The sequence below is a fragment of the Clostridium senegalense genome, from assembly GCF_018916625.1.
Classification (GTDB): Bacteria; Bacillota; Clostridia; order Clostridiales; family Clostridiaceae; genus Clostridium_J; species Clostridium_J senegalense.
On sequence record NZ_JAHLNC010000001.1, the window covers coordinates 346,029 to 461,371 of the forward strand.

A 115,343-nucleotide genomic window follows, 5' to 3' on the forward strand; every position below is an offset into this window, starting at 1 on the left:
TTCCATCATCGGCTAAAACATTTAGTTTAAGTTTATCTTTTAGAAACTCTCCACCACTAATAACTTTTAAATTTGAATTGACCCCTGTTTTTGATGTACTTAGTTCAAAACTCTCAGTAATTTCACTATATTCAAGCTTTATTTCACCATTACTTTTCTCTGATATAGCTTTAGCTAAATCACCAATTTTCATATCAGCAGTTGCTTCAACTTTGATAGTTTCTGTACTTCCGTTAATCTGAAATTCAAATGTTTTATTTTCACCTATTTCTGTTGACGTATCTACATCAGCTTTTCCACCTTTAAAACTAGCATTAGTTGCAAGTTGTTCTACATTAACTTTATATGTTCCTTCTTTAGCCTCTGAATTTGCTGATATGTTTAATATTTCATTACTGCATTTAACTTTAGAACTATTTAAAGACTCTGAAGATAGTAAGTACGTATCTTTATTTAAAACATCAAAATATTTACCCATTAACCCATGAACATCTTTTATAATATCTCTATATATTTCCTGTTGCCAAAGTACTATTTGTTGTTGTTGCTTCATTGAATCTATTTTAAGCTGTTGTGGTTTAAGCATGTCTTTTATCATAGTGTCTGTATCCATGCCTGTTGCCATACCTGTTATTCTCATATATTTCACCTCTCTAAAATTATAGGTTGTAAATTTAATGAATAAACTTAAATATAAACTTGTTTTCCTATAACAATATAGGGAATAAATTAGTTTTTATTCCCCACATACCTCTTAGCTAATACAATTAACATATTTACAAAAGTTCAATGTATATGTTAATTTATATTTTCTTACTTATCTTTGTTTAGCTGCTATTTTATATGCATCATTCCACATACTTCTAATATCTTCTATAAGTGGTATAATCTCATCCATTATCTTTATATCAGATTTTATATTAGCTTCCATTAATCTATTATTTATAAATTCATATACAGATGATAAACCATCTATCCATTGTAGATTTGTGCTTCTATCTAATGATATCATTAACTCATAAAATATATCCTGAGTTTTTACTAAGTTTTCATGCTTCTTTTTTATATCCTTGTCTAATATTGCTTGTCTTCCTATTTTGGCATATTTTACTGCTCCATCTAAAAGCATTAGTAATAATTGCTCTTTTGATGCGTAATTTATACTATTATTTTTATAAGCATTATATCCATTAGCATAAGAATTCATCCTTTAACCCACCTTTTACCTATGCCTTTTCATCTAGTAGAACTCCTGCCATTTCACACATAGCTGCCACCATATCTAATATTTTTTTAGGTGGTATTTCTTTTATTACTTTATCATTTTCTTTATCCATTATTTTTACTATAAAAGTATTTCTAAAAAATTCATGCTGTTCATATTTTACATAGGAATCATGTTCCTTTAAAAATACATTTAATTTTTCTACAGCATTTTTTAATTTCTTCTCTTCAATATTTTCCTTTGAATTATATTTATCATTTAAACCAATACCTTTATTTTTTTCACTTTGAATATCTGAAGCTTTGTCTTGTTGTTCTACTAAATTAGCATCTTTTTTTTTGTTAGAATTTAATTTATTATAGTTTACTTCCTTGTTATCTACAATTTTCATTGTTCCAACTTCCATGTTTACACCTCTTAATTATTTTTTTAACTTTCCAAGGATTGAGGTATCTACTGAGACTGCATTTTTATTTTCTATAGTTACAGCATCCTTCAATTCCTTTCTTAGGATTGTAACATCTTTTGGTGCATTTATAGATAATTTTACTGACCCATTATCTAGTTTAACTACAACGATTTCAACATCTTCACCTATTAATATAGATTCCCCTTTTTTTCTACTTACAACTAACATTTTAAATTCTCCTTAAATAGTAGTTCCTTTATATTATAACTTTCATTATCTATTATAATTTGTTTTCCAAGATTGCTACTTATATTTAAAACTATAGGGGCTTTTAAATTAGTTGTAATTTTATTTATATCTGAATTTAGTGTTACTGTAGTATAAACCGCTACTTCTTTTTCATTTTTAATCTTTAATTTAGACACTATTTTTTCACTCAAATTAAACTCATAATTTTTTCTTACTAAAAACGGTGACATAATAACTATGCCTACTGATTCATCTTCAAGTGAATGAATAACTTTAAAATCTTCATTATCTTTTAGTGAAAATATTATATATTTTTTTAAATGTTCAAATCCTAAAAGACCATCACTTAAAGTTATAATTTCATCTTCATCATATTTTATAATGCCATGATACTTAGTCTTTAGTTCCATAATTTTTACTCCTTGTTCATTATCTTATAAAGTCTAATAAAGATGGTGGTAATATTTTAGATGCTGTTTGAAGAGATGCTAAGTAAACAGTTTGTATCATTCCCATCTCCATACTCTTTTCCACCCAGTCTATATCTTCATTGTAAGACAATATCGCTTTAAGGTTTATATTTTGATCTTCATTTACATTTTTTGCACCTTTCATTCTATTTTGAAAAGTTCCAACCTTGGAACGAACACTTAAAAGATTGCTAATTGCACTATCTAATCTTTCTAAGTCCCCATTATTAACTTTGGATATGTCTCCATCTTCTCCTAAATCCTTTATTATGTCTTTTAATAAACCACTTAAAGTATCATCAGAAAAAGTTTTAGTTGTAGTTATCTTATTATCTATAATTATTCCAGCTTCAGTTCCATCTTCTTTTAATAACTTTCCAGTATCTTTATCTACTTTTAACGACTTACCATCCTTATCAGTAAGTTTTCCGTCATTACTAACTGAAATAAATCCTCCATTATACTCAATTTCTTTACCACTTCCATCTATTAAATATGAGTAATCATTTACTCGTAGAGTGTTGCCATTTGCATCAAGCTTCACAGCATTGTTATCTTTATCCTTTAAAGTTTGATTTTTAAAGTTTAAAAATTCATTAGCATTAACACTATATTCAATAACAACTCCGGAAGAGATTTCAACCTTTAAATTATCTCCAATGGTTCCAGCAATAAGTTCTCCATTTTCATCTACAGTGGTAGGTTTTTTATCACCATGGGTTCCACCAAAAATATATTTTCCATCAAAGGAAGTATTTAATATTTGAGAAATTTCATTTACTTTCTCTGATATCTCATCTTTAACTGCTTTTAACTCATCTTTATCATAAGTACCATTTCCAGCTGAAACCATAAGCTCTCTTATTCTACTTAAAGACTTACCTAAATTATCTAATGCACTATCTGTTGTATCTAACCAGTTTATAGTATGATTTATATTAGTGTTATACTGCTCATTTGCATAAATTTCACTGTATATTTGCATAGAACGCGCTGCTTTAAATGGACTATCAGATGGTCTTTTAAATTCTTTGCCTGTATCAAGTTGCTCTTGTTTACGTTTCATATGATTTAAATTTACATTCATATCTGCCAAAAACGAATTTGACATCATTTTGTTAGTTATTCTCATAAAACCACCGCCCTAACGTTTTAATCCATTTATTACTACATCTAATAATTCATCTACAGTGGATATCATCTTTGCATTTGCTTGATAAGCATGGTTAAACTGAACTAAATTTATAGTTTCTTCATCAATAGAAACTCCTGATGTAGACTCTCTTTTCTCAATAAAACTACCTAATAACATTTGTTTATTAGCAACATCTCTTTTAGCAGCTTGAGCTTCAATACCTAATGTATTTATTATACCTTTATAATATCCTTCTACACTTGCACCATCTTTATTATTTTCAAAAGTTACAATACCTTCCGAAGTAATTCCTTTGTTATAACCATTATTTTCTTTAAATTTTTCTAATGTAGTATCTTTGTTTACACCTTTTGTTTCATCATCAATTATAAATTTCATATCTCTAAGCTGTGCTATAACTAAGGCTCTATCACCATCTTCTCCACCACTAGTTGAACTAGTATTTACGTTTAAAAGCATAGGATCTTTTAATAAATCATCATTTATAGTTATATTTCCTGCATTTAATTCTTTTCCTGACTCAGCAATTAAATCTCCCGTATTAGGATCTTTAACATATTTATCTATAATATTTCCGTCTTTATCTTTTATTGCAAAGAAGTTTCTATTTCCACCACCATCTGAATGTATTGCATTAGTAGATAATGCTATAGTTTTTGCTAAGTTATTCAATTTATCTATATTAGATTGTATTTTCTCATCTAATTTTAGTAATCCACCTATTGTTCCAGCTGATGGCTTAAAATCAATTGGATCTATTTTATTTTTATCTTTATCTTCTGTTATTTCTTTACCTTTATCATCTATCTGAACAAATTGATAACTACCAGATTTTTCATCAAATTTTAGATGATATTTAGGATCTTTTTCTGTATTTTGTATTAAATTTATATCTGTTCCATCAGCATTTAATTTTATTCCATTAAGATTCTCTGAAGTAACATCAATACCAAATTTTGTACTTAATTCATCTAATAATAAATCTCTAGAATCTAATAAATCATTTGGGTTATTTCCGGCAAAAGTAACCTTTTTTATCTCTTTGTTAAGTTCATTTATTTGATCCAATAAATTATTTATATCTTCTACTGATTGTTTTTTTTCTGTTTCTAAATTTCCTTTAGTGTCTTCTAATTGTTTATGTGTATGATTTAATAAATCTGTTAATTGTTTAGCTGTTTGAACTACTACTTGTCTTGCTTCTGATTTTCCTGGATTTAATGATAATGTTTGCCACGCATCATAATACTCTGACAATAATTTTGATATAGCTGTATCGCTAGGCTCATTAAATATCCCTTCAATTTCAGATAAATATTTTTCTTTAGCTATTGAATCAGCAAGATTACTAGACTCTCTTCTAATTTGATAATCTAAAAAAGTATCTCTTGTTCTTGTTATAGCTACTACATTTACCCCTGTTCCTATTTGACCTGGACCTGCAAGTGTTATAGGACGACTAGCGGATAAAATAACATGTTGCCTTGAATATCCAGGAGTATTTACATTAGACATATTATGTGATGTAGTGTTAAGAGCAGATTGTTGTGCAAGCATACCTAATTTAGATACTTGCATTGTTCCAAACAAACCTGACATTTTATCACCTCGCTACCTTCTAATTTTCCCATAAGAATTATAAGTGTTTATGGCACCTTTATCTTGTGGTTTTAACATATTAATCATTGCATTAGTATAATTTAGGGCTTGCTTTAACAAAATGCTATTACTATCTTTTTGCATCTTTGTTGCCTCTAAAAGCATAATACAATCATCATAATTTTTTTCTAATTCTTTATCTTTATATTCATCTATTACTTCTTTCATAGATCTTCCTTTTGTAATTTTTCTTCTTTCCATTTCAATTATTGCAATTTCTTTATTTGATTTTTCAATGTTAGCGATGATTGACTCCAACCCCAAAGCATCATCTTTAACTATTAAATTGTATTGTTGTTCTAATAAATTTAAAATTTCTCCAATAGCTTGTTTTTCCTTAATTAAAATATCATTCAATTTATTATTCATTAGTAGTATTCTCTCCCATTTAAATGTTCTATGATTTTTTCTGCTACTAACTTACTATCAACCTTATAAGTTCCTTCTTTGATTTGAGCTTTTATTTTCTCAATTCTTTCAGTAGAGGCTTCTTTTAAATCAGTTGCAGCCATAGTATTTAAAGTTTTTCCTAAGTTTGAAATTTCACAGCTATCTTTAATTGAAACTTCATTAGTTTTAGCCACCGTTTTATTCACATTTTTATATGAATTAATGGCCATAAAATTTGATGTACTATTAATTTTCATTTTTCATACCTACCTTGTGTTTATTCTAATAGTTATATCGTTATCTTATATTAAAAGTTTATAGAAAAAAGTTTAAAAAATTATACTAAATTTAAATAAATATTAACATTTTTAAAATAAAAGGCTGCGAAAAAATATATTTAATATACTTATTCACAGCCTTTTATTTATATCAATAGATTATAACTCTTTAAAATATATACCATTGATTTTATTTACCAAGACTTCTAACTCTTTCTTCACCACTTACTATGCCTGTAATTTTAACACCAAAATTCTCATCAACTACAACTACTTCACCGTAAGCTATTTTTTTACCATTAACTAAAATATCCACTGGTTCTTCTGCTAATGTATCTAACTCTATTAGTGATCCTGTAGTTAATTCTAATACTTCTCTTATATTTTTTCTAGTTTTACCAAGCACAACAGATACTTCTAGTGGCACATCTAGTATTAAATCTATATTATTTGGCATACTTGTAGTTGGCCTATTATTTAATTGACTAAAGGCAGCTTGTTTAACTTGAACAGGCTCCTCATTAGTTTCTATTGATTTTGGTTCATAATCATAGTTAGCATTTTCACTTTTCATTGCAATCTCTTCATTTAAGTTATTTTCTTCCACTATATTTTCTTCTTTAGAAGTAGTTTCTTCTTCTGTTCCCATCATTATAGTTATAATTTTTTGAGCAGTAACTAGTGGAAGCACTTGCATAATACTACTATCTACTAAATCCTCGATATTCATTCTAAATGATATAAATGCAATTTCTTCTTCTTCATTAATTTCTTCTGATAATGGTGATGTTGTTTCATCACAAATACTTGATAATGGTGGTGAAATATTTACTTCTCTTCGGAACATAGTAGCCATAGAAGTAGCAGCCGAACCTATCATTTGATTCATAGCCTCAGATACTGCACTAATTTCTATTTCTGAAAGTTCACTAATTCCATCTACTTTTCCATCTCCACCCATCATAAGGCTTGCAATAACCGCCGCATCGCTTATTTTCATTATTAATAAATTTCCACCCATTATTCCACTAGTAAATTTAACATCTAAAACTACATTTGGCGTCTCAAAGCCTTCTCTTACTTTTCTTAAAGTACTTACTTGTATATTTGGTGTAGTTATATTTACTTTTTTTCCTATAATGGTGGAAAGCGCTGTTGCAGCGGATCCCATAGAAATATTTCCAACTTCACCAAGAAGATCTTTTTCTATATCACTTAAAACTTCCTTTTCTTTTTCCTTTTCACTCTCTTTAGGTGAAGCGTCATTTCCATTTAATAAAGAATCTATTTCTTCTTGTGATAGAAATCCGTTACTCATCGTTCTCCACATCCTCGCTTATATATTCTATTATTTGAACTGCTCTTTGCTTTCCACTTAAACCAGGTTTACCAATGTAAGTCAATTGTTCTTCTACATAAATCTCTGCTGGTGAATCTATATTATTATCTAAAGTTATAACGTCTCCTATATTTAAAGATAAGAAATCATTAACTGTTATTTCTGTTTTTCCAAGTATAGATAAAATATCTACATTTACTTTATCTAGTCTATGCCTTACCTTCTTCTTATGCTCATTTGCTAGTTCGTCATCATTGCTAAACCAATATCTAATCACAAGCTTGTCTAAAACTTTCTCTATACTAAGATATGGTATACATATATTCATGAACATAGTAGTGCTAAACATTTCAACAGTAAATGTTATAAGAGCAACTGGCTCATTAGGCGCTAGAGTTTGATTTAATGCTGGATTTGTTTCTATTTCTTGAATTTCTGGTTGTACATCTAAAACATCTTCCCATGCTAATTTCAAATTTGATACTAATCCACTATTTAAAACTTTAATAAGTTTCTTTTCTATTTCTGTAAGCTCCTTTAATTTAGGTTTTTTATAACCTGAACCTCCTGCTAAAACATCATACATTCTAAGAACAAATTCTGCATTAGTTTCAAGTAATATATCTCCACTTAATGGTGGCATTTTAAAAAGTGTAAGCACTGTAGGATTTGGTATAGAGTGAATAAACTCTTCATAAGTTATTTGCTGAACACTTTCTACATTGACTTTTATATTACTTCTAAGTTGTGCAGTTAAATAATTAGAAATTATTCTACTGTAATTGTCATGAACAAGCTCTAAAGTTCTTATATGATCTTTAGTAAATTTTTGAGGCCTTCTAAAATCATAAGGTTTTACTTTAACTTTCTCTTCCTTCACTTCTAATGAATCTGCCTCTAAATCTCCAGAAGATAAAGCAAGCAAAAGAGCATCTATTTCTCTTTGAGATAATACTTCTGACATTACTCTACCTCATTCCTATATTCGTAGATTTTATATATTTATTTTATCAAAATCTAATAAAGTTATAATTCTATCTTTTAAATTAATTACACCTTTTATAAATACTTTTTCTTTATCACTAACTACTCTTTCTACAGAACCATCTTCTACTTCTAATACCTCATCTACTGAATCTACTGTAATACCGACAGCTTCATCCTCTAAATTTAATATTATAATATTTTGTTCCTCTGTATTAGCTGATTTCATATTTAATACTAAGTTTATATCTAAAATTGTAATTATAATCCCTCTTAAATTTATAAGTCCTTTTATATGACTTGGCGCTTTGGGTACTAATGTGATGTTCATCATATCACATATACTTTGAACTTTGCTAGTTTCAACAGCAAATTGTTCATCCCCAATCCTAAAAACAACAACTTGCATTGCTAGTCCCCCTATCCAATTACTTTATTTATAGCTTCTAATACTCTATCTGCTTGGAAAGGCTTAACTATAAAATCTTTTGCACCTGCTCTTATAGCATCCATAACCATGCTTTGTTGACCCATAGCACTACACATTACTATTTTTGCATTTGGATCAAATTCTTTTATAGCTTTTACAGCTTCTATTCCATCCATATCTGGCATAGTTATATCCATTGTAACCACGTCTGGTTTCTCAGATTTATAAAGTTCTACAGCCTTTATTCCATTTTGTGCTTCTCCTACTACTTCAAATCCATTCTTTTCAAGAATGTCCTTTATCATCATTCTCATAAATGTTGCGTCATCAACTATTAATACTTTAGCCATTTAAATTTCCCTCCATTATTCCTAAAGATTTCAATATTTTTTCTAATGAGCCAGGCATAGGAATATAATAAAAATGCCCGTTTAATGTTTCATTTTCTTGAATAAATTCTGTTTCAATATCTAAAACAGATTCTCCATATTGACCAGCTTCCATAAATGTTGTTGAAAGTATAGCCCCTATCATATCACTAGCCACTGCTGGTACAGAAAGCGTCAAGTTCAAATTTGTAAGTGATGCAATGGCATTTATATAAGTGGATGAAATTATATTTCCAACCTCGGCTAAAACCGATAGCCCCATTTCATTTACTTCATTTCCACATTGTCCACAAAGACTACTTATTATATCTAAAAGAGAATTTTCATCTATTATAAATAGCATATTTCCAGGTGCATCACCAAGCACTCTAATTACAACTGCATAGGCTAAATCTTCAGCATCATTTTCAAATATTTCTTCGTAAGGTATTAAATTTACTTTAGGAAAAGTTATATCAACCTTTTTATTTAAAAGATTAGATAATGCTGTTGCAGAATTTCCTATTCCTATATTTCCTACTTCCCTTAGTGCATCTAACTGGAGATCAGTTAGCTTCGTATATTCCAAATTTTAAGCACCTCCTTATATCAATGATGCAACATCTAGTATTAATGTTACTAATCCATCTCCTAAAATTGTAGCACCTATATATTCATTCAAGTTCTTTAATGTCTTACCAAACGGCTTTATTACTATTTCTTGTTGACCTAATAATGAATCTACAAGTAAACCAACTTCCCTTTCTCCTACCTTTGTCATAACTACATATTTCTTTCCATGATCATCCTCTGGAATGTTTAATTTTTCATTAACTCTTATAAGATTAACTATATTATCGTTATAAATTATTACCTCTTTATTATTTGTCTTTTTAGTTAATTCCTTTTTATATTCAATAACTCTATCTATATATCCTAAAGATATTGCCATTGTTTCAGAACCAACCTTTACAAGTAATGCTTGTATAATTTGAAGTGTAAGTGGAAGTCTTATAATAAAACTTGTTCCCTTACCTAATTCACTTATAGCATCTACAGTTCCTCCTAATGCAGCAATTTTAGTTTTTACTACATCCATACCAACACCTCTACCTGATATGTCTGTAACTACTTCATTAGTACTGAATCCTTGGCTAAATATTAAATTTTTAATGTCATTTTCGCTCATACCTTCTGTAGTTATTCCTACACTTTCAGCCTTAGCTCTAATCTTGTCAACATTTAGCCCTTTTCCATCATCTTCAACTTTTATTACAGCCTTAGTTCCTTCTGGATATGCTATAAGCTTTATTTTTCCATTTGGATTTTTACCAGCTTTGATTCTTTCTTCTGGACTCTCTATCCCATGGTCTGCTGCATTTCTTAAAAGATGAATTAATGGTTCCCCAATTTCTTCTATAACTGTTCTATCAAGTTCAGTGTCTTGTCCTAATATTTCAAGATCAATTTCTTTACCTAATTCTATAGATAAATCCCTTATCATCCTTGGAAATCTATTAAATACAGCGTCTAATGGCAACATTCTTATTTTCATAACCAAATCTTGTAAATCAGATGTACTTCGAGCTACTTGTTCTAAAGTTTCATTTAGCTCTGGTATTTTATGATTTAAACTTATTTGTTCTAGTCTTGTCCTATGAATCACAAGTTCTGAAACCATATTCATAAACTTATCTAATCTTTCCAAATCTACTCTTACTGATTGTCCAACTGTTCTCCCCTTAGGATGTTTATCGGAATTATGCTTATCGTTAGTTGTTTTCTTTCCCTTAATATCTTTACCTTTTTCTATTTCTTTATTTATTTCTTTTATTTTCTCTGATTTATTAGTAATTTCTTTTGGTTTCAAATTTTTTATACTTTTTTTATTATTTTCTGAGATATTACTGATTTCTACACTTTTCACTTCTGATATTTTAAATAATATATCTTTAGTTTCTTTTTCAGTTTTTTTAGTAATATAAGTTAGTTCTATATTATAATCAAAATTTTCTGCCTCTAAATCTTCTGATGCAGGTATTGATTTTATAACCTCACCATGCGCCTCTAGCTCTTGCATTATTATAAATACTCTTGCTGATTTTAATAATGTTCCTTCATCTAACTGAATACTTACATTAAGTGCATTAAATCCAACTTGCTTAGCTTGTTTTATAACATCCATATCATATTCTGATAAGTTATAATTTGAACAATCACTATTAATCTCTTCTTTATTTTTATCTGTTTTTACATCTGAAACTTCAACTATTCTTACTTCTGAAATGTCTTCTATTAAATTTTTTATAGTTTCCTTAGTTTCTTTTGTTATATACGCAAAATTTATATCCAAATCAAAATCTTCAATTTCTAAATCTTCTAAGATAGGTTGTGTTTTTATAATTTCTCCATGCTCTTCTAGGGCTTGCATTATTACAAATGCTCTTGCTGATTTTAAAATTGTTCCATCATCTAATTTAACATAAATACTATACGCATTAAATCCAGAATCCTTAGCTTGTTTAATTACATTTAAATCATACTCATTAAATTGAAGTTGATTTGCTACATCACAAACTGCCTCAATTGATTTTCCTTCTGCATTTTCAGCATTTTCTTTAGCTTCATCGCTTTGTTTTTTATTACCTATATCTTCTAATTGATGAACTATATCTGATATATCATAATCTAATTCTTCACCATCAGCAATAGTGTTTATCATATTCTCCAAATTATCTAGACATCTAAATAATACTGTTACAACCTTTGGAGTTACATTTAATTCTCCTTCTCTAAACTTAGATAAAACATCCTCCATTTTATGAGTAAGTTCTGCTATAGTATTATATCCCATAGTTGCAGCCATACCTTTAATAGTATGTGCTACCCTAAATATTTCATTTAACCTTTCTTTATCATTAGGTTCTTGCTCTAAAATAAGGAGACTTTCATTTAAAGTTTGAAGATTATCCATTGATTCTTCTAAAAACATTGAAAGGTATTGTGACGTATCCATATTATTCCTCCTCAAAGCTTCCTATAAATAAAAGTGGATACTTTTTCAAAATTGAAAGCCTTATAATTATATATACTTTCCGTAGCCCCTACAAAAAGTATCCCACCTTTTTTTAAGGATCTACTAAATTTATCATAAATTCTATCTTTTATATCTTGATTAAAGTATATTACTACATTTCTACAAATTATTATGTCAAAATTACTTTCATAATTTTCTAAAATAAGGTCATGTTTTTTAAATGTTATCATTTTTTTTAATTTATCATCTATAACATAACTTTTATCATGACTTTTAAAATATTTTTTTAATAGCTGTGATGGTACATTTTTAATCTCTAAGCTACTATATTCACCTTTTTTTGCTTTGTTTAATATATTGTTATCAATATCTGTCGCTATAATTTTATGATTAACTCCTGGTGATATTTCATCTAATATCATCGCTAAAGAATATGGCTCTGCACCAAGAGAACATGCTGCACTCCAAATTTTTAGTGGAGATTTATAATTCAAGTTACTTTTTATAACATCCTTAAACTCGTCAAAAATTTCAGGATTCCTAAAAAATTCCGTTACATTTATAGTTAAATAATCCAAAAATTTTTCTCGTTGAATCTTATCAGTTTTTAGCATTGTTATATATTCTTCTATTGAACTTGCACCTACTCTAGTCATTAAACTTTGGATTCTTCTATGCAATTGATTAGACTTATATGCCGTTAAATCTATTTGCAGCTCTCTTTTCACCCAAACTTCAAGCGGTTTAAAATCCATTACTTTAGTCAACTCCTCTAACTACTTTTGTTATTCTGCTTGATACATAATGTAATGGCAATACCTCATCAACTTTATTAGTTTCAAAAGCAGCTTTGGGCATACCATATATTATGCAAGTTGACTCATCTTCTGCCATAGTATAACCACCTCTATTTTTAACCTCTATAGTTCCATTAGCTCCATCTTTACCCATTCCAGTTAAAACAACACTTAATAACTTACTTCCATAAACTTTTGATGCTGATATAAACAGTTTATCTACAGCTGGTTTAACACCACAAACTGGAGAAGTGTCTGTAAGTCTTATATAAGTTCCTTCTATCTCCATATGATATCCTGCCCTTGCAACGTAAACAACATTTTCTTCTATACGCATTCTATCTTCAGCTTCAACAACTTTTAAATTACTTCCCCTGTCTAGTCTTTCTGCAAAAGCTTTAGTAAAACCAACAGGCATATGCTGAACTACAAAAATTGGAACTCCTAAGTTTTTAGGTAGTCCTGTAATAACGCTGTACAATGCTTTAGGTCCTCCTGTAGATGCTCCTATTACCACTGCATTTATCTCTTTATGGTTAGTTTCTTTTTTTCTAAGCCTTTCCATAAAATTTGAATTTGTCTTATTTCTCATTGATATAGATTTAATCGTTCTTTTTTCATTTCTTATTTTTTTTATTAAATCATCCTTAACAATATTTATATCTAATGAAATTGCTCCTGATGGCTTGCACACAAAATCAAAAGCTCCAAGAGCAAGGCAGTCCATAGTAATTTCAGCCCCATCTTTAGTTAATGAACTTAACATTATTATTTTCGAAGCTATTTTCTTTTCTTTTAGTACTTTTAATGTAGAAATTCCATCTAAAATTGGCATTTCTATATCTAAAGTAATTACATCTGGTGTAATTACCTCTAGTTTTTTTAAAAGTTCTTCACCATTTCTAGCTATAGCAACTACCTCCATGTCTTCTTGCTCATTTATCATATCAGATATTATTTTTCTCATAAGAGCGGAATCATCAACTACTATAACTTTTATTTTTCTGTCCATTAACTATCACCTCTAATAATAAACTTTAAATATCTTTAATACCTAGACCTATTGTTTTCACTTGAAGTACTCCATTCTCTGTATTTAAGGTAATAGTTCTTCCTTTATTTCCACCTACATCTTCTGCCTCAATTGGAATTTTATATTTTTTAAGCATTTCTTTAACAGCTTTTGCATTTCTATCGCCAATATCCATGTTCATATTTTTATCAGCAAAACTAAACATAGATGCTCCACCTGCAATTTTTGCTTTTAAAAACTTTTCATTTGCTCCTGCATTTTTCATCTTATCTACCAATATAGGTATAGCTAAATCTGCAAATTTAAGATTATTAGTAATTTTAGTGAACTTAGTACTATCTGGAAGCATTATATGGGCAAGTCCACCAATTTTAGAGTATTTATCGAAAAGAGCTATACCTATACATGATCCAAGACCTATTGTTATTAATCGATCTGGATTTTTTCCTATATTTAAGTCTCCTATACCAATCTTTATATCTTTTTTTTCCATAGTTTCACCTAATATACAAGTTCTTTTTCTTCATCTGATAATATATTCGAAAGAGACAAGAATATTATTATCCTATCTTTTTCTTTTATTAATCCTTGAATATATCTTTTTGATATATCAGATGCTATATCTGGAGCAACTTCAATATTATTAACATTAATAGGCTTTACTTCGGATACTGAATCAACTATTATTCCTATTTTTCGTTCTTCATCCCTTACTACTATTATTTTTAATTCATCTTTAATTTTTTCACCATGTTTATTAAATTTATCTGAAAGTGATATTACTGGAAGTATACTTCCCTCATAATTTATAATGCCTTTTAAAAAACTTGGTGCATCAGGTAATTCTGTAGGTTCTTCATAAATTAAAATTCTCTCTACATCCATAATATTTTCGGCATAAAATTGATCCCCTATTGAGAAAATTAGCATCTTTATTTCTTCATTCATTTTTTCACCCTCTATAACTTTAATTTTTCAACACATATTTCATCATCTTTATCTAAATAAACGTGAATGTCTTTACTTGGTTCTTCTAATACATATTTTTTATTTCCAATTATAAATTTAGTGTTATAATAGGCCATAGCTACATATATATGACCTTTATCTTTCACTTTCAGCACATTCATAACACCATTAGGTGTTCCTACTATTTTAGCTTTTATTTCATTTTCAGCACTTATAACTCCGCCTCTAATTGTACTTTTATCATTTATAAAATATATACTATCTAAAGAACTAACATTAGATTTATAAATTCCTTTTCCATCAATATAAATATTTCCTGTAACATCAATATTACAATCCTGTGCATAAGTTATATACATATCACACCTTTTATATATTTTGCTATTTAATTCTTCTATTTTAGCTTTTAATAATTTTTCCATATAAGTTACTTCATTTATAGTTTTGAAATTATCAAAATAACAATTACACATTTTTACGGAAATAAATTTATATAAATCACATTGTATATCCTTTTGACTTTTCATTGAATTAATTAAATTATAAATGTCCATATTAAAGTTCTTAAATCTAGCATCAATAATTGCATTTATTAAGTCTTTTTCTTTAATTTGATTAGCCAAATTATTGCTACTATTTATTTTATAAAGATTCTCGCAAAGGTTGAATATTTTTTCATGAATTTTTTCTACCTGTTCTATATATTTAGAGTAGTCTGCACCAATATTTCCGCCTAATATATTTGATGATATAATGTTACCTTTTACTTCTATATCCCCTTCTGCATTTAATTCCCCTCTTAAGACATTACCACGAATAATTATACTATTCCCACTTTCAACCTTCATATCATCTTTAACGTTCCCATGAACTATAACATCACCTATAAACCTTATATTACCCTTTGAGATATCCACATCACCATCAACATTAAAAACCTCTTCAACAGAAAATGTGTTGCTCCTGAGGTAAGGCTTACCACTTATTGTGGCATATGCTCTATTTCCTACAACATTTACCCCTTTTCCACTTTTTATGGTTTTAACTTTTCTTTTTGGTGGTTTAATTACTTGTCCATAAACATTAAAGCCTATTTTTCCATTTTTACCTATCTGCAACTCACCAATTAAATCACCTGATTTTACAGTTTCTACTTCGCCTATAGATTTAAAGTCAACTCTTCCATTGTCATCTTCAACTAACTTTTTCTCATCCATTACATTAAAATATGCTTTAATTTCATCATCTATAGGTTTAATTGGCTCTTTCCCCATTGCTATGCTAATATTTTCTATAATATCGTTTTCACAACAATATTTTATAGCATCATCATCTAACCCATAAATTATTCCTAATTTATTAAGTTCCATAGTTAGTTCTGACTCAGTATATCTAGGTGCTGTTAATTCTCCTATTACCTCTATTGTTGGTCTTAGTATTGGCGAAATCTGAGAATCCTTAATTTTATATAGATTGCATTTTTCTTCTCTTATTGTAACTTTTGCTTCTATTTTATCTTCAGATATCTCTATATTTAGATGCCTTTTTGGTTTTTCTTGATTTTTAATTGTAAATTCCACTACATTCTCTTGAAAAACTTCTACAGGCTCTGTAATAACTTTGTTATCAATTTTTATTTCTACATCTGGTGATGGTAAAATTCTAGCCGGTAATTTTCCTTCTTCAGGATTTAAAACAAAAACTTTATTATTTTCTACCTTTATAACACCTAACCCATTTGTTTTTACTTCCACCATAAATCCCCCCAAATTAAAGTTAACCTAGAGGTTTTTGACTATTTTTTAGACTATAATAATTTATTATTTTTTCACATGCCTAAATTATCGTCAAAATCCCCTATTACTTTATATATTCCCCTAAAAAATTACTAACTTATATCTTTTTTTATTAATTCATCAAATTTATTTTTTATATCATTTATTATTTTATTCTTTTGTGAATTTATTTTTAATTCATCTATACTTTTTATTGGCAATACCTTTGGAGATGTACCTGATATAAATGCTCCTTCTATTTTATCTAATTGTTTATAACTTAATTCCTTCTCTTCTATTTCAAGACCCAATTCATTACAACATTGAATTATCTTCATCCTTGTTATGCCTGGTAACACCTTATTACCTGGTGATGTTACAATTTTGCCATCTATAACCATAAATATGTTAGACCTACTACCTTCCGTAATATATCCATTCCTATCTACTAATATAGCTTCATAAGAGTTACTTTCCTCTAGTTTTCTATTAACCCTTTCTCTAAAAGTATCATTTATTACCTTTGCGTTAGGGTTTTCTCTTTCACCAAAATATAATATTGTTTTTACACCATTACTGTATAAATCTTGTGAAGGGTAGCTATGAGGTATAAAAAACATATACCTGTTACTATTATCTAATATAATTTTAATATTCCCTTCTATTACATCATTTACCTTTACTAATTTTTCTATTTCATTTTTTATAATTTCCGTAGTTATAACAAACTTACTATTTGTAATTTTTACAGAATTAATTAACCTTTCTATATGTTCTTTTAAAAATAAAGGCTTCTTATTTATAATTCTTATAACTTCATAAATTTGTTTTGATGATACTGGTTTTATTTTTTCAAATTCATCTGCAGTTTTCACATCACCATTATATATAATATATTTATTAGAAATTTTAATCATTACTGTAACACTCCCTATTTCCATTTTAGTATCTGTAATTTATCATGTTTCCTTTTGTAATTTATTAAATAGCCATTTCCAACTAAATTTAATAAAGGCAAATCCGATAAGGAATCAGAGAACATATATGAGTTTTTAAAATCCACCTCTATGCCTTCTTTTTTTATTTCCTCCATTAATCTTTTAACCTTTTCTTCACCTTTGCAATTTGTACCATCTATTATTGGTCTATGAATATTATTTTCCACTTTAAACCTAGTACCTATAACTTTATCTACTTCCTTTATCTTATAAAATTCATTTATATAAAATTCAGCTGAAGCGGATATTAAATAAATTTTACAACCTTCTTTTTTTAATTTTTTCATCATATCGATAGCATCTTGATAAAGTATATTACAAAGTCTTTTTTCATAAAACTCTTTAACAAGCTCTTGCATTTCATCTTCTTTAATTCCATCTATAAATCTTATAAATGTTTCTTTTGATTTTCCAGCATCCTTTAATCTTAATGCAAATAATAAAGTGGATATTATATTTCTTGGCGCATATTTTATAAACTTAGGACTTTTCTTTATCATAAACATGTAAAGTTCCAAAAGTGTTTCTCTTTTTGTTATAGTATAATCAATATCAAAAATAGCTAATTTTTCCATATTTTTCTCCTGACAAACAATATTTTATTAATATAACTTTCACTAAATATTTTTAAAATGAATTTTCAAAATAGTCTATCTATAAATATTATAAAAGTTAATAAGTACTATCTAATTATTATTTTCCTTTATATTATTATAAAATAAAAAAGTCGTTTTGATAACGACTTTTTACTTTTTTAATTAATTTTGTGCTGCAATTGATTTTTCATAATATTTTCTAGCTGCCTCGTACTCTTCATCATCTGGAACTACTAATTCTCCAACTTCGTCGTCTCCAACAACTTTAAATAAATATACTGAACCATCATTTGGATTTTGAACTAATGCAAATTCATTTTCATTAAAAACGAATCCATCTACTATCTCACATATTATAGTGTTTCCTTCTTCATCCTCTAATGCAACTGTTAAAACTTCGTGATCTTCACATCCGCATCCACAACCTTCACTTTCATGGTTATGTCCACATCCGCAACCTTCGTTTTCATGACTATGTCCGCTACATCCACAGCTTTCGTGTTTTACTTCATTCTCTTTGTTATCGCATCCACAGCCGCATCCGCAATCTTTATTATCATTCATATTTAACACCTCCTATATGGTTATATTCTAATTGTACCCTTAATTTAACTTTTTTAAAAGCTTTTTTAATAAAAATATATATATTATAAAATATACATAATTTTCATAACAAGCATTACTTTATTTATAATAAAAATATATAAGTTTTATATAAAAAAAGGATTACTCAAACTTTGAGTAACCCTTTTTTATTCAAATTATATTAGATTTGTTGTTCTGCAAGTCTTTTATAATTTTCTCTTCTCTCTTTAGCATCTTGCTCTGTTTTAGCAAATAATGCTTCAGCATCTTCTGGGAATGCTTTTGCTAATGAAGCATATCTAACTTCTCCCATTAGATAATCTTTAAATGATAATGTTGGTTCTTTAGAATCTAAGCTAAATGGATTTTTACCTTCTTCTTTTAGTACTGGGTTATATCTATATAATGTCCAGTATCCAGATTGAACAGCTAATTTAGATTCTAATTGAGTAGATCCCATACCTTTTTTAATTCCATGGTTTATACATGGTGCATAACCAATTATTAATGATGGGCCATCATATGCTTCTGCTTCTCTTATAGCTTTAAGAGTTTGATTTTGATCAGCTCCCATAGCTACTTGAGCTACATAAACATATCCATAACTCATAGCCATCATTCCTAAATCTTTTTTCTTAGTTCTCTTACCTGCAGCTGCGAATTTAGCTATAGCAGCAGTTGGAGTAGATTTAGAAGATTGACCACCTGTATTTGAGTAAACTTCTGTGTCAAATACAAATACATTTACATTTTCTCCACTTGCTAATACGTGGTCTACTCCACCATATCCGATGTCGTATGCCCAACCGTCTCCACCGAAGATCCATTGTGATCTCTTAACGAAGAAATCTTTTTTATTATAAACTTCAGCTAAAGCTTCATTTGATTTTTCATTTTCTAACATTGGTAATATTTTAGCTGCTAAAGCTTTTGTAGCTTCTGCATCATTTACATTTTCTAACCATTCTTTTAATAAACCTTTTAATTCTTCACAAATATTAGCTTCAACAGCTTCTTTAACTGCTAAAACAAGTTTATCTCTTAATTGGTTAGCTCCTAAGAACATACCTAATCCAAACTCAGCATTATCTTCGAATAATGAGTTTGCCCAAGCTGGACCTTGACCTTTATGGTTAGTTGTGTATGGAGTTGAAGGTGCACTACCGCCCCAGATTGATGAACATCCAGTAGCATTAGCTATCATCATTCTATCTCCAAATAATTGTGTTATAAGTTTTGCATATGGAGTTTCTCCACATCCTGCACAAGCACCACTGAACTCTAAAAGTGGAGTTTCAAATTGGCTACCTTTAACACTGTTTACTCCCATTGGATTTTCAGCTTTTGCTGGTAAGTTTTTAACTGCAAAATCCCAAACTTCTTTTTCTTTTTCTTGAGTTTCGAAAGGTTTCATAACTAAAGCTTTTTCTTTTGCTGGACAAACTTGCGCACAGTTTCCACAACCAGTACAATCTTCAAGTGCTACTGTCATTGCAAATTTTAATCCTTCAAATGCTTTTCCACCTTTAGCATCTACAATTTTCATGTTTGCTGGAGCACCTTCAAATGCTTCTTCTTTTGCAACGTATGGTCTTATAGTCGCATGTGGACATACATAAGCACATTGGTTACATTGAATACAATTTTCTGGTATCCATTCTGGAATATTTATTCCTATTGCTCTTTTCTCATATGCAGCTGTTCCTGGTTCAAATGTACCATCTTCGATACCTGCAAAGGCACTAACTGGTAAATTATCTCCTTCTTGTCTGTTCATAACATCTACGATATTTTTAACGAAATCAGGTTTTTCTTGAATTGGAAGTGCTTCATCTTGAGCATCTTTCCAAGAAGCCGGAACTTCTACTTTAACAATAGATTCTATTCCTTTATCTATAGCATCATGGTTCATTTTTACAACTTTTTCACCTTTTTTGCCATATGATTTAATAACAGCATCTTTTAAGTGTTTAACTGCTTCTTCAGTTGGAATAATTTTTGATAATTCAAAGAATGCAGCTTGCATTATCATGTTTATTCTTCCACCTAAACCTAAATCTTGAGCTATTTTAACAGCATTGATTGTATAGAAGTTTATGTTATGTGCTGCAATATATCTCTTCATTGATGCTGGTAAATGTTTTTCTAAATCTTCTTGATTCCAAATGCAGTTTAATAAGAATGTTCCATTATCTTTTATTCCTGCTAGAACATCATATTTATTAACATATGATTGGTTATGACATCCAACATAGTCTGCAGCATTTATTAAGTATGGTGATTTAATTGGTTTCTTACCAAATCTTAAGTGAGAAACTGTTATACCACCAGATTTTTTAGAGTCATATGCAAAGTATGCTTGAGCATACATATCTGTATTGTCTCCAATTATTTTTATAGCACTTTTGTTAGCTCCAACTGTACCATCTGATCCAAGACCCCAGAATTTACAAGCTGTAGTTCCTTTATCTGCAACTTGTATACTTCTAGATACTTCTAATGAAGTAAATGTTACATCATCATTTATTCCTATTGTGAATCCATTTTTTAATTCATCATTTTTTAAATGATCAAATACAGTTACTATATGATCTGGAGTAGTGTCCTTTGAACCTAGTCCATATCTTCCACCTATTATAGCTGGTTTATTTTCACAATCATAATATGCATTTCTTATATCTTGATATAATGGTTCTCCAGCTGATCCTGGTTCTTTAGTTCTGTCAAGAACTGCTACTTTTTTAACAGTTTTTGGCATATGTTTAAAGAAATGATCTAATGAGAATGGTCTAAATAAACGTACTTTTAATAATCCAACTTTTTCACCTTGAGTTGCTAAGTAATCTATTGTTTCTTCTACAACATCACAAACTGAACCCATTGCAACTATTACTCTATCAGCATCTTGTGCACCATAGTAGTTAAATACATGGTAATCTGTTCCGATTTCTTTGTTTACTTTTTCCATATATTTTTCAACTAATTCTGGAACAGCTTGATAGAATTTATTTGAAGCTTCTCTAGTTTGGAAGTACACATCAGGGTTTTGAGCTGTACCTCTTGTTACTGGATTATTTGGATTTAATCCTCTATTTCTAAATGCTTCTACAGCATCTTTATCTACAAATTTTTCTAATGTTTCGTAATCCCAAGCTTCTATTTTTTGAATTTCATGTGAAGTTCTAAATCCATCAAAGAAGTTTAAGAATGGAACTCTTCCTTCGATTGCTACTAAGTGAGCAACTGGAGCTAAGTCCATAACTTCTTGAACGCTATTGTTTGCAAGTAAAGCAAATCCTGTTTGTCTTGCAGCCATTACGTCTTGGTGATCTCCAAATATTGATAATGCTTGTGCTGCTAATGCTCTAGCAGTTACATGGAATACTCCTGGTAATAATTCCCCTGCTATTTTATACATATTAGGAACCATAAGTAGTAATCCTTGAGAAGCTGTAAATGTAGTTGTTAATGCTCCTCCTTGTAATGATCCGTGAACCGCACCTGCTGCACCTGCCTCAGATTGCATTTCCATCATTCTTACAGTTTGCCCAAAAATATTTTTTCTACCTTGTGCAGCCCACTCATCGCAGTGCTCTGCCATTGGTGATGATGGTGTTATTGGATATATAGCAGCTACATCAGTGTAAGCATAAGCTACGTGAGCAGCAGCAGTATTTCCATCCATAGTTTTCATTTGTCTCATTGTCCAAACCTTCTTTCTTAATATCTATTATTATAATAATTTTTTTGCTATTTGGTTAATACCTATCTTTTTTTTTAATTATCTAAAATAATAACATAGTAATTATTTGATAATTATTATCCATGTTATCAAAAAAATTTTTAGGATAATACCTCGAAATAACTCAATTTTTATAATATTTTTACTAAAAATAGCATTTTATACAGCTTTCATAATCTATGATAATGCTATACCACTTAAATTTCAAGTGCTTAAAGGTCATTTTCATTGTTATATTTTTAACTATTTGTATTTTCTATACACCCAATTGCAGGTATCGATATACTGAACTTCTTTTTTTCTAAATTGTCTTTCAATTCACAAAGTGCTTTTTCACTTCCATGGACTAAGAATATTTTCTTAGGTTTACTTTTAAAATTGCATACCCACTTTTCCAAACTATTTTTATCAGCATGACCAGATAGCCCCTGTAAATTGTATATATTGCAATTAATTTCTAACTCTTCTTTTAATATACAAATATTTCTTTTTCCACCTAAAATATGCCCACCGATTGTATCATACCCCTGAGCACAAACAAAAACTAAAGAGCTATTTTTATCCTCTATGTTATTTTTTATATGATGCACAATTCTTCCCCCTTCACAATCACCACTAGAAGATATTATAACTATACCCTTCCTATTTTTTAGTTTTTTTGATTCCTCTAATTCTTCTATGAAGTGAAGGTTTTTGAACTGAAAAGGATTATCTCCTTCATTTAAAAATTTTTTTGCCTCCTTATCAAAATATTTTTTATTATTTTCAAAAATTTTAGTAATCTTAGTAGACATAGGACTATCTACATATATATCTACATTATAATCCTCTTCTGATTCCATAAATTTGTTTAAAGTATATATTATTTCTTGAGTTCTCCCTAATGAAAATGCAGGTATAACTACATTCCCATTTTTAGAAACAGTTTTTTTTATAATTTCCACTAAAAAATCAAATTCATCTCTTTTAACATTGTGAATTTTATCACCATATGTACCCTCTAATATTAAATAATCACTACTATATATTTTTTTTGGGTCATCCACTATTAATAAATTATCATTTCCTACATCGCCACTATATACTATTTTTGTATTGTTTTCATCATTTATTACAATTTCACATATAGCAGAACCTAGAATATGTCCTGCATCTCTAAAAACCAATGATATATCTTCATTAATAATAATATTTTCATCATAGTCATATCCTATGAATTTTTCAAAATATATTTCACTTCTATTCTTCTCATTTTTATCCAATGAGTTTTCTATATCTGATAGTAATACCTTGCAAAGTTCCACTGTTGGTTTTGTACATATAACATTCCCCTTAAATCCTTGCTCATATAGCTTTAAAATTCTTCCACTATGATCTAAATGAGCATGAGATAATATTACTGCTGATATTTCTTTAGGATTGAACATAAACTCATCATTATTAAATTTTTTTAAATCTTTACCTTGAAATAAACCACAATCTAGTAATATTTTAGTGTTACCAACCTCCAATAGATGGCATGAACCTGTTATGCATTTAGCAGCTCCACAAAATTTGATCTTCATACTAACCCCTCTTTATATAATTATTTTTATAGTAAATTCATATGCATTTTTTATTTAAATGCAACTTTAAAATTATTCAAAAATATATTTTCCAATTACCATTTTCTTTATACAAAATAAGATAGTACTTTAAAATATAAAGTACTATCTTATTTTGTATTTTAACTTTTATATACTACATTGTTGTATCAACTCTATTATATTATCAACACTGTTTTTAACTTCACTCTTATTCATATTTTCAATATATTTATCTTTATTTCTATTTAATTCTTTTATTTTTTCTAATAATATTTTTGAATTTGATTCCTCTTCTTCTAAAACCATACTATAACCATCTTTTTCAAAAGACCTAGCATTTAAAATTTGGTCACCTCTACTAGCTCTAGCTGAAAGTGGTATAAGTAAATTTGGCTTTTTTAGTGCCAGGATTTCAAATATAACATTGGCACCAGCACGTGAAATTACTAATGAAGAAATCTTCATCAAATGTGGTAATTCTTCTTTTACATATTCAAATTGAACATACCCTTCTTTTTTTATTGTATTATCTACATTTCCTTTTCCACAGACATGCACTAAATTAAAGTCTTTTAATAACTCATCTAAATTTTCTCTTATAGAATCATTTATAAACTTTGAGCCTAAACTTCCACCGATAATTAAAATTATAGGTTTTTCATCTTTAAACCCACATATTCTTTTTCCTTCTATTTTACTTCCATTTAAAATTTCTTCTCTTATAGGAAGTCCTGTTAATACACCTTTAGATTTATCTATATGATTTAAGGCTTCTTTAAATGTTACACAAATTTTAGAACAATATGGCATAGATATTTTATTGGCAAGTCCTGGTGTCATATCAGCTTCATGAATTATAACTGGTATTTTCCTCATTTTTGCAGCTAAAACAACTGGAACTGATACAAATCCACCCTTTGAAAAAATTATATTTGGTTTTTCTTGCTTTAGTATTTTCTTTGCGTCAAAAATTCCTTTTATAACTTTAAAAGGATCTGAAAAATTTTTTAAATCAAAATACCTTCTTAGCTTTCCACTAGATATTATGTGATATTTTATGTTCTCAGCCTCAATAAGCCTTCTTTCAATTCCTTCTTTAGTTCCTATGTATCCTATATCATAACCTAATTCTTTTAACTTTGGGATAAGAGCTATATTAGGTGTAACATGACCTGCAGTTCCACCACCAGTTAAAATTATTTTTTTATTACTCAAAATATTTCCTCCTACCTTTTCTATTAATTATTTTTCAATTCATGTTTTAGTCTTTACTATACTTAAAATCTATTTTTTCTTAATGTATTATTTTTTAAAATTACCCTACATTATATATAATATATTTTTCAAAAGATTTATTCATTATATTCTCTATAATTTTAAAATAATTTCAAACTGATTTATACATTGTTTATTTAAGCATTATAATTCAATAAATTAAAATTATTTTTCAAAACTACATTATATAATATTTTTTTTAATTTTCATAGTTAATTTATTACCTAATATATTACAAAACAAGAATTTTATTCAGAAGTTTCCTTTAAACTAATAAAATAAAACTTTTATATTCGGTTAAAATAAGACTACAAACAACAAAAGGAGGTGAAAACAATGGGATACAATAGAGTATTAGTTCCAGAAGCTAAAGAAGGATTAAACAACTTTAAAATGGAAGCTGCTAAAGAAGTTGGAGTTAATCTTAAAAATGGTTACAACGGAGACTTAACTTCTAAAGAAGCTGGTTCTGTTGGTGGTCAAATGGTTAAAAAAATGGTAGAATCTTATGAAAAAAATTTATAATTAATTTTATAAGATAATAGAATTACTCATACTAATTCTATACCATATACCTAAAAATTATTTAATTATTCAATTTGATTAGGAGGTGCTCTACTATGAGTAGAAACAGAGTATTAGTTCCAGAAGCTAAAGAAGGATTAAATAACTTTAAAATGGAAGCTGCTAAAGAAGTTGGAGTTAATCTTAAAAATGGTTACAATGGAGACCTAACTTCTAGAGAAGCTGGTTCAATTGGTGGCCAAATGGTTAAAAAAATGGTAGAGACTTACGAAAGAAATCTGTAGTAGGCTAATTTACCTAGGGTTTATTAAATCTAATCTTTAATTTAATAAATATATAAATTAGAGATACATTAATAAGGAGGTGCTCATAATGAGCAGAAATAGAGTATTAGTTCCAGAAGCTAAAGAAGGATTAAATAATTTCAAAATGGAAGCTGCTAAAGAAGTTGGAGTTAATCTTAAAAATGGTTACAACGGAGATTTAACTTCTAGAGAAGCTGGTTCTGTTGGTGGTCAAATGGTTAAAAAGATGGTAGAATCTTACGAAAAATCATTATAATAAACTTTTGACACTTTATCAAATATCAAACAAGCTACAAAATTTTATATTAAAACCATTTAAAGTATTTAAATATACTTATATTAAAGGAGGCAATTTAAATGAGCAGAAATAGAGTATTAGTTCCAGAAGCTAAAGAAGGATTAAACAATTTCAAAATGGAGGCTGCTAAAGAAGTTGGAGTTAACCTAAAAAATGGTTATAATGGAGACTTAACTTCTAGAGAAGCCGGCTCAATTGGTGGCCAAATGGTTAAAAAAATGGTAGAAGCTTACGAAAGAAATTTATAATAAATACTTTTCAAAATTTATTATAAACTTTTAACCTGATGTTTGATATATAGTTTAGATTTATAGTATATTACTATATATTAATATCCCATAAAAGAGTTATTTAAAATATTTAAAATATTTTAAATAACTCTTTTCTTTATTTTTATAAAAATCACTTTTTCAAAGGCAATTCTTATTAAATTTTCACATAAAAAAGATTGTATCAGATTTATAGATACAATCTCTTTTTATAATTAATTATTGAAAAGAGTTTGATTTGTTTTTTTTAGCATCATCTGCTTCGATTTTATTTTCTATAGATTTTGCATTACTTAAACTATTTTGAACTGAATTCAATTCATTTTTCAATTGTGCTTTAGTACTATTACTTTCAACAGTATTTGTTGCACTATCAATTGAATTTTTAACATTCTCTAATTGGTTTATTGAATCTTTAACATTTTGTTTAGCATTTTTTTTAGTCATTTGCTGTTCCTCCTAAAATATTCTTTTTACAAGAATATTATGTGCAACTATATTTTAAATATACTTACGATTTTTAAGTTTACACATATATATTTTTAATATAAAACTTAAATTTATCATTATAATTATTTCCATTATTCCCTTATAATTTTAACATTTATAAAATCAATACTTAACTTTTTTAATTAGAAAGTAGTTTTAATTTCCAACTTATTTACTTATCTCTCTCTTGATTTTGGTCTGTTATAAATATATAATGATAGATGGTATTGACTAAGACAGTTCGTAACCATCCTGTCTAAAAACAAAACTATGGAGGTATATATAAATGAATAAACAAAACAATACTAAAAAAATTGCATTTGCAGCTCTTTTAGCAGCAATATATGCAACACTTACTGTAACTCTTAACTTTATGAGTTATGGACCTATTCAAATTAGAATTGCAGAAGGATTAACAGTTTTACCTTATTTCTCACCTTATGCAATTTGGGGACTTTTTTTAGGTTGCTTAATGTCTAACATCATTAGTCCTATGGGTATTCCTGATTTAATAGTAGGTTCTTTAGCTACTTTATTAGCTTCTTATTTAACCTACAAAATTGGAAAAAGTAATTTGAAACATAAAAGATTATTAGCTCCACTTCCAGCGGTATTAGTTAATGCTATTGTAGTTGGAAGTATGTTAAAAGTTCTTTATGCTCCAAATGTACCTTTAATTTTCAATATGTTTTATGTTGGAATAGGTCAATTTATTTGTTGTTATGGATTGGGACTTCCATTAATATCAGCTTTAGAGAAAAATTCAAAGATAAGTAATATACTTAAACTAAATTAAGATTTAAAATAAGGAAAAAGCAGTAATTATATATTACTGCTTTTATATTTTTATTGTATCTTAAAATTATTTATTTTTAGTTGCACTGATACATTTCCATTATACTCATTAATTGATGGTGAAAAAATTAAATCCATTTTCATACCATAAGGATTTTCTAGCATATATTCATAACTCTCACCATATGCTTCTTTTAAATTTTCTATAAATTCCTCTACTTTATTAAAACATATTCCATCTATATATCTATTTGTATCATTAATTCTACATCTTAATTTTAATGTATTTCTATGTTCTCCCAATATACTTATTTTTTCTATAGATACATTTTTTTCAGCAAGTATTGGAGATGAATTTCCTTTTCCAAAGGGCTCTAAGGCTTTCAACTCATCTATAACTTTAAAATTTACATTTTTCAATGATAATCTTTCATCTATCCTTATTTTGTATATTAAATCATTCTCTGTTAATGTACATAATTCATTTATTTTTAATCTAAAATCATTAATATTTTCTTTTTTTATTGAAAGTCCTGCCGCCATAGGATGTCCACCAAACTTTTCTAAAAGACTTTTACATTTTATTAATTCTTCAAACATGTTATATTCCGAAATAGATCTTGCTGAACCTTTAGGCATTTCTTTTCCTTTAGTCAAAACTATAGTTGGACGATTATAACTATCTTTAATCCTTCCAGCAACTATACCTGCTATACTCTCATGTATTTTTTCATTATAAATTACTAAAATTTTATCATTTTTCAAATTAGAATTTTCTATAATTTCCTTTACTTCTTCCACTGCCTCATTTGTTAATTCTTGTCTTGTCTTATTTAATTCTACTAAAGTTTTTGCTAATTCTTTAGCTTTTTCTTCAGTGTCTGCCAATAATAAATCTACAGATAAAAATGCTGTCTCCAATCTTCCAGTAGCATTTATGCATGGTCCTATCAAAAAACCTATATGATATGAAGATACTTCTCCTTTTATGTTTAATTCCTCTTTTAAAGCAGCAATGCCTAAGTTTTTAGTATTAGCTAAAATTTTCAATCCCTCTTTTGCTATTATTCTATTTTCATCAATTAAATCTACAACATCACAAATAGTTCCAATAGCTGCTATATCTATAAGTTCATAGGCTTTTTCTTTAGGTATTTCCATTTCATTATAAATACCTTGCGCAAACTTAAAAGCTATTCCTGCACCACATAAATTTTTAAATGGATAATCGCAATCTAATCTTTTAGGATTTATGACTGCATCTGCATTAGGAAGTGTATATACTCTTTCTCCTTTTTCTTTCTCTTCAAAAGGAAGTTCATGATGATCTGTAACTACAATAGTCATTCCTAACTCTTTTGCTTTTTCAACTTGTTCTAATGCTGATATTCCATTATCACAAGTAATTACTACGTTATAACCATCTTTTTTAATTTTTTCAAGCCTTTCACTTGACATACCATATCCTTCTGTTTCTCTATTTGGTATATAATAATTTACCTTTGCACCACATAAAGTTAATGCCTTATATAATATTACTGTACTTGTAACGCCATCAGCATCATAATCTCCATAAATCATAATTTTTTCTTTATTTAAAATAGCACATTTAATTATATTTATACCATTTTCCATATCTTTCATTAAAGATGGATTATGCAAGTTTTCTAAACGCGGATTTAAAAAATTTTTCATATCTTCTATAGTATTAAGTCCTCTATTTATCATAATTTTTACTATGAGAGGACTTACACCTAAAATTCTTCCAACTTTATCTAAGTTAGTTTTTGTAGTTCTCAACATCCATTTAGTCTTCATTTCTTCACCCCTAAAATATAATAATCAAATAAAATCTTGAATTTTATTTGATATAAAACATAATACATAAACAATATTTTATATATTTACTTACTTAAATACAATAATTTAATTTTATCACATTCTCTATTCAAATAAAGTTTATATAGATTTTAATTAATAATTATTCTTTTAAAGTTATTATTACTATTGATTTTAAGTAATTATTTGATAGAATTAATTATTATATATTATATATTTTCAAAATAATTTAGGAGGATTTATTATGGATAATTTACTTTTTGGAATATCAGGGTTACCTTTAGGTGAACTTAACTCTAAATTTACCTATAAAACAGGCATACCTTATTTAAAAAACTTAGGATTAGATGCTATGGAATTACCCTTTGTTAGATCTGTTAATATTACTGATAAAAATAAAGATGATGTTTTAAAGGCTAAAAATGATAATAACTTTTACCTTTCAGCTCATGGATCATATTATATAAATCTAAATGCAGATGAAATTGAAAAACAGGAAAAATCTATAGAAAGAATTATTAAAGGTGCTGAAGGATTAAAAAAAGTTAATGGCCGTAGTTTAATTTTCCATCCTGGTTTTTATCTTAAAGATTCAAAGGAAGAAACTTTTGAAACAATAAAAGAAAATTTACTTAAGCTTCCCAATATAGGTGTAGATTATAGACTTGAAACTACAGGTAAAGGCACTCAATTTGGTGATTTAGAAGAATTAGTATCCCTTTGTAGGCATGTACCTACATGTAAACTTTGCGTTGATTTTTCTCATATTCATGCAAGATATAATGGTGCATTAAAAAGTTATGATGATTTTGCCAAAATATTAACTTATATAGGGGACAATTTAGGAGAAGATGCCTTAAATGATATGCATATACATATCTCTGGAATAAACTATGGCGAAAAAGGTGAAAAGAATCACTTACCTTTTGAAAAAAGTGATTTCAATTATAAAGCTTGCATGAAAGCATTTAAAGATTTTAATATAAAAGGTTGTATAATTTGTGAAAGTCCTATACTTGAAAATGATTCTTTACTACTTAAAAACATTTATCAATCTCTTTAATAAAAAACTATGAAATTATTTATTAAAATTAATTTCATAGTTTTACATGTTTTAACTAACCTGTTATCACTTGTATTGTAGGGTTTTTCAATACTTTATTTATAACTTCTAGAATTTCATTTTCCGTTATATTTTCAATTTCAAATTCATCAAATAATAAATTACAATTTCCATACATAAGTTCATATATAGCAGTATTAAAGCTTAATGTTATTGACTTTTCAAGACCTAACATTCTTTTTAATTTACAATTTTTAAGTATAGATTGTATTTTTTCCTCTGTAAATATATTTTTTAAATTTACAGTTTTTTTAATGTTATCATCTATTAATTTCATTGCTAATTCTATATTTTCCTTAGATGTTCCTAAACTTATTGAATATAATTTTATTCCTGATTCATTTTTTAAAAAACCTTTTATATCATATACTAACCCTCTTTTAGTTCTTATTTCATCATATAAAACTGAGCTAGTTCCCTCTCCAAAATAACTATTAAAAATTCTCAAAATGGTTATTTCTCTATCACTTAATTCATCAATAGAAAAGATATACTGTATTTTACTAGAATTTATTCCTTCTTTATATTCATAAAAAATATTATTTATGTTTTTTTCAAAAATGATGCTTTCTTTTTCTTTTTCTTTAATATATCCATTTTTAAAATAGTTTTCAACTATCTTTATCACTTCTTGAAAGGATATAGATGAAACTACTGATATAACCATATTATTAATATGATAATGCTTATTATAATATTTTTTCACATCTTCTATAGTATATTTTTTTATTAAACTTTCATTTCCTATAATTAAATCTTTAATTCTTCTTTTAGAAAATCCATTATATAAAACTTTATCTTCACAATGTTGTGATACATCATCACTCCATTCTTTAAGTTCTTCACATATAACTGAAATTTCTTCTTTAAAATATTTTTCTTCAAATGTTGGATTTAAAATTATATCACTATAAAGTTCTAATCCACGTTCAAAATCTTCCGATAAAGATGTTCCATAATATACTACATAAGGATAGTTTGTCATAGCGTTATGAAAGCCAAAAATTTTATCACATTCTTTATTTATATCTATTTCACTTCTTTTTTTTGTTCCTTTAAATACCATATGCTCTACTATATGACTAAGTCCTATTTCATCTTCACTTTCCTTTATAGCTCCACCATCTATTGCTATAGTGAAGGATGTAATATCTGTTTTGGTATTAGTATAAATCAATTTTAATCCATTATCTAAAACTATTTTTTTCATATTTTATTTTACCCCTATTTTATAAATTTAAAAAATAACTAGCCAAATAGACTTTTAAGCTCTATATTAGCTAGTTATTGTTTTTTTATTCTATATTTATTTCTGCAATTTCATCATCTAATAACTGCATTATACTTCTACCTCTTCCAGCTCTATTTTGAGGTACTATCTCATTTATAGATATCTTTTTACTGTTTCCACTTACAGTAGTAAGAATTAAACTACTATTTAATTTATCTACACAAACTTCATCATTAATAATCTCTTCATTTGCATCTACTATTTTAGCATAACTAACTATATCATCATCTTTTAAACTAATAGCAGTTACACCGCTAGCATTTCTTCCCATAGGATTTATACTTTCTAATGCAAATCTTATAGCCATTGCATTCTTAGTAATAATTATAATATCATTTTCACCTTTATCTTCTACAACTTTTATAACCTTATCTACACCTCTTAATTTACATGCTATTGTATCTATATAGCTTCCACTAAACTCTGTAATATTCGTTCTTTTTATTAATCCATTTTGCGTTATAAAGTAGAAACTTAAGTCATCATTATATTTATTAAAAGAGTAGATTGATATTATAGTATCTTTAGGATTATACTCCTCTACAAATTCTTTCAATGAAGTTCCTTTTTTATTACCTACATTATGAAGCATGTATCCTTTTAATTTATATACAATTCCACCTTCAGTGAAAACTAATATTTCTTCCATACTGTTTGTTAAAATACATACATCTTCTTGTGTAGCTCTTTGAGATACTCTTAGTAAATTTTTAGAATTAATACTTAGATAAAATTCTTTAAAATAAAACTCGCCAGTATATTCAGCATTTATTCCCTCATCATTGTTAGGCAAAGTAAATATCTCACTTCCTAATACATTTTTATCTGTACATTCTAAACTAGGCTCCTCTACAGTAAATAATAATCCATTTTTACTTTCTATTTTTATAAACTGCTCTTCTCTATCTTTTTTTACTATTGACACGTTTATTAACTTTTCATTCTGCCTAAGTCTTATAGCTAAAAGCTTAGAGTAATTAGTATTAAATTTACTAAGCTCTGTCTTTTTCAAGATTCCTTTAGATGTTATAAACATTACATCTAAAGTTTTTTCAAAATCATCTATTACAAAAGCATTAATTATTTGTTCATTATCTAAATTTAATGTTTTTATAATGCTTTCAACTTTTTCGCCTTTTTCTTTCCATTTAAATTCTGGTATATTATTTATCTTTATTTGATACATATTTCCTAAATTAGTAAACATCACAAGAGTATCTTTTGTATTACCATGTATCAGAAATTTATTAAAATCTCCTTCTCTATGCTCTATATCATTTATATCCTGTGAAGTTCTAATAAATGATTTTTGAGCAATTCTTTTTACAAATCCTTCATTAGAAAGTGTTATTACAACATCTTCTTCAATTATTAACTCTTCTACTTCGATTTTAGCTTCTTCATCATTTTCAACAATAATAGTTCTTCTATCATCATTATACTTATCTTTTATTTCTAAAAGTTCTTTTTTTATAACCTTTATAAGTTCTTTTTCATCATTTAATATCTTTCTTAACTTTCTCATAAAACTTTCAAGCTCTTTATATTCTTTTTCAAAAGTTTTAATCTCAAGCCCTGTAAGTCTATATAGCATAAGCTCTAAAATAGCTTCTGATTGTATTTGCGTAAAGGCAAAGTTATTTATTAAATTTATAGATGCATCTTTTTTAGATTTAGATCCTCTTATTACCTTAATAACATCATCCATAATACCTATAGCTTTTATAAAACCTTCTACTATATGAAATCTCTTTTCTGCTCTTTCAAGATCCTTTTTTGTCCTTCTTATTACAACATCTTTTTGATGATTTATATAATGAGATATTATAGATTTCAATCCTAATGTTTCAGGCTTTCCATTTGCAATAGCTACCATATTAAATGATATATTACATTGAAGCTCTGTTTTTTTAAACAAATACTTTTGAACTTTATTTACAAGCTCTTTTGTTGCACTTTTTTTAAATTCTATAACAGCTCTAATTCCATTTCTATCTGATTCATCTCTTATATCTGAAATTATATCTAATGCTTTTGAATGTTTTTTATCTCCGGTCATATCTGATATGTTTTGAAGTATTTTAGCTTTATTTTTTCTATATGGAAATTCAGTTATAACTATGGCTAATCTATTATTTTCTAGTTCTTCTATATGTGTTTTCGCCCTTAATGTAACCTTTCCTTCTCCAGTTTCATATGCAGCCAATATAGCATTTTTTCCTATAAGCGTTCCACCTGTTGGAAGGTCTGGTCCTTTTATATAATTCATTAGTTCTTTTGTAGTTATTTCACTATTTTCAGCATAAGCAAGTGCCCCATCTATTACCTCACCTAAATTATGTGGTGGTATATTGGTAGCAAGTCCTACAGCTATACCAAAAACTCCATTTACTAATAAATTAGGGTATCTAGCAGGCAATACTGTGGGTTCCTTTTCTGTATCAGAATAGTTTAAATCCATGTCTACTACATCTTTTTCTATATCTCTTAACATTTCCATTGCAATATTAGAAAGTCTTGCTTCAGTATAACGCATAGCTGCTGCACTATCTCCATCTATACTTCCCCAGTTTCCATGACCATCTATAAGTGGCATTCTTGTTGAAAAGTCCTGAGCTAATATTACCATTGCATCATATACAGAAGTATCTCCATGTGGATGATATTTACCTAATATATCTCCAACAATTCTAGCTGACTTATAATAAGGCTTATCAGGATAAGCCTTTAACATATATGCACCATAAAGAATCCTTCTATGAACTGGCTTTAATCCATCTCTAACATCTGGAAGTGCTCTATCTTTTGCAACCTCAACTGCATAAGGAAGATAATTCTCTGGCATAGCTTCATCTATTGGTGTATTTAAAATATTATTATCTTTTGGTATTTCTTTATTTATTTTTTTCGCCATAAATTCTCCCTCCTAAAACTCTGCATACTTATACATATAATTTTTTCTTGGTTCAACAACATCACCCATTAAAAGTGAAATCATTTTTTCAGCTTTTGCTGCATCTTCTATTGTAACCCTTTGAAGTGTTCTTGTTTCTGGATTTAGTGTTGTATTCCATAATTGATCTGGATTCATCTCTCCAAGACCTTTATATCTTTGAATTAATGCACCTTTGCCAATTTTTTTCTTAGCTTCTTCTAATTTTTCATCATTATAAACATAAATGCTTTGTTCTTTATTTTTAACACTTTTATAAACCTTATATAAAGGTGGAAGTGCTATATAAAGATGTCCATTTTGAATTAATTGTCTCATATACCTATAAATATATGTCATCCATAGTGTTCTAATATGATAACCATCCACATCAGCATCACTTAATATTATTATTTTATCATACTTAAGATTTTCTTCTTTATAGCTATCTAAAATTCCAGTTCCAATAGCTGTATTGAATATTTTTAGTTCTTCACTAGCAATAACATTTTCTAATTTTTGTTTTTCTGTGTTCATTATTTTACCTTTTGAAGGCATTATACTTTGAAATCTTCTATCTCTTGCTTGTTTTGCACTTCCTCCTGCTGAATCACCTTCAACAACTATAAACTCAGTAAAACTATTATCTTTTAATGTGCATACTGCTACTTTTCCTGCTAAAGGAGAAGTTCCATTTCCTATTTTTTTCTTTTCTGCATCATTTATTTTTTTTATTTTTTCTCTACGTTGTGATGCAAGTATAGCATTATTCATTATGCTTGTAGCAACTTCTTTATTATCTTCAATCCACTCTCCAATTTTATTATAACAAAGTTCGTTCATCATAGAATAAGCTTCAGCATTACCAAGCTTAGTTTTAGTCTGACCTTCAAATATAGGGTTGCTAACTTTTATTTTAACAATTGCAGTCATACCCTCCCTTAAATCATCACCTTCAAACTCTTTATCTTTTTCCTTGAGAAGATTAAGTTTTTTACACCATTCTTTAAATATTCTCGTCATACCAGTTTTAAATCCTGTTTCATGGGTTCCAGCTTCAGTAGTTGGAATATTATTTACATAACTTGCTATGTACTCTGTTGTTGAATCTGTAAACTGTATACAAACTTCACCTTCTAAATTCAATCCATTTATTTGTTTTTCTCCGCTAAAAATTATAGGATCTTTATGCAATGGTGTTTTACTTTCATTTAAATACTCTATAAAATCTAAAAGTCCTCTTTCCGAATGATAAACTTTTTCTACTGCCTCTTCTTTTCGTTCATCCCTTAAAACTAAAGTTATTCCTTTGTTTTGAAAAGCTAACTCTTGTAACCTTTCATCTATAATATCAAACTTATAGTCTACATTCCCAAATATTTCTTTGTCTACTAAAAAGGTTATTTTCGTTCCTGTTTGTTTTGTATTACCTATTGCCTCTAAAGAAGTAACAGGTGTACCTGGCATTTTTCTTTTTAATTGCTTATCATATGCATACTCAAATCTTTGTCTAAAAATCTTACCTTTTTGCATTACCTCTACTTGAAGCCATGAAGATAATGCATTAACAACAGCTGCACCAACTCCATGTAACCCACCAGATGTTTTATAATTAGAATTATTAAACTTTCCTCCAGTATGAAGCTCAGTATAAACCATTTCTACTCCTGATTTTTTCTTTAAAGGATGTATACCAGTAGGAATACCTCTACCATTATCTATAATTGTTACACTTTTATCCTTATTTAATATAACTTCTGCTCTATCACCGTATCCATTAGCAACTTCATCTATAGCATTATCTAAGATTTCCCAAATACAATGGTGTAATCCTTTAGTTCCTGTAGAACCAATATACATACCTGGTCTTACTCTTACAGGCTCTAATTTTTCCAAAGAGGTCAAATCCGTAACTTCATAACTATTAACTTCCTTCATTTTAAGCCTCCTATGTTAATTATTTTATTTATTTTCAAAATTAAAGAGTTCTAAATTTATATTTAAACTCTTATATATCTTTAATTCTTATTATCTTATAAATGTAAATAAACCTTTGTATAAATAAATTTCACTTGAATAAGCATCTAAATATTTACCTTCTCATTATCATAAATATTAAATAAAAAACTTTAATATTTATAGAAAAAAATTTGTATTTTTTATAAAATCTATTTTAAATACATCAAGGAATATATTATAACCTATTTTTATTAAAATACAAAATTTTATATATTGTGTAATTTAAATTAATTTAAAATAGACAACTAGTAATCTCTTAATATTTATCTTAACTTTACAAAAACAATATAAAAATCAATAGTTACATTCTGTTTTTACATTGCTTTTAAATTAAGTATAATATTAATTTTAATAATTACCAATTGCCATTTTTCATAATTGTTATTTGAATCAAATTGTAAATTTTGTGAATCTCTTAATACTCTAAATATGTATCTAAAGACAAGCTGCTTACTTTTTTAAATGATTATCTACAAAACACTCCAATTCTTCAGCCGCTTTTTCTATGTTAGAAACGAAAATTTTTAAATCATAATCATATTGATTAGCACTATGCATATACATTGGATCATAGTACTTAACCATAAGTTCTTTTACTACTTCCTCATAATCATTTTCCATAACTTTCTCACAAAATTCTTCTAAGCATTCTTTACTTAAAATCTTTTTTATTTTAATTATTGAATCACAGATTTCTTCATTTGATGTTTTACATTTAGTATATTCTTTAACTATTAAATTACACCTAAAATCTAAATCTGCATCTACAAATATATGTATTCCTTTTTTCATTGATTCATGTATGTACTCTGGAATAATTACTCTACCTATTCTTTTGCTTTCAGCTTCTATAAAAACAAAGTCACTATTCCTATGTTTAAGTTCATCTAAAATTAAACTTTCAAATTTTTTCTGTGAATTAACATCACCAAGCCCTACAGATCCTAAAATAGAACCACGATGGTTAGCAAATCCTTCTAAATCTAATATATCATATCCATCAGATTTTAGTTTTTTTAATATTTCCGTTTTCCCTACCCCTGTATTACCATGAAGAACTATATACTTAACTTGTTCATTTAACTTTGGTAATTCTTCTAAAACGTAACCTCTATAACTTTTATATCCACCTTTAATCTTTTCAACTCTCATCCCAAGTGATGATAATAATGCAACTAAAGATCCACTTCTCATTCCACCTCTAGCACAAAAAAGTACTATTTTTTTATGTTTTTTTTCTAATTTTAAAAATTCATCATATATTGATGGTAATTTTTTTGATACTATTTCCATACCAATTTTTTTGGCTTTTTCTGTAGATTCCTGTTTGTATATAGTTCCTACTAAAGCTCTTTCCTCATCATTAAAAAGTGGTATGTTTACAGCACCTGGAATAGTGTTTTCTTTATATTCTAGTGGACTCCTAACATCTACTAAAACATAATCTCCTTTTAGTTCTTTATACTCTGTGGTCTGAAACATAATAAACCTCCAAATCTTCAATTCACAATTCACAGTCCACAAATAATAAATATTTATTTTAAAATATATATTTTTTTATGCCTTGTGAATTATAAATTGTTAACATTTCTACTCAAAGTTATATTTTAATAGTTTCAATGTACCAATGTCAACATAAGCTTAATTTAAATTTTAAATAATTATTATTGTTTTTTTAAATTTATTAAACAAAATAAAAAAAGGTGTCTTTTTAAAATTATCATATTAACTTCTAAAACACCTTACTTTATTAATTTATTTTGTTCTTTAAAATATAATTTTATTATAATATAGGTTGTTGATTGTTCATTGACCAGCCATCACTTCTTACATCCATCATATCTATAGTATCTTCCTTACTTTTCACATCTTTTAGTTTTTTTATTACTCCAAATTTATTTCTAAGTGATACTTCATTGGCTTTTCCTGATATAATCCAAAGTGTTTTGTATTTTCCTGGCTTAACTTCTAATTCCACTTCTCCTTTTCCATCAGTAAAATATATTAATACATTTGTATCTGTATTATTTACATATTTAAATACTGGTGAAAAACTAGTGCCACCTCTAGTGTTTAATCTAGCCTTTATATCTTTTGAATTTTTAACTTTATATATCCTTCTAATTTTAGTGTCACATTCTATTATTTTAATTTCATATTTATAGTTTTTAACAATATTTATCACTTCATTTATTGCTACATTAAATTCCTCATCACTTATACTTCCGCTTATATCTATAGCTACTACAATTTTAGCAATATGATTAGAAATTTCTCCTCTTAAATCTAATCTATTAGGTTGTCTTCTATTTCTTCTCGTTATTGTCTTTTTTCGCCCCTTTTCTAAGGTTCCCATAAGTTTTTTTAAATATAAATTCCATGAAATTTTATTACTATTAGAGTCCAAATTTGATAGTATATTTTCCACATAAAAATCAACATTATTCTTTTTAGAGTCATTAACAATCTTTTTTGTGATGCTTTTTATAATATCTTCATCATAAAAATCACTTTTTTCCCAACTTTCATGTGTTTTAGCAACATCATACTTTTTTTCTATTTCATTATTTATTTTTGTATCATCTTCATCACCATCTTTATTATCATCTAATAAATCTAATTTTCTTTGAATTTCTAAAATATATTCTTCCATACTACTATAAGGTTTTAAATCTAAATTATACTTTAAATTTACCCAATCAATAGTTGTTGCATACGGTGGTAAATAGTCTAGATACTGATTCACAACTATATCCATAGCCATATTTATAGCCAATGTACTAAAATTCTTTTTTAATTCTTTACCTCTTATTAAATGTAGCGATATTATATGTATAATTTCATGTTTAATGGAAGTTTTCATCTGATTTAAATCTAATACTAAAAATAATATTGGATTAAAGTATATAGTATATCCAGAAACATTTAAGGTTATAGCCGTAGGTGATGTAATATCATATTTTATTTTTCTATTCATTTTCAATAAAAAATATCCATAAAAATTTTCACTATCATCTATTAACAAAAAATTAATTTTATCTATTAATTTAAAGAATCTACCTTCAAAATCATCATTTATGTCCTTTATATATTGAATGTTAGATATTTCATTGTATAATTCTTCCTTTATTTTGCAAAAACTTTTCATAACCCTCACCTATCCATTTATACTACTATACGTCTTAAAATATCCTTCTACAAAATTATCATTTTTTAAACATTCTTTATAAATACGTTTATATTGTCCCTTTATCTCCTTCATAATTCCAATTTTTAAATCAACGGGATAATATCCTATAAATTCTACTAAACGCTCTATTTCTTTTAAAGATATTTCATTGCTTTCCATAAAAATTAATATGTTTTTTATAGTTAAATACAATCTTGTATGACTTTCATTTTTTATTCTTAAAATTACATCTTCTGATAAACTTTCCTCATCAAATACTTCTTTATGAGTAATTAATGGTAATGTGCTACTTTCTATAAAAGACATAAACTCTTGAGCAATTTCACTTCCGACATTGCCTTTCAATATATTAAAAAATACTTTTCTAGATATTTTATCACTTTTTTCTTTATATAACTTATAACTTTTAGATACCCTTTCAAAACTTCTTGGTGTTGCTTTTATTCTTTCATCATTTTTACTACTATGCAAATATTCAGGAAATGTAGATATAAATTCTATAACTTTTTCATCTAACTTATTACTTATTGCCCATTTAATCCAACTTTCAACATTGCTTTCCATTTCAAGCCATACAAATCTATTTTCTTGAGCCGGATCCATATCTATAACCTGATAATCAAAATCATCTTCATACTTACTTGAAGGATTCATGGCTGCTAATAATTTCACCGATTCATGTAAATTATATCCGTTTATTTCTTTATTCAAAATTAGGTTCATAAGTTCTTGTTGAACAGTATGTTCACAACGATTAATTTCATCTATAAAAAGCAATACTTCCTTTCCATTATTTATAGCTTCTTGAATTTGCTGCAACTTAGTATGAACTGCATAAACTGTTCTTTTTTCAGTATGTTCTAATTTATTCTCATCTAAGTATTTGTATTCATCAACTGTAGGTAGTCCCCCAATTTCTCCTTCTTTTAACAAATTACCATCAATAACAAATATATTCCAATCATTTTTTTTAGCTAACTCTTTTGCTAAAGCAGTTTTTCCTATACCACTTTCTCCAACTATTAATGGAACTTCACTAGTTTCAATAATTAATTCCGCTGCTAATAATGTATCTTCAAAATTCATCTTTCAACTCTTCCTTATCTTTAATATTTTAATTTTTCATCTACTGCAATTCTTTTACACTTTGCACTACCGAATCTGTATATAAACATAATTTTATCCATCGATATGTTATTTTGATTTATACCAATTGACTTACAATTCAAAAAATCTCTAACATATTTATCATCTACATCTTCATTGGAAAAAACCTCTTTTAATATCTCCTCCATTTTTTCAATCTCAATATGATCTTTAAAATATTTTATAGCTAATATATTTTCCTTTAAAAAAGATACTTTTTTTTCATAATTCAATTCTTTAACTAATGGCACTGATGCTTCATTAATTTTAACTGCCAATCTTTCAATACTTTCCTTTGCATTTTCAATATATCTTAATGCATGATAATCTTTTTCAATTGCTAACTTTTGAATTTTTTCACTTGGATTTTTTATATATTTTATAGAATCATAATCTTTTTCTATAGCTAAAATTTGTAGTTCTTCACTTGGATTTTCACAATATTGTATAGCCCATCCTTTTTGCAAGATTCCCAATTTTACTATTTTTTCACTTGGATTCTTTATAAATTTTAATGTATTCCACGAATTTTCAACTACAACTTTTTGTATCTCTTCATTAGGATTATCAATAAATTCAATTGCCCATACATTATTTGTTACTGCATTTCTTTTCATTTCTTCACTTGGATTTTTTATATATTTTATCATTAATCCATTTTTATTTATTGCTGTATTTTTCATATTATCTGTAGGATTACTTATATTTTTTATTATTATAGGATTTTCTTCTATTAATCTTAAAATTTTTTCTTCATTCATACAAATACCTCTATATTTTTTCTTAACCATTACTTATTAATAATAATTATCCGTTATGTTATAATTATATATTTTTTTTCCTATTTGTTCAAATTATATTTTCACACAAAAATAAAAGTCAAAACTTTAAAAGTGTATATCACAAGTACACTTTTTAAATTTTGACTAATGTTATTATATTCTTATATATAATAAATAAAGTACATTAATAGAATATATTTATGCTAACCTTTACATTTCTAAATTATTTATTTTCTTTTTAGATATATTAAAGTTATCCTAAATTATAAAATAATTTTAATATATTATCTTTATCTGGAACATTCTCATTAAAAAATCCCATTATAGTTTTGTCTATATTATATTTTATACTTTTAAAAGAAATGTCTACAGTTCCATCATCACTAAATTCCATAACTGCAAAGCTTACATGACCACCATCTCTAGAGCATCCTATAGATCCTGGATTTATTATAGGTTTTCCTGTCCAATATTTAATAAGTGTTTGGCAATGACTATGCCCAATTAAAACATAATCACAAACATCTCCATAATCTTCCGTAAATTTATCCAAAGTTACTTCCTGATAAAGAAGCGGTAATTCATTCATACTATCTATCCTTGAATGAACCATAAGAATTTTTTTTCCCTTTATTTCTATTATTCTTTCTGTAGGAACAGTTTTTAATTTGTTAATCCTTTCTTCACCTAAAAGCTTAACATTCCACTTTTGATGTTCCTTTTCACCGTCAGTAAACTCTTCACAACAATTAGTAACTATTGAATAATCAGTATTTCCTAAAATATTTATAAATCTCTTATCATTCATAACAATATCAAAAACTTCTAAAGGATTAGGTCCTTCCTGTATAAAGTCACCTAAATTCAAAATTTTATCTACATTTTCTTTTTCTGCATACTGTAAAAAAACATTGAAAGCTTCCATATTACTATGAATATCAGCAATAACTAATACTTTTTCCTTCCCCATAGACTACTCTCCTTTGCTGTTTCATTGAAATAATACTTAATTTTCTAAATTTTCCAAATAGTTATTTGTATATATTATATCACTTAAAATTTTTTAAACAATTATTTTTACTATTTTTAACAATTTTTATATGCAATTAACATTTTATTCATTATACTATTTTATCCATATATATTTAAAAATATACCATATAATTTCTCTAATATTAAACTTTAATCTTCAAACTAATCTAAGGTTCCAAGTTAAATTTTAAACTTATTTATCAAACTAGAAAATTTCAAATTAATATTTTACTGATAGTTATTATTTTTCTTAACTGATAAAAAAATTTGATGTATAAATTTTAGATTGTATCCCTATATTAATTAAATTTCTTTTAACATTTAACATGATAGTTTCAATATTTTGAATTTAATGCTAAAATGTTCCTATGGAATTAAATAGATATGATTTTATCTATTTGTATTTAAAATTTAATATATTTTTGAGACTTATGACTTATACGCTGTGGACTAAATTATTAATTTACTCATATTAATTGCTATACATTGGAGGGCTAAATTTATGTATATGTTTTGTGAAAATGATAAATTGTATTTAAGACCATTAATACTTAAGGACTCAGATTTTATTTATGCACTTAGAGAAAAAAATAAGAATTTTATTTTAAATTATGCTGAAGTATCAAGAAATGCTCAAAAAGAAAAGATAAAAAATAGTATTTCTAAAGATGATGAGATATATTTACTTATAACATTAAAAGCAACAAGTAGCCATATAGGTTATATACACAGTAAATTTTTTAATAATGGGAAAATTGCTGATATAGATTTTGTAATAACTGATAATAATTCTAAACTTATAAAAGAAGCTTTAATTTTGTTTAGAACAGAACTTTTTAAACAAGGTTGTATTAGATTAGAATGTAATATTTGTAGTTCTAATCTATTAGCAAAAGAAATATTAGAAGATTTAAATTTCAACTTAGAAGGGATAAAGAAAATGTCCTATTTTAACAATGATAATTTCTTCGATATTTTAGTATTTGCTTCATTAAATTGTTAATTTTGCAAGTGTGTATTATTTTATATAAAAAACAGTGTATGATTAAAATTATTTTAACATACACTGTTTTATTTATTTTACATTTTCTAATTCTAAAAATTCATTTAAATACAAAACATCTATTTTTCCAGACCAGTTTAACACCGATCCAACTAAATCTTTTATATCTAAATCTTCCATATCATAGGTTTCAGAACTATTAACAGTTCCTGTAGCATCTTCTATAAAAGTAACTGTATACCCTCTATCAAAAGCTGCTATTGCCGTAAACATACAACAGAATTCTGTATTAAAACCTACAATTATAACTTCATTTATATTATTTTTCTTTAATATTTCTTCTAAATTTGTTTTAAAAAATGCACTTGGTGTAGTTTTAATTACTAATTCATCATAGTAGTCTACAAATTCTTCATGTATATTTCCTCTGTCGCAATTTTTATTAAATGGACTTTCATCATCTTGGTCTTCATGTTTTGTAAATATTATTTTATCACCTTTAGCCTTACATATATTGATAATTTCCTTTATTTTTTCTTTTTCTTCCTTAAAATTTTTTTGACTTAAAATATGTTTTTGCATATCTACTACTATTAATGCTCTCATATTATATTCACCTCATAATTTCCTTTAAACATTTAACTAAATAAATTGATGAAAACAATCAACCTACTTTTCATATGATTATTTATTATTTTCTATCTCTTTAATATTATAAGTTAAAATAAAATCATTACAAGAACTTATTTTGTGTTTTTATATAATATTGCCTTTATTTTTTAATTTAATTATACTTTTTTTAATTTTTTTCTAGTTTTTATTATTATAAATAAAATTATTATAGCAACTATTACTAAATATTCTTCTAAGAATATTATATTCTCTATAGCATTAACTTGATATAATGCAACTGGAAAATTTATAACTGCATGACATATTATAGCTAAGAATAAATACTTTATCTTTTCTTCTTTTACTGCATACAAAACTAAAAGCGATAATCCTAATTGAATTATAAGTGAGCTAGACCTTTCTATTCCTGCTATAATCCACGTATAGGATGGCATTTGAATCATTTGTTCTTTTATATACATTAATGTTTGTGCTGTATTAGTATCCACCTTATCTAATAAATTTTCAAAATTACCTGTATTTATCTGAACTGCTGTTATGAGATTATTTATATACATACCTCCAGTTATTAAAAATGCCTCTATTCCTCCATGTCCCAATCCATAGGCTAGCCCATTTTCAAAACTTCTATCTTTTTTTAAAATCCACTTAAAGCATATAAACCTCGCACTTTCTTCAAATATTCCAGCCATAAGACCACCGTAAAGCATATATGCCATTGGTTGTCTTAAAAATGTAGCAGTTTTTTCATTATTATATAAAACATATTGATGTATAGATCCTTCTAATAATTTAACTGCCAATAAAAAAGCAATTGCCCCTACTATTACATATTTTAATGATATATTATATTTCTTTTTTAAAAATACTATAAGTGCTATTGGCACAATAGTACTTAATACAATTGTAATTATCATAAAAAATATAGAACTTCCACTTACCACTGAATCATCTCCTTAAGTTATTATAATTAAAGCATTTAATATTGTGATACAATTATATTTTAAAAATTTAATGAAGTTATTTTCTTTTCTAAAATTTTATTTAGTTTTTTGTTTATTATACATAGTATCATAGATTTGTTACAATTTAATTATAAAGTAACTTATTGATAAAAAAACAACATTTTTTTGTATATAATTAGTGTAGTTCTATATTTTTAATAATTAATTATATCTATTTATTAATTTTTTTTCTATAAGAATTTCACGTTCTTTTTCATCTATCATATCTAAAGATTTAAATTCATACCCTTGCTCTTTTAAAGATTTAATAATTGTTCCTAATGCTTTTGGAGTGGTTTTATTTGAAGCACCATCGTGCATCAGAATTATTATTCTTGATTTGTCAATATTTTTGCTATTCATAGCTTTAAAATAGTTTGATATTAATTGATCTACCGGAATGTTTATTCCCATTGCGTCTTCAATAGACACATTCCAATCTACATAATCTAATTTTCTATTAACCAAACCATCTCTAATTTGTTTTAATGTTAATTTTTGTGGTATTCCTGTACTTGACCCACCAGGCATTCTCATGAACTCAAAATTTTTTTTATCCAAATTTTTATTTAAAACATTTTTTACTTTTTCATAATCATTAAAATAAACATCAGCACTGTTATAATTATTATTGTTATGAGTATATGTATGAGCACATATACTATGATTTTTTTCTTTGATTTCTTTTAAGATATTAGGATTTTCCTCCACTAATTTCCCTATAACAAAAAATGTAGCCTTAATATTTTCCTCATCTAAAATTTTTAAAACTTCTAATGTTGTTTCTGTTGGTCCATCATCAAAAGTTAAATATGCTATTTTTTTATTATCTTTACATTCACTATCATCTGAAATCGCAAAAACACTTATAGATGTAAAAATAACAACGCTAATAATACTTACAAATAAAAAAAAACTCTTTTTCTTCATATTTTTTATTCTTCCTTTCTATGTTTTTCAAATTCTTCAATTTCATATATTATTATTAGTATTATTATTTTTTATATGCTAAAGAATGTTCAATTATATGTATTAATGTAAAAATAATGTTGACATTTTAATTGTTTTCTATATAATATAAAATATAGTTAAAATTTAATAGGTTTCTTATTATGAGTGATTGAGGGATCTGGCCCTATGACGTCCGGCAACCAGCTTTTTAAAGCATGGTGCTAATTCCAGCGGTGTTATGCCGAAAGATAAGATTTATATTTATCCTCTTATCTTTAAAGAGGTTTTTTTGTTTTTAAAATTAAATATATAAATTTAAATACTCTTATCCAGAGTGGCGGAGGGACTGGCCCTATGATGCCCAGCAACCAGCTTTCATTAGGCAAGGTGCTAATTCCAGCGGTTTTTACCGAAAGATAAGAAAAATCCCCTTCTTATCTTTTGGAGGGGATTTTTTTATTGCTAAATTTTAGCACATATATACAGTATGCTATTTTTATAGTTTTGAAACTAATTACATTGAGGATGTGAAAATAAATATGATAAAAATTAATAATTTAACTAAAATATATAAATCTAAAAATTTAAAAGAGATTATTGGATTTGAAAATTTAAATTTAACTATTAACGAAGGCGACATATTTGGAATTATTGGTCCTAGTGGTGCAGGTAAATCTTCAGTTCTAAGATGTATCAATTTACTTGAAAAACCTACTAAAGGAGAAATCCTTTTTAAAAATATATTAGATTCTAAAAATACAAATGATTTTATAAATATATTAGATTTATCTGATAAAGAGCTTATTTCTATAAGGAAAAAAATAGGTGTTATTTTTCAAAATTTTAATTTACTTATGAATTCTACTGTTTTTGAAAATATTGCTTTTCCTTTAAGAATAAATAAGATGTCTGATAGTGATATAACTAAAAAAGTTAATGAACTTTTAAAATTAGTTGACCTTTATGATAAGAAAGATTCTTATCCTTCTCAGCTATCTGGTGGACAAAAACAAAGGGTAGGTATTGCAAGAGCATTAGCTAATGATCCTAAAGTTCTTTTATGTGATGAAGCCACTTCTGCTTTAGACCCTAGTACTACAGATTCAATATTATCTCTTTTAAAATCTATAAATGAAAAATTTAATATAACTATAATTTTAATAACACATGAAATGGATGTTATTAAAACTATTTGTAATAAAGTTGCTGTATTAGATAAAGGAAAAATAGTAGAACAAGGTTATGTAACTGATATTTTTGCAAACCCAACTTCTAATATAACTAAAAATTTTTTAAATCAAAATATTAATATTCCTAGTTCTATAAAAGATAGCTGTACGAATTCACATTCTATAGTTAAACTTACATTTTTAGGATCTAATACAACAACATCTACAATATCTCATATTTCAAGGAAATTTAATGTGGATATAAATATTATCTCTGGGAACATAGATATTGTTCAAAATATTCAAATTGGTCATCTTATTGTAAACATTGCTTCTAATGAAAATTTAGATGATATACGTAATTATTTAATTAATAATGATATAGGATGGGAGGTTCTTAATTAATGATTTATGCTTTACTACAAACACTATACATGGTATTTTTCTCAACTATTTTTTCTTTAATTATAGGTTTTCCGATTGGTATTATTTTAGTAATAACAAGTAAGAACCATTTATGCGAAAACTTAAAGTTAAACTCTTTTTTAGATACTATAATAAATATATTTAGGTCAATTCCTTTTATAATTTTAATAGTTGCATTATTTCCTATTTCTAAATTTATAGTTGGAACAACCATTGGAACTACTGCGGCAATTCTTCCTCTTTCTATAGCAGCTGCTCCATTTGCGGCAAGAATTATAGAGAGTTCTCTTAAAGAAATTCCTTTTGGTGTTATAGAAGCTGCATTATCTTGCGGAGCAACAAATATGCAAATTATCTTTAAAGTAATGCTCCGTGAAGCAATTCCATCACTTATATCTGGCATAACTCTTACAATAATAAATATTATAGGATATTCCGCTATGGCTGGTGCAGTTGGTGGCGAAGGTATTGGTGATTATGCTATACGAGAAGGTTATATGAGATATAACAACAATATTGTCTTATTAACAATCTTAATTTTAATTATAGTAGTTCAACTTATTCAAAGTATTGGGAATTACTTATGTAAAAAATCAAACAAAAAAGTTTTTTAATTTAGGAGGTATTTATTTATGAAAAAATCTTATTTTACAATAATCTTATTAACTTTATCTTTAATAATTTTTACAGCTTGTTCACCTAATAGTGATTCTAAAAATTCTTCAAAAGAAACTAATTCTAATGAAAACACTATAGTTATAGGAGCTTCTCCAGTGCCCCATACTGAAATTTTAGAATTTGCAAAAACAAAATTAAAAGATAAAGGAATAAATTTAGAAATTAAAACATTTACAGACTATGTTGTACCAAATAAAGCTCTAGATTCTGGTGAATTAGATGCTAATTTCTTTCAACATAAACCTTATTTAGATGATTTTAATAAAAATAATGGTACTGATTTAATTTCAATTGGTGAAATACATGGTGAACCTTTATCTGCATATTCAAAAAAAATAACTAATTTAAACGACTTAAAAGAAGGTTCTACTATAGCTATACCTAATGATGGTTCAAACGGTACAAGAGCATTAAAACTTTTAGAAAAAGAAAAACTTATAACACTAAAAGATTCTAATAAAACTATACAAACAGAAAAAGATATAAAAGATAACTTGAAAAATTTTAAAATTAAATCTATAGAAGCTTCTCAACTTCCAAGAATACTAGAAGATGTTGATATTGCAATTATAAATGGAAACTATGCATTAGATGCTGGACTTGATACTAAGTCTACATTATTTTCAGAAGATATATCTGATATAAATGAATACGTTAATATTATAGCTACCACTTCTGAAAACAAGAGCAATAATGCACTTAAAGAGCTTGTTGATTTTCTTAAAAGTGATGAAACAAAACATTTTATAGACGATAAATATGGCAATGCTATTCTTCCTGCTAATTAATAATTTTTCTTATATATTTTAAAAGGGTATGAATTTTATTCATACCCTTTTAAAATATATTCAGCTATTTAAGTGATTTTCCTAATTTTTTAGATTCCTTAGAAACACCTACTTCATTTGATGTTTCCATATTCATTTTTTCTAATTCTTTTTTAGTCTTTTGACCTGCTTTTTTATTATCCTTACTGTTCTTATTATTCTTATGTGACATATTATTCACTCCTTTCATGTGTTAAATCTTAAATATATCTCATAAATAGTATCAGTATTGGAGAAAAAATTATACATATATTCTGATTATTCGTTTTAGTTAATCTTTTTATTTTTAAAATATTTTATATTATAATTAATTGAAAACATAAATTTCATTAAATATAGGTTTTCAATTTGACTTTTAAAATTATCCATTCCAAAACTTAGATACCTAAAATAGTGAGACATGCTCCGAATTACTTAAAATTTAACACTACATTTTGTATAAAAACTTTCTAAAGTTATTGAATAAATTTTTGTTATCAGTTGAGAAAAATAAGTGCAAATATATTTACTTAAGAATTATGAGTTTAGGATGAAAGTGGTAACCACTTTCTGAAAATGATTTTAAAAAATATATCAATATAATTTGCTTTACAAATTTATAAAAAGATACGTTGGAAATTACTAGGAACGAAGTGAGTAGTAATAACCACAACTGTTCACTATTCACTCTTAACTTTTAACTAAAATAATCTGTTAGTTATTGAAAAAATATTAATTTGAGTTTTCTCATTTGATAAATGAATAAATTTGGAACCCTATAACTTCAATGAAACAAGCAAGTAGGAATTAAATTTAATATATAACTTATATATTAATCTTAAATTCTCACATTTAGATAAATTAATAAACAAACTTAAGAAAAGGTGATCAATATGATAAAATTAATTGCAAGCGATATGGATGGAACTTTACTAGACTCTAACGGTATTTTACCTTTAGAATTTTATTCTGTGCTTTCTGAACTAAATTCTAAAGGCATAATTTTTGTAGCTGCATCTGGAAGACAATATCATAATTTAGTTAAAACTTTTGATAAAGTAAAAAATAACATTATTTTCGCTGCTGAAAATGGAACTTACATTGTTCAAAATGGTAAAGAATTATATTCAAATTGTATTTCTAAAGACATAATACCTGAATTATGTTCATTAGCTGCTACTTTTGACAACTGTTATATTCTTCTATGTGGAAAAAAGGCAGCTTATTTACAAACCAATAAATCATCTGTAGTAAATGAAATTAAAAAATACTTTGAAAATGTAGAAATTGTAGATGATATAGCTACAATAGATGATGAAATTTTAAAATTTACTTTATGTGACTTTAATGGGGCTAATGAAAACTCTTATGAAATTTTTAATGAAAAATATAAAGACAAGCTCAAAGTTGTAACTTCAGGTAATATTTGGCTTGATATTATGAATAAAGATGCTAATAAAGGTGTTGCTATTAAGTTTTTACAAAATAAACTTAACATCTCTTTTAGTGAAAGTATGGCATTTGGAGACTACTATAACGATTTAGAAATGCTTAAAGCATGTAAATATAGTTATGCAATGGGAAACGCTGTGGATGCTGTAAAAAAAGTTAGTAACTATCTAACAGATACAAATGAAGAATGTGGTGTACTTAAAGCAATAAAAGAAGCAGTTATATAACTGTTTCTTTTTAATTTTACGTAGTTTTAAGATAATATTTACTATATACTAATTTATAAAAAAACTTATTAAAATTATAATGTTACATAAATGAATAAGTAAAACAATTATTTTATTGATTTATCAATATAGTAGTTGTATAATTTCAATTAATATTTAAATAAATTTTAGGAGTGATATTATAATGTTGAATTTTTCATATAAAAACCCTACAAAATTGGTTTTTGGTAAAGATACAATATCATCAATTGGTTCTAACATAAAAGCTGAATCAATTGATAAAGTTCTTTTATTATATGGTAAAGGATCTATTTTCAAAAATGGAGTTTATGATTTAGTTACTGAATCTCTTAAAAATAATAATATAGAGTTTATAGAACTTTCTGGTGTTAAACCAAACCCAGTACTTTCTAAAGTTAAAGAAGGTATAGATATAGTTAAAAATAATAACTTGAAAGCAATCATAGCTGTAGGTGGTGGAAGTGTTATTGATTCTGCTAAAGCTATATCTGCTGGTTCTTGTTATGATGGCAATGTTTGGGATTTATTTGAAGGTAATGGTAAACTTACAAAAGCACTACCTATATTTACTGTTCTTACCCTTTCTGCAACTGGTTCTGAAATGAACTGTGGTGGTGTAATAACAAACGAAGATGAAGGTAAAAAATGGTCATTTGGTTCTCCATTGCTTTATCCTAAAGTATCTATTCTTGACCCATCAATACAATCTACACTCCCTACAAAACAAACTGTTAATGGTGCTGTAGATACTATAACTCATGTGTTTGAAGCATATTTTGGTGGAACTAAAAATACAGATATGGTAGATGAATTATCCGAAGGCATTATAAGAACAGTAATAAAACATTCTAAAATTCTTATTAATGATAATAACAACTATAATTCTAGATGTGAGCTTTCTTTTGCTGCAACTTTAGCTTTAAATGGTCTTAATGGCTTAGGAAGACTTGGAGATTGGTCATCTCATTCCATAGAACATTCATTAAGTGTTTTAAATGATATATCTCATGGTACTGGTCTTGCTATAATTATGCCTGCATGGATGAAATATGTTTATAAAGAAGATGTCTGTAAATTTGCTAAAATGGGTAGAAATATTTTTAATATAAATGAGTGTGATGATGAAAAAGCTGCATTAAGTGCAATTGAGGCTCTTAAAAATTACTATAAAGAAATAGGAGCACCAACCACTCTTAAGGAAGTAGGGGTTTCATTTAAAGAATTAGACTTCATAGCAGATAATGCAGCAATGTCTGCACCTTTAGGTACTTTTAAAAAGTTAAACAGAGAAGATATTTATAAAATACTTCAAATAGCTTTTGAATAAATATTAAGCTAAAATCTAAAATTTTTATTCTTATAATAAAACAAGTACTATTTAATTAATTTTAAATAGTACTTGTTTTTATAGCTAATTATTATATAATCCTGTACACATATTATCTAATTTCTCTAAAATACTTGAAGCTTTATCTTCATCAACTAATGCAACTATATAATCTCCACTAAGTATCCTTGTAAATCCTCTAGGTATTATTTCTTTGCCTCCTCGCTTTATCGCCACAATTAAACAATCCTTTGGCCAATTTATATCTTTCATTAATTGTCCCTCTGTAATACATCCCATATGGACAGCATATTCTATCAATGTTTTACTTGTACTATTTCCTTCAAAATTTGACCCATTCTTTTTTAAAATATTTTCTAATAAACTTTCGTAAATTGGTTCTGATTTTAATAAATCAGAAGTTATATACGCAAATATACACACTATTGCTAAAGGTAACATATGATCAAAAGAACCTGTCATTTCTGTAATTAATATTATACCTGTTATAGGTGCTTTAACTATTGCTGTAAAGTGTCCTGCCATTGCTAATATTATAAAAGTTAATATATAAATACTAGGTACTCCTAAACTATAACATACTATAATACCAAAAATATTTCCTACTAATGCTCCAAGTACTAATAATGGAAAAAATATTCCCCCAGGTATACCTGAGCCAAAGCATATAAGAACCAATAGAAATTTTATAACTAAAAAAAGTAATAACGTTACCAATACATAATTATTTTCTGATAAACTCATTATAAGATTATGACCACCACCAATTAATATTGGTGATATTACACCTACAATTCCTGTTACTATAAAAGGTATTATTGTTTTTACTTCAATAGGCATTCTCTTAAAGCTACCATAAATTTTTTGACTTTTTAATATTCCTTTGTTAAAAATTGTACCACTTATACCAACTAAAACTCCTAACAATATTAAAGCCCAATAAAACTTCAAAGGCAATGAAGCTATTCCTTTAAAATTTAATGCTGGATCTAAACCTAAAAATCTCTTTGCTACAAAATCTGCTGTAAGTGCTGATGACATGGCAGAAAGTAAAACTAATGGAGAAAAATTTTTATGAGTTTCCTCTAATGCAAACATTACACCTGATAATGGTGCATTAAATGCAGCTGCTAATCCTGCACTCGCTCCACTTGTAGTTAAAAACTTTTCTTCAATATTTACTCTTTTAAAAATCCTAGAGAACCCTTGTCCAACTGCTGCTCCCATTTGAACAGATGGACCTTCTCTTCCTGCTGAAAGACCTACCCCTAAACAAATCACTCCACCTATAAACTTGTTTATAAGAACTCTTAACCAATTAATGTTCAATTTTCTAACTAAAAATCCTTCTACTTGAGGTATTCCACTACCTGATATCATCGGCTCTTTCTTTACTAACACACCAACTAAATATCCTAAAAATGATAAAATTATAATTATAACTGCTATTTTTATAGGGTTGCCCTTTGAACTACTATAAATATCATTAGAAATTTTAAATAATTTATCTATAGCTAACCTATTCAAAACAATAATTATACCTGTAATCAAGCCAACTACAGCACCTTCAATTATAAGCTTAAATCTTAAATTCTTTCTATGTGATAAAATATTAGTAGTTTTATCTTTAGATATCTCCATTTTAATCCTCCTTTACTTAATATGAACAGCAAAAAACTAAGCATTTAAAATTTAAATACTTTTTCATATACTTAAAATTATTTATACTTTATATAAATTTGCCCTTTTTTATTATATAACTCATATTAAATTATTTCAAATTTATAAATTAAAATTTAAAATACATTAAAGCAACTATCTTTTTACACGAAATATATATTAACTTTTTCTATACTAAAATTTTCATTATAATATTATTCATAGAAAAGTTAATTTGCAAATTCATACTAAAAACTGTATATTCAAAATATATATAATATATTAATATTTTTAAAAAGTAGGTGTTAATTTTATGAAAACAGATATACTACTAGAGTCTGGTACTGGTGAAGTAGAAATACTAGAGTTTATAGTAAATAATAAGCATTATGCAATAAATGTTATAAAGGTTAGAGAAGTTGTAGATATAGATAATCTAACAGAACTACCTAACAATCATCCTTCTATAGATGGTGTAGTTCTTTGTAGAAATGAGATACTTACCTTAATCAATTTAAGTCAAGTTCTTGATTCTCATAAAAATAATAATCTAAAACCTTTTAAAGCTATTCTATGTGAATTTAATAAGGTTAAAGTAGCTTTTAAAATAGATGATATTGTTGCAATCCATCGTATTAAGTGGGAACAAATCAGAAAACCTGATGAAATTTCAACTAATCCTTTAGTAATTGGAAATATATTATTTAAAGATAACATTATATTACTTTTAGACTTTGAAAAAATTATTACTGATATAAATCCTAAAATAGGTATAAGTGAAGATAAAATTAAAGATATACATTGTAAAGATAGACATGGAATAAAAATTGTTTTAGCTGATGATTCAGCATTAATAAGAACACTTTTAAAAAATACATTAAATAAAGCTGGATTTGAGAATTTAACATTTTTCAATGATGGAACTGAAGTATTGACATACCTTAACAGCCTAGTTGAAATTAAAAAAGAAAACTTTGTAGATGATGTTCAAATACTTATAACTGACATTGAAATGCCTCAAATGGATGGTCATAGTCTTGTAAGAAAAATTAAAGAACATACAATTTTAAGAAAATTACCTTGTATAATTTTTTCATCTTTAATTACTGATGATTTAAAACATAAAGGCATTGATGTAGGTGCAAATGCCCAAATTAGCAAACCTGAAATTGGAGAGCTTGTTGACATAATAGATGAATTTGTAATTAACAAATAAATATAAGAAACACCAACAATAACTTGTAGAACTATTGTTGGTGCTTTTTATATTTATTAAATAATATAAAATTCAATATTCCATTTCATATTTTTTAAATAAATTTAACTTTTGATTTATTTTTCTAAATAACTCTTATTATATAATTGCTCTAATTTTTTTATATATTCTTCCTGCATATTTATTATACTACTTAGAACTTTATATTCAGAAGTTTCCCAATCATCTTCATCTTTTGTTATCCTACCTCTCACATCTATAAATAGTGCCCTAACATCTTTATTTATTTCTATTGCACATTCAGTTAATTCTTTTGTATTAATTCCACATTTATGATTACTAATTTTATTGTTAAATTGAGTGATAAGTGATGAAATTTTATCATATAAAAAAAAATTTATTTCTTTTGTATCCTCATGAATTATAGATTCCTTTAATACTTTATAGTAATTAATTTTTTCCTTCTCATGCTTTTCTAATATATTTACAAAAACATTAAAAGAAATTATGTTGTTATTGTTTTTTTTAATATTTTCGTAGAAATTTAAAATTTTATTAGATGTGTCTATTGCCCTATCTACTAAATCAATTGAATTATATCCCATTTTATTTCCTCCTGTGTTGTAACAACATAAAATCTTTTTTATATTAATTTTTTAATTTCACGTTGCACTCATAATATACTTACGTATATTTTTATACTTTAGTTAAATTGTCATCATATTTATTTTATTAAATAAATCGTTATTCTGATACAGTTTCTATATAAGTTGTTTTTAAACATTTACATTTTTTATATTTATATATTACTATATTTTTTATTTTAATTAAACTTTTATTAGATAGGTACTTATATATACTGTTAAAAACTTTCTACTAAAAGAAGAAAATTATTAAATTCAACGAACAAATTTTATATATTTCATTATATATGTTACAAATAAAAAATACCCTATAAATATTTTTTAAATATTTATAGGGTATTTTTTTATAATATTGTTTTACATAACTCTTCCTGGAAATATAGCGTCTATTATTCCAATGATTATAGCTGCTATCAAAGCTCCTATTATAGATACTCTCATATTAGGAACTACGAATTGTGCTAAATATATTATTACAGCTGCAATAGCAAAACCTTTAAAACCTTTTCCAAAAGGCGATGCATCAACGCCCATAAGAGCTTCTACAAAATAGTCTAATACAGTTATAACAACTGCTGCTATAATCATAGACCATAATCCATTAACAGTAAAACCTGGTGTCAAAAATGATGTCACACCTAGGACAATTGCAAATAATACTAATCTTACTATCCATCCTAAGAAACTGCTTTTATTTTCATATTTGTTTTTATGTTCGTTATCTGACATTTTTATATACCTCCGTTTTAAATATATTTTATTAATTCGTATATATTATACCCATATAAGTAAAAAATATAATGCTTGTTTTTAATATTAATTTCAAATATAAGTAAAATGTTAGAAATTCTCAGTTAATTTTCAAACTTTTTTTACCATATAATTCCTTATTTTATGCTAATGACTCACATTATTAAATTTTTTATTCAACATTTTATTTTATTATACACATAAAGAAAAACACTAGGCGTTAACCTAATGTTTTTCATATACGAGATAAATCTATAAGCCGAGTTCTGTATTTGACAATCATCTATCTAGGCCTATTGTTACCAATAAACTCAAGCGATACACCCGGGGACGGGACGGGCAGCCCCATATATCCCCCTATTCGATCTTGCTCCAGATGGGGTTTACATAGCCGTACAGTCGCCAGTACGCTGGTGAGCCCTTACCTCACCTTTCCACCCTTACCAGTTAGATAAAATCTAAACTCACAAGTAAACTTGTTCTGGCGGTATATCTCTGTTGCACTTTCCTTAGAGTCACCTCCACTGGGAGTTACCCAGCACCCTGCCCTACGGAGCTCGGACTTTCCTCTCCTGAAAAAATCAGCAGCGATTGTCTGACTTACTCGCAAGATTTATGTTACCATACTTTTAATATAAATGCAAATTTTTTTATCTTTTTTTAATTAATTATAAAAATTATTATAATTTTTTCTTATAAAAACATTTTTTATTATTATAGATATATTTAACCTTATAATAAAGAAAATGCAATGACATTTATCATTGCATTTTCTTTATTATTTAAATTTTAAAATCAGTTGGATTGTATTCTTTAGCCTTTGGTTCACCAAAAACAGCCTTAGCACTTTCAGTTCTTGGGTCATGATCAACATGTTTGTGTCCATTATTCTTTTTCTTTTTCATTTTATTTCCCATCGGTAATCAACCTCTCTTAAAATTTAATTATAGGAGTATTAAAATTAAATATTTTAATACTCCTAACATCAGAAATATTTTATAAAATATTTTAACCCTATATTCAATAATCAATCTATTCTATATAGTATACATGTTTATCTTAGGAAAAGTTATTTAGTTTTTAATTAAGTAGTATTTATATTACTTTTTCTTTAGGTGAAAACTAATACTACACAAATTATGATTATAGGTTTAAATATTAAATAATATATTTCTATAGTTAGCTATAAAATTATAACTAACTAATTTTATATTAATCTTTAACATAAACATAAAACAGAAGTTGTTTGGTAATAGTATAAATAATAATAGTCTTAAATTAAATTTAATTTTCTTACCTTTATAAAAATTACTTTCTCTTCTTAAACTAATATGTTTATGTTAATTTAAAAGATTAATATAATAATTCTATTTATCGGGTATCCTACAACTTTAAATTTATGTTTAAAATGTAGGTTAAAACCCTATATCAACTCAGTTAAAACTATATACTTTAATAATTATATTTAAATAACTATTTTATTAATTAGTTTGTGAGTTGATTATATTCTTATTATGTGCTTCATAAAACTTTATATTCAATAATTTTAAATGCAAAATGAACCAAAGTTATATAAATATAATAACTTATACAAATATTTTCTTAAATTGAAAATATAAAGCTCTAAGCTAATGCTAGCTTAGAGCTTTATATTTAAACATATTTATATGGATCAACTGTTTTTTCTGATACAATTATTTCATTATTAAATCCATTATTTCTTAAAATTTCTTCAAATTTTTTACTAAATGCCACCATTGGTAGCCATTCTGTAACAAAGTGTCCTGCATCTATTACTGCTATACCTTCTTCTTTTATATCACTTATGTAATGATACGTTGTATCTCCTGTTATTATACAATCTGCACCTTTTGCTTTACTTAGATTTAAGTAATCTTGTCCACTACCATTTATTATAGCTATAGTTTTTATTAGTTTTTCTTCATCACCAGTATATCTTATATTAGATGCATTGAAACTTTTTTTAACTTTTATACAAAGTTCTTTCAATGAAATACCTTGTTCTAATTTTACTAATCTACCTATGCCATGTTTTCCATCATTATAACCTAAAGCTTTACTAGAATCTAGAACCTTAAATTTATCATAGCCTAAAATCCTAGTTGCCATTTCATTAATTCCATTTTCCACTGAATCCAAATTTGTATGACTTGCATAAACATTTATATCATTTTTTATAAGATTTATTATTTTTTTTCCTAATAATGTATCTGTAGTTATACTTTTAGGTTTTAAAAATAATATTGGATGATGATTCAATATAAAATTACATTGTTTTTCTTTTGCTTCTTCAATTACATCTAAAGTAGTATCTAAAGCTACTAATATTTTTGTTATTTGTTTTTCTTTATCTCCAATCATTAAACCTACATTATCATAGTCTTCTTTTAATTTTGTTGGAGCATATTGTTCCATTATTTTTATTATATCCTTAACTTTTAAAGACATTCTAAAAACTCCTTTATTTTACTTACTTTAAATTCTAATTCTTTTTTTCTACTTATAGATCCTTCACTATTTAATTTTAACCCATCACATATTTTTATATATTTTTCAAGTTTAAAACTTAAATATTCTTTCATAACTGGATGTTTTTTTTCTAATAAAATTGCACTTATTTCATAATATATATTTTCTATTTCTTTTATATTATTATTATATCTAACTTTAAATATTTCATAAAATTTACCGTCTTCTTTCACCAATTCTTCATCTAAAATATCATAGCCTTTACTATATATATATTCTTTTAAAACTTCCGGATTTTGAACTGGTTGTAAAATAACATACTCTAATTTTCTGAATATATCCAAACTATCTTCTATTATATCCCTAATTAAATTTCCACCCATACCAGCTATTATGGCTACTTCAACTTCATTTTTTTTTACTGTTGTAAGTCCACCACCTAATCTACAATTAATCATATTTTCTAAATTATGATTTTTTATATTTAATTTTGCCTTTTCTACAGGTCCTTTATTTATATCTGATGCTATTGCATAATTTATTTTTTTATTTTTTGCAAGATATATAGGAATATAACCATGATCTGTTCCTACATCTACTATAGTTTTTGTATTATTATCTATCATTTCGCTTATAGTTTTTAATCTATCACTTAAATTCATTTGTATCATCCTTTACTAACCTATCAATATTTTAATTTGTATAAATAAAAATAACAAAGCTATAACTAGAGGAACATATAAATATCTATACGCTACTTTTTTATCATACTTAGCATAAAAATATGCAGCATAATACATACAGAAAAACAACGCCATATTAAGAACTCCATAAGTCATTTGTGCTGAAGCAAACTCCTTAGAAGTGCCGACTTTAACCACATTAAATTTAGCATCAAAAGTAATAGGCATAATATCTGGTAATCTTTCCATTAAATATAAAATCAATGGATTTAAAATTAAAATTACTATTACTATTCCTGTTAATATTATTGGTACTTTAAATCTCCATTCTTTGTATATCTTATGAATTTTATTAAATTTACCTTCCCATTCTATTAAATGAATATTTTTTCCTTCAATATTTTTTTCAAAGCCTTCTATGTTTTCAGGGGATATCGCATAATTTATTTCTTTAGTTTTTAAATATATAACTTGGTTATTATTAGTAACAAACATTCTTGTAGTACCTATTTTTTTAATAACACTTCTTCCTAATGCAAAATTATGTGTTGCTATTCCTGAAAGCTTTACTCCTTTTATATTGCCTTTTGCTTTAGTATAACCCTCTATTTCATCTATTGAAATTCTAATCTTTTTTAATCCGTTAAAACCAATAATTAAAATTTCTTTTTCATTAATTTCATACTTTAACGTTATCCATAAACCTATATAATAAAAATAATATATATTATATGAAATTAATAATAATTTTAATAAACTTATTATTATATAAGAATTCATATATTTCATAAGAAAAATTACTGCTATATTAAATAATATTACAAATAAAAAAACCAATCCTATTTCTTTTTCTTTTCTTGAATTAAATAGCACATTATCACCTCTTTTCAATAAAATTTATATATTATAAACTATATTTAATTTAAAATCATTTATTCTAAATTTATTTTTCATTTTTAATATGTTTTACCTTTACATAAAGTCATATTAAAGAAAATAATAGACCAGAATTACAACATACATTTCATAAAATTTAAGAAAAACAAACCCTAATAATAGATTTATTAAAGTTCTATCAACATAAAATTTCACAAAATAAATTAGTAATTTGAACTATTACTTAAACTGAATATGGACTAATTATATCATAAAATAAAATTACCGTAAAATTAAATTAAAACTATATTTTTTATTGTTTTTTATAATAAAATAATATTCTATTTAAACTTATTCCATAACTTCAAAATCTTTTTATATAAAACCTTTCCTTGAATTTTAAATGTTTTCTATACTGCATTATTATTTAGAGTATAGAAATTTTAAAATAAATTGTTTTTAAAGTCAAGTTAAATCCCTATAATTTAAAATAAGCTAAAGGTAGACGTACCTTTAGCTTTATATTTGTATATTTTAAATCCAGCTTATAAAATTATTAAACTTCATTTTAATCTAAATAATCTTTTAACTTTTTACTTCTACTTGGGTGTCTTAGCTTTCTTAATGCTTTTGCTTCAATCTGTCTAATTCTTTCTCTAGTAACATTAAATTCCTTACCTACTTCTTCTAATGTTCTAGCTCTACCATCATCTAATCCAAACCTTAATCTTAATACCTTTTCCTCTCTTGGTGTTAAAGTTTGAAGTTGATTAATTAATTGTTCTTTAAGCATAGTAAATGCAGCTGCTTCTGCTGGTGCTGGAGCTTCATCATCTGGTATAAAATCACCTAAATGACTATCTTCTTCTTCACCTATAGGAGTTTCTAATGATACTGGCTCTTGAGCTATTTTCATTATTTCTCTAACTTTATCTACAGACATATCCATTTGTTTTGCAATTTCTTCTGGTAGCGGCTCTCTTCCTAACTCTTGAAGTAACTGTCTTGAAACCCTTATTAGCTTATTTATAGTTTCAACCATATGAACTGGTATTCTGATAGTTCTAGCCTGATCTGCTATAGCCCTTGTAATTGCCTGTCTTATCCACCAAGTTGCATATGTTGAGAATTTATATCCTTTTCTATAATCAAACTTTTCAACAGCCTTTATAAGTCCTAAATTTCCCTCTTGTATTAAATCTAAAAATAACATACCTCTTCCAACATATCTCTTAGCTATACTTACAACAAGTCTAAGGTTTGCTTCTGCTAATTTTTTCTTAGCATACTCTTCACCTTCTTCTATTCTTTGTGCTAAATCTATCTCTTCTTCTGAAGATAATAAAGGCACCTTTCCTATTTCCTTTAAGTACATTCTTACTGGATCATCTATTGAAATACCTTCCGGTATAGATATATCTATCTCTTCCTCTTCTTCTTCTTCTTCCTGAATTTCCCCAACTACATCAATTTCCATTGCTTCTAATGCTTCGTATATCTTTTCTATTTGCTCTGGATTTAGTTCTACATCATCTAATTCTTCTACAATTTCTTTATAAGTTAAAGATCCTTGCTTTTTTCCTTTTTCTATAAGTTTCTTTACTACTGCAACCTTTGAGTTCTTGTCTTTCATTGTGTTACCTCCTTTCATGCTATTGTAAGTTTTTTAAAGTCTTTTGTATTTCTATAAACTGCTGAGTATATTTTAATGTTTCTTCCACATTTCCTTGTGCTTCATAATGTTTAATTTTATTCATAATTTCTTTTTCTGACTCCTCTAACTTATATTTTTTTATATTTTTTATACAATCTTCTATCATTTTATCTATATTACAATTTTCCTTATCAATAGAGCATTGCAATAAGTTAATAAATTGTTTAGTTGTTTCACTATCATTACAATTATTTTCAATAGATTGTATTTTATTGTTATAATCTAAATTGGAAAATTTAATTATCAACTCATAAATTCTCTTATGTGCTTCAGATGAAAACCCTATATTTTCCAACAATTCTTTTGTTTTATTAAAATATTCTTTTTCTTCTAACATATACTTTAATAAAATTCTTTCTGCTTTAACAATTGCTGGTTCAATATATGAGGTCTTATTAAATTTGTCAAAATCAATTACATTGTTAGATTGTATTTTTTTATTTATTCTATTAAATTCATCATTTAATATTTCATCTTTTACATTTAATTTCTCAGCAATTTGTTTTATATAGATGTTTCTTTCAAATTCACCTACATCTTGTAGTATTTTCATTGCTAAATTCTTATACTTTATTATCATTTCATTATCTGAGAAATTTATTCCTTCTTCTGCCTTTTTTAATCTATACTCTATAAGTGGTAATGCATCATCCATAAGTTTTTCAAAAGCGCTTTTACCATATCTTTTTATAAAATCATCTGGATCTTTACCTTTAGGTATTGAAAGTACTCTAACCTCTAGTCCAACTTTCTTCAATATTTCTAATCCTCTTGCAGTTGCCTTTTGCCCTGCATTGTCTGCATCATAAGCAATTATAACCCTATCCGCATATCTTTTTAAAAGTTTAGCTTGATCTTCTGTTAAAGCAGTTCCTAAAGTAGCTACGACCCCTTTTATTCCCTCTTGATATAAAGCTATACAATCCATATATCCTTCTACCATAACTATCGTCTTTTTAAAGTCTTCTTTTATTGCAAAATTTAACCCATATAAATTAGTGCCTTTATAAAATAACGGTGTTTCAGGAGAGTTTAAATATTTAGGTTTGCTATCATCTAAAACTCTTCCTCCAAAACCTATAACTGTACCTCTATGATTAAACACTGGAAATATTATTCTATTTCTAAATCTATTATAATAATTATTTTTAGGACTTTTTATTATTAATCCTAACTGTTCCATTTCTTTATCGGAATATCCTTTATTTTTAAGATAATTTCTTAAATCTTGCCAATTGTCCAATGCAAAACCTAGTCCGAACCTATTCATTGTCTTATCTGTAATTTTTCTATTTCTTAGGTAATTCATGGATTTTTCACTTTTTCTTAAGTTAGCAAAAAAGAATTTAGCTGCATCTACATTCAACTTTTTCATTCTTTCAAGTTTATCTTTTTTTTCTTTATTTATAACCCCTTTTTCTTCTACTTCTATCCCTAACTTTTCTCCTAATTTTTTTATTACTTCTGGGAAAGTCAGATTCTCTGTTTTCATGACAAAACTAAAAACATTACCAGCTTCTCCACAACCAAAGCACTTATAAATTTGCTTATCTGGAGATACAGTAAAGGATGGAGTATTCTCATTATGAAATGGGCATCTTCCAATAAAGTTTCTTCCTGCTCTTTTCAAGGAAATTTTTTCAGATATAATATCTACTATATCTGCTTCATCTTTAATTCTTTGAATGACTTCTTCTGAAATCACTAACTAAATCCCACCTTTTTTATTTATCTTCTTGAAATTCGACAAAAATTTTAAAATTCCTTCTTTATTTTTAATTTTTTTATCGAAATTTATATTTCACTTTTTATATATTCTTTATAAAGTAGAAATCTCCTTCAAAAAGTTAAATTTTTATAACATTTTATAGCTAAACAAGTTCATATTTTAATTTATTCATAGATTATAGAAAATTTTCATCCTAAATATCTCCTTGAATTTAATCTATTTTAAAAATTAATTTCATTTTTTAGGTAATATAATTTAAAATGTAATTTTAAATTTTTATATATCAAATTCTTCTAAATACATTATTGACATATTTTATATAATATATGTACTGCATTTAGGCACATATATGTCATTAAACACTCTTAAACAATATTCATCACTCATGCCTGCTATATAATCCGCTACCCCCTGATGTAATCCTTCTTTTAAAACAATATTTTTATAGAAATCTGGTAGCTGCTCTGGTTTATTATAAAAATATTCATAAACATGTCGTAAAATAAATTTTGCCTTATCTCTCTCTAGTTTTAAAATATTTCCTTTATAGATTTTTTTAAACATAAATCTCCTTAAATTACTTAAAGCTTCTTCAATTTCTAATGATAACTCCACTTTAACTATATTTTTACTTATATTTTCAAGAGTTTTATTAATGCAATCTATTATTAAATTATTTATTCGTTTATTATGATTTTCTCCTAAAATCTTTATAATATCCATAGGAAGGTCTTTTTCTTTTAATAAACCTGCTCTTATAGAATCATCAATGTCATGATTTACATAGGCTATCTTATCGCTATATTTAACAACTTGTCCCTCTAAGGTCATTGGATTACTCACATTTAATCCAAAACCGCTATGATAAAGTATGCCATTTAACACTTCAGTCGTCAAATTCAGTCCTTTTCCATCATTTTCTATTTTAGTTAAAACCCTTATACTATTTTTATTGTGCATAAAACCACCAGGCAAAAGTTCATTTAATACTTCTTCACCAGTATGAGCAAATGGTCCATGTCCGATATCATGACCTAATGCTATTGCTTCTATTAAATCCTCATTTAATCCTATAGCTTTTCCTATAGTTCTAGCTACTTGGCAAACCTCTAAAGTATGTGTGAGTCTTGTTCTATAATGATCATTTAATGTTTTAATATATACTTGACTTTTAACTTTTAATCGTCTAAAAGATTTAGAATGAATTATTCTATCTCTATCAATCATGTAACAAGTTCTAAAGTCATCATCTTTCTCTAATATTTTTCTACCCTTTGTATTTATTGAATAAGTTGCAAAAGGATTTAATATAAGTTTTTCATTTTTTTCTATTTTTTCTCTTATATTCATCAAAAATCCTCCTAACCTTTATATGTTACTTACTTATTCTATCAATATTATTGAAATTCCTTTATTAAAATTAAATTATACTATATATTTTCTTTAGAAACACTAAAGTATTATAAAAATTTAGTTATATTTTTATAATACTTTAGCAATTATAAATCATATAACTAAAATAACTTAAAGTCAAATCTATTATTTGTAAATTTCTAATTTTAAATTTAAATATAACTTTTACATTAATAAAATATTTAAATATGTTTAGTACTTCGGGAATTAAAAATTATTCCCTTAAACATAGTTTTATTTCCAACTCTGATTATATCTAATATCTTCATTTAAAATATAATTTTGAATATGCAATAAATTTTCTACAACTTATCAATAAATTAAGATTTAAGTTCATTTTTCATATGAATCCATTTAAGTTTATTCTAATATTTTTATTATTATTCTAATTTTAATAAAGTATTTTTATCATTCATGTATATTCGCGTTTTTTTATTAATATGTTTATAATGTAATCTTTTTAAAGGAGTATTATTAATGAGTACATTAGATGTTTCTAAAAATAATTCTAACTTTTTAACTATAAATAACGTAAAAACTTATGTTATTCCACATTATGATTTAAATGATTTTACTATAGAGCAAATTAAGTTTAAAAATACTGATAAACAAAGAGCTGTTTATAAGATTGTTACACCGGATAATACATATTGTCTTAAGAAAGTTTATTATCCTGCAGAAGAACTTATGTTTGTATATTCTGCTATAGAGTGGATTTATAGACATAATATACATGTTCCTAGAATTTTACCTACAAAAAATCATGGTAGATTTGTAAACTATAATGATATGCTATTTATTTTAACTCCTTGGATTGATGGACTTAAATGCAATTTTAATTCTCAATATGAAATACTACTAGCTGCAGAAACCCTAGGCAAAATTCATAGTTATTCTAAATTATTTCAACCTATAAGCGAAAGTAAAATTAAGGTTGGTTGTAGTAATCTTTATAAATCCATAAACAAACACTTTAATAATTTATTGGTTTACTTTAACTTAGCTTGTAGATTTAATGATAATTATTCTAAAATATATTTGAAAAATTTTGAAATCAATATAAAGTCAGCTCAATTATCTAATTATATAGCTTCTCTAATAGATGAATCATATTTATCTAAGTCCATTTGCCATAATGATTACGTTAGTAAAAACTTAATTTTAGACATAGATGATAATGTATGGGTAATAGATTTTGATAAATGTAAAATTGATTATTGTGCCCTTGATATTGGTTATTGTTTAAGAAGAGTTTTGCGTAAGGAAAAAATAAATTGGAATTTTACTGTCGCCATGAGTTTTTTTGAAGAGTATGAACTAAGTTCACAACTTACTTTAGATGATTATAAGTATCTTTTATCATATTTGTCATTTCCTCAAAAATATTGGAAATTATCAAGAGATTATTTTGGTAATATAAATAAATGTAATAAAAAAGTCTTTTGTAAAATGCTAAAAAAAGCAACAAAAGACTGCTATTATCAATATGATTTCTCTTTAAAATTTAAAGGTTATATAGAACAAAAATTTAACACAAGACTTTAGTTTTTAAATATTAAAACCGCTACACATATGTGTAGCGGTTTATATTTGAAAATATTATTTTCGTGGATTCTTAACTTGCGCTTGAGCTGCTGCCAACCTAGCTACTGGAACTCTAAATGGTGAACATGAAACATAGTTTAATCCTACACTATGGAAAAATTCAACTGAAGATGGATCTCCACCATGTTCTCCACAAATTCCAACTTTTAAGTTTGGTCTAGATTCTCTACCTAACTTAGCAGCCATTTCAACTAACTTTCCAACACCATCTTGATCTAATTTTTGGAAAGGATCAAATTCATAAACTCTTTTATCATAATAATGTTTTAAGAAGTTTCCTGCATCATCTCTTGAGAAACCAAAGGTCATTTGTGTTAAATCATTGGTTCCAAATGAGAAGAATTCAGCTTCCTCCGCTATTTTATCTGCAGTAAGCGCTGCTCTAGGAACTTCTATCATAGTTCCTACAAGATATTCAAGCTTAACATCACTTTGTGATATAATTTCTTTTGCAACTTTATCCACAACATCTTTTATACATTTTAACTCTTTTACTTCTCCAACTAATGGAATCATTATTTCTGGAACTATATCATATCCTTTTCTTCTTTTTACATCTATAGCGGCTTCTATTACAGCTCTTGCTTGCATTTCTGCTATTTCTGGATAAGATACTGCAAGCCTACAACCTCTGTGTCCCATCATTGGATTAAATTCATGCAATGATTGAATTGTAGATTTTAAATCTGCTACAGTTATATCTAAATCTTCTGCCAATTCCTTTATATCTTCTTCATCTGATGGTAAAAATTCATGTAGCGGTGGATCTAAAAATCTTATAGTTGCAGGTTTTCCTTTTAACTCTTCATAGATTTCTATAAAATCTTGTCTTTGAATTGGGAGTATTTTGTTTAAAGCTTTTTTTCTTTCTTCTTCATTTTTTGCAACTATCATTTCTCTAACAGCCATTATTCTATCTGCTGCAAAAAACATATGCTCTGTTCTACAAAGACCAATACCTTCAGCACCAAATCTAATACCTTGCGCAGTATCTTTTGGTGTATCTGCATTAGTTCTTATTTTTAGAGCTCTTATATTATCTGCCCAACCCATAAGTGTTTCAAAATATCCACTTATAGCTGGTTCAACAGTTTTAATTTCACCTGCATATACATTACCAGTACTTCCATCTAGTGATATATAATCTCCTTCTTTGTATATTACGTTGTTAGCTATTAAAGTTTTTTCTTCTTCATTAACCCTTATTTCACCGCATCCAGCTACACAACAAGTCCCCATACCTCTTGCAACAACTGCAGCATGGGATGTCATACCACCTCTTACTGTAAGTATTCCTTCTGCGGCTACCATTCCCTCTATATCCTCTGGTGATGTTTCAAGCCTAACTAAAACAACTTTCTCTCCTCTACCTTCATGAGCTTGTTTTGCAGCTTCTGCTGTAAAATATATTTTACCACAAGCTGCACCTGGTGAAGCTGGAAGTCCACTTGCTATAGGAGTACTTTTTTCTATTTCTTTGTTATCAAAATTTGGATGTAATAAAGTATCCAATTGTTTTGGGTCAACCTTCAACACTGCTTCTTCTTTAGAAATCATACCTTCTTCTACTAAATCTACTGCAACCTTTAATGCAGCTTGAGCTGTTCTTTTTCCATTTCTTGTTTGAAGAAAATATAATTTGCCTTCTTCTATAGTAAACTCCATATCTTGCATATCTTTATAATGTTTTTCTAAAGTATCTGCTATGGATATAAATTCTTCATATATTTTAGGCATATCCTCTTTTAATTTTGAAATTGGTTGTGGTGTTCTTATTCCTGCAACAACATCTTCGCCTTGAGCATTCATTAAGTATTCTGCAAATATTTTATTTTCTCCTGTTGCCGGATTTCTTGTAAAACCAACACCTGTTCCTGATGTATTACCTTTATTTCCAAATACCATTTCTTGAACATTAACAGCAGTACCCCAACTAGATGGAATATCATTCAGCCTTCTATATACTATAGCTCTTGGATTATTCCAAGACCTAAATACTGCTGTTATAGACTGTATTAATTGCCTTTTAGGTTCTATAGGAAATTCTTCATTTATTTCCTTTTTATAAAGTTCTTTGAATTTTATTACTAATTCTTTTAAGTCATCCGCATTTAATTCTGTGTCTAATTTAACTGATTTTTCATTTTTCTTTTCATCCATTATGTTCTCAAAAAGTTTTTTATCTATTCCCATTACTACATCTGAAAACATTTGAATAAATCTTCTATAAGAGTCATATGCAAACCTTGGATTTGATGTTTTTTTAGCCATTACTTCTACAGTATCATCATTTAATCCTAAATTTAATATTGTATCCATCATGCCTGGCATAGAAGCTCTTGCTCCTGACCTTACTGAAACTAGCAATGGATTTTCAAGCCCCCCAAATTGTTTACCTGTTTCTTTTTCTAGTTGTTCCAATTTATTATAAATTTGATTCACAATTTCATCACATATAATTTCATCATCTTCATAATATTTATTACATGCCTCTGTTGTTACCGTAAATCCCATAGGTACAGGTATTCCTATGTTGGTCATCTCTGCTAGATTTGCACCTTTGCCCCCAAGCAAATCACGCATATCACCATTTCCTTCTCTAAATAGGTACACATATTTTTTCTCTTCCATGTTAAACAACCCCTTAATTACAAAATAATATTAGAAATATATAGCTAAATAGATAAATTTTTCAATTTATCTATCTTCACCCAGTTTAACAAATATATTAGTTATGCTAGTTTTTGAAACTTTCCCCTTTATCTTAAAAACCTCTCTGCCATCTTCAATTTCTTTACTTATGACCGGTAAGCAATCAACTTCATGTTCAATTATTTTTTTTGCAGCATCATATACTGAATCTTCTTCTTCTACTAAAACTATATTTGGCATTCTTGACATAATTATGCCTACTGGAACTTTGTGTATATCTGCAGTACCCATAGCAGTTTTAATAAAATCTTTTCTAGAAACAATACCAACTAAATTATCATTATTTACTACAAACAAAGTACCTACATCACTTAAAAACAAATCTAAAATAGCATTATATACAGTAGTTTCTTCTTGCACTACTATAGGCTTTGACATTACATCTTTTACTTTAATACTTCTTATATAATCACTACTAAAGCCTATTGATGAATTTTTTGAGTAAATATATCCGACTTTAGGTCTTGCTTCTAATATACCAATCATAGTTAAAATTGATAAATCTGCTCTTAAAGCTGAACGGGTCAACCCTAATTTTGCAGCTAATGCTTCACTAGTAATTGGTGCATTTTCTTTTACAAGTTTTATAATTTCTTCTTGCCTTGGTGAGAATTCTATTGTCTTCGCCCTCTTTCAGTTTAAATTTTTTAATGCTATCCTCTTTTCTTATAAAACAAAATTTTACAATTTTGATGTGTAAAATACCTATCAATCAAAAATAAACTAAATATTACTTTAATTTAGCTTTTATTATGATTTTATTTATTTTAACAAATATTAATCTTTTTTATAATATCTTACTTTATAAAATATTATAAACTAGTATATTTTCCTCTATATTTTACCATACAGGGATATATCATGCAAATTATGAAGGATAACATTTAAATTTCAAATTATTTTAAATATTTACATGATTTAATGTTTAATACATTCAATTTTAAATAAAATTTAATTTTTTAAAAAAACAATGGAAAATGTATTTTATTTAGGTTTTTCGCATTATATCTGTTATACTTTAAATTTGATATTGTATATTTTTTATGCTACTTTACTTTTTATTATACACCTTTTTATTAAATATTTCAAAATACATATATGATTAACAAGTTTTTATTATATCTATTTTAACCTAAATATACAAGTTTTCATTTTATTTCTTGCTTGTTATAAATGTAACATTGATAAAGTATATTTTTTTCTTATATTTCCTTATATTTCTCCATTTTTTTAATTTAATATTTTAAAATTATTTTTATAAAATTTTATAGTTTTAATTTAAAAAGTTATTTAATTAATTAAAATAAGCCCCTAAATACATATTATATTTAGGGGCTATAGGGTTACAAATTAAATTTCAAACTTATTCATCTATCAAATGAGAAAACTCAAATTAATATTTTAAAGTTATTGAATAAATTTAAATTAGAGCTTGTTTCCCTATATCTTTTACAAATTAACTTTATAAGAAAATGAATTTTCCTTTAAATTGTCCTCTTTATCTGATAAATTATTTAATTTTAATTTTATTGTAGATGTTACATCTGATACTTTCTCCATTACATCTGAAGTTGTAGCTTTTACAACCTTTTTACCATTTTCTATATATTTATTAATTACTTCTACTGTTCCATCTTCCTTACTTACTTCTATAGTGATCTTAGTAACAACAGCAGTTGCTGTTAATGTTGCAGTAAGTAATACTAGAAATTTAGGGTATAATGCAGATATCGCTCCTGTTACTATAACACCATTTAAGGGTACGTCAATTATTATCTCATCATCTTTTTTTATTCTTATTCTAGTTACATTCCCTTTTTCAATTAATCTTTTTATATAACTAATTATTTCATCTTTGTAAAAAAGTTCATTTTTCTTTTTATATGATTCGCTTGATTCTAAATAAACCAATGCTTCTACTAAATCACCATCACATTTTTCCAAAACTTTTTTTGCTTCACTATAACTAATATTAAATCTGTTTCTTAATATATCTATTTTTTCTAAAGTTATTTCACCCATTTTTACACCCCCACACTTTAAAACTTTATTTTAAAAGTTCTACAAATAAAAATCTATTCTACATTGAAATATTTTAACATATCAAGACTCTTAGGTCTTTTAGTATAATTTGCACTTATAATATTACTTAATATCTGTTCTATTTCTTTTTTTGCATTTTGTGGTACCTTTATCCTTGGAACTTTTTCCAATTCAGATTTATTAAGGAATTTTAATATATTATAAGCTATTGTTGATATTTGTGTTACATATCTTTTCTCACAATCATTACAAATCATACCGTAATATTGCATAGATAAATAATTTGAAGTATTTATTTTATTTCCACATATACAACACTCTTCTAAATTTATACCATAACCAGTATGAGATAAAATTTTCAATTCAAAGGCTCTTGCTAAAATATCTAAATCTACAACTTTATTCTTCATCAAATAAAAAGCTGTAATCAAATCTTTGAATATAAAGAATTCTTTTTGTTCATCTTCACAACATATGTCAACTAATTCATTTAAATACGAACCATATATTAAGTATTCAAAATCCTCTAGTAAATCTTGAAATGATTCTATTATTTTTCCTTCATTTAATATATACATACTTCTACCTTTATAAAGTACAAATTCGCCATAACAAAATGGAAGTGTAGTTGACATAAGTTTACTTTTTCCTTTTCTAGAACCTTTAGCTATTAATGAAACTTTTCCTAATTTTTCTGTAAAAAGCCATACTAGTTTATCATTCTCTTTGTAATCTTGAGTTTTTAAAACTATCCCCCTAGTTTTTATTAGATTCAAATCTTAAACTCCTATTTTTTATATCCAAGTTCTTTAAGCATTGTAGGACTATCTCTCCAGTCCTTTTTCACTTTAACCCAAAGTTTAAGATTTACTTTGCTTCCAAAAAACTTTTCTAAATCTTGTCTTGCATATGTAGATATCTTTTTAAGCATACTTCCATTTTTGCCTATTATTATACCTTTATGAGAATCTTTTTCGCATAATAAATTAGCCTCTATTTTATATACACCTTTTTCATTTTTTTTCATTAATATTATCTCTACCGCTATTCCATGAGGAACTTCTTTAGATAATAACCTTAAGGCTTTTTCTCTAATACTTTCTGTAACTATAAATCTTTCTTGTTTATCTATAATCATATCCTCTGGATAATACTTTGGTCCTTCTGGTAAATTTTCAACTATAAGTTTCATTAATGTTTCTACATTTTTTCCGTTAATTGCAGATAAAGGAACAACTTCTTCAAAGTTCATAGTTTTAGAATATGTATCTATAGCTTTAGCAACTCTTTCTGCAGGATTTTCATCAATTTTATTTACTAATAAAAATGTTGGAACTCCAGCTTCTTTAAGCTGATTTAATATATGTTCATCGCCTCTATGCATTTCATCTTCTGGTGTTGTTATAAATAACACTAAATCTACTTCTTTTAATGAATCCTTTGCTACATTAACCATATATTCTCCCAGTTTGTGTCTTGGCTTATGCATTCCTGGAGTATCTACAAATATCATCTGATAATCTTCAGATGTTTTTATAGTCTGTATATTATCTCTTGTAGTCTGTGGTCTACTAGAAACTATAGATACCTTTTCTCCCATGATATAATTTAATAATGTAGATTTTCCTACATTAGGTCTTCCTATTATTGTTATAAATCCTGATTTAAACATTTTATCCTCCAATACTTACTTTATTAAGTCTTTCTTTGTAAATGCTTCTGGCAAAATTTCTTCTAAAGTTTTTATTTTGTAATCATCTTCATTTTTAACCAATATTATTTTTCCATATTCTTCCAAAAACTCTGATATTACTTGCCTGCATATTCCACAAGGAGCTGTGTATGTAGATTGGTCTCCTACAACAGCTATAGCCTTTATAGCATTATGTCCTTCAGAAATTGCTTTAAATATAGCTGTTCTTTCAGCACAATTAGCAGCACCATAAGATGCATTTTCTATATTACATCCTCCATATATACTTCCATCTTCTGTGATTACTGCCGCTCCAACCTTAAAATTGGAATATGGAACATATGCATTCTTTCTTGCTTCTATAGCTTCTTTTACTAATTTTTTATAATCCATATCTATTCCTCCTAAATACAAACTTTTAACAAATAATAAACTAATAATGCATCTTATAAATCATACTATTTTTTATAAACATTTCTTATATATATATTCATTAAAATTTTATTTGGTTCTTTACTATTTTTATACATATAAAGTGTACGTAAATTATACCACTAAATAATTTTAATTCAATGTTTTTTAATTATTTAAGAGAAAAAATTATACAAAAGTAAAGTTATCAATATTCCAAACATTGCACCAACAGCAACCTCTAATACAGAATGTATTTTAGCATCAACTCTACTTTGTGCTACAATTAATGCCAAAAAATAAGCTAACACCATTATTACAGAATCATTACTAATTAAAGTTATAGTTGTTGCAATAGAAAAAGATATTACACTATGTCCACTTGGCATACCACCTCTTAATGGTGTTCCCTCTCCAAATATTGCTTTTACAACTAAAGTAAGTATGCTAACTATAACTAATATAAGAAATATCATATGTGGATCACAATTTCTAATTTTACTAAGTACATTAATGGAAAAAGGTCTTATTCTATCCCAAAATATTACATATGCTACTATTACTGCATTAACTGCAGTTATTAGTACAGCCCCAGCAGCAACATTTTTTGATATTTTAGCAAGAGGATGATAATAATTGGTAGTTGCATCAATTGCAGCCTCTACAGCCGTATTTATCATTTCAGCAACAATTACCATAGTTATCGTTATAGTGGTAATAAGTAACTCAACTTTACTTAAATCATAAAAAAAGCATAAAGTTAAAACCATTATTGCTGCTAAAACATGTATTCTCATATTTCTTTGAGTCCTTATAGAATATATTATTCCCTCTATAGCATAGTTAAAACTATCTAAAATTTTCTTAACTTTCATAAATACTAGCCCCTTATTTGTAGTAAAAAATTCACAATCTAACTTTTATATAGTCACTGATATTTTGCTCATATTTTTTATATTTATCTTATGTGTTCAAAATATTTTATAACTAATTTAATTTAGATTGTGAATTCTATTATCTTGTTATATTAAATTTTTGCATTATGTCTTCTTCTCTTTTTCTCATTATTTTCTTATCATCATCTTCCATATGATCATAACCTAGAAGATGTAATATAGAATGTACTACTAGATACATAACTTCCCTTATAAAAGAGTGTCCATATTCTATAGATTGTTCTTTTGCCCTTTCAAGAGATAAAGCCATATCACCTAAAACTAATCGCCCTTCATTTAGTTCATAAGGCATAAATTCATAATTTACATATATATCTTTAAAATACTTATCCTTTTCAAATTCTAACATAGGAAAAGATAATACATCCGTAGCATTATCTATTCCTCTCATATCATTGTTAATTTCTTTTATTTCTTCATTATCAACAAATATTATGCTAATCTCATAAGGTACATTTACACATTCTTCTTTTAAACTATATTCTATTATTTCTTTCATTTTATCTTCTAATTCTTCTGTTACTTCAATTTTACTTTGCCTGTTGTCTATTAGTATCATTATTCTTCTCCTTATTCTTCAATCTATCCATAGGGTACTCTATTCTTTCATGATATATCCCCTTTAATACTTTCAGAAAAGAATCTTTTATAATCTTAAGATCCCTAAAAGTTAATTCACAATTATCCAATTGATTTTCTGATAACTTTCCTTTAAAGATGTTATCTACCATATTTTCTATTTTTTCTTTAGTTGGGTTTTGTATAGACCTAACTGCCGCTTCAACACTATCTGCTAGCATTATAATACCTGCTTCTTTCGTGAAAGGCGCTGGTCCTTTGTATTTATAATCTTCTTCATTTATATCATCGGGATTTTCCGAATTATTTTTCATCGTAATATAAAAGTATTTTACCAAAGAATCACCATGGTGTTGGCCTATTATATCCTGTATAACAGTTGGTATACCATATTTTTTAGCAAGTTCAATACCATCAGTAACATGAGAAGTTATTATTAACGAACTCAACTTAGGTGATATTTTATCATGAGGATTCTCTCCACTAAATTGATTTTCTTTAAAATAATAAGATCTCTCTATTTTTCCTACATCATGATAATAAGATGCCACCCTAGCTAAGACAGCATTAGCGCCTACAGCCTCAGCGGCTATTTCAGCTAAATTTGCAACTAACACACTATGATTATATGTTCCTGGTGCCTCCATGGATAACCTTTTTAAAAGCGGGCTATTAGGATTTGCCATTTCTAACAATTTTATGTTTGTAACTATATCAAAAATATTTTCTAAAAAAGGTAACATACCTATAGCTAAAATTCCTGATATTAAACTTGCAGTGGCTGCAAATGCAGCTTGAGTTATTATACCTACAACATGGTTACTAAGAACATAACCTATTGCAAATGTAAAAACAAAATTTAATACTGCTAAGTATAAACAAGATTGCAATATATCATTTCTTTGCTGTATTTTTTTCAATACAATTGGTGCATATACTGCATTTAAAAGAGCTATAAGCATAACGCTTGGATTGAAATTTATAATTATGCTTATAATTAATACATTCAATATATTTATAGTCATAGAAACTTTTTCGTCAACAAGGATACTCATTAATATAGGTACACATGCAAATGGTATTAAATATGGCGAAATCATATTTAGAGTTGCACTTAATATAACAGCTATTACAGTTAAAATATTTATAACTACAGTTTTATTATACTGTTTATATATCTCCCATCTAATAGTTTTTAGGTAGTACCACTGCATCAGCATTACACCTAACACTAATATTAAAAGTGTTGCATACACATTTATTCTAAGAGACTTATCTTTATTTAAAAGACCTAACTCCTTTAAAATTTCTATTTCGATTTGACTTACAGGTTCCCCTTCTTTAACAATTATTTGATCCTTTTTTATAACTACAGGTTTTACAGCCTTTTGAGCTTCATCTTTCTGCTTTTGAGTTTTTTCATAATCAACAAAAAAGCTTGGTTTTACTTGTGAATATCCTACTGCCATACCAACATCTTTTAAGTTCTTAGAGAATCTAGAATTATTAAATAATGTTGTTATTATTCCTTGAGCCAAAACTATTTCCTCAGGTTTGTCTTCATGAATTTTAACTTCATCAAATAGCTTCTCCATAGAATTTAACATAAACGTCTTTAATTCTTCTAAATCTTTTACATCTGATACTGCCAATGTATTATAAGCTTCATCCGATAAATTAGCAATTTTAGATGACTTTTTTAATTCTTCTATCTTTTTTTGTTTTTCATCTTCTTGAGACGTTGAATTCTCATACTTTTTATTTATTGCTATTACTGTATCAAAAAACTCTTCTATTGTCTTAATTGCAGTAACACTAACCTCACTATTATAACTATATACATCTGCTATATGTTTTATAGCATCATCCTTTGCCTGTTCTGTAGCAAACTGATTTTCAATATCCTTAGGAGCTTTAATATCAACCTTAGCTATATCCCCAACCTCTAAATCATAAGTTTCTGTAATTATAGAAGTTGAAGTTAAAAAGTATATAATAGCAGTAGTAATAATAAATATTAATCTTGCTGATAATTTAGGCATTTTCTTTTTTTTACCTATTTTAAACCCTTTCATAAACATCCCAACTTTCTTTTCTCTAGTTTATATCTAACCTACTCTAAGATTGTTTATTCATTTTTTTCAGCTTTTCCCTCTATATTCTCCTCTACAATGTCGCTCTTTGCTTCTTCTAAAGATATGTCTTCTTCAGCTATTACAAGTACTGTAATTAAAAAATTATCACCTTTATCTTTTATTTCAGGCTTTACTTCTAGTACTTTAACAAATTTGTCTAAGTTAAGTAAGATATTATTACTAAGTTCTTTAACAACCAAATCAGTATTTGCGTCAACATTTTCTTCTAGCACTTCCTCATAAATTTCCTCACCTATAAACCATTTGTTATTCTCTATTTTATCATAATTCTCAAATGCATTTAAGGCATTTTTAATATAAACTTTTTTTTCCCCTATTTTTATATAATAGCTTCTAGCTTTTTCCCCTGTCTTTTTTCTCACTACTTTATTTTTAGGAATTTCTTTTTTTTCTTCATAAAATGTTTTTGCAAACACATTTCCTTCTGCCTTAACATCATATTCCTTACCTTCTTTTCCTTGTTCTCCCTTTATTAACAAGTCGCCTTTTTTAACAATCTTTCCTCTTTCTACCATAACAGTCCCACTCTGCGAAAAAATCCTTTGTATTTCTCCATCTCTTTTCGCAACAATATTTCCTGTCAATTTTTCCTCTTTTATTTTTGGTGGTGCTTGCCTTTCTATTACCTCAACTTTCAATTTTGATCCATCTATTCTGGCTTTCACCCACATAACTTCATCATTATCATCTATTATTCTCTCTTCTATTCTATGAACATCAAAACTATTTTTATAAGTTCCTTTTTCTATGCCATATGATCTTAATAATTCCCTTATTTCAAAAGGTGCTATATAATTTTCAGTAACCACTTCTATCTTCCAAATAAAACTACTTAAATAATATAATACTCCCACAAAAATAAGTACTGTAACAAGCAAAGTTCTTCTTCTTTTCAATTTTAAAATTTTAAACATAATACCTTTTCTATTAAGAACTTTTAATTTACTATTGGTTTTCTTCACTCCTTCTAATAAAATTTCATAATCAATGAATTCAATTTCCATAGTGCAATTGGTTAGGCTATTTCTTTTTAAATTCCTTACTTTTACATCTCTTCTCCACAAGAAATTTATAAGCTTTTCTAAATTTACTGTTTCAATTTCTACTACTAATAATCCTTTTTTATAATTTAAATCTTTACTCATTTTTCTTATATCCAATAGCATTAAAACTTCCATTTAAAACTATTGTTGTTCCTCCTACAAAAGATATTTCAAAATTTTCACCTAATATTTCCAACACACCAATAGAAGTTTTTACTTTTATCTCATTACTTTCGAATGTAGTTATTCCTTTATGGTTTTCTATTGTAATTTCCGAATTAGATATTACCGTTATTTTAGGTAAATCTAATACAGTATCTCTAGGTATGTCCAATTTTTCAACAATTAGCTCTGCTTTCTTTTTTATCGTATTTTTCAAAGTACCCACCTCTTTAACCTGTATTTTAAATTACTATAATTAAATAGTATTTTTATAGGAATTTAAAATTACTCTTTATTCACACCATGAGTATTTACATTCCTAAAAGAGTGATTACATGCTCGGAAATCACTCAAATACATAATTACAGTTAGACTAAAATATTTTTGTAAGTTATGAATAAGTTAAAACTCGAGCTTGTTTCACTATATTACTTATATATAGCTTTGTTATTTACTATATAATTACATGTTTTATTTTATGATTGTCTAACAAAATAAATTACTTGTTTTAAGGTTAAAGAGATTTTTTTATATATAAACGAAAAAAGAACTCAGTAAACTGAGTTCTTATTTATTCAAATATTCTTTAACTATTTGACTTACTATTTTTCCGTCCGCTCTACCATTTGTTTTAGGTCGAACAATAGACATTAATTTGCCCATATCTTTTATGCTATTTGCGCCAATTTCTTCCGCAGACTTTACAACAATTTTTCGAATTTCATCTTCAGTTAACTGCTGAGGAAGGTAATTCAACAAGATTTCTATTTCAGCATTAGTGCTATCAACTAAATCTTGTCTATTTCCATTTTTAAATTCTTCTAAAGAATCTCTTCTTTGTTTAACTTCCTTAGCTAAAACCTCAATGACTTGATCATCATTAAGACTTCCACTGCCATTTTTCTCTATAAGTAAAATTGCAGCCTTTGCCATACTTATAACACTAGCTTTAAATTTATTTCTTTCCTTTAAAGCATTTTTCCAGTCTTGCTGTAATCTATCTTTAAGGGACATAGCTTTACCTTCTTTCAAAAATTCTATTTGAATTTTCTCTTTCTTGCAGCTTCTGATTTTTTCTTTCTTTTAACGCTTGGCTTTTCGTAATGCTCTCTCTTTCTTACTTCTGAAAGAACACCAGCTCTAGCACATTTCTTCTTAAATCTTCTTAAAGCATTTTCTAATGATTCGTTTTCTCCAACTTTAATTTCTGACATTATTATCCCTCCCTCCGCTAGCTCAATTCAAATTTTTAATTTCAAATAGCCATGCGGGACATAAATAGCACATTGTTAATTATACAATACATTTTCATATTCTGTCAACAATTTCATTTTTTTTTATTTAGCCTGGTGGCCATGCTAAATTTCTACCACCTAAGACATGAAAATGCATGTGTCCAACAGTTTGGCCACCGTTTTTTCCTATGTTATTAACAATTCTAAATCCATCTTCTGCTATTTTCAATTCTTTTGCAATTTTATTAATTACCACAAATATATGAGATATTATGTCAGAATTTTCTTCAGTTATTTCATTAGCACTTACTATATGTTCTTTAGGAATAACAAGAACATGCACTGGAGCTTCTGGATTTATATCATTAAAAACTAGAACTTTATCGTCTTCATAAACTTTTTGACTAGGTATTTCACCTTTAGCTATTTTACAAAAAATACAATCACTCATAATGTTCCGTTTAGATTAACCATACAATGTTAAAATAAACTCTACCCTCCTTAATATAAATTTTATTTATATTAAAATATATAAATAATCAAAATACAAAATTAATTATAATATCTTATTGTGCACTATTCTAGTTTTTTTATTAAAATTTACTATTTTTCTACTATACCTACCATATTTTCTTTTTCTACTTCTAAAAGTTTAACTTCTAATATTTTACCATCTAATTTTTCTGCACTTTCTACTATAACTTTCATATAATTAGGCGTATATCCTATATAATGATTTTTTTTATTTTTCATTTCTTCCTCGAATAAGACTTTCATACTCTTGCCTTTAAACTTTTCCATAAACTCTTTTTCAAGATTTAAATTTAATTCTATAAGTTTTTCACTTCTTTGTTCTTTGATATTACCATCTACTTGAAGCATCATCTTTGCAGCCTTAGTTCCACTTCTTGGACTATACTTAAATACATGTATTTTAGATAATTTTATATCTTGCAAGAATTTATAAGTCTCTTCAAATTCTTTTTCACTTTCTCCTGGGAAACCAACAATTACATCAGTAGTTATAGAAACATTTTCTATGTACTTTCTTAGATTATTTACAACATGCTTATAATCTTCAGCATTATAATGTCTATTCATTCTTTTTAATGTAGCATTTGATCCACTTTGAAGTGATAAATGAAAATGAGGACAAAGTTTTTCTAAAGAAGTTATTTTTTCAATAACTCCATCTGTAAAAAATGTTGGATCAATAGAACCTATCCTTATTCTTTCTATACCTTCTATTTTATTTATCTCTTCTAAAACTTTAACTAAAGACCAATCATTGTCTAAATCCACACCATATGATGCAATATGAATTCCTGATAAAATAATTTCTTTAAATCCATTTGAAGCCAGTTGTCTTACTTCTTCTAAAATCAAATCTGGATTTTTACTACATACAGCTCCCCTAGCAAAAGGAATTAAACAGTATGAACAAAACTGATTACACCCATCTTGAATTTTTAAAAATGCACGAGTTTTATCCTGATATTCTTCTATTTTTAATTCTTCAAATTTTTTATTTTTTAATACATCATTTACTTCTACAAATTGTTTTTTTTCAGCTCTAGCTCTATTTACATAATAAACAATGTCCCCTTTATTTTTTGTGCCTAAAACTACATCTACACCTTCTATTTTAGAAATTTCCTCTGAAGCAATTTGAGAATAACAACCAACAACTGCTATTACTGCCTTTGGATTTTTTCTTCTTGCTCGAGAAATCATTTGACGAGATTTTTTATCTCCCATATTAGTAACTGTACATGTATTTATTACATAAACATCTGCTTCTTCATCAAAATTTGCAGTTTCATATCCCTCTTTTATAAATTTTTCCGTCATAGCTTCTGACTCATAAACATTAACTCTACACCCTAAAGTAGCAAAAGCAACTTTCATTATAAAACTCCTCCTAAATCAGCTAATTCGTACATTATAAGACTTAAAGCTGTAAATCCTGCTGTTTCTGTTCTTAATATTCTTGGCCCTAATGTAACTATATTAGCACCATTAGCTTTTAATTTTTCAATTTCTTCTTCTTCAAAACCACCTTCTGGTCCAATTACAATAGCTACATTTTTTATAGAATTTTTATCTAAATTATTTGTAAGCCTTTTGATTCCATATCCCTTTTGATTTTCATAGGGAACTACAATTAAATCCATATCATCTATCTTTTCTATAAGTTTCTCAAATTCTATTGGTTTATTTATACTTGGAATTAAACTTCTTTTACTTTGTTTGCAGGCTTCCAATGCTATTCTATTCCATCTATCAACTTTTTTAAATTCTGAGTCATTTTTAACAACTACTCTTTCCATTATTACTGGTGTTATAGATGCTATTCCTAATTCTGTATTTTTTTGAACTATTAAGTCCATTTTAGTTGACTTTGGCAACCCTTGAAACAAGTGCACTCTTACATCACTCTCATTATTTAGCTCACACTGTTCAAGTATTTTTGCTGTAACTTCTTTTTTATTAATATCTTCAATTACAGCCAAATATTCTTCACCTTCACAATTATTTATATTTATTTTATCTCCAATTTTTAATCTTAAAACTTTATATATATGTTTTACATCTTCACCATCTATTTTACATAAATCACAACATATATTTTCTTTATCTACAAAAAACTTATGCATTTTTTCACCACCGTTGATTAACTTTCAATAATATGTTTTTCACTTATATATAAATAATACTTTCATATAATTCCAATGATACAAATAAAAATACAAAGTATAGTTAAACTTTAAAGAATTATACAGAGAAACAAGCTTCCATCTAAATTAATTGAAAAATTTAAAAATGTTTCATATAAAATATAATTTTCAATTTAAAACATTTATCATTAAAGATTATTATTTTAAATATCTAACTTTTAAACTAATAATCTTTAAATTTAACTTATAACCCTATAACACTATTAAATTATCATTGATAATTATCTATATAAAAAATATAATATCTAATTAAGTGTTAAAATGCAACTTATATATTTTTAGCTATTACACAAGCCCATTCTCCATCATTAATAACTTCTACAACTTCAAATCCACATTCTTTCATTTTATTTTGAACTTCTTGTTGTTTGTCTAATATTATTCCTGAAGTTATAAAATACCCATTCTTATTTATAAATTTTTTGATTCCTTCTGTTAAAAATATTATTACATCTGCTATTATATTAGCTACAATAATATCAGCTTTTCCTTCCACAACTTCCATTAAATCTCCGTGTAAGACTTTTACATTTTCAATATCATTAAATCCAACATTATTTTTTGCTGAATCCACTGCTACTGGATCTAAATCTACTGCTATAACCTCTTTCGCTCCAAGTTTTGCAGCAGCTATAGCAAGTATTCCTGATCCTGTTCCTATATCAAATACTCTGCTATTACTTTCAACATACTTTTCTAAAGATTTTATACACATTCTAGTTGTTTCATGTGTTCCTGTACCAAATGCCATACCAGGATCTAACTCTACAATTAACTCATCATCTTTTGCATTATAATCTTCCCATATTGGCTTTACAACAATTTTATTTCCTATTTTAGTAGGCTTATAATATTTTTTCCAATTATTTTCCCAATCCTCTTCATTTACTTTTACCACATCAACAGTTCCTTCACCTTTATCAAAACCATATTCAGATAATTTTTCTACATTTTCTTTTATGTATTTTATATATTTTTCAAGGTTTTCATCTTGTTTATAGTATCCTTTTACTACAGCACCTTTTTTTATGTTTAATATTTTTTCATCAAAATAATCCCAATCACCAGGATTTTTTTTCTTAAACTCTACATCTTCAGAATCTATTATGGACACACCTTCAACCTCTGTACCATAAAATATTCCTGTTACTGCTTCTACAGCTTCACAGCTTGTTACAACTGTTATTTCAATCCATTCTTTACTCATAAAACTTTTCCTCCAATATTAATTATATTACATTTAAACCTGTATAAATTAATGTTATTTATATATTATTTAAATTATATTTTTGATTAAATATCTTTATCTATATATACTATCATAAATTTTAACCTTTTTTAAATAAATTAACCCTAAAATCATCCATTATATTTATATCTTCAATATCAATTAACCTATTATCAATTTAATTATTTATTTAAAAACAAAAAGAAACTTCTTACTTGAAGTTTCTCTTTCAATCTATTTTCCAAACCATTTTCTTTTAGTATGATGTTGTATTCCTTCACTAGACTCTTCACTAGCTTCCATAAACATATTAAGAGCTTCTCTTTGTTTTTCATTTAACTCTTTTGGAACATCTACTATAACTTTAACATACTGATCTCCACGTCCTGCTGAATTAACTCTTGGAACTCCCTTACCTTTTAATCTAAATGTTGTTCCCGGTTGTGTACCAGCTGGCACAACGTATTTAACATCTCCGTCAACTGTAGGAACTTTTATTTCTGCTCCTAATGCAGCTTGAGCAAAACTTACATGTGTTTCTATATAAATATCAAACCCTTTTCTTACAAATGTTTTGTGAGATTGAACCCTAATATTTATATATAAATCTCCTGCTGGACCACCATTTTCCCCAGCTTCGCCTTGCCCTCTTAATGGCATAACATTTCCATTATCTACACCTGCTGGTATATTTATAGTTATGTTTCTTCTTTTAGTTTCTTTACCTGTACCTCTGCAAGTTGAGCAAGGACTATCTATTACTTGACCCTTTCCTCCACAAACATCACAAGTTGAAGATGTAGCTATAACCCCTATTGGTGTCTGTCTTTGTACTCTTACTTGTCCAGTACCATTACATTTAGAACATGTTTTTGGAGCTGATCCATTACTAGCCCCTGATCCATTACAACTTTCACACTTTTCTTTTCTGCTTATTTTCACTTCTTTTTCTACGCCAAATACAGCTTCTTCAAAAGTAAGATTTATATTGTACTCAAGATCTGCACCTTTTCTCGGTCCATTTCTTCTTGATGAACTTCCGCCAAATCCACCAAAACCTCCGAATATATCGCCAAATATGTCTCCAAAGTCGAATCCACCAAATCCGCCTTCAAATCCACCAAATCCTTGACCATTAAAATCAGCTGTTCCAAATTGATCATATCTTTGTCTTTTTTCGCTATCTGAAAGCACTTGATATGCTTCGTTTAACTCTTTAAATTTTTCTTCTGCCTCTTTATCACCTGGATTCCTGTCTGGGTGATATTTTAATGCAGATTTTTTAAAAGCCCTTTTTATTTCTTCTTCAGTTGCACTTTTATCTACACCTAAAATTTCATAGTAATCTTTATTTGCCATTATATTAATTTCACCACCTATTATACTCTAACCTTTATAATATAAATTATATTACCTATTATTTCAACACTAATATAATAAAATTCCACTTTAACCGCATTAGTATGTAGTGCTTTTTATCAATTTTAAATTATTATATATATCTATTTTATTAAAACTTAATCAAAGCTGTTACCAATTTAAGTATATTTTATTAAATAAAAAATCAAATTAATGTTTATATTAATACACATTACTCAAATTGAGGGAAGAGCTCTTATGCTCATCCCCCTTTTTTGAGTAGTATTAAGCTAATTTTTTTAATAAATTTTAAAAAAGTTGATAGTTATGGTATTTATAATTAAATACTATTTAATTATTTGACTATACACACTCATAACTATCAACCTTTACTTTTTTAATCTTTTAAAATAAATTTGTTAATTAGTCTACTTTAAAATCTGTATCAACTACATTTTCATCTGCATTACCAGTATTTTGTTGTGGTTCAGCTTGAGCTTCTCCTTGTGCTCCTGCTTCTCCTTGATACATTTTAGAAGATACTGCATAGAATGCTTGTGTTAGCTCTTCTGTAGCTTTTTTAATTGCTTCTATATCTTCTCCATCTTTAACAGCTTTTAATGCATCTATCTTAGTAGTTATCTCTGATTTATCTTCTGCTGAAACTTTGTCTCCTAACTCACCTAATGTTTTTTCTGTTTGATAAACCATTTGGTCAGCATTATTTTTAACCTCTATAGCTTCTTTTCTTTCTTTATCTTGAGCTGCGAATTGTTCTGCTTCATCTACAGCTTTTTTAATTTCATCTTCATTTAAGTTTGTAGATGCTGTTATTGTAATATTAGCTTCTTTTCCTGTTCCTTTATCTTTAGCTGTTACATTTACAATACCATTAGCATCTATATCAAATGTAACTTCTATTTGTGGAATTCCTCTTGGTGCTGGTGCTATTCCTGATAAAGTAAATCTACCTAATGTTTTATTATCTGCAGCCATTTGTCTTTCACCTTGAACAACATGAATTTCAACAGATGTTTGACCATCTTGAGCTGTAGAGAATACTTGGCTCTTCTTAGTTGGTATTGTTGTATTTCTTTCTATTAATGGAGTTGCAACTCCACCTAATGTTTCTATTCCTAATGTTAATGGAGTAACATCTAATAATAGTAATCCTTCAACATCTCCTGTTAATACTCCTGCTTGAATTGCTGCTCCAACTGCAACACATTCATCTGGGTTAACTCCTTTTGATGGTTCTTTTCCTGTAAAGTTTTTAACAGCTTCTTGAACTGCTGGTATTCTTGTAGAACCTCCAACTAAAAGTATTTTGTCTATATCATTTATTGATAATTTAGCATCTGCAAGTGATTTTTTCATTGGCTCAATTGTTCTTTGAACTAAGTCATGAGTCAATTCATTGAATTTAGCTCTTGTTAAGTTTAGGTCTATATGTTTTGGACCTGTAGCATCTGCTGTTATAAATGGTAAGTTAATATTTGTTTGCATTGAAGATGATAATTCTATTTTAGCTTTTTCTGCAGCTTCTTTTAATCTTTGAAGTGCCATTTTATCATTTCTTAAATCAATACCATTTTCAGCTTTAAAACTTTCAGCTATATAGTTCATTATTTTTTCGTCGAAGTCATCTCCACCTAATTTAGTATCACCTGTTGTTGATAAAACTTCAAATACTCCGTCTCCAAGTTCTAATATTGATACGTCGAAAGTACCGCCACCTAAGTCATATACAAATATTTTTTGATTTGTATCCATTTTATCTAGACCATATGCAAGTGATGCAGCTGTTGGCTCATTGATTATTCTTTTAACATCTAAACCAGCTATTCTTCCTGCGTCTTTTGTTGCTTGTCTTTCACTATCATTAAAGTATGCTGGAACTGTTATAACTGCTTCAGTTACTTTTTCACCTAGATATGCTTCTGCATCAGCTTTTAATTTTTGAAGTACCATTGCAGATATTTCTTGTGGTGTTAAATCTTTTCCATCTATATTAACTTTATGACCTGTTCCCATATGTCTTTTTATTGATATTATAGTTTTATCTGGATTAGTTATCGCTTGTCTTTTAGCAACCTGACCTACTAATCTTTCTCCATCTTTCATAAAAGATACAACTGATGGTGTAGTTCTAGCTCCCTCAGCATTTGCTATAACAACTGGTTCTCCACCTTCCATAACTGCTACACATGAATTTGTTGTTCCTAAATCAATACCAATTACTTTTCCCATTATAAATTACCTCCTAATTGTTAGTTTGCTACTTTTACCATACTATATCTTAGTACTTTTTCACCTTTTTTGTATCCTTTTAAGAATACTTCTACTATTTGATTTGCTCCAACACTATCATTTTCTTCATGCATTACTGCATTATGATAGTTAGGATCAAATTCTCCATTTGTATCTATTTCTTCAACTTCTAATTTTTCTAAAGAAGTATTAAACTGTTTAACTGTCATTTCGATTCCTTTTCTTAAATCCTCTAAGTTAGAATCACATGATAAAGCACGTTCTAAATTATCTAAGACTTCAAACATTTCCTTTAAAACATCTTCATATGCATTTAAATATACATCTTGCTTTTCTTTTATTGTTCTTTTTCTATAATTATCGTATTCAGCAGAAATTCTTAATTGTCTTTCTTTTAACTCTTCTACTTCTTTCTTTAACTTTTCATTTTCTTCTTTTATTTTTTTTACATCTACTGGTTCAAAAGTAGTTTCTTTTTCTTTTGTATCACATTCACATTGATTTTCTGAACATTCATTTGTTTCATTCGTATGTTCATCTTTAATTTCATCTAGATTTTCATCTATATTATTCTTATTCAACTTTGCACTCCTCCATTCCATAGCTTTTTAAAACTTCTTATATATTTCTTCTATATTAAAGTTAAGCTCATCTACTAATGTATTTAAAATTCCTACTACTTTGCCATAGGGAATTCTTGTTGGACCTATAACTCCTATAGTCCCAAGTGGTATCCCATTGTAATTATAAGTAGCTGTTATAATACTACATTGCTTGGTATATTCATTAAAATTTTCTTTTCCTATACTTATCGCTAATCCATTTTCCTTATTTTGATCTAATAAATTCTTTACAAACTCATTATTATTTAAAAAATTCAAAAAATCTCTAGCTTTTTCTATATCATTATATTCTTGATAATTAAATATATTTGTTGAGCCTTTTATATATATTTTACTATTTTCTTCATTTATTAAAGTCCCATATAGTATAGGAATAATAGCATCTAAAATTTCTTCATTTCCTTTTAATTCTCTTTTAATATTTAAAAGAAACTCTAAAGAAATATCTTCAATGTTTATATCTCTTAGTTTTTCATTTAAAATATTATTTAACTTTAAAAGAGCACTGCTATCTATTGATTTTGTAATTTTAATAATATTATTTCTAATTACACCACTATTAGTTATCATAGTAGCTAAGACATTATTATTATCAACTAAAGACAGTTGAACATGTCTTAATGTACTTTTTCTAAGAGACGGAGCCTTTACTATAGATGTAAGTTTTGTAAGGTCTGATAAAATTTCAGTAGCGTTCATTATAATTCTATCTATTTCACCACAAGCCATATCAATTATAGATTCTTTAATTATAGCTTTTTCTTGTGATGTTAAATTAGATATTTTCATTAAATTATCTACATAAAGTCTATAACCTTTATCAGAGGGCTTTCTTCCTGAAGACGTGTGAAGTTGTTCTAAATATCCCATATCTTCTAAATCTGCCATCTCATTTCTAATAGTTGCAGAACTAATTCCTAAATCATATTTTTTAGCAATAGTTCTAGATCCTACAGGCTCACCACAAGTAATGTAATCATGGATAATAGCTTGTAGTATATAAATTTTTCTATCATCCATTTTCATATTATCACCTCTTTATTAGCACTCATTAACAAGGAGTGCTAATTACTACATTCTTAACATATCATTTTAATATTAATTTGTCAATACCTTTTTTACTTTTCTAATATAAATTCACACATTATACTATTTGACACTTCTATTCCTTTTTCTGTGAGGTATATTTTATTTCCATCATCATTTATCATTTTTAAATCTTTAAATCTATTAATAATTTCCCCATAAATTTCATATATATCCTTAGAAAATTTACACTGAAACTGCTTTTTGTTAATACCATCTATTTTTCTCAATCCTAAAAACATATATTCTTCAATGTCATCTTCTATTTTATTTTTTTTACTTTCTATTATTGCACTTCCATTTTCATTAATTTTTTTAATATATTTTTCTATATCACTTTCATTATAATATCTTCTTCCATCTACATAAGAATGCGAAGAACTTCCACAACCAATATAAGGTTTTAATTCCCAATACACTAAATTATGTCTACATTCTTTATTAGGTTTACAGAAATTTGAAATTTCATAATGATTATAACCGTTTTCTTTTAGTATCTCTAAAGTTTTTAAATACATTTCCCTTTCATCTTCTTCACATGGAAGTCTCAATTTATCATCTTCAAATAAACTATAAAATTTAGTATCTTCTTCTATTATTAAGCTATAGCAAGACAAATGTTCTGGGTTAAGTTTTATAACTTTTTTCAGTGTATATTCCCAATTTTCAATATCTTGATTGGGAAGTCCAAAAATTAAATCTATATTTATATTTTTATATCCACATTCTCGTGCTAATTTATAACTTTTTTCAAAATCTTCTACCGAATGTATTCTTCCTATACTTTTTAAAAGATTATCTTGATAAGCCTGAAGACCTATACTTAATCTATTAACACCCATACTTTTAAATAATTCTAATTTTTCTTTTGTGAATGTACCCGGATTTCCTTCTACTGTAAACTCAACATCAGGAGCTAAATTTAATTTCTCTATACTTTTTTTTATATATTTTAATCCATCTAAAGATAAATAGGTGGGAGTTCCCCCACCTATAAATACTGTTTTTATAATGTAATCTTTATCTATTTTATCTATTTCCATTCCTAATGCCTTAGAATACTCTAGCATTTTCCCGTCACATCCACTAAAAGAAGGAAAATCACAATAAAAGCACTTATTTTTACAAAATGGTATATGAATATATAATGATACATCTTTCATTTTGCATTCCTCCTTATAGCTTTTATTAAAATTAATCTATTTTAAGCACTGCCATGAATGCTTCTTGTGGAACTTCTACACTTCCAACTTGTCTCATTCTTTTCTTTCCTTGTTTTTGTTTCTCTAATAATTTTTTCTTTCTTGATATGTCTCCACCATAACATTTGGCAAGAACATCTTTTCTCATAGCTTTTACAGTTTCTCTTGCTATAATTTTTGAACCTACAGCTGCTTGAATTGGAATTTCAAATAACTGTCTTGGAATAATCTCTTTTAATTTTTCTGCCATATTTCTGCCTCTATGATAAGCTCTTTCTTCTGGAACTATCATTGATAAAGCATCTACAACATCTCCATTTAACATTATATCAAGTTTCACTAGTTTAGTTTCTTTATATCCTTTTAATTCATAGTCAAAAGATGCATATCCTTTAGTTCTTGATTTTAGTGCATCAAAGAAATCATATACTATCTCATTTAAAGGCATATCATAATTTATCACAACCCTTGTTTGATCAAGGTATTGCATATCTATAAATACTCCTCTTTTTTCTTGACATAATTCCATAATAGCTCCTACATAATCTGAAGGTGCTATTATAGACGCTTTCACCATAGGCTCTTCCATATAACTTATTTCTGATGCCTCTGGTAAATTTGTAGGATTAGTAATCTCTAAAAGTTCACCATTTGTTTTTGTAACTTTATAAATAACTGATGGAGCCGTTGTAATTATATCTAAATTAAATTCTCTTTCTATTCTTTCTTGAATTATTTCCATATGTAATAATCCTAAGAAACCACATCTAAATCCAAAACCTAATGCAATAGATGTTTCCGGTTCAAACGATAGTGCAGCATCATTTAACTGTAATTTTTCTAAAGCTTCTTTTAATGCTTCATATTTTGAACCATCTGCTGGATATATTCCACTAAACACCATTGGTATTGCTGGTCTATAGCCCTTCATTGGTTCTTTAGTAGGTCTATTTGCTTCTGTTATCGTATCTCCTGCTCTTGCATCTCCTACATTTTTTATAGCAGCACTTAAATACCCAACTTCTCCAGCTCTTAATTCTTTAACTGGCATTGGTGCTGGAGTAAATACTCCAACTTCTGTAACTTCACAAGTTTTATTAGTATTCATTAATTTTATTTTTGTACCTACTTTAACACTTCCATCAAAAACTCTTATATATGTAACAACACCTTTATAACTGTCATAATAAGAATCAAAAATTAATGCTTTTAATGGCGCTTCCTCATCACCAGTTGGTGCAGGTATTTTTTCTACAACTGATTCTAATACATCTTCTATATTTAATCCTGTTTTAGCTGATATTAAAGGTGCATCTTGTGCTTCTATACCTATAACATCTTCTATCTCTTGCTTTACTTCTTCCGGTCTTGCACTTGCTAAATCTATTTTATTTATTACCGGATCTATTTCTAAATCATTATCTAGTGCTAGATAACAGTTTGCAAGAGTTTGAGCTTGAATGCCTTGTGTTGCATCTACTATTAAAATCGCTCCTTCACAAGCTGCTAAACTTCTAGAAACCTCATAATTAAAGTCTACATGTCCTGGAGTATCAATTAGATTTAATATGTATTCTTTTCCATCTGCTTCTCTTTTATATACAAGTCTAGCTGCTTGAGCTTTGATTGTTATTCCTCTTTCTTTTTCTAACTCCATATTATCAAGTACTTGTGATTCCATTTCTCTTTGTGTTAATGTACCTGTTTTCTCTAGTAATCTATCTGCTAATGTAGATTTACCATGGTCTATATGGGCAACTATAGAAAAATTTCTTATATACTTTTGTCTGTCACTTTGCATGAATTTTACCCCCGTTTGTAATGGATATATAAATTTACTTTATATTATCAATTTTTTTACTACATTTAATTTTAAACATACTTTTATAAATAAATTATAATTATTCAGTTTAAATTATACCATACAACTTATTTAACTTGTCAATGCTATGTGTTAAACAACCTTAACTTTAGTTTTTTATAAATTTTATAAATTTTCTTTCTACTATCATTTTATATAATTAATTTATATTTTCTTTTATATTATTAAATATTAATTCAAAGCCATTTTGTAAATCATAAAAAAAATCGCTTTTAAACACTAATTGTTTTTCATTTAATTTTAATATTATTTTAGGCCTATCCTCATTACAAATTTCTATATTACTATTTTTTTTCACTATATCACTTGAATTTTTATTTATCATAACTGTTCCAATAATAATAGCTAACATACATAAAATTAGTATATTTTTTTCTTTTCTTCCCAAAATAGCACCTCCAATATTATAATAATTCACATTATGTATGTTTTTTATTCAAACATCAAAATGTAAAATTATATTTTAAAATTAAAATTTAAAATGCTCTATCAAAATAAATTTAACTTTTATTTTGATAGAGCATTTTATATTATTTTTATTTTGATAATCCTGCACTAATGGAATGAGCCAAATATTTCATACTAGCTTTTGCCTCATCAAGAGTATTAGTTGTAGATCCGACTTCAATTAATACTGCATTACTACTTAAATCTTGACTGTAATAAGTTATTCCTGTTGTATAAACATCATATATAGCTCTTCCTCTAAATAAGTCTGGGTATAATGTTTTAGATTCTCCTACGATGTTGTTCATTATTTCTAATTGGCTTGCATAATTTGGATTAGCCATTGCTGGCACAAACATTACCTTTGCTGTTGCTTCACCATTAATGTTTCCTGTAACATATTTTTTATCTACACCTGAATCTCTATGCAAATCTATAATCAAATCAAAGTTTCCATACTCGTTTAAATATTTTTTCATAGTTTCACGTGACTTATAATAAGCAGCATTATAATCCGGTAGGTCATGTGCAGTTGTATCATGTATAACAGTAAATCCTTGTGCTTGTAAATTTTTTGTAAGTTCTTCACCTACAGCAATTATATTTTGACTAGCATCCTTCTTACTTTGTTCTCCTGGTGAATAGGCTTCAGAAGAATGGCTATGATATATTAGTATTTTTTTATTTGCATTTTGGGCAGCGTTATTTTTTGGAACGGCACTTACTTCATTTTTATTTATATCACCTTCACCTAAATTAAAAGCGCTTATTTTATAGTCTTCTGCTTTTACCTGTTTTACTTGATTTTTATCAAAAAAGCCTAATTCTCCTTTAATAAGTTCTAAAATACTAAAAGATGATATACCTTTATCCTCTTCTCTTAGCATATTATTAGATGAAACACTTACGGTTGCCATACTATTATTTATAGCCTTTAAATATAAAGTTGTCTTTATACCATCACTACCATGACCCTCATATATAATAAAACTTTTAGGTAAAATTATCAGTAATGTAGCTACTAAAATTATAATTATAAATTTCATATATTTAAAATTCAATTTAACATTTTTCACATTTCCATATGATTTGCTACTAACATATCTTGAACTATATCTTGGGTTATACCTTGGATTATATCTTTTATATTTCTCCCTATTGTATCTCATTTCACCCTCCTGTTATTTGTATAAAATTTATATATAAAGATTATCTTTTATAATATTTAAATTTGTTTTCAAATTATTTAATTGAAAAAACTACTTCAACTCCGTAAAAATCTAAAATAATTATTATATTTTGTATTAAATTATTTTATTTAGATAACCTTTATAATCGCATAACTTGTCCTAAGTAACATTCCTTCTTTGTTTCAATCACTATAATATATGTTTAAGTTCTTTAAAATATAACAGCATAAAAAATCTGCCTTGAATAAAATTTACTTTTTATTTCAAAGCAGATTTTTAATATTTTTAATTTAAATATCTATCAATATCCTCTAATGTTAAAGCTGGCTGTAATGCTATATTTATACCATTGGCTATAATTTTTGATAGACAGTCCACTACCATATCTATATCTTTAGGTGTAACAACCATAGTCGCCATTTTTTCACCTAAAACTTGACCTATTAACACTTCTTTTTCATCTCTATCTAATGAATTCAAACTATTATAAAATTCACTACCACTTTTAGCTTCTTTCATTAAATCTTCTATTACTAATTCTATAGTATCATTAGCTAATGTTGCTGCATCTACAACTGTAGGAACACCTATAGCTATTACAGGAACACCTAATTCTTTTTCATTTAATGCCATTCTATTATTTCCTATTCCCGCACCTGGTGATATACCTGTATTTCCAATTTGTATTGTCCTATTAACTCTTTGAGTTTTTCTTGACGCTAAAGCATCTATACATATTACTACATTAGGTTTAACCCTATCTACAACACCTTTTACTATTTCACTAGTTTCTACACCTGTAATTCCAAGAACGCCTGGCGCTATAGCAGAAACTGGTATTATACCTTCATCTATACTATCAGGTACATATTCTTTTAAATGTCTTGTCACCATTAACTTTGATGTAACTTTAGGACCTAACGCATCTGGTGTAATATTCCAATTCCCTAAACCGACTACTAATGCAGTAGTTTTATCATTTATTTTTACTAATTTTGAAAGTTCTTTTGCTAAACTTTGACTTAAATCTTCTTTTGCTTCTACATCATAATAAACAAAGTCAGCAAATTCTAAAGTTACATAACTTCCTTTAGGTTTTCCAATTATTTTTTCTCCATTCTCATTTATAACTTTAACATGAGAAACCATAACTTGTTTATCAATATATTCTTCAACTTCCACACCATCTATTTCACGTTCTTCACTATTCTGTTCAGTATAATACTCCCTAGCTTCTAATGCTAAATCCGTTCTAATATTATTCACTGATATTCCTCCCTTAACCTTTTAACTTTTAATTGTAAAGCTAGTATTTATAATCTATTATTCTAAAATCATATGTTATTTTATTTTTTCCAAATAAAATATTAATATTCTTTAATTAATGTTTCTTAATTACAATTAAATAATTTAAATTTACAATGTATTTTTTTAACAATTAATATAAAGTTTAAAAATTTTATGTATTTTTATTATCAATGCTGTTATAATAAGATTTAGGGGTATTTATACATAAAATCAGTAATTTTTTCTAATTAACTTATAAAATTTACTTGAAGTGTAAAAAAATTAGTGATATAATATCACTTGTTGAATAAAAAGAACTCATACGCAGACTTCCCCAAAGCTGCTGAGACGTGATAAAAATACAAGGGGGTGAAGTGAAATGGCAAACATTAAGTCAGCAAAAAAGAGAATAAAAGTTACTAAAGCTAAAACTCTTAAAAATACAATGATAAAATCTGCACTTAAAACTAGAATTAAAAAGTTTGAAGTTGCAGTTGCTAACAAAAATGTAGAAGAAGCTCAAGCTAACTATACTGTAGTTGCTAAAGCTTTAGATATGGCTGCATCAAAAGGAATACTACATAAAAATAAAGCAGCTAGAAAGAAATCTAGATTAGCTACTAAATTAAACAATTTATCAGCTTAATAAACAAACCGGTTTTTACCGGTTTTTTTATTTTACTTCATATAAAAAATAACTAATCCTTAAAGATTAGTTATTTTTTATATCATAGAATTTATAATAAAGAATTCTAACTGTATTCTATTATTAGTTGTTAAACTTTTTATATTACCTTCAACTTCTAATGCCAACTCTAAATTTTTCTTAAGTTTTTCCAAAGTAAACTTCTTGCTTTGACCTATCATTTTTTCAGCTATATATGGATGCAATCTAAATTTTCTAGATATATTTTCAATAGATTCTCCTTTTTCACTGCTTACCCTTACAGACAACAGTAATCTAAATTGCCTTTGTATCATATATAATATAGACGTTACCTCTTGTCCTTTATAAATCAATTCATTTAATACATCTATGGATTTTTTTATATTCTTTTGAGAAATATAATCCACTAAATTAAAGATGTCATTTTCATTTTTTTGAGACATTAATAATAAAATGTCTTCTTTAGTTATGTTTCTTCCTTCACAATAACAACAAAGTTTTTCTACTTCATTATTTATAATATTCATATTACCTTCTACTAAACTACAAAAAAAACTCAACTCAGATTTATCTATTTTTTTACCTTTACTCTCAAAAACTTCCTTTGCCTTAAAATATAAGTTATTTCCCTTTACTTTATCCACCTTAATTAATACACCATTTTTTTCAAGTTTTTTAACTTTACTACTAGGTTTATCTCTATCACTTTTGAATATATAATACATTATTAATGTTGTATATGGTGGTAAACTTTGTGTATATTTTAAAAGCTTATTAAAATCTATTGTCTTTTCATCATCTACAGATTTAGCATCATCTAAAAAATTTGCTCTAAAAACTTCAACAACTTTTTGCTCACCCATAAAAGGCATAGTTTCACAGGCATTTACTATAATATCATTATCTACTTTTCTTCCATCTAATCTTATAAAATTGAATTCTTTAAAATCTTCTCCAACTAAACTTTTTGATATTTTTTCTATAGACTGTTTTATTAAATTTTCGTCAGAACCACAAAATACATATAAATTTTTCAACACACCTTTTTTTATATTTGTTTCAAATTGAACTAAATTAATCACCGTTTTTCCCTTACCTTTCATAGAAAGAATGTATAAATTAAAGCTTAGATACCTAAAATAGTGAAACATGCTTCAACTCACTTCAAATTCAATACTATATTTTACATAAAACAAATTTAAATAGAGACCTGTTTCCTATTATAACTATATATTATAATTTATTTTTTTATTTTACAATAACTCTTTACTTTAATAATATATTTTTACTATATCATCATTTATAATCTTATACTTTCCATATATAGTTCCCTTTGGTTTATATTTATCATCTTCAACTAATTCTACAATATTATATTTATCTATATTATCTTTACTATAATTTTCTTTCTCAGTTATAAATATATTTTTATTTTTATAAGATATTATTAAGTCTAAATACCCATAATTATTTATAGCTTTTATTTTATATTTCTCATCTAATTTTAAACTTTCCTCACAATCTATTTCATCATAAATTCTATATACATCTATTGGTTCTTTTATTTTTGAAAGTTTTACTAACTTGTTGCTTAAAATAACATTTTTCATTTTATAATTAATATTTATAGTAGTTCCATTTTTAGTCTTTATATAGTGTATATTAGGATAAAAGGAATATTGGCTTATAATTGTTATCATAAGCATTATAGCAGGTATATACTTACTATTTTTATAACCACTTTTATAGAATATATAAGAGCAGTACATAGATAAAATAGTTAAAGATGCAATATATCCTACATTATATATTTGATTAAAATCTTTTATTAAAAATCCTTCAAATGTATTTATACATAATAATAATCCTTTTAAAAAACTTAAAAATAAAATATTTACTTTAGGAATATAAATAGCAAATAAAAACATATTGCTTACTATTATTAAAATTGTATAAAACGGAATTAGCAAACAATTCCCTACTATACCATTTAAATTTAATGTACCAAAATTAAAAGCAATATATAACATTGTAAAAGTAGAGGCTGATAATGTAACAACTATTGATTGTCTTAATAGCTTAGGCAAAAAGTATAATGTTTCATCAAATTTTTTATTCATTACAAAGATACCTAATACTGATAAAAATGATAAATTAAATGCTGGACTTAAAATATAGTATGGATTCATTGTTATAACTATTATAAACGCTAATGCTAAACTATTTATCCCATCATAATTTCTATAAACCTTTTTTGATAATACAAAAATACAAATCATTATAAAAGCTCTAAGTGTAGAAGCTGTATAACCTATAACTGTTATATACATAAATGTAATTACTATAGAGATTTTATATCCTAATAGTTTTTCCATACATTTATATATTAACGCAATATGAAATCCTGAAACTGTAAGTATATGTACAACTCCTAAAGTATTCATACTATTTTTCTTTTCATATTCTAAATAGGATTTATCACCTAAAGATATAGCCATAACAATTGATGCTAAATCTTTATCATACTCTGCAACTTTATTATAACAATTAGTTTTTATATTATAAATTTTTGTTACAATATCCTGTTCTTTTTCTACTTTTCTTACTTTATAAACTCCTAAAATACCATTTTTATAATCTAAATCTTTTATATAATATCCTTTTGCATTAAATAGTTGTCCTAATTTTAAATTATCCAAGTTATTACCTTCTAAGGATATTTTTCTTCTTTCTACCTTAGCTATAACTTTGCCATTATTATTTTCAATAATTCTACCTTGAACAGATTGTCCTAGTTCTGCAGTAAAATACATATTATATGAAACAAATCCTATAAAAATAAAAGCTAGTACAAAGAAAAAATACTGCTTTTCTAATTCAATATAAGATATTATTAAAAAAATTAATAATATACAAAATATAAAATAATTATTTTGCAACAAAAGTAATGCTGAAAAATTACCTATAAATATACATATAGCATAAAATATTAATGGTCTTTCCATATAATCACCTATTATTATTTTTATAGAAATTATAGCCATATAATTGATATTTTATCCATTCTATTGAATATATAAGAAAGCATAATGGAATTTTAAATTAGTTTAGAGTAAATAAATACTTTTTAAACATATAATAAGCTTAAAAGATATAAATTTTCATAAATCCATATCTTTTAAGCTTGTTTTTTACTCTGGTTCTTTCTCTAGTGCTATATCTAATATTAAATACACAATAATTCCAGATCCCCCTAATAAAATAGTTAATGTAAATAAAATTCGAATCCAACTAGCATCTATTTCTAATGAATTTGCTATACCTGCACATACCCCATCTATCTTTTTATTTTCCCTAGATTTATATATAGGTTTTTTGAAAAACTCCATCATCTTCACCTCCAGTTATACATAATTCTAGATTTCTCCTTATTTATGTAGTGTTATATACTCTATACTTACTTTTATTATACTATTTTATTCTTCTATTGTACCCTAAATATTCTCTACATTATTTTTTATAAAAATAAACCTTATATAATAAACATAAGGTTTTAGATTATCTTTTATATAAAATTTTATACATTAACTTAAATATTACTATTTATATATTTTTACTCAATTTATAAGTCAAATCTTCTGTTGTTTTCCTACATTCTTACTAAATTTTAAATCTAAAAGTATAACAAATAAATTCTGTATCTGTGAATACTCTGTTCAAAATTGTTTTAATTTCTACAGCCATATCTTTAAATAATCTTTTCATAAATTTCAACTCCTAATACTTGTTTTAGAAATCATACTTTTTAATATTTTTAGCAAAATTTTAGTAACTAGTTTATTAATTACTTTATACTTTTTTAATGATACTAAAAATACTTTTCATTTGATTTTAAACTTAAGTACATTAAATTAAATTTTAATTTACAAAAAATAATATGTTACCTTAGTATATATTTCAAAGTTAATGATTCAGTTCCTTTTTTATATTAAAATTTTAATAAATAGGTTACATTTTAAATATATACTAATATGATACATAATAGATTTTTTAAATTATTTATACATTATATGACATAACTGTTTTATTATATTATAATTCATCTTTGTACATATTTTCAGGTTTTAAAACAATTCACTCTAAATCTTCTATCTCATAAGAAACTAATACTTCTAAAATTTAAATAAATATAAAAAGACTTATATAACCTTAAGATTATATAAGTCTGTATATACTTATTTGGCGGGAATATGTGGGAATCGAACCCACCCGTCGTGGTCTTAGCACGGCAACACGGTTTTGAAGACCGGCAGGCACACCAGCACCTATCTACTCCCAGAATATTTGTTTTTCAAATAATTATTGACACATCTATTATTATATCAAATTTTTCACATAATTCAACACTTTTTTTATGTTTCTAATAATTTATGTGTCTTTTTATAATTTTAATATAGAATTCTGTCGTCTTCTATCCTTTTAGTGAATTTTATGCCATCAAAATGTTCTAACATAGCAACTGCATATTTTCTATTAGTTTCAAATAAATCTCTTGTTGATGATGCACTTATAGATCCATTTTTTTCAATATATTCTTTTAGCATAATTTTGGCTTTATCATAATTTCCCTTTTCTATTATACACTCTTCATTGAGTTTTACCAACAACTCTTGATCAAGTAAAGATTCAAATACCATTTTAAAGTTATTTTTATCTTTTTCATTTAAAGCCAAATCACTATACTTGGGACAATTATATTTTGTTTCTTTATATGACTTTATCAATGTTTCCTTAATTCTTTGTTGTTCTTTATTATATTCAACTTTAAAATTAAACAAAGATATAAATTTAGAATTTACTTTTATTATATTTCTATCTTGTAAAAGATTTAAAATTTCATCATAATTTTTTTGTTTTAAAGCTTTACCAAAAACCTTATTTTTTATTTCCTCTTTTGACATTCCAAATTTTAAAGGGTTAATCTTATGAAACTCTACTAATTTTTCTTCTATTATATTTATCTTATTTTTTAAAAACTCTTTATGAACATATATATTATTTTCTGATGCTTTAAGTTCTATTATAATTTTATTTTCAACTAGTTCTTCTATTTTTTCATCAATATTTTCTAAATTTTTTCCAAGTGATTTTAATATATTAGCTTTATTAGGATATGTGCTACTTAATTGACTTATGACATTTTCTAATATGCTTTCTGATTTTCCACTCTCTTTAATTTTTAATTCTTCTATATACTTTTCATCAAATCTTTTAGCTTTTTTAGCTACTGGCTCTATTATTGATCCACCTGCTATTGTAAACATAGGAGAATAGCTTCTAAGTACGTATCTATCATTACGTTGTGCTGTTATTTGTTTTTCTAACCTCAATTGAACGTATCCACTTTCACCTGGTTTAAGCTCATCTTTGTCTAATATAATTACTCTACAAAGTACTTCTTCTGTACCATGGTAAAGTCTAACTCTTTGTCTATTTACCAATGGTTTTTCTGCACTTTTTAAATAATATAAATTACAATCTATATTGTAAGAAGGTTCCATTATATTTTCTTTTGCTATAACATTTCCTCTTGACACTTCTTCTAATTTTATATTAGAAAGGTTTATTGCACATCTTTGTCCCGCTTCTCCTATTTCACATGGTTCATCGTGAATCCTTATACCTCGTACTTTAGTTATTATTTTAGATGGATATATTTCTATACTATCCCCAACTTTAACACGTCCACTTATTACTGTTCCTGTAACAACAGTACCAAATCCTTTTATGGTAAATACTCTATCTACTGGCAATCTAAAATGTCCTTCTGTATCTTTTGGATTTACTTCACTAGTAAGATTTTCTATATCTTCAATAAGAGCTTCAAACCCTAATTTTGTTTTAGATGATACTTCATGGATTGGAGCATTTTCAAGGAATGTACCCTCAAATTCTTTTTTTATATCTCCTTTTATCATCTCTATCCATTCATCATCAACTAAATCAGCTTTAGTAAGTACAATTATTCCTTTCTTTACATTTAAAAGTTGTAGTATTTCTAAATGTTCTCTAGTTTGTGGCATAATTCCTTCGTCTGCTGCTATAACCAATAAAACAACATCTATGCTACTTATTCCTGCTAACATATTTTTTATAAATTTTTCATGGCCCGGAACATCAATTATTCCTGCTCTTTTTCCTGATGGTAAGTCAAAATATGTAAAACCTAAATTAATAGAAATCCCTCTATCCTTTTCTTCTTTTAAAGTGTCAGTTTCTCTTCCTGTTAACGCTTTAATCAGTGTTGTTTTTCCATGGTCTATATGACCTGCAGTTCCTATAATAACATGTTTCATAACTAACATCCTTTCAAATTAAATTTTAAAAAGACATTGGCCTACCTTATTTAATAAAATAGACCAATAAACCCTAAACTATTATTTTTGTAAACTTAGTTTTCCATATCTTTTAAAGCCTTTATAATTTCTTTTATATCCTCTTCAAAAACAGTTCTTATATCTATTATAAATTCATTATCAAAAACTCTACCTATGATAGGAACCTCATTTAATCTTAATTTTTTTTCTATTTCCCCTACCGATATACTTTCATTTTTAACCTTTATAACATATGTAGGTATTTTTTCTGTTGGCATAGATCCTCCACCAACCATAGAATAATCTTCTTCTATATCAAATTTAAAATCTTTAACTGCATTTCTAAGTTTTTTTCTAAATCTTATAGCTTTTTTCTTCATTTCATCTTTAGATGCTAATATCATATTTAAAGTTGGAATGTTTTTTATAGCATCTTTTTCATCTAAATAATGCCTTAATGTTCCTTCTAATCCTGCTAAAGTCATTTTATCTATTCTGAGTGCACGAGTTAATTGATTTTTTTTCATCGCCTGTATATATTTTTTCTTTCCAACTATTATTCCAGCTTGAGGTCCTCCTAGCATTTTATCTCCACTAAAAGTAACTATATCTACCCCTTTTTTTATACTATCCTGAACAGTAGGTTCATGAGTAAATCCATACTTTGTAAAATCAACCAAAACTCCACTTCCGATATCCTCTACTACAGGTATTTCTTTTTTTTCTCCCAATTTTACCAATTCATCAAGTTCTACTTCTTCAGTAAATCCACAAATTTTAAAATTAGATGTATGAACCTTTAATAATATACCTGTATTTTCATTTATATTGTCTTCATAATCATATAAATGAGTTCTATTAGTTGTACCTACCTCTATTAATTTAGCTCCACTAAATTTCATAACTTCTGGAACTCTAAAAGATCCACCAATTTCAACAAGCTGACCTCTTGATACTATAACTTCCTTATTTTTAGATAAAGTATCTAAAACTAACATTATGGCTGCTGCATTATTATTAACTACTATAGCCGCCTCTGCACCGGTTATTTTTATTATTAACTCTTCAATATGACTATATCTAGAACCTCTTTTTCCTTCTTTTATATCATATTCTAAATTATTATATCTACTTGCCACTTCCATAGCATTTTTAACTGCATCGCTACTTAATAGAGAACGTCCTAAATTTGTATGTATAACTGTTCCAGTAGCATTTATAACTCTTCTTAAATTATGCTGTTTTTTTCTAGTTAAAATTCCTAGTGCATAATTTAAAACATCTTCACTTTCAAAATCATTAATTTTATTTTCTAATATATTTCTTCTAAACTTATCTATAGCTTCTCTTAAAGAATCTACTACTAATACTCTATATGTAATATCTATTTCTTTCTGAATTAATGGCTCCTTTAATAACTCATCAATTTTCGGAAGTTTCCTTAATAATTCTTTGTTCATAAGCACTCTCCTAAACCCTAATAAATTATTTTCATTTTTAAAATAGCAATTAAACATTTTAAAATTTCAACATAAATCAGATGCATCTTTTACAAATAATTATTCTACAATTATATGCTTATCATTAAATTCTACAACTTCTCCTATTATAGAAGTTTTCAACTCTAATCTTTTTAATTCCTCAAAAAGTATAATTCCTTCTTCTTTAGGTATTGATATCAATAAACCACCTGAAGTCTGTGGATCAAATAATATGTCACAAATAAAATCATCAACATTATTTAATTCATATTTTCCGTTCAGATAATTTCTGTTATTATAGGTCCCTGCTGGAACTAAACCCATTTTTGCATATTCTTCTACAGAGTTTATTATAGGTAATTTATCTTTAAATATTTTAAATGTTACCTCTGATGCACTTGCCATTTCATAGCCATGTCCCATCAAGCTAAATCCTGTAACATCTGTACATGCAGTTATATTATATTTGGTTATAATTTCCCCTGCATATTTATTTAAAGTGCTCATAACTTTTACACCTTCATTATAAGCATCTTTAGATGCCATCTCTGCCTTTATAGCAGTTGTAAGTATTCCAGTTCCTAATGGCTTTGTTAAAATCAAAATATCTCCAACCTTAGATCCATAATTTTTCAATATTTTCTCTGGGTGAACTAGTCCCATAACAGAAAGTCCATATTTAGGCTCATCATCAGCAACACTGTGTCCACCTATAATAACTGCCCCTGCTTCTATAACTTTATCTGCTCCACCTTTTAATATTTCTCCTAAAACATCTATATTAAGACAATTAGGGAAACATACTATATTCATAGCTACAGTTGGTTTTCCTCCCATAGCGTATACATCACTTAATGAATTTGCTGCCGCTATTTGACCAAAAATGTATGGGTCATCTACTACCGGCGTAAAGAAATCTAAAGTTTGTATTGTTGCTATATCATCATTTATTTTATAAACAGCTGCATCATCTGAAGTCTCTATTCCAACTATCAAGTTTTCATTTTCCATTTTAGGTAATTTACCTAATATTTTTGAAAGGGTCTCCGGCCCTATTTTTGCTGCTCAACCTGACGTTTTTGAAAGCTCTGTAAGTCTCTTATCCATGTTAAGCCTCCTTAAATTTTATTATTCTACAACAATATTGAATATTATTACATGTATTCTTTTAGTAATATCTAGTTAATTCATAAAAACTCAATATTGTTTTACCCTAATAATTTTATAATATTAACTATCTAATGTCCACCTTATCTCTTAATTTCTCTAAAGTCTTACTTCCTATACCATCTATATTAGAAAGTTCATCTATGCTTTTAAATCCACCATTACTTTCTCGATAATCTAATATGGCTTCTGCTTTACTATCACCTATTCCTGACAATGTTTTTAGTTCTTCTATAGATGCTTTATTTATATTTATTTTATTATTTTCTTTTCCTGTATTTTTTACACCTTTTTCTGTCTCAACTAAATCCTTAACTTCATCATTTTCTTCTAATTTTTCTCCTATTTTAGGAATGACTATACAATCCTCATCATTTAGTTTTTTAGAAAAATGTATTAAATTTTCATTGGCCTCTTTAGTTAATCCTCCTGCTTCATTTATTATATCCCTTACTCTACTACCTTCTAACAAAACATACTCTCTAGGATTTTTTACCGGACCTTTTATATCAACAACAATATATTTTTTTTCTGCTACATTTTCAATTTTATCGTCATTTTCTATTTCATTAAAAACATCTTTTTCAGTTATTTTATCTTTATTTTGAGACTTTTCTTTTAAAAAAATTTCATCACATTCAATTGATTTGTTATCCTTTGAAATAAAATAACCGCCTAAAACAAAAATTATTGACATTATTACCATACAAATTGAACCTATTATTTTTTCTTTTTCTTTCATAAAATTATCAACTCCCTATATAATTGAAATAATTTACATTTTAGGACTAAATCTTTAATTATATCCATATTATTGCCAAATATAATTTATTAATTTTCTTTTTCTGTATTTTTCTGATATAATTTAAGACATATACTGCTTTAAATAAAATATTTTTAACTTTATAAGGGAAAAGTTGCTTTTTATTATATATTAATAAAAAACAAAAATATTTATTTTTAGTTTTAATAATCTAATTTTAAAACATTTGTAATCCTATAAAAGAATATCAATATGAAACTTGATTATAAAGCAAGTTTATTGGTTAAAATCATTAATATTAAATTGAAATTACTAGGAGATGATTATGAATACATTAAAGAAACTTTTAATTTGTGCATTTACGCTTATAACGCTTAATACAAATCTAGTAATGGCAGCAACAACAGCTCCAAATGCTAGTGCAGAGGGGGTTGCTGTTATAAATGCTTCAACTGGTGAAGTTATTTATGGTAAAAATGAAAATATTCAATATGCTCCAGCATCGCCTACTAAGCTTATGACTGCTTTGCTAACACTAGAAAACTGTGATTTAAACGAACAAGTAAAAATTAGCACCTTACCACCTACTATAGAAGGCTCTAAAATATATCTGGATACCGATGAAGTTCTTACAGTTAGAGAACTTTTATACTCTTTAATAATGGTATCTGCAAATGATTCTGCTACTGCTTTAGCTGAACATATTGGTGGCAATATAGATAATTTTGCTACAATGATGAATCAACGCGCCAAAAAATTAGGTTGTAAAAATACTAATTTTACTAATCCTCATGGATTATATGAAAAACAGCATAAAACTACAGCTTATGATTTAGCTTTAATGGAAAAAGAGTTATTAAAAAACTCTACATATTTAGAAATATCTCAAACTAAAAATACATTTTTAGAACCAACAAACAAATTCAAAGAACAAAGACCTCTTTGGAATGACAATCGACTTATACAACCTTCTTCTGAATATTATTATGAGCCTTGTTTAGCCGCTAAAACAGGATTTACAGATGAGGCATTACATTCTTTTGTTGCTTCAGCTAAAAAGGGAAATGAAACTTTTATAGTCTCACTTTTAAGAGACCAAAATAAAACATATTTCAAAGATAGTAAGGATATTTTCGAATGGGCCTTTAATAACTTTGAAACTGTAAAATTATATGAAAAAAATAGTAAAGTAACTGATTATAAATGTACTACAACTGGTGTAGAAATACCTTTAGTTGCTGGTGAAAGTTTTTATTATACTAAAGACAAAATGGTTACAGATGAGCCTAAGATTACTTACGATATAACGCCCTTAGATACTAGCGCTATTTTAGCTGGTCAAAAGGTAGGGGTTGCTCATTTTAAATATAATAATATAGAAAAAGACATTCCTCTTATAAGCGGCAGAGACTATTATCCAATAAAAACTGTAAGTACTTACGAATATATAAATAATACAATAACTGACTCCACAAATAACTTCACTTTAATTTTAACAGGTATTTGCGCACTATTTTTAGGGCTTATAATTGTTTTTATTCTTTTAACAATAAAAAAAAGGAATCAAAAAAATATGTTTTTCTTAAAAAATAAAAGACATTAGATGTACTAATGTCTTTTACTTTTCATCTTCTTTTAAAATATGTACAAGTCTTTTCATATCTTCTGGCATTTCCTTCTCAACTTCAATAATTTCACCAGTTCGTGGATGAGGAAGTATTAATTTATATGCATGCAATGCTTGCCTTTTTATATATTCTTTTTCTTCTTTACCATATAAGGAATCACCATATATAGGACAATTTAAGTAACTAAGATGAACTCTTATTTGATGAGTTCTCCCAGTCTCTAACTTTAATTCTATTAAACTACCTTTTTTGAATCTTTCTAATACTTTAAAATGTGTTATACTTCGTTGTCCACTGTCCATTACAGATCTTTTTATACTGTCTTCTTTCATTATTCCTATATTAGCATTTATAGTACCACTATCTTCTAATATATCGTTATGACATATAGCAAGATACTTTTTAGTTATAAGGTTATTTTCCATACTTTTAGCTAAACTCATATGGGCAAATTGGTTTTTAGCAATCATTATTAACCCTGAGGTATCCATATCTAATCTACTAACTAATCTTACTATGCAATTCTCACCATTCTCTCTAAAATAATTTAGAACTCCATTTGAAAGAGTTCCTGTAGGATAACTTTTAGTTGGATGAACCACCATATTCACTGGTTTATTTACTATTATTAAATCCATATCCTCATACACAACATCAATATCCATTTTTTCTGGTATTATATTTTGACTCTCATTTTTTTTCTCTACTTGAATTATTAATATATCTCCTTCTGTTAACTTATGGTTTAGCCTTACAACATTACCATTTATTTTTATTCTATCGCTTAACCCAACCTTTTTTATGAATCTACCTGAAAGCTCTAAAACATCTTTCATGTAGTCTCTAACCTTCATACCTTCACCTTTTGATTCAACTTTATATATTAAATTGCTATCCAAGATTTCACCACCTATTATTATTTTTCATATAAAATTCTATATATGGTTTCTTATAACCAGAAATTGATTTGTGAACTATTATAAAAATTTTTATTCATTTTTCTACCTAATATATGTAGGATTAACTGGCACACAAGATAAATATGTGTCCTCTTACAGTATTCATAAAATCACATAAAAACATATTAAAATTCCTCTTAATATTTCAATTATACCAAAAAACTTTTTTTCACACAAAAAAAACTCCAGAATATATTCCGGAGTTTCAATTTATTATTCAGCTATTGCTACTACTTCTATTTCAACTAAAGCATCTTTTGGTAATGCTCCAACTTGGAAACAAGATCTTGCTGGTGGATTTGATGTAAAGAATGTTCCATATACTTCATTCATAGCAGCAAAATCATTTATATCTTTTAATAAAACTAATGTTTTAACTACTTTATCCATTGAAGTTCCAGCTTCTTCTAATATAGCTTTAACGTTATTTAAAGATTGCTCTGTAGCTTTTCTTATATCATCATTTACTAATTCTCCAGTTGCAGAGTTTATTGCTAATTGTCCTGAAGTGTAAACCATGTTTCCTGCTTTAACAGCTTGAGAGTATGGTCCTAAAGCTGCAGGTGCTTTTTCTGTGTGTATTATTTTCTTTTCCATTTTAAATTCCTCCTTGAAATTGTGTGTATATTTATAAATTCAATTTATAATGAATCTATTAGCTAATTAAATTACTGTGTCTTATCTTCTCCTAAAATTACTTCTATCTCACAATCAGGATTTACTTCTTTCATTATTTTAATATTACTTATACCAAAATCTTTTTCTATACTAGCTTTATCTTTTTCTTCTAGACCATATAATCTAATTTCAGATACGCTAACTGGTTTTAAAGATTGATCATAATTTCCATATATACAATTTTCATATCCTTTTGCAAGTATTCCATTTGCGAAAGTTTCTGCTAATCCACCTTGATTAGTACCATTTAAAATACTAACTCTAAGTTTTGATTTATTAATAGTACTTGGATCTTCGTTCTTTAATATGGATATAATATCACTATTCATTTCTTCTTTATATATATAATACGATGTTTCATCAATCCATGCATCTTCTCCACTTAATGTATGGAATGCTATATTATTTTTAGGTGTTGAAATAACATTTAATCCATAATCCATAATTTCCATAGCATTTAAATTAGTCTCTAAATATTTAGGAAAAACACCTAATATTTTTGGAGCTTTAGTTATTATTGACGGACTCTGAACTTTAGATAACAAGGCATTATAAAATTTTTGTTGCTGTTTTATTCTTCCTATATCACCTTCTACAAGTCCTGTACCATCATTGTTTTTTCTCCATCTAAAGAACTCTTCTGCTTTCTTTCCATCTAAATGCTGAGGCTTTGTACTAGCAGTAAAATTTATATGCAAGTCTTGAACTGGGTCATCATAGTACATGTCTTGATCTATAACTATATCCACACCACCAATAGCATCTATTATTTCTCTAAACGCTATTGTATCCAATTTTACATAGTAATCTATGTTTACATTTAACAAATCTTCCACTGTATCAACTAAGTATTGAACTCCACCAATAGCATGTGCTGCATTTATTTTCTGAGTTCCTTCTTCCAACTCTACTAAAGTGTCTCTTGGAATTGAAATTACATCATACTTTTTATCAACTTTATTATAATGAACCAACATTATAGTATCTGTTCTTTTAGGATCATTTTTATCATTCTCATCTCCTGACCCTAAATCTACACCCATAACTAAAAAATTTGCTGATTCTACATCTTTAGTTTGATTCCTGTCTTTGTCATTACCAGTAATATCTACAGAGTTATTACTAAATGTGGATAAATACATATATCCACCGCCAACCACCATAAATATTAAAAAGGAAAATATTATTAATATTTTTTTTAGTGATGATGACTTTTTATTCCTTTTTTTCTTTGTTTTTTTATTATTTTCTCCCATATTAATACCTCAATTATTTTATTAGTAGGTAATTTCTAGCCTCTATCGTTTTCGGATAAAGTAATTGATTTTTAGATATTATATACTTTATAGTTTGATTATACATCATAAGTAAAGCTTTATCTAAATCTTTTATTGCTACTTCTCTAATATCGTCTACTCCTTCAAATTTTCTTGAAGGCTCTATTCCATCTGATATATATATTATTTTTTCTAAAATACTCATATTAGGTCTTCCAGTTGTATGATATTTAATTGAATTAATAATATCTACATCAGTTATATTAAATTTTTCACCTGCTATATATGCCCCTACAAATCCATGCAATAACATAGGCGAATGCTCTATAACCTCATCTATTTCTATTAAATTATTTTCTTTAGTTATTTTAATTAATTCATCGTTACTCATATTTTTAGCACAATCATGTAAAAGTGCAGCTATTCGTATTTTATATTTATCACAACCATGAATTTCACATAAATTTTCAGCAGTTTCTAAAACACCTAAAGTATGAGTATATCTTTTAGGCTTTAAAACTCCTCTAATGTACTGATATATTTCAGTCTCATTAACCATTTCTCCACATCCCCTTGAATATAACTTTAGTTCAAGTATTTTATGAAAAACTTCATTAGGAATAAGGTACTTAATATTTTCACCTTTTAAAATTTTCTTTTTTATATTAGTTGATGAAATATCTACTAACGGAACGTTTAAAAACATTATTTTCGTTTTATATTTTTTTTCTATATATTTTTTTTGTTGTTTAACATCTTGAATATCATAACCAGGCCTATTAAAAACTATGAGATCACATAGTTTTAATAGTCCTTTTACATTTTTCCATTTTTCTATTTCAAGTAAACTGTCTGCACCAACAATAAAATACCAATCTGTATTAGATTCTATTCTTTTAAAATGCTCTAAGGTTTTATATGTGTAACTAGCTTCATCTCTTACTATTTCATAATCATCTATTTCAAAATACTTTTCACCATTTATAGCAGCATTAACAATGTCATACCTTATTCTTCCATCAGTCACATTCCTTTTATCTTTATGTGGTGGATTTCCACTTGGTACAAAAATTATTTTATCCAACTTTAACTTATATAATGCTTCATATGCAATATTCATATGACCATTATGTATTGGGTCAAAAGTTCCTCCAAATATAGCTTTTTTCATAGTAAAACCTTCTCTTTTTAATCTATTATATATAATATCACATAAAATAATATTTACCAAATTTAAAATTTCATTTACCCTTTTAGTTATTTTGATTTAACTAAAAGATACTTTTATTTGCTTTATATTACTTTGGTAATTCTATTTTAGGTTTTTTCTTTGACTTTCTATATAATACAAGCTTACTACCTATAGCTTGAATTCCTTCACAGTTTAATTTCTCGCATATATAATCAGATGCTTCTCTTGAAGTAATTCCACTATTGTTAAGAGTTTTTATTTTTATTAACTCTCGTGCTTCTAAAGCAGTATCTACTTGTGCTAAGAAATTTTCTTCTATTCCACCTTTACCCACTTGAAATATAGGGTTCATATCATTTGCTAATTTTCTTAAGTATCCTCTTTGTTTAGTTGTTATCATATTTTCCTCCTATAGTAAAAACTCAAATTCAAAATCATTAAGCCTTATAATATCTCCGTCTTGTACTCCCATTTCTTTTAAATCATCAAATACTCCCTTATTTTTTAATACTTTATGGAAATATCTTAATGAATCTGGATCATTAACATTTACACTGTTAAGTAGTCTATCAACAAAAGATCCTTCTACTACAAATATCCCTTCTTCTTCTTCTTTTATAGTGTAAGTAAATCTTTTTTCTTCTGGTATATATTTTTCATCATCACTTATTTGAAGATCTTCTACTGGTATGTGTGTTAACATTTCAGCTGCTTCTTTCATCAGTTCATCTACACCCTGATTAGTAGCTGCAGAGATTTTAAACACTTTGTCATATCCCATTTTATTTAATTCTTTTTTAAAGTTTTCAAAAACTTCTTCATCAAATAACATATCAGATTTATTTGCAGCAATTATTTGTGGTCTATCCCATAATTTAATACTATATTTTTTTAATTCTTCATTTATTCTTTTGAAATCATCAATAGGATCTCTACCTTCTAGTCCTGAAATGTCTATTACATGTATAAGAAGTCTTGTTCTTTCTATATGTCTTAAGAAATCAAGTCCTAATCCTACACCTTCAGATGCTCCTTCTATTATTCCTGGTATATCAGCAATAACAAAGTTTTGTATTCCTTTTAAACTTACAACACCTAAATTAGGCTTTAATGTTGTAAAATGGTAGTTTGCTATTTTAGGTCTTGCCTTTGATACAACAGAAAGTAATGTTGATTTACCTACATTAGGGAATCCTAAAAGACCAACATCAGCAAGTAATTTTAGTTCTAATTTAATAAATCTTTCTTCTCCTGGCATCCCTGGTTCTGCAAAAGTTGGAGCCTGTCTTGTTGGTGTACAGAACTTACAGTTTCCTTTTCCGCCTTTTCCACCTTTACAAACTACATATGTATCGTCAGCATGTGATAAGTCACACATTATTTTATTTGTTTCAGCATCTCTTATAACTGTACCCATTGGAACATTTATTATAAGGTCTTCACCATCTCTTCCATAACATTTGGAACCTTCACCTTTTCCTCCATCATTTGCTATAAATTTTCTATTATATGAAAAATCTAATAGCGTTGTCATATTACGGTCAGCTTTTAATATTATACTTCCACCGTTTCCACCGTCTCCACCATCTGGTCCTCCAAGTGGAACATATTTTTCTCTTCTAAATGAAATACATCCATTACCACCAGTTCCTGATTTAACAAATATCTTCGCTGTATCTATAAACATATATCTTCACCTTACTTTCTAAAATTATATTTAGTCATACTTAATTAAATTACAAATGAAATTCAACGTGTCTTTCTAAGTAACACACATATATTTTCTTCTGTTATTTACTTTCATATGCCTTAAGAATTAGGAATTAAGAATCATTTTTTATTAATTCTTTCTCTCCACTTTATATTATAAAGTTTTTCCCATATATAATTAATAATACGCATTTATATCCTTATACACAATAAGTTTTTATAAGTTTAGAATTTAAATTATAATAACTAAATGACGATTATATTTTTTTAATTCTTAATTCCTAATTCTTAATTAAAAAAGCACCCCTATAAAGGGTGCCTTTAAACTATTCAGCTATTGCAACTTCTACATCAACTGGATAAATACTAGCTTTTTTCTTGTCTTTACCCATTCTCTCGTATCTTACAACACCATCTATTTTAGCGAAAAGAGTATCATCTCCACCTATTCCAACGTTGTTTCCTGGATGGATTTTTGTTCCTCTTTGTCTAACTAAGATGTTTCCAGCAAGTACAAATTGTCCATCTGCACGCTTAACACCAAGTCTCTTAGATTCACTATCTCTTCCGTTTTTTGAGCTACCTACTCCTTTTTTGTGAGCACATAACTGAAGGTTTATTAGTAACATATCACTGCACCTCCTCTACTAATACTTTAAGGTATTTTCCATAACTTATTTCTAAATTTTGCAACCCTAGTAACATCGTTTCAAGCAGAACCTGTGCACTCTCTATTTCACTATGTAATAAGTTTGATATATCTAATTGTATATCACCTTCATCTGCAACATAAGTTACATTTAACTTTAACACTTCTATTAATCCTAAGATTGTTACCTGTGCTAAATTTGATACACATCCACAAACTACATCATCATAAACAGTTACTTTTTCTTGTCGATCATAATATTCAGCATGACCATTTACACGAAACGATACTAACTCACTAGATTTCTTTGTAAAATTTATATTAATCACAATTAAGCCTCTATTTTCTCAATTACGATTTTAGTGAAAGGTTGTCTGTGTCCTTGTTTCTTTCTGTAGTCTTTTTTAGGCTTATATTTGAATACTATAACCTTTTTAGCTTTTCCTTGTGCTACAACTTTAGCAACAACTTTAGCTCCATCAACTACAGGCTTACCAATTACTAAACCTTCCTCTTTTCCAACTGCTAATACTTGATCGAATTCTACAGTTGAATCAACTTCAGCTTCAAGTTTTTCAACGAATAAAACGTCTCCCTCTTGAACTCTATA

The 115,343-nt window shown here is 26.7% G+C and carries 108 protein-coding genes, 1 tRNA gene, 1 other RNA gene, 1 pseudogene and 2 riboswitches (2 of these 113 cut by a window edge); of the genes and pseudogenes, 16 read left to right on the top strand and 95 right to left on the bottom strand.

The features are described from left to right. The 26 genes from fliD to KQI36_RS01885 all read right to left on the bottom strand — a co-directional run. Positions 1 to 640 carry the beginning of a flagellar filament capping protein FliD gene (gene fliD / locus KQI36_RS01760; RefSeq protein ID WP_216449406.1) on the bottom strand. It extends 866 nt beyond the left edge of the window, so 640 of the gene's 1,506 nt are visible here — the first part of the coding sequence; its start codon is at positions 638 to 640; its stop codon lies off the left edge, out of view. A gap of 177 nt (positions 641 to 817) precedes the next feature. Beyond that, entirely contained in the window at positions 818 to 1,207 is a 390-nt protein-coding gene (fliS, locus tag KQI36_RS01765; protein WP_010292428.1) for a flagellar export chaperone FliS, read from the bottom strand. 19 nt (positions 1,208 to 1,226) lie between these two features. Next, positions 1,227 to 1,631 carry a flagellar protein FlaG gene (locus KQI36_RS01770; RefSeq protein ID WP_216449407.1) on the bottom strand — a complete coding sequence of 135 codons (405 nt, stop codon included), beginning with the start codon at positions 1,629 to 1,631 and terminating at the stop codon, positions 1,227 to 1,229. Between the two features lie 15 nt (positions 1,632 to 1,646). After that, positions 1,647 to 1,862 (bottom strand): carbon storage regulator CsrA, encoded by a 216-nt coding sequence (gene csrA / locus KQI36_RS01775; protein ID WP_010292432.1) that lies wholly within the window; start codon positions 1,860 to 1,862, stop codon positions 1,647 to 1,649. After that, positions 1,856 to 2,293, bottom strand: coding sequence for a flagellar assembly protein FliW (fliW, locus tag KQI36_RS01780; RefSeq protein ID WP_216449408.1), 438 nt, complete (start codon positions 2,291 to 2,293; stop codon positions 1,856 to 1,858). The genes csrA and fliW overlap by 7 nt, the downstream gene beginning before the upstream one ends. Before the next feature lie 19 nt (positions 2,294 to 2,312). Next, the gene (flgL, locus tag KQI36_RS01785; RefSeq protein WP_216449409.1) at positions 2,313 to 3,485 is read right to left on the bottom strand and encodes a flagellar hook-associated protein FlgL; all 1,173 of its coding nucleotides are present in this window, start codon (positions 3,483 to 3,485) and stop codon (positions 2,313 to 2,315) included. A gap of 12 nt (positions 3,486 to 3,497) precedes the next feature. Next, positions 3,498 to 5,108 (bottom strand): flagellar hook-associated protein FlgK, encoded by a 1,611-nt coding sequence (flgK, locus tag KQI36_RS01790; protein ID WP_216449410.1) that lies wholly within the window; start codon positions 5,106 to 5,108, stop codon positions 3,498 to 3,500. Between the two features lie 12 nt (positions 5,109 to 5,120). After that, a complete protein-coding gene (locus KQI36_RS01795) occupies positions 5,121 to 5,537 on the bottom strand; it encodes a flagellar protein FlgN (protein ID WP_216449411.1) in 417 nt (138 codons plus the stop codon). Continuing rightward, complete coding sequence (gene flgM, locus KQI36_RS01800) at positions 5,537 to 5,815, bottom strand: flagellar biosynthesis anti-sigma factor FlgM (RefSeq protein WP_199868830.1); 279 nt, start codon at positions 5,813 to 5,815, stop codon at positions 5,537 to 5,539. Before flgM ends, KQI36_RS01795 begins: the two co-directional genes overlap by 1 nt. A gap of 211 nt (positions 5,816 to 6,026) precedes the next feature. Then, positions 6,027 to 7,154, bottom strand: a complete 1,128-nt coding sequence (gene fliY, locus KQI36_RS01805; RefSeq protein WP_216449412.1) for a flagellar motor switch phosphatase FliY — start codon at positions 7,152 to 7,154, stop codon at positions 6,027 to 6,029. Beyond that, positions 7,147 to 8,139, bottom strand: coding sequence for a flagellar motor switch protein FliM (gene fliM, locus KQI36_RS01810; RefSeq protein WP_010292446.1), 993 nt, complete (start codon positions 8,137 to 8,139; stop codon positions 7,147 to 7,149). Before fliM ends, fliY begins: the two co-directional genes overlap by 8 nt. A gap of 30 nt (positions 8,140 to 8,169) precedes the next feature. Next, on the bottom strand, positions 8,170 to 8,568 hold the full coding sequence (locus tag KQI36_RS01815; protein ID WP_010292448.1) for a chemotaxis protein CheW: 399 nt from the start codon (positions 8,566 to 8,568) through the stop codon (positions 8,170 to 8,172). 11 nt (positions 8,569 to 8,579) lie between these two features. Beyond that, complete coding sequence (locus KQI36_RS01820) at positions 8,580 to 8,939, bottom strand: response regulator (protein ID WP_010292450.1); 360 nt, start codon at positions 8,937 to 8,939, stop codon at positions 8,580 to 8,582. Then, positions 8,932 to 9,546 (bottom strand): chemotaxis protein CheC, encoded by a 615-nt coding sequence (locus KQI36_RS01825; protein WP_010292452.1) that lies wholly within the window; start codon positions 9,544 to 9,546, stop codon positions 8,932 to 8,934. Before KQI36_RS01825 ends, KQI36_RS01820 begins: the two co-directional genes overlap by 8 nt. 15 nt (positions 9,547 to 9,561) lie before the next feature. Then, the gene (locus KQI36_RS01830; protein ID WP_216449413.1) at positions 9,562 to 11,973 is read right to left on the bottom strand and encodes a chemotaxis protein CheA; all 2,412 of its coding nucleotides are present in this window, start codon (positions 11,971 to 11,973) and stop codon (positions 9,562 to 9,564) included. A gap of 11 nt (positions 11,974 to 11,984) precedes the next feature. Then, positions 11,985 to 12,749, bottom strand: a complete 765-nt coding sequence (locus KQI36_RS01835; RefSeq protein WP_216449414.1) for a CheR family methyltransferase — start codon at positions 12,747 to 12,749, stop codon at positions 11,985 to 11,987. A 4-nt stretch (positions 12,750 to 12,753) separates the two neighbouring features. Further along, on the bottom strand, positions 12,754 to 13,803 hold the full coding sequence (locus KQI36_RS01840; RefSeq protein WP_216449415.1) for a protein-glutamate methylesterase/protein-glutamine glutaminase: 1,050 nt from the start codon (positions 13,801 to 13,803) through the stop codon (positions 12,754 to 12,756). A 25-nt stretch (positions 13,804 to 13,828) separates the two neighbouring features. After that, positions 13,829 to 14,317: a chemotaxis protein CheD gene (locus KQI36_RS01845; protein ID WP_010292460.1), complete on the bottom strand. Its 489-nt coding sequence runs from the start codon at positions 14,315 to 14,317 to the stop codon at positions 13,829 to 13,831. An 8-nt stretch (positions 14,318 to 14,325) separates the two neighbouring features. Continuing rightward, positions 14,326 to 14,772 carry a chemotaxis protein CheW gene (locus KQI36_RS01850; RefSeq protein ID WP_216449416.1) on the bottom strand — a complete coding sequence of 149 codons (447 nt, stop codon included), beginning with the start codon at positions 14,770 to 14,772 and terminating at the stop codon, positions 14,326 to 14,328. A gap of 11 nt (positions 14,773 to 14,783) precedes the next feature. After that, positions 14,784 to 16,550: a flagellar assembly protein A gene (locus tag KQI36_RS01855; protein WP_216449417.1), complete on the bottom strand. Its 1,767-nt coding sequence runs from the start codon at positions 16,548 to 16,550 to the stop codon at positions 14,784 to 14,786. Positions 16,551 to 16,681: 131 nt separating this feature from the next. Continuing rightward, on the bottom strand, positions 16,682 to 17,485 hold the full coding sequence (locus KQI36_RS01860) for an aminotransferase class IV (protein ID WP_216449418.1): 804 nt from the start codon (positions 17,483 to 17,485) through the stop codon (positions 16,682 to 16,684). A 14-nt stretch (positions 17,486 to 17,499) separates the two neighbouring features. Beyond that, positions 17,500 to 18,141 (bottom strand): HAD-IB family hydrolase, encoded by a 642-nt coding sequence (locus KQI36_RS01865; protein WP_216449419.1) that lies wholly within the window; start codon positions 18,139 to 18,141, stop codon positions 17,500 to 17,502. 183 nt (positions 18,142 to 18,324) lie between these two features. Continuing rightward, on the bottom strand, positions 18,325 to 18,726 hold the full coding sequence (locus KQI36_RS01870; protein WP_010292467.1) for a DUF1292 domain-containing protein: 402 nt from the start codon (positions 18,724 to 18,726) through the stop codon (positions 18,325 to 18,327). Positions 18,727 to 18,928: 202 nt separating this feature from the next. Further along, positions 18,929 to 22,450, bottom strand: a complete 3,522-nt coding sequence (gene nifJ, locus KQI36_RS01875; RefSeq protein WP_010292470.1) for a pyruvate:ferredoxin (flavodoxin) oxidoreductase — start codon at positions 22,448 to 22,450, stop codon at positions 18,929 to 18,931. Positions 22,451 to 22,728: 278 nt separating this feature from the next. After that, complete coding sequence (locus tag KQI36_RS01880) at positions 22,729 to 24,054, bottom strand: MBL fold metallo-hydrolase RNA specificity domain-containing protein (protein ID WP_216449420.1); 1,326 nt, start codon at positions 24,052 to 24,054, stop codon at positions 22,729 to 22,731. Between the two features lie 168 nt (positions 24,055 to 24,222). Continuing rightward, positions 24,223 to 25,290: an undecaprenyldiphospho-muramoylpentapeptide beta-N-acetylglucosaminyltransferase gene (locus tag KQI36_RS01885; RefSeq protein ID WP_216449421.1), complete on the bottom strand. Its 1,068-nt coding sequence runs from the start codon at positions 25,288 to 25,290 to the stop codon at positions 24,223 to 24,225. 396 nt (positions 25,291 to 25,686) lie between these two features. On the opposite strand from KQI36_RS01885, the gene KQI36_RS01890 reads away from it, so the two are divergent. From KQI36_RS01890 to KQI36_RS01905, 4 genes are all read left to right on the top strand, one after another. After that, on the top strand, positions 25,687 to 25,875 hold the full coding sequence (locus KQI36_RS01890; RefSeq protein WP_010292473.1) for an alpha/beta-type small acid-soluble spore protein: 189 nt from the start codon (positions 25,687 to 25,689) through the stop codon (positions 25,873 to 25,875). Between the two features lie 95 nt (positions 25,876 to 25,970). Continuing rightward, on the top strand, positions 25,971 to 26,159 hold the full coding sequence (locus KQI36_RS01895; RefSeq protein ID WP_010292475.1) for an alpha/beta-type small acid-soluble spore protein: 189 nt from the start codon (positions 25,971 to 25,973) through the stop codon (positions 26,157 to 26,159). Between the two features lie 88 nt (positions 26,160 to 26,247). Beyond that, the gene (locus KQI36_RS01900) at positions 26,248 to 26,436 is read left to right on the top strand and encodes an alpha/beta-type small acid-soluble spore protein (protein ID WP_010292477.1); all 189 of its coding nucleotides are present in this window, start codon (positions 26,248 to 26,250) and stop codon (positions 26,434 to 26,436) included. A gap of 101 nt (positions 26,437 to 26,537) precedes the next feature. Next, positions 26,538 to 26,726: an alpha/beta-type small acid-soluble spore protein gene (locus tag KQI36_RS01905; RefSeq protein ID WP_010292479.1), complete on the top strand. Its 189-nt coding sequence runs from the start codon at positions 26,538 to 26,540 to the stop codon at positions 26,724 to 26,726. A gap of 240 nt (positions 26,727 to 26,966) precedes the next feature. On the opposite strand, the gene KQI36_RS01910 is transcribed toward KQI36_RS01905, so the two are convergent. Next, positions 26,967 to 27,194, bottom strand: a complete 228-nt coding sequence (locus KQI36_RS01910; protein WP_216449422.1) for a hypothetical protein — start codon at positions 27,192 to 27,194, stop codon at positions 26,967 to 26,969. Positions 27,195 to 27,522: 328 nt separating this feature from the next. On the opposite strand from KQI36_RS01910, the gene KQI36_RS01915 reads away from it, so the two are divergent. Continuing rightward, positions 27,523 to 28,032, top strand: a complete 510-nt coding sequence (locus tag KQI36_RS01915; protein WP_216449423.1) for a QueT transporter family protein — start codon at positions 27,523 to 27,525, stop codon at positions 28,030 to 28,032. 50 nt (positions 28,033 to 28,082) lie between these two features. Here the strand turns inward: KQI36_RS01915 and recJ are convergent, their stop codons facing one another. Continuing rightward, on the bottom strand, positions 28,083 to 29,849 hold the full coding sequence (recJ, locus tag KQI36_RS01920; RefSeq protein ID WP_216449424.1) for a single-stranded-DNA-specific exonuclease RecJ: 1,767 nt from the start codon (positions 29,847 to 29,849) through the stop codon (positions 28,083 to 28,085). A 265-nt stretch (positions 29,850 to 30,114) separates the two neighbouring features. On the opposite strand from recJ, the gene KQI36_RS01925 reads away from it, so the two are divergent. Further along, positions 30,115 to 30,933, top strand: coding sequence for a TIM barrel protein (locus tag KQI36_RS01925; RefSeq protein ID WP_216449425.1), 819 nt, complete (start codon positions 30,115 to 30,117; stop codon positions 30,931 to 30,933). 55 nt (positions 30,934 to 30,988) lie between these two features. On the opposite strand, the gene KQI36_RS01930 is transcribed toward KQI36_RS01925, so the two are convergent. The 8 genes from KQI36_RS01930 to KQI36_RS01965 all read right to left on the bottom strand — a co-directional run bounded on the left by KQI36_RS01930 (position 30,989) and on the right by KQI36_RS01965 (position 43,323). Beyond that, a complete protein-coding gene (locus KQI36_RS01930; protein WP_216449426.1) occupies positions 30,989 to 32,203 on the bottom strand; it encodes a M16 family metallopeptidase in 1,215 nt (404 codons plus the stop codon). Between the two features lie 85 nt (positions 32,204 to 32,288). After that, positions 32,289 to 35,198, bottom strand: a complete 2,910-nt coding sequence (locus tag KQI36_RS01935) for a DNA topoisomerase IV subunit A (RefSeq protein ID WP_216449427.1) — start codon at positions 35,196 to 35,198, stop codon at positions 32,289 to 32,291. Positions 35,199 to 35,210: 12 nt separating this feature from the next. Further along, positions 35,211 to 37,154 (bottom strand): DNA gyrase/topoisomerase IV subunit B, encoded by a 1,944-nt coding sequence (locus tag KQI36_RS01940; RefSeq protein WP_216449428.1) that lies wholly within the window; start codon positions 37,152 to 37,154, stop codon positions 35,211 to 35,213. A gap of 531 nt (positions 37,155 to 37,685) precedes the next feature. Then, the gene (mnmH, locus tag KQI36_RS01945) at positions 37,686 to 38,717 is read right to left on the bottom strand and encodes a tRNA 2-selenouridine(34) synthase MnmH (RefSeq protein WP_216449429.1); all 1,032 of its coding nucleotides are present in this window, start codon (positions 38,715 to 38,717) and stop codon (positions 37,686 to 37,688) included. Between the two features lie 301 nt (positions 38,718 to 39,018). Continuing rightward, a complete protein-coding gene (locus tag KQI36_RS01950; protein ID WP_216449430.1) occupies positions 39,019 to 40,383 on the bottom strand; it encodes a vWA domain-containing protein in 1,365 nt (454 codons plus the stop codon). A gap of 9 nt (positions 40,384 to 40,392) precedes the next feature. Continuing rightward, positions 40,393 to 41,511 carry an ATP-binding protein gene (locus tag KQI36_RS01955; protein WP_216449431.1) on the bottom strand — a complete coding sequence of 373 codons (1,119 nt, stop codon included), beginning with the start codon at positions 41,509 to 41,511 and terminating at the stop codon, positions 40,393 to 40,395. 20 nt (positions 41,512 to 41,531) lie between these two features. Beyond that, the gene (locus tag KQI36_RS01960) at positions 41,532 to 42,332 is read right to left on the bottom strand and encodes a hypothetical protein (protein WP_010292511.1); all 801 of its coding nucleotides are present in this window, start codon (positions 42,330 to 42,332) and stop codon (positions 41,532 to 41,534) included. Positions 42,333 to 42,606: 274 nt separating this feature from the next. Then, on the bottom strand, positions 42,607 to 43,323 hold the full coding sequence (locus KQI36_RS01965) for a metallophosphoesterase family protein (RefSeq protein WP_216449432.1): 717 nt from the start codon (positions 43,321 to 43,323) through the stop codon (positions 42,607 to 42,609). A gap of 564 nt (positions 43,324 to 43,887) precedes the next feature. On the opposite strand from KQI36_RS01965, the gene KQI36_RS01970 reads away from it, so the two are divergent. Further along, positions 43,888 to 44,388, top strand: coding sequence for a GNAT family N-acetyltransferase (locus KQI36_RS01970; RefSeq protein ID WP_216449433.1), 501 nt, complete (start codon positions 43,888 to 43,890; stop codon positions 44,386 to 44,388). Between the two features lie 72 nt (positions 44,389 to 44,460). Here KQI36_RS01970 and KQI36_RS01975 read toward each other — a convergent pair whose 3' ends face one another. The 3 genes from KQI36_RS01975 to KQI36_RS01985 form a co-directional block, all read right to left on the bottom strand. Beyond that, the gene (locus KQI36_RS01975) at positions 44,461 to 44,994 is read right to left on the bottom strand and encodes an isochorismatase family protein (RefSeq protein ID WP_216449434.1); all 534 of its coding nucleotides are present in this window, start codon (positions 44,992 to 44,994) and stop codon (positions 44,461 to 44,463) included. Between the two features lie 182 nt (positions 44,995 to 45,176). Further along, positions 45,177 to 45,965 carry a YhfC family intramembrane metalloprotease gene (locus tag KQI36_RS01980; protein ID WP_010292524.1) on the bottom strand — a complete coding sequence of 263 codons (789 nt, stop codon included), beginning with the start codon at positions 45,963 to 45,965 and terminating at the stop codon, positions 45,177 to 45,179. Positions 45,966 to 46,187: 222 nt separating this feature from the next. After that, positions 46,188 to 46,955, bottom strand: coding sequence for a polysaccharide deacetylase family protein (locus tag KQI36_RS01985; RefSeq protein WP_216449435.1), 768 nt, complete (start codon positions 46,953 to 46,955; stop codon positions 46,188 to 46,190). 174 nt (positions 46,956 to 47,129) lie between these two features. Further along, a riboswitch (SAM riboswitch) is annotated at positions 47,130 to 47,231 on the top strand. Positions 47,232 to 47,298: 67 nt separating this feature from the next. Further along, a riboswitch (SAM riboswitch) is annotated at positions 47,299 to 47,399 on the top strand. Between the two features lie 116 nt (positions 47,400 to 47,515). Between KQI36_RS01985 and KQI36_RS01990 the strand changes: the two genes are divergently transcribed. Genes KQI36_RS01990 through KQI36_RS02000 form a run of 3 tightly spaced genes read left to right on the top strand, consistent with a single transcriptional unit; the run spans position 47,516 to position 50,037 of the window. After that, complete coding sequence (locus KQI36_RS01990; protein WP_010292530.1) at positions 47,516 to 48,550, top strand: methionine ABC transporter ATP-binding protein; 1,035 nt, start codon at positions 47,516 to 47,518, stop codon at positions 48,548 to 48,550. Positions 48,551 to 48,579: 29 nt separating this feature from the next. Beyond that, positions 48,580 to 49,185 (top strand): methionine ABC transporter permease, encoded by a 606-nt coding sequence (locus KQI36_RS01995; protein ID WP_081496265.1) that lies wholly within the window; start codon positions 48,580 to 48,582, stop codon positions 49,183 to 49,185. A gap of 18 nt (positions 49,186 to 49,203) precedes the next feature. Beyond that, entirely contained in the window at positions 49,204 to 50,037 is an 834-nt protein-coding gene (locus KQI36_RS02000) for a MetQ/NlpA family ABC transporter substrate-binding protein (RefSeq protein WP_216449436.1), read from the top strand. Between the two features lie 64 nt (positions 50,038 to 50,101). Here KQI36_RS02000 and KQI36_RS02005 read toward each other — a convergent pair whose 3' ends face one another. Then, positions 50,102 to 50,248, bottom strand: coding sequence for a hypothetical protein (locus tag KQI36_RS02005; protein ID WP_010292536.1), 147 nt, complete (start codon positions 50,246 to 50,248; stop codon positions 50,102 to 50,104). Between the two features lie 700 nt (positions 50,249 to 50,948). Between KQI36_RS02005 and KQI36_RS02010 the strand changes: the two genes are divergently transcribed. Beyond that, entirely contained in the window at positions 50,949 to 51,734 is a 786-nt protein-coding gene (locus tag KQI36_RS02010; RefSeq protein ID WP_216449437.1) for an HAD family hydrolase, read from the top strand. Between the two features lie 184 nt (positions 51,735 to 51,918). Continuing rightward, complete coding sequence (locus KQI36_RS02015; protein ID WP_216449438.1) at positions 51,919 to 53,082, top strand: iron-containing alcohol dehydrogenase; 1,164 nt, start codon at positions 51,919 to 51,921, stop codon at positions 53,080 to 53,082. Positions 53,083 to 53,166: 84 nt separating this feature from the next. Here KQI36_RS02015 and clcA read toward each other — a convergent pair whose 3' ends face one another. Continuing rightward, positions 53,167 to 54,744, bottom strand: coding sequence for a H(+)/Cl(-) exchange transporter ClcA (gene clcA / locus KQI36_RS02020; protein ID WP_216449439.1), 1,578 nt, complete (start codon positions 54,742 to 54,744; stop codon positions 53,167 to 53,169). Positions 54,745 to 55,075: 331 nt separating this feature from the next. Here clcA and KQI36_RS02025 point away from each other — a divergent pair, with 331 nt between their 5' ends. After that, positions 55,076 to 55,978 (top strand): chemotaxis protein, encoded by a 903-nt coding sequence (locus KQI36_RS02025; RefSeq protein ID WP_216449440.1) that lies wholly within the window; start codon positions 55,076 to 55,078, stop codon positions 55,976 to 55,978. A 116-nt stretch (positions 55,979 to 56,094) separates the two neighbouring features. Here the strand turns inward: KQI36_RS02025 and KQI36_RS02030 are convergent, their stop codons facing one another. From KQI36_RS02030 to KQI36_RS02070, 10 genes are all read right to left on the bottom strand, one after another. After that, positions 56,095 to 56,583 carry a hypothetical protein gene (locus KQI36_RS02030; protein ID WP_216449441.1) on the bottom strand — a complete coding sequence of 163 codons (489 nt, stop codon included), beginning with the start codon at positions 56,581 to 56,583 and terminating at the stop codon, positions 56,095 to 56,097. 396 nt (positions 56,584 to 56,979) lie between these two features. After that, on the bottom strand, positions 56,980 to 57,351 hold the full coding sequence (locus KQI36_RS02035) for a phage holin family protein (RefSeq protein ID WP_010291457.1): 372 nt from the start codon (positions 57,349 to 57,351) through the stop codon (positions 56,980 to 56,982). Positions 57,352 to 57,610: 259 nt separating this feature from the next. Further along, positions 57,611 to 57,979, bottom strand: an RNA gene (rnpB, locus tag KQI36_RS02040) — RNase P RNA component class A. Between the two features lie 175 nt (positions 57,980 to 58,154). Continuing rightward, positions 58,155 to 58,289: a CPC_1213 family protein gene (locus KQI36_RS17820; protein WP_280527022.1), complete on the bottom strand. Its 135-nt coding sequence runs from the start codon at positions 58,287 to 58,289 to the stop codon at positions 58,155 to 58,157. A 736-nt stretch (positions 58,290 to 59,025) separates the two neighbouring features. Then, positions 59,026 to 59,841 (bottom strand): Nif3-like dinuclear metal center hexameric protein, encoded by an 816-nt coding sequence (locus KQI36_RS02045; RefSeq protein WP_216449442.1) that lies wholly within the window; start codon positions 59,839 to 59,841, stop codon positions 59,026 to 59,028. Further along, the gene (locus KQI36_RS02050) at positions 59,832 to 60,524 is read right to left on the bottom strand and encodes a tRNA (adenine(22)-N(1))-methyltransferase (protein ID WP_216449443.1); all 693 of its coding nucleotides are present in this window, start codon (positions 60,522 to 60,524) and stop codon (positions 59,832 to 59,834) included. The genes KQI36_RS02045 and KQI36_RS02050 overlap by 10 nt, the downstream gene beginning before the upstream one ends. Positions 60,525 to 60,539: 15 nt before the next feature. Then, complete coding sequence (locus tag KQI36_RS02055) at positions 60,540 to 61,418, bottom strand: PH domain-containing protein (RefSeq protein WP_216449444.1); 879 nt, start codon at positions 61,416 to 61,418, stop codon at positions 60,540 to 60,542. Between the two features lie 571 nt (positions 61,419 to 61,989). Next, entirely contained in the window at positions 61,990 to 63,054 is a 1,065-nt protein-coding gene (gene rpoD, locus KQI36_RS02060) for an RNA polymerase sigma factor RpoD (RefSeq protein WP_010292564.1), read from the bottom strand. 19 nt (positions 63,055 to 63,073) lie between these two features. Then, positions 63,074 to 64,840, bottom strand: coding sequence for a DNA primase (dnaG, locus tag KQI36_RS02065; protein WP_216449445.1), 1,767 nt, complete (start codon positions 64,838 to 64,840; stop codon positions 63,074 to 63,076). A 339-nt stretch (positions 64,841 to 65,179) separates the two neighbouring features. Then, positions 65,180 to 66,214, bottom strand: coding sequence for a deoxyguanosinetriphosphate triphosphohydrolase (locus KQI36_RS02070; protein ID WP_010292566.1), 1,035 nt, complete (start codon positions 66,212 to 66,214; stop codon positions 65,180 to 65,182). Between the two features lie 540 nt (positions 66,215 to 66,754). Here KQI36_RS02070 and KQI36_RS02075 point away from each other — a divergent pair. Beyond that, complete coding sequence (locus KQI36_RS02075) at positions 66,755 to 67,822, top strand: CotS family spore coat protein (protein ID WP_216449446.1); 1,068 nt, start codon at positions 66,755 to 66,757, stop codon at positions 67,820 to 67,822. A 54-nt stretch (positions 67,823 to 67,876) separates the two neighbouring features. Here KQI36_RS02075 and ppdK read toward each other — a convergent pair whose 3' ends face one another. The 26 genes from ppdK to gpr all read right to left on the bottom strand — a co-directional run bounded on the left by ppdK (position 67,877) and on the right by gpr (position 96,164). After that, positions 67,877 to 70,513 carry a pyruvate, phosphate dikinase gene (gene ppdK, locus KQI36_RS02080; protein ID WP_216449447.1) on the bottom strand — a complete coding sequence of 879 codons (2,637 nt, stop codon included), beginning with the start codon at positions 70,511 to 70,513 and terminating at the stop codon, positions 67,877 to 67,879. Positions 70,514 to 70,579: 66 nt separating this feature from the next. After that, a complete protein-coding gene (gene ccpN / locus KQI36_RS02085) occupies positions 70,580 to 71,212 on the bottom strand; it encodes a transcriptional regulator CcpN (protein ID WP_216449921.1) in 633 nt (210 codons plus the stop codon). 831 nt (positions 71,213 to 72,043) lie between these two features. After that, entirely contained in the window at positions 72,044 to 72,616 is a 573-nt protein-coding gene (locus KQI36_RS02090; RefSeq protein ID WP_216449448.1) for a DUF4342 domain-containing protein, read from the bottom strand. A gap of 53 nt (positions 72,617 to 72,669) precedes the next feature. Then, positions 72,670 to 73,413, bottom strand: coding sequence for a DNA repair protein RecO (gene recO, locus KQI36_RS02095; RefSeq protein ID WP_216449449.1), 744 nt, complete (start codon positions 73,411 to 73,413; stop codon positions 72,670 to 72,672). Between the two features lie 11 nt (positions 73,414 to 73,424). After that, positions 73,425 to 74,309 (bottom strand): GTPase Era, encoded by an 885-nt coding sequence (gene era, locus KQI36_RS02100; RefSeq protein WP_216449450.1) that lies wholly within the window; start codon positions 74,307 to 74,309, stop codon positions 73,425 to 73,427. A 15-nt stretch (positions 74,310 to 74,324) separates the two neighbouring features. After that, entirely contained in the window at positions 74,325 to 74,723 is a 399-nt protein-coding gene (locus tag KQI36_RS02105; RefSeq protein ID WP_216449451.1) for a cytidine deaminase, read from the bottom strand. Between the two features lie 194 nt (positions 74,724 to 74,917). Then, a complete protein-coding gene (locus KQI36_RS02110; RefSeq protein ID WP_010292584.1) occupies positions 74,918 to 75,616 on the bottom strand; it encodes a diacylglycerol kinase in 699 nt (232 codons plus the stop codon). Positions 75,617 to 75,755: 139 nt separating this feature from the next. Further along, a complete protein-coding gene (gene ybeY / locus KQI36_RS02115; protein ID WP_216449452.1) occupies positions 75,756 to 76,256 on the bottom strand; it encodes an rRNA maturation RNase YbeY in 501 nt (166 codons plus the stop codon). Continuing rightward, entirely contained in the window at positions 76,228 to 78,351 is a 2,124-nt protein-coding gene (locus tag KQI36_RS02120; RefSeq protein WP_216449453.1) for an HD family phosphohydrolase, read from the bottom strand. The genes ybeY and KQI36_RS02120 overlap by 29 nt, the downstream gene beginning before the upstream one ends. Before the next feature lie 53 nt (positions 78,352 to 78,404). Then, positions 78,405 to 79,577, bottom strand: a complete 1,173-nt coding sequence (yqfD, locus tag KQI36_RS02125; RefSeq protein ID WP_244991452.1) for a sporulation protein YqfD — start codon at positions 79,575 to 79,577, stop codon at positions 78,405 to 78,407. Further along, positions 79,570 to 79,854, bottom strand: a complete 285-nt coding sequence (gene yqfC / locus KQI36_RS02130; protein ID WP_010292594.1) for a sporulation protein YqfC — start codon at positions 79,852 to 79,854, stop codon at positions 79,570 to 79,572. Before yqfC ends, yqfD begins: the two co-directional genes overlap by 8 nt. 350 nt (positions 79,855 to 80,204) lie before the next feature. Further along, positions 80,205 to 80,651, bottom strand: coding sequence for a GatB/YqeY domain-containing protein (locus tag KQI36_RS02135; RefSeq protein WP_010292598.1), 447 nt, complete (start codon positions 80,649 to 80,651; stop codon positions 80,205 to 80,207). Between the two features lie 23 nt (positions 80,652 to 80,674). Further along, positions 80,675 to 80,851, bottom strand: a complete 177-nt coding sequence (gene rpsU / locus KQI36_RS02140) for a 30S ribosomal protein S21 (RefSeq protein ID WP_010292600.1) — start codon at positions 80,849 to 80,851, stop codon at positions 80,675 to 80,677. 127 nt (positions 80,852 to 80,978) lie between these two features. Further along, positions 80,979 to 81,323: a histidine triad nucleotide-binding protein gene (locus tag KQI36_RS02145; RefSeq protein ID WP_216449455.1), complete on the bottom strand. Its 345-nt coding sequence runs from the start codon at positions 81,321 to 81,323 to the stop codon at positions 80,979 to 80,981. A gap of 152 nt (positions 81,324 to 81,475) precedes the next feature. Then, complete coding sequence (mtaB, locus tag KQI36_RS02150) at positions 81,476 to 82,780, bottom strand: tRNA (N(6)-L-threonylcarbamoyladenosine(37)-C(2))-methylthiotransferase MtaB (RefSeq protein ID WP_216449456.1); 1,305 nt, start codon at positions 82,778 to 82,780, stop codon at positions 81,476 to 81,478. Then, positions 82,780 to 83,529: a 16S rRNA (uracil(1498)-N(3))-methyltransferase gene (locus KQI36_RS02155; protein WP_216449457.1), complete on the bottom strand. Its 750-nt coding sequence runs from the start codon at positions 83,527 to 83,529 to the stop codon at positions 82,780 to 82,782. The genes mtaB and KQI36_RS02155 overlap by 1 nt, the downstream gene beginning before the upstream one ends. A 349-nt stretch (positions 83,530 to 83,878) precedes the next feature. Further along, positions 83,879 to 84,817, bottom strand: coding sequence for a 50S ribosomal protein L11 methyltransferase (gene prmA, locus KQI36_RS02160; protein WP_216449458.1), 939 nt, complete (start codon positions 84,815 to 84,817; stop codon positions 83,879 to 83,881). A 255-nt stretch (positions 84,818 to 85,072) separates the two neighbouring features. Further along, positions 85,073 to 86,197 carry a molecular chaperone DnaJ gene (dnaJ, locus tag KQI36_RS02165; protein ID WP_216449459.1) on the bottom strand — a complete coding sequence of 375 codons (1,125 nt, stop codon included), beginning with the start codon at positions 86,195 to 86,197 and terminating at the stop codon, positions 85,073 to 85,075. Positions 86,198 to 86,620: 423 nt separating this feature from the next. Continuing rightward, the gene (dnaK, locus tag KQI36_RS02170; RefSeq protein WP_216449460.1) at positions 86,621 to 88,447 is read right to left on the bottom strand and encodes a molecular chaperone DnaK; all 1,827 of its coding nucleotides are present in this window, start codon (positions 88,445 to 88,447) and stop codon (positions 86,621 to 86,623) included. A gap of 20 nt (positions 88,448 to 88,467) precedes the next feature. Next, entirely contained in the window at positions 88,468 to 89,070 is a 603-nt protein-coding gene (grpE, locus tag KQI36_RS02175) for a nucleotide exchange factor GrpE (protein ID WP_026022202.1), read from the bottom strand. A 6-nt stretch (positions 89,071 to 89,076) separates the two neighbouring features. Further along, positions 89,077 to 90,111, bottom strand: a complete 1,035-nt coding sequence (gene hrcA, locus KQI36_RS02180) for a heat-inducible transcriptional repressor HrcA (RefSeq protein ID WP_026022203.1) — start codon at positions 90,109 to 90,111, stop codon at positions 89,077 to 89,079. Between the two features lie 98 nt (positions 90,112 to 90,209). After that, entirely contained in the window at positions 90,210 to 91,340 is a 1,131-nt protein-coding gene (gene hemW, locus KQI36_RS02185; RefSeq protein ID WP_216449461.1) for a radical SAM family heme chaperone HemW, read from the bottom strand. Between the two features lie 31 nt (positions 91,341 to 91,371). Continuing rightward, entirely contained in the window at positions 91,372 to 93,180 is a 1,809-nt protein-coding gene (lepA, locus tag KQI36_RS02190; protein ID WP_216449462.1) for a translation elongation factor 4, read from the bottom strand. A gap of 220 nt (positions 93,181 to 93,400) precedes the next feature. Next, positions 93,401 to 93,649 carry a hypothetical protein gene (locus KQI36_RS02195; protein ID WP_216449463.1) on the bottom strand — a complete coding sequence of 83 codons (249 nt, stop codon included), beginning with the start codon at positions 93,647 to 93,649 and terminating at the stop codon, positions 93,401 to 93,403. A gap of 148 nt (positions 93,650 to 93,797) precedes the next feature. Continuing rightward, complete coding sequence (locus tag KQI36_RS02200; RefSeq protein ID WP_216449464.1) at positions 93,798 to 94,877, bottom strand: stage II sporulation protein P; 1,080 nt, start codon at positions 94,875 to 94,877, stop codon at positions 93,798 to 93,800. 306 nt (positions 94,878 to 95,183) lie between these two features. Beyond that, a complete protein-coding gene (gpr, locus tag KQI36_RS02205) occupies positions 95,184 to 96,164 on the bottom strand; it encodes a GPR endopeptidase (protein ID WP_010292633.1) in 981 nt (326 codons plus the stop codon). A 400-nt stretch (positions 96,165 to 96,564) separates the two neighbouring features. On the opposite strand from gpr, the gene rpsT reads away from it, so the two are divergent. Next, positions 96,565 to 96,831 (top strand): 30S ribosomal protein S20, encoded by a 267-nt coding sequence (gene rpsT / locus KQI36_RS02210; protein WP_010292636.1) that lies wholly within the window; start codon positions 96,565 to 96,567, stop codon positions 96,829 to 96,831. 77 nt (positions 96,832 to 96,908) lie between these two features. Here rpsT and holA read toward each other — a convergent pair whose 3' ends face one another. The 8 genes from holA to KQI36_RS02250 all read right to left on the bottom strand — a co-directional run bounded on the left by holA (position 96,909) and on the right by KQI36_RS02250 (position 106,619). After that, on the bottom strand, positions 96,909 to 97,934 hold the full coding sequence (gene holA / locus KQI36_RS02215) for a DNA polymerase III subunit delta (protein ID WP_342357367.1): 1,026 nt from the start codon (positions 97,932 to 97,934) through the stop codon (positions 96,909 to 96,911). Positions 97,935 to 98,123: 189 nt separating this feature from the next. Beyond that, positions 98,124 to 99,857, bottom strand: a complete 1,734-nt coding sequence (locus KQI36_RS02220; protein ID WP_216449466.1) for a ComEC/Rec2 family competence protein — start codon at positions 99,855 to 99,857, stop codon at positions 98,124 to 98,126. 186 nt (positions 99,858 to 100,043) lie between these two features. Further along, entirely contained in the window at positions 100,044 to 100,241 is a 198-nt protein-coding gene (locus KQI36_RS02225) for a PspC domain-containing protein (RefSeq protein WP_216449467.1), read from the bottom strand. Positions 100,242 to 101,092: 851 nt separating this feature from the next. Continuing rightward, positions 101,093 to 101,189 (bottom strand) — tRNA-Sec (locus tag KQI36_RS02230). A 111-nt stretch (positions 101,190 to 101,300) separates the two neighbouring features. Beyond that, on the bottom strand, positions 101,301 to 103,208 hold the full coding sequence (gene selB / locus KQI36_RS02235; RefSeq protein ID WP_216449468.1) for a selenocysteine-specific translation elongation factor: 1,908 nt from the start codon (positions 103,206 to 103,208) through the stop codon (positions 101,301 to 101,303). A gap of 95 nt (positions 103,209 to 103,303) precedes the next feature. After that, positions 103,304 to 104,689 carry an L-seryl-tRNA(Sec) selenium transferase gene (gene selA, locus KQI36_RS02240; RefSeq protein ID WP_216449469.1) on the bottom strand — a complete coding sequence of 462 codons (1,386 nt, stop codon included), beginning with the start codon at positions 104,687 to 104,689 and terminating at the stop codon, positions 103,304 to 103,306. 99 nt (positions 104,690 to 104,788) lie between these two features. Continuing rightward, entirely contained in the window at positions 104,789 to 105,817 is a 1,029-nt protein-coding gene (selD, locus tag KQI36_RS02245) for a selenide, water dikinase SelD (protein ID WP_216449470.1), read from the bottom strand. 127 nt (positions 105,818 to 105,944) lie between these two features. Beyond that, complete coding sequence (locus tag KQI36_RS02250) at positions 105,945 to 106,619, bottom strand: helix-hairpin-helix domain-containing protein (RefSeq protein WP_216449471.1); 675 nt, start codon at positions 106,617 to 106,619, stop codon at positions 105,945 to 105,947. Between the two features lie 346 nt (positions 106,620 to 106,965). Here KQI36_RS02250 and KQI36_RS02255 point away from each other — a divergent pair, with 346 nt between their 5' ends. Then, positions 106,966 to 108,243 carry a serine hydrolase gene (locus tag KQI36_RS02255; protein WP_216449472.1) on the top strand — a complete coding sequence of 426 codons (1,278 nt, stop codon included), beginning with the start codon at positions 106,966 to 106,968 and terminating at the stop codon, positions 108,241 to 108,243. Between the two features lie 15 nt (positions 108,244 to 108,258). On the opposite strand, the gene KQI36_RS02260 is transcribed toward KQI36_RS02255, so the two are convergent. From KQI36_RS02260 to rplU, 10 genes and pseudogenes are all read right to left on the bottom strand, one after another. Continuing rightward, positions 108,259 to 109,167, bottom strand: a complete 909-nt coding sequence (locus KQI36_RS02260; RefSeq protein WP_216449473.1) for an RluA family pseudouridine synthase — start codon at positions 109,165 to 109,167, stop codon at positions 108,259 to 108,261. A 273-nt stretch (positions 109,168 to 109,440) separates the two neighbouring features. Continuing rightward, positions 109,441 to 109,824, bottom strand: coding sequence for a RidA family protein (locus tag KQI36_RS02265; protein ID WP_010292649.1), 384 nt, complete (start codon positions 109,822 to 109,824; stop codon positions 109,441 to 109,443). A 71-nt stretch (positions 109,825 to 109,895) separates the two neighbouring features. Then, a complete protein-coding gene (locus KQI36_RS02270) occupies positions 109,896 to 111,161 on the bottom strand; it encodes an LCP family protein (RefSeq protein ID WP_216449474.1) in 1,266 nt (421 codons plus the stop codon). A 13-nt stretch (positions 111,162 to 111,174) separates the two neighbouring features. Then, complete coding sequence (gene yqeK, locus KQI36_RS02275) at positions 111,175 to 111,741, bottom strand: bis(5'-nucleosyl)-tetraphosphatase (symmetrical) YqeK (RefSeq protein ID WP_216449922.1); 567 nt, start codon at positions 111,739 to 111,741, stop codon at positions 111,175 to 111,177. Positions 111,742 to 111,759: 18 nt separating this feature from the next. After that, positions 111,760 to 112,353: pseudogene (gene nadD / locus KQI36_RS02280) on the bottom strand (nicotinate-nucleotide adenylyltransferase); the annotation flags it as partial. A 127-nt stretch (positions 112,354 to 112,480) separates the two neighbouring features. Next, positions 112,481 to 112,774, bottom strand: a complete 294-nt coding sequence (yhbY, locus tag KQI36_RS02285; RefSeq protein WP_010292656.1) for a ribosome assembly RNA-binding protein YhbY — start codon at positions 112,772 to 112,774, stop codon at positions 112,481 to 112,483. Between the two features lie 9 nt (positions 112,775 to 112,783). Further along, a complete protein-coding gene (obgE, locus tag KQI36_RS02290) occupies positions 112,784 to 114,061 on the bottom strand; it encodes a GTPase ObgE (protein WP_216449475.1) in 1,278 nt (425 codons plus the stop codon). Positions 114,062 to 114,410: 349 nt separating this feature from the next. Further along, positions 114,411 to 114,713 carry a 50S ribosomal protein L27 gene (rpmA, locus tag KQI36_RS02295; RefSeq protein ID WP_010292658.1) on the bottom strand — a complete coding sequence of 101 codons (303 nt, stop codon included), beginning with the start codon at positions 114,711 to 114,713 and terminating at the stop codon, positions 114,411 to 114,413. 1 nt (position 114,714) lies between these two features. Further along, positions 114,715 to 115,062 (bottom strand): ribosomal-processing cysteine protease Prp, encoded by a 348-nt coding sequence (locus tag KQI36_RS02300; protein ID WP_216449476.1) that lies wholly within the window; start codon positions 115,060 to 115,062, stop codon positions 114,715 to 114,717. A gap of 2 nt (positions 115,063 to 115,064) precedes the next feature. After that, positions 115,065 to 115,343 carry the 3' portion of a 50S ribosomal protein L21 gene (gene rplU, locus KQI36_RS02305; RefSeq protein ID WP_010292661.1) on the bottom strand. Its footprint extends 33 nt past the window's final position, so 279 of the gene's 312 nt are visible here — the last part of the coding sequence; its start codon lies beyond the right edge, outside the window — the gene reads right to left on this strand; the stop codon is at positions 115,065 to 115,067.

Coding starts and splice junctions, on each gene's coding strand:
- KQI36_RS02145 (WP_216449455.1), bottom strand. CDS start 81,323: ATGAGTGATTGTATTTTTTGTAAAATAGCTAAAGGTGAAATACCTAGT.
- KQI36_RS01820 (WP_010292450.1), bottom strand. CDS start 8,939: ATGGCTAAAGTATTAATAGTTGATGACGCAACATTTATGAGAATGATG.
- yqfD (WP_244991452.1), bottom strand. CDS start 79,577: ATGAGTAAAGATTTAAATTATAAAAAAGGATTATTAGTAGTAGAAATT.
- fliM (WP_010292446.1), bottom strand. CDS start 8,139: ATGTCAGAAGTATTATCTCAAAGAGAAATAGATGCTCTTTTGCTTGCT.
- KQI36_RS02250 (WP_216449471.1), bottom strand. CDS start 106,619: ATGAAAGAAAAAGAAAAAATAATAGGTTCAATTTGTATGGTAATAATG.
- KQI36_RS02255 (WP_216449472.1), top strand. CDS start 106,966: ATGAATACATTAAAGAAACTTTTAATTTGTGCATTTACGCTTATAACG.
- lepA (WP_216449462.1), bottom strand. CDS start 93,180: ATGCAAAGTGACAGACAAAAGTATATAAGAAATTTTTCTATAGTTGCC.
- KQI36_RS02120 (WP_216449453.1), bottom strand. CDS start 78,351: ATGAAAGGGTTTAAAATAGGTAAAAAAAAGAAAATGCCTAAATTATCA.
- KQI36_RS01815 (WP_010292448.1), bottom strand. CDS start 8,568: ATGCAAGTTGTTGTTTTTAGGATTGGGGATGAACAATTTGCTGTTGAA.
- KQI36_RS01940 (WP_216449428.1), bottom strand. CDS start 37,154: ATGAAGGAAGTTAATAGTTATGAAGTTACGGATTTGACCTCTTTGGAA.
- hemW (WP_216449461.1), bottom strand. CDS start 91,340: ATGAAAGATGTATCATTATATATTCATATACCATTTTGTAAAAATAAG.
- recJ (WP_216449424.1), bottom strand. CDS start 29,849: ATGAAGACTAAATGGATGTTGAGAACTACAAAAACTAACTTAGATAAA.
- KQI36_RS01795 (WP_216449411.1), bottom strand. CDS start 5,537: ATGAATAATAAATTGAATGATATTTTAATTAAGGAAAAACAAGCTATT.
- KQI36_RS01845 (WP_010292460.1), bottom strand. CDS start 14,317: ATGGAAAAAAAAGATATAAAGATTGGTATAGGAGACTTAAATATAGGA.
- rpsU (WP_010292600.1), bottom strand. CDS start 80,851: ATGTCAGAAATTAAAGTTGGAGAAAACGAATCATTAGAAAATGCTTTA.
- KQI36_RS01870 (WP_010292467.1), bottom strand. CDS start 18,726: ATGAATGATAATAAAGATTGCGGATGCGGCTGTGGATGCGATAACAAA.
- KQI36_RS02220 (WP_216449466.1), bottom strand. CDS start 99,857: ATGGAAAGACCATTAATATTTTATGCTATATGTATATTTATAGGTAAT.
- KQI36_RS02050 (WP_216449443.1), bottom strand. CDS start 60,524: ATGAATTTAAGTGATAGATTAAAAACTATAAGCGAAATGATAGATAAT.
- KQI36_RS02265 (WP_010292649.1), bottom strand. CDS start 109,824: ATGGAAAAGAAAATAATACACACAGAAAAAGCACCTGCAGCTTTAGGA.
- fliW (WP_216449408.1), bottom strand. CDS start 2,293: ATGGAACTAAAGACTAAGTATCATGGCATTATAAAATATGATGAAGAT.
- KQI36_RS02025 (WP_216449440.1), top strand. CDS start 55,076: ATGAAAACAGATATACTACTAGAGTCTGGTACTGGTGAAGTAGAAATA.
- KQI36_RS02070 (WP_010292566.1), bottom strand. CDS start 66,214: ATGAATATAAGAGAAAAAATAGAAAAAAATGAAAAACTTATATTAAAT.
- KQI36_RS01930 (WP_216449426.1), bottom strand. CDS start 32,203: ATGAAAAAAATAGTTTTAGATAATGGATTAAAATTGATTTATACTAAT.
- KQI36_RS02015 (WP_216449438.1), top strand. CDS start 51,919: ATGTTGAATTTTTCATATAAAAACCCTACAAAATTGGTTTTTGGTAAA.
- KQI36_RS01860 (WP_216449418.1), bottom strand. CDS start 17,485: ATGATTAAAATTTCTAATAAATATATTATATATAATGGTGATGTGAAA.
- KQI36_RS01830 (WP_216449413.1), bottom strand. CDS start 11,973: ATGGATACGTCACAATACCTTTCAATGTTTTTAGAAGAATCAATGGAT.
- flgL (WP_216449409.1), bottom strand. CDS start 3,485: ATGAGAATAACTAACAAAATGATGTCAAATTCGTTTTTGGCAGATATG.
- KQI36_RS02200 (WP_216449464.1), bottom strand. CDS start 94,877: ATGAGATACAATAGGGAGAAATATAAAAGATATAATCCAAGGTATAAC.
- KQI36_RS01840 (WP_216449415.1), bottom strand. CDS start 13,803: ATGGACAGAAAAATAAAAGTTATAGTAGTTGATGATTCCGCTCTTATG.
- rpmA (WP_010292658.1), bottom strand. CDS start 114,713: ATGTTACTAATAAACCTTCAGTTATGTGCTCACAAAAAAGGAGTAGGT.
- KQI36_RS02105 (WP_216449451.1), bottom strand. CDS start 74,723: ATGGATTATAAAAAATTAGTAAAAGAAGCTATAGAAGCAAGAAAGAAT.
- KQI36_RS01865 (WP_216449419.1), bottom strand. CDS start 18,141: ATGGAAAAATTAGCTATTTTTGATATTGATTATACTATAACAAAAAGA.
- nifJ (WP_010292470.1), bottom strand. CDS start 22,450: ATGAGACAAATGAAAACTATGGATGGAAATACTGCTGCTGCTCACGTA.
- KQI36_RS01935 (WP_216449427.1), bottom strand. CDS start 35,198: ATGGCGAAAAAAATAAATAAAGAAATACCAAAAGATAATAATATTTTA.
- ppdK (WP_216449447.1), bottom strand. CDS start 70,513: ATGGAAGAGAAAAAATATGTGTACCTATTTAGAGAAGGAAATGGTGAT.
- KQI36_RS17820 (WP_280527022.1), bottom strand. CDS start 58,289: ATGGGAAATAAAATGAAAAAGAAAAAGAATAATGGACACAAACATGTT.
- KQI36_RS01900 (WP_010292477.1), top strand. CDS start 26,248: ATGAGCAGAAATAGAGTATTAGTTCCAGAAGCTAAAGAAGGATTAAAT.
- mtaB (WP_216449456.1), bottom strand. CDS start 82,780: ATGAAAGTTGCTTTTGCTACTTTAGGGTGTAGAGTTAATGTTTATGAG.
- selA (WP_216449469.1), bottom strand. CDS start 104,689: ATGAACAAAGAATTATTAAGGAAACTTCCGAAAATTGATGAGTTATTA.
- KQI36_RS01995 (WP_081496265.1), top strand. CDS start 48,580: ATGGTATTTTTCTCAACTATTTTTTCTTTAATTATAGGTTTTCCGATT.
- KQI36_RS01965 (WP_216449432.1), bottom strand. CDS start 43,323: ATGGGGAAGGAAAAAGTATTAGTTATTGCTGATATTCATAGTAATATG.
- rpsT (WP_010292636.1), top strand. CDS start 96,565: ATGGCAAACATTAAGTCAGCAAAAAAGAGAATAAAAGTTACTAAAGCT.
- KQI36_RS02045 (WP_216449442.1), bottom strand. CDS start 59,841: ATGTCTTTAAAAGTTAAGGATATAATAAAAATAATGGAACAATATGCT.
- KQI36_RS02005 (WP_010292536.1), bottom strand. CDS start 50,248: ATGTCACATAAGAATAATAAGAACAGTAAGGATAATAAAAAAGCAGGT.
- yhbY (WP_010292656.1), bottom strand. CDS start 112,774: ATGATAACAACTAAACAAAGAGGATACTTAAGAAAATTAGCAAATGAT.
- era (WP_216449450.1), bottom strand. CDS start 74,309: ATGTTTAAATCAGGATTTATAACAATAATAGGAAGACCTAATGTAGGA.
- flgM (WP_199868830.1), bottom strand. CDS start 5,815: ATGAAAATTAATAGTACATCAAATTTTATGGCCATTAATTCATATAAA.
- KQI36_RS02225 (WP_216449467.1), bottom strand. CDS start 100,241: ATGGAGTTTTTCAAAAAACCTATATATAAATCTAGGGAAAATAAAAAG.
- KQI36_RS02155 (WP_216449457.1), bottom strand. CDS start 83,529: ATGCATAAGTTTTTTGTAGATAAAGAAAATATATGTTGTGATTTATGT.
- csrA (WP_010292432.1), bottom strand. CDS start 1,862: ATGTTAGTTGTAAGTAGAAAAAAAGGGGAATCTATATTAATAGGTGAA.
- hrcA (WP_026022203.1), bottom strand. CDS start 90,111: ATGGATGATAGAAAAATTTATATACTACAAGCTATTATCCATGATTAC.
- fliS (WP_010292428.1), bottom strand. CDS start 1,207: ATGAATTCTTATGCTAATGGATATAATGCTTATAAAAATAATAGTATA.
- KQI36_RS01835 (WP_216449414.1), bottom strand. CDS start 12,749: ATGGATTTTAAACCGCTTGAAGTTTGGGTGAAAAGAGAGCTGCAAATA.
- dnaK (WP_216449460.1), bottom strand. CDS start 88,447: ATGGGAAAAGTAATTGGTATTGATTTAGGAACAACAAATTCATGTGTA.
- dnaJ (WP_216449459.1), bottom strand. CDS start 86,197: ATGGCAAATAAAGATTACTATGAAATTTTAGGTGTAGATAAAAGTGCA.
- KQI36_RS01915 (WP_216449423.1), top strand. CDS start 27,523: ATGAATAAACAAAACAATACTAAAAAAATTGCATTTGCAGCTCTTTTA.
- KQI36_RS02135 (WP_010292598.1), bottom strand. CDS start 80,651: ATGTCCCTTAAAGATAGATTACAGCAAGACTGGAAAAATGCTTTAAAG.
- KQI36_RS01910 (WP_216449422.1), bottom strand. CDS start 27,194: ATGACTAAAAAAAATGCTAAACAAAATGTTAAAGATTCAATAAACCAA.
- KQI36_RS01960 (WP_010292511.1), bottom strand. CDS start 42,332: ATGAATGAAGAAAAAATTTTAAGATTAATAGAAGAAAATCCTATAATA.
- ybeY (WP_216449452.1), bottom strand. CDS start 76,256: ATGATACTAATAGACAACAGGCAAAGTAAAATTGAAGTAACAGAAGAA.
- KQI36_RS01985 (WP_216449435.1), bottom strand. CDS start 46,955: ATGAAGAAAAAGAGTTTTTTTTTATTTGTAAGTATTATTAGCGTTGTT.
- selB (WP_216449468.1), bottom strand. CDS start 103,208: ATGAAACATGTTATTATAGGAACTGCAGGTCATATAGACCATGGAAAA.
- yqeK (WP_216449922.1), bottom strand. CDS start 111,741: ATGGTTAATGAGACTGAAATATATCAGTACATTAGAGGAGTTTTAAAG.
- KQI36_RS01880 (WP_216449420.1), bottom strand. CDS start 24,054: ATGAAGATCAAATTTTGTGGAGCTGCTAAATGCATAACAGGTTCATGC.
- rpoD (WP_010292564.1), bottom strand. CDS start 63,054: ATGAAAGACAAGAACTCAAAGGTTGCAGTAGTAAAGAAACTTATAGAA.
- KQI36_RS01850 (WP_216449416.1), bottom strand. CDS start 14,772: ATGAATGAAGAAATAAAGATGCTAATTTTCTCAATAGGGGATCAATTT.
- KQI36_RS01895 (WP_010292475.1), top strand. CDS start 25,971: ATGAGTAGAAACAGAGTATTAGTTCCAGAAGCTAAAGAAGGATTAAAT.
- KQI36_RS02270 (WP_216449474.1), bottom strand. CDS start 111,161: ATGGGAGAAAATAATAAAAAAACAAAGAAAAAAAGGAATAAAAAGTCA.
- KQI36_RS02075 (WP_216449446.1), top strand. CDS start 66,755: ATGAGTACATTAGATGTTTCTAAAAATAATTCTAACTTTTTAACTATA.
- grpE (WP_026022202.1), bottom strand. CDS start 89,070: ATGGAATGGAGGAGTGCAAAGTTGAATAAGAATAATATAGATGAAAAT.
- KQI36_RS01890 (WP_010292473.1), top strand. CDS start 25,687: ATGGGATACAATAGAGTATTAGTTCCAGAAGCTAAAGAAGGATTAAAC.
- KQI36_RS02000 (WP_216449436.1), top strand. CDS start 49,204: ATGAAAAAATCTTATTTTACAATAATCTTATTAACTTTATCTTTAATA.
- KQI36_RS01855 (WP_216449417.1), bottom strand. CDS start 16,550: ATGGTGGAAGTAAAAACAAATGGGTTAGGTGTTATAAAGGTAGAAAAT.
- KQI36_RS01975 (WP_216449434.1), bottom strand. CDS start 44,994: ATGAGAGCATTAATAGTAGTAGATATGCAAAAACATATTTTAAGTCAA.
- flgK (WP_216449410.1), bottom strand. CDS start 5,108: ATGTCAGGTTTGTTTGGAACAATGCAAGTATCTAAATTAGGTATGCTT.
- KQI36_RS01905 (WP_010292479.1), top strand. CDS start 26,538: ATGAGCAGAAATAGAGTATTAGTTCCAGAAGCTAAAGAAGGATTAAAC.
- prmA (WP_216449458.1), bottom strand. CDS start 84,817: ATGAGTAAAGAATGGATTGAAATAACAGTTGTAACAAGCTGTGAAGCT.
- KQI36_RS01970 (WP_216449433.1), top strand. CDS start 43,888: ATGTATATGTTTTGTGAAAATGATAAATTGTATTTAAGACCATTAATA.
- KQI36_RS01925 (WP_216449425.1), top strand. CDS start 30,115: ATGGATAATTTACTTTTTGGAATATCAGGGTTACCTTTAGGTGAACTT.
- KQI36_RS02090 (WP_216449448.1), bottom strand. CDS start 72,616: ATGGGTGAAATAACTTTAGAAAAAATAGATATATTAAGAAACAGATTT.
- KQI36_RS02110 (WP_010292584.1), bottom strand. CDS start 75,616: ATGAAAGTTAAGAAAATTTTAGATAGTTTTAACTATGCTATAGAGGGA.
- KQI36_RS02010 (WP_216449437.1), top strand. CDS start 50,949: ATGATAAAATTAATTGCAAGCGATATGGATGGAACTTTACTAGACTCT.
- KQI36_RS01955 (WP_216449431.1), bottom strand. CDS start 41,511: ATGAATTTTGAAGATACATTATTAGCAGCGGAATTAATTATTGAAACT.
- mnmH (WP_216449429.1), bottom strand. CDS start 38,717: ATGTTTCAGACCACAGAGTATAAAGAACTAAAAGGAGATTATGTTTTA.
- fliY (WP_216449412.1), bottom strand. CDS start 7,154: ATGAGTAACGGATTTCTATCACAAGAAGAAATAGATTCTTTATTAAAT.
- KQI36_RS02035 (WP_010291457.1), bottom strand. CDS start 57,351: ATGTCAGATAACGAACATAAAAACAAATATGAAAATAAAAGCAGTTTC.
- obgE (WP_216449475.1), bottom strand. CDS start 114,061: ATGTTTATAGATACAGCGAAGATATTTGTTAAATCAGGAACTGGTGGT.
- KQI36_RS02030 (WP_216449441.1), bottom strand. CDS start 56,583: ATGGGATATAATTCAATTGATTTAGTAGATAGGGCAATAGACACATCT.
- KQI36_RS01950 (WP_216449430.1), bottom strand. CDS start 40,383: ATGAAAAGTTTTTGCAAAATAAAGGAAGAATTATACAATGAAATATCT.
- KQI36_RS01990 (WP_010292530.1), top strand. CDS start 47,516: ATGATAAAAATTAATAATTTAACTAAAATATATAAATCTAAAAATTTA.
- KQI36_RS01770 (WP_216449407.1), bottom strand. CDS start 1,631: ATGGAAGTTGGAACAATGAAAATTGTAGATAACAAGGAAGTAAACTAT.
- clcA (WP_216449439.1), bottom strand. CDS start 54,744: ATGGAGATATCTAAAGATAAAACTACTAATATTTTATCACATAGAAAG.